The 115,343-nt window shown below is 60.1% G+C and carries 96 protein-coding genes and 7 pseudogenes (2 of these 103 running past the window's edge); 63 read left to right on the top strand and 40 right to left on the bottom strand.

Going from position 1 to position 115,343, the window contains the following annotated elements:
- The 4 genes and pseudogenes from I6F17_RS08840 to I6F17_RS08825 all read left to right on the top strand — a co-directional run.
- Window positions 1-1,280: the 3' portion of a hypothetical protein gene (locus I6F17_RS08840; protein ID WP_225126528.1), read on the top strand. Its footprint begins 268 nt before the window's first position; 1,280 of the gene's 1,548 nt are visible here — the last part of the coding sequence; its start codon lies beyond the left edge, outside the window; the stop codon is at window positions 1,278-1,280.
- Window positions 1,277-2,164: a hypothetical protein gene (locus tag I6F17_RS08835; protein ID WP_036008413.1), complete on the top strand. Its 888-nt coding sequence runs from the start codon at window positions 1,277-1,279 to the stop codon at window positions 2,162-2,164. Before I6F17_RS08840 ends, I6F17_RS08835 begins: the two co-directional genes overlap by 4 nt.
- A 452-nt stretch (window positions 2,165-2,616) precedes the next feature.
- Window positions 2,617-2,841: pseudogene (locus tag I6F17_RS08830) on the top strand (4-hydroxybenzoyl-CoA thioesterase); the annotation flags it as partial.
- A 179-nt stretch (window positions 2,842-3,020) separates the two neighbouring features.
- Window positions 3,021-3,460, top strand: a pseudogene (locus I6F17_RS08825) (hypothetical protein).
- Window positions 3,461-3,498: 38 nt separating this feature from the next.
- On the opposite strand, the gene I6F17_RS08820 reads toward I6F17_RS08825, so the two are convergent.
- Complete coding sequence (locus I6F17_RS08820; RefSeq protein ID WP_225126529.1) at window positions 3,499-4,257, bottom strand: class I SAM-dependent methyltransferase; 759 nt, start codon at window positions 4,255-4,257, stop codon at window positions 3,499-3,501.
- A gap of 105 nt (window positions 4,258-4,362) precedes the next feature.
- Window positions 4,363-4,587, bottom strand: a complete 225-nt coding sequence (locus I6F17_RS08815) for a hypothetical protein (protein WP_157784026.1) — start codon at window positions 4,585-4,587, stop codon at window positions 4,363-4,365.
- A 116-nt stretch (window positions 4,588-4,703) separates the two neighbouring features.
- Between I6F17_RS08815 and I6F17_RS08810 the strand changes: the two genes are divergently transcribed.
- A complete protein-coding gene (locus tag I6F17_RS08810) occupies window positions 4,704-4,910 on the top strand; it encodes a cold-shock protein (protein ID WP_036008407.1) in 207 nt (68 codons plus the stop codon).
- 925 nt (window positions 4,911-5,835) lie between these two features.
- Here I6F17_RS08810 and I6F17_RS08805 read toward each other — a convergent pair.
- The 4 genes and pseudogenes from I6F17_RS08805 to I6F17_RS08790 all read right to left on the bottom strand — a co-directional run.
- A complete protein-coding gene (locus tag I6F17_RS08805; RefSeq protein ID WP_225126531.1) occupies window positions 5,836-6,288 on the bottom strand; it encodes a hypothetical protein in 453 nt (150 codons plus the stop codon).
- 81 nt (window positions 6,289-6,369) lie between these two features.
- The gene (locus I6F17_RS08800; RefSeq protein WP_225126533.1) at window positions 6,370-6,561 is read right to left on the bottom strand and encodes a hypothetical protein; all 192 of its coding nucleotides are present in this window, start codon (window positions 6,559-6,561) and stop codon (window positions 6,370-6,372) included.
- 722 nt (window positions 6,562-7,283) lie between these two features.
- Window positions 7,284-8,468: a TlpA disulfide reductase family protein gene (locus I6F17_RS08795; protein ID WP_085969022.1), complete on the bottom strand. Its 1,185-nt coding sequence runs from the start codon at window positions 8,466-8,468 to the stop codon at window positions 7,284-7,286.
- A gap of 403 nt (window positions 8,469-8,871) precedes the next feature.
- A pseudogene (locus I6F17_RS08790) lies at window positions 8,872-9,106 on the bottom strand (winged helix-turn-helix transcriptional regulator); the annotation flags it as partial.
- A 408-nt stretch (window positions 9,107-9,514) separates the two neighbouring features.
- On the opposite strand from I6F17_RS08790, the gene I6F17_RS08785 reads away from it, so the two are divergent.
- The 4 genes from I6F17_RS08785 to I6F17_RS08770 all read left to right on the top strand — a co-directional run bounded on the left by I6F17_RS08785 (window position 9,515) and on the right by I6F17_RS08770 (window position 11,283).
- Window positions 9,515-9,751, top strand: coding sequence for a TlpA disulfide reductase family protein (locus I6F17_RS08785; protein ID WP_225126536.1), 237 nt, complete (start codon window positions 9,515-9,517; stop codon window positions 9,749-9,751).
- 12 nt (window positions 9,752-9,763) lie between these two features.
- The gene (locus I6F17_RS08780; protein WP_225126538.1) at window positions 9,764-10,060 is read left to right on the top strand and encodes a hypothetical protein; all 297 of its coding nucleotides are present in this window, start codon (window positions 9,764-9,766) and stop codon (window positions 10,058-10,060) included.
- A gap of 591 nt (window positions 10,061-10,651) precedes the next feature.
- Complete coding sequence (locus I6F17_RS08775) at window positions 10,652-10,846, top strand: hypothetical protein (RefSeq protein ID WP_225126539.1); 195 nt, start codon at window positions 10,652-10,654, stop codon at window positions 10,844-10,846.
- Between the two features lie 17 nt (window positions 10,847-10,863).
- Window positions 10,864-11,283 (top strand): hypothetical protein, encoded by a 420-nt coding sequence (locus I6F17_RS08770; protein WP_225126542.1) that lies wholly within the window; start codon window positions 10,864-10,866, stop codon window positions 11,281-11,283.
- 369 nt (window positions 11,284-11,652) lie between these two features.
- Here I6F17_RS08770 and I6F17_RS08765 read toward each other — a convergent pair whose 3' ends face one another.
- From I6F17_RS08765 to I6F17_RS08755, 3 genes are read right to left on the bottom strand one after another with little or no spacing between them, the layout of a single operon-like run.
- A complete protein-coding gene (locus I6F17_RS08765; RefSeq protein ID WP_225125086.1) occupies window positions 11,653-11,976 on the bottom strand; it encodes a hypothetical protein in 324 nt (107 codons plus the stop codon).
- A gap of 37 nt (window positions 11,977-12,013) precedes the next feature.
- The gene (locus tag I6F17_RS08760) at window positions 12,014-13,696 is read right to left on the bottom strand and encodes a DNA polymerase/3'-5' exonuclease PolX (protein ID WP_225125088.1); all 1,683 of its coding nucleotides are present in this window, start codon (window positions 13,694-13,696) and stop codon (window positions 12,014-12,016) included.
- Window positions 13,697-13,903, bottom strand: coding sequence for a hypothetical protein (locus tag I6F17_RS08755; RefSeq protein ID WP_225125090.1), 207 nt, complete (start codon window positions 13,901-13,903; stop codon window positions 13,697-13,699).
- Between the two features lie 787 nt (window positions 13,904-14,690).
- Between I6F17_RS08755 and I6F17_RS08750 the strand changes: the two genes are divergently transcribed.
- The gene (locus I6F17_RS08750) at window positions 14,691-14,912 is read left to right on the top strand and encodes a hypothetical protein (RefSeq protein ID WP_225125100.1); all 222 of its coding nucleotides are present in this window, start codon (window positions 14,691-14,693) and stop codon (window positions 14,910-14,912) included.
- A 6-nt stretch (window positions 14,913-14,918) separates the two neighbouring features.
- Entirely contained in the window at window positions 14,919-15,371 is a 453-nt protein-coding gene (locus I6F17_RS08745) for a hypothetical protein (protein WP_225125102.1), read from the top strand.
- A 129-nt stretch (window positions 15,372-15,500) separates the two neighbouring features.
- Here the strand turns inward: I6F17_RS08745 and I6F17_RS08740 are convergent, their stop codons facing one another.
- Together I6F17_RS08740 and I6F17_RS08735 are read right to left on the bottom strand one after the other, a co-directional pair.
- Window positions 15,501-15,680, bottom strand: coding sequence for a hypothetical protein (locus I6F17_RS08740; RefSeq protein ID WP_225133382.1), 180 nt, complete (start codon window positions 15,678-15,680; stop codon window positions 15,501-15,503).
- 1,052 nt (window positions 15,681-16,732) lie between these two features.
- Window positions 16,733-17,113, bottom strand: a complete 381-nt coding sequence (locus tag I6F17_RS08735; RefSeq protein ID WP_225125116.1) for a hypothetical protein — start codon at window positions 17,111-17,113, stop codon at window positions 16,733-16,735.
- A gap of 18 nt (window positions 17,114-17,131) precedes the next feature.
- Here I6F17_RS08735 and I6F17_RS08730 point away from each other — a divergent pair, with 18 nt between their 5' ends.
- Window positions 17,132-18,223 (top strand): recombinase family protein, encoded by a 1,092-nt coding sequence (locus I6F17_RS08730; protein WP_346656595.1) that lies wholly within the window; start codon window positions 17,132-17,134, stop codon window positions 18,221-18,223.
- A 525-nt stretch (window positions 18,224-18,748) separates the two neighbouring features.
- On the opposite strand, the gene I6F17_RS08725 is transcribed toward I6F17_RS08730, so the two are convergent.
- Complete coding sequence (locus I6F17_RS08725) at window positions 18,749-19,414, bottom strand: RraA family protein (RefSeq protein WP_225125118.1); 666 nt, start codon at window positions 19,412-19,414, stop codon at window positions 18,749-18,751.
- A 21-nt stretch (window positions 19,415-19,435) separates the two neighbouring features.
- Window positions 19,436-20,644, bottom strand: coding sequence for an aspartate transaminase (locus I6F17_RS08720; RefSeq protein WP_225125119.1), 1,209 nt, complete (start codon window positions 20,642-20,644; stop codon window positions 19,436-19,438).
- A 141-nt stretch (window positions 20,645-20,785) separates the two neighbouring features.
- Here I6F17_RS08720 and nac point away from each other — a divergent pair, with 141 nt between their 5' ends.
- From nac to I6F17_RS08660, 12 genes are all read left to right on the top strand, one after another.
- On the top strand, window positions 20,786-21,724 hold the full coding sequence (gene nac / locus I6F17_RS08715) for a nitrogen assimilation transcriptional regulator NAC (RefSeq protein ID WP_225125121.1): 939 nt from the start codon (window positions 20,786-20,788) through the stop codon (window positions 21,722-21,724).
- Window positions 21,725-21,836: 112 nt separating this feature from the next.
- Window positions 21,837-22,277: an acetyl-CoA carboxylase biotin carboxyl carrier protein subunit gene (locus I6F17_RS08710; RefSeq protein ID WP_225125123.1), complete on the top strand. Its 441-nt coding sequence runs from the start codon at window positions 21,837-21,839 to the stop codon at window positions 22,275-22,277.
- Between the two features lie 4 nt (window positions 22,278-22,281).
- Window positions 22,282-23,634, top strand: a complete 1,353-nt coding sequence (gene accC, locus I6F17_RS08705) for an acetyl-CoA carboxylase biotin carboxylase subunit (RefSeq protein WP_225125161.1) — start codon at window positions 22,282-22,284, stop codon at window positions 23,632-23,634.
- On the top strand, window positions 23,631-24,290 hold the full coding sequence (gene pxpB / locus I6F17_RS08700) for a 5-oxoprolinase subunit PxpB (protein ID WP_225125172.1): 660 nt from the start codon (window positions 23,631-23,633) through the stop codon (window positions 24,288-24,290). Before accC ends, pxpB begins: the two co-directional genes overlap by 4 nt.
- Window positions 24,287-25,273: a biotin-dependent carboxyltransferase family protein gene (locus I6F17_RS08695; RefSeq protein WP_225125174.1), complete on the top strand. Its 987-nt coding sequence runs from the start codon at window positions 24,287-24,289 to the stop codon at window positions 25,271-25,273. The genes pxpB and I6F17_RS08695 overlap by 4 nt, the downstream gene beginning before the upstream one ends.
- Complete coding sequence (locus tag I6F17_RS08690; protein ID WP_225125176.1) at window positions 25,270-25,689, top strand: biotin/lipoyl-containing protein; 420 nt, start codon at window positions 25,270-25,272, stop codon at window positions 25,687-25,689. Before I6F17_RS08695 ends, I6F17_RS08690 begins: the two co-directional genes overlap by 4 nt.
- A complete protein-coding gene (locus I6F17_RS08685; RefSeq protein WP_225125188.1) occupies window positions 25,686-26,474 on the top strand; it encodes a 5-oxoprolinase subunit PxpA in 789 nt (262 codons plus the stop codon). The genes I6F17_RS08690 and I6F17_RS08685 overlap by 4 nt, the downstream gene beginning before the upstream one ends.
- An 89-nt stretch (window positions 26,475-26,563) precedes the next feature.
- A complete protein-coding gene (locus tag I6F17_RS08680; RefSeq protein WP_225125190.1) occupies window positions 26,564-27,331 on the top strand; it encodes an SDR family oxidoreductase in 768 nt (255 codons plus the stop codon).
- A 14-nt stretch (window positions 27,332-27,345) separates the two neighbouring features.
- On the top strand, window positions 27,346-28,047 hold the full coding sequence (locus tag I6F17_RS08675) for an amino acid ABC transporter permease (RefSeq protein ID WP_225125192.1): 702 nt from the start codon (window positions 27,346-27,348) through the stop codon (window positions 28,045-28,047).
- 8 nt (window positions 28,048-28,055) lie between these two features.
- Window positions 28,056-28,808 carry an amino acid ABC transporter permease gene (locus I6F17_RS08670; RefSeq protein ID WP_225125407.1) on the top strand — a complete coding sequence of 251 codons (753 nt, stop codon included), beginning with the start codon at window positions 28,056-28,058 and terminating at the stop codon, window positions 28,806-28,808.
- A 38-nt stretch (window positions 28,809-28,846) separates the two neighbouring features.
- Entirely contained in the window at window positions 28,847-29,581 is a 735-nt protein-coding gene (locus I6F17_RS08665) for an amino acid ABC transporter ATP-binding protein (protein WP_225125194.1), read from the top strand.
- Window positions 29,582-29,621: 40 nt separating this feature from the next.
- Window positions 29,622-30,467 (top strand): ABC transporter substrate-binding protein, encoded by an 846-nt coding sequence (locus I6F17_RS08660; protein ID WP_225125196.1) that lies wholly within the window; start codon window positions 29,622-29,624, stop codon window positions 30,465-30,467.
- 106 nt (window positions 30,468-30,573) lie between these two features.
- Here I6F17_RS08660 and I6F17_RS08655 read toward each other — a convergent pair whose 3' ends face one another.
- Window positions 30,574-31,470 (bottom strand): LysR substrate-binding domain-containing protein, encoded by an 897-nt coding sequence (locus I6F17_RS08655; RefSeq protein WP_225125198.1) that lies wholly within the window; start codon window positions 31,468-31,470, stop codon window positions 30,574-30,576.
- Between the two features lie 108 nt (window positions 31,471-31,578).
- On the opposite strand from I6F17_RS08655, the gene I6F17_RS08650 reads away from it, so the two are divergent.
- From I6F17_RS08650 to I6F17_RS08630, 5 genes are all read left to right on the top strand, one after another.
- Window positions 31,579-32,328, top strand: a complete 750-nt coding sequence (locus tag I6F17_RS08650) for an SDR family oxidoreductase (protein WP_225125200.1) — start codon at window positions 31,579-31,581, stop codon at window positions 32,326-32,328.
- Between the two features lie 24 nt (window positions 32,329-32,352).
- Entirely contained in the window at window positions 32,353-33,192 is an 840-nt protein-coding gene (locus I6F17_RS08645) for a transketolase (protein ID WP_036008392.1), read from the top strand.
- Window positions 33,189-34,199, top strand: coding sequence for a transketolase family protein (locus tag I6F17_RS08640; protein ID WP_193374973.1), 1,011 nt, complete (start codon window positions 33,189-33,191; stop codon window positions 34,197-34,199). The genes I6F17_RS08645 and I6F17_RS08640 overlap by 4 nt, the downstream gene beginning before the upstream one ends.
- Window positions 34,200-34,377: 178 nt before the next feature.
- A complete protein-coding gene (locus I6F17_RS08635) occupies window positions 34,378-35,403 on the top strand; it encodes a TRAP transporter substrate-binding protein (RefSeq protein WP_225125202.1) in 1,026 nt (341 codons plus the stop codon).
- Entirely contained in the window at window positions 35,400-37,292 is a 1,893-nt protein-coding gene (locus I6F17_RS08630) for a TRAP transporter large permease subunit (protein ID WP_225125204.1), read from the top strand. The genes I6F17_RS08635 and I6F17_RS08630 overlap by 4 nt, the downstream gene beginning before the upstream one ends.
- Before the next feature lie 45 nt (window positions 37,293-37,337).
- On the opposite strand, the gene I6F17_RS08625 is transcribed toward I6F17_RS08630, so the two are convergent.
- The 6 genes from I6F17_RS08625 to I6F17_RS08600 all read right to left on the bottom strand — a co-directional run bounded on the left by I6F17_RS08625 (window position 37,338) and on the right by I6F17_RS08600 (window position 43,915).
- Entirely contained in the window at window positions 37,338-38,228 is an 891-nt protein-coding gene (locus tag I6F17_RS08625) for an SMP-30/gluconolactonase/LRE family protein (RefSeq protein ID WP_225125206.1), read from the bottom strand.
- 31 nt (window positions 38,229-38,259) lie between these two features.
- Window positions 38,260-39,360 carry an ABC transporter ATP-binding protein gene (locus I6F17_RS08620; RefSeq protein ID WP_036008379.1) on the bottom strand — a complete coding sequence of 367 codons (1,101 nt, stop codon included), beginning with the start codon at window positions 39,358-39,360 and terminating at the stop codon, window positions 38,260-38,262.
- 10 nt (window positions 39,361-39,370) lie between these two features.
- Window positions 39,371-40,210 carry a carbohydrate ABC transporter permease gene (locus tag I6F17_RS08615; RefSeq protein WP_225125208.1) on the bottom strand — a complete coding sequence of 280 codons (840 nt, stop codon included), beginning with the start codon at window positions 40,208-40,210 and terminating at the stop codon, window positions 39,371-39,373.
- Complete coding sequence (locus I6F17_RS08610) at window positions 40,207-41,133, bottom strand: sugar ABC transporter permease (protein WP_036008377.1); 927 nt, start codon at window positions 41,131-41,133, stop codon at window positions 40,207-40,209. Before I6F17_RS08610 ends, I6F17_RS08615 begins: the two co-directional genes overlap by 4 nt.
- 58 nt (window positions 41,134-41,191) lie before the next feature.
- A complete protein-coding gene (locus I6F17_RS08605; RefSeq protein WP_036008375.1) occupies window positions 41,192-42,628 on the bottom strand; it encodes a sugar ABC transporter substrate-binding protein in 1,437 nt (478 codons plus the stop codon).
- 480 nt (window positions 42,629-43,108) lie between these two features.
- Entirely contained in the window at window positions 43,109-43,915 is an 807-nt protein-coding gene (locus tag I6F17_RS08600; RefSeq protein ID WP_225190424.1) for an FCD domain-containing protein, read from the bottom strand.
- A gap of 180 nt (window positions 43,916-44,095) precedes the next feature.
- Here I6F17_RS08600 and I6F17_RS08595 point away from each other — a divergent pair, with 180 nt between their 5' ends.
- The 8 genes and pseudogenes from I6F17_RS08595 to I6F17_RS08560 form a co-directional block, all read left to right on the top strand.
- Entirely contained in the window at window positions 44,096-45,061 is a 966-nt protein-coding gene (locus I6F17_RS08595; RefSeq protein ID WP_225125212.1) for a dihydrodipicolinate synthase family protein, read from the top strand.
- 32 nt (window positions 45,062-45,093) lie between these two features.
- Window positions 45,094-46,206 (top strand): BMP family ABC transporter substrate-binding protein, encoded by a 1,113-nt coding sequence (locus I6F17_RS08590; protein WP_036008372.1) that lies wholly within the window; start codon window positions 45,094-45,096, stop codon window positions 46,204-46,206.
- Window positions 46,207-46,215: 9 nt separating this feature from the next.
- The gene (locus tag I6F17_RS08585) at window positions 46,216-47,292 is read left to right on the top strand and encodes an ABC transporter permease (RefSeq protein WP_225125214.1); all 1,077 of its coding nucleotides are present in this window, start codon (window positions 46,216-46,218) and stop codon (window positions 47,290-47,292) included.
- 4 nt (window positions 47,293-47,296) lie between these two features.
- A complete protein-coding gene (locus I6F17_RS08580; RefSeq protein ID WP_225125409.1) occupies window positions 47,297-48,223 on the top strand; it encodes an ABC transporter permease in 927 nt (308 codons plus the stop codon).
- Window positions 48,224-48,263: 40 nt separating this feature from the next.
- Entirely contained in the window at window positions 48,264-49,778 is a 1,515-nt protein-coding gene (locus tag I6F17_RS08575) for an ABC transporter ATP-binding protein (protein ID WP_225125216.1), read from the top strand.
- 42 nt (window positions 49,779-49,820) lie between these two features.
- Window positions 49,821-51,320: a CoA-acylating methylmalonate-semialdehyde dehydrogenase gene (locus I6F17_RS08570; RefSeq protein WP_225125218.1), complete on the top strand. Its 1,500-nt coding sequence runs from the start codon at window positions 49,821-49,823 to the stop codon at window positions 51,318-51,320.
- A gap of 448 nt (window positions 51,321-51,768) precedes the next feature.
- A complete protein-coding gene (locus I6F17_RS08565; protein ID WP_346769961.1) occupies window positions 51,769-52,077 on the top strand; it encodes a transposase in 309 nt (102 codons plus the stop codon).
- Between the two features lie 141 nt (window positions 52,078-52,218).
- Window positions 52,219-52,978, top strand: a pseudogene (locus I6F17_RS08560) (IS66 family transposase); the annotation flags it as partial.
- A 193-nt stretch (window positions 52,979-53,171) separates the two neighbouring features.
- Here the strand turns inward: I6F17_RS08560 and I6F17_RS08555 are convergent.
- The 3 genes from I6F17_RS08555 to I6F17_RS08545 are packed head-to-tail and all read right to left on the bottom strand — an operon-like array spanning window position 53,172 to window position 56,349.
- Window positions 53,172-54,074, bottom strand: coding sequence for an NAD(P)-dependent oxidoreductase (locus I6F17_RS08555; protein ID WP_036008306.1), 903 nt, complete (start codon window positions 54,072-54,074; stop codon window positions 53,172-53,174).
- A complete protein-coding gene (locus I6F17_RS08550) occupies window positions 54,071-54,757 on the bottom strand; it encodes an HAD family hydrolase (protein ID WP_225125220.1) in 687 nt (228 codons plus the stop codon). Before I6F17_RS08550 ends, I6F17_RS08555 begins: the two co-directional genes overlap by 4 nt.
- The gene (locus I6F17_RS08545) at window positions 54,754-56,349 is read right to left on the bottom strand and encodes a hypothetical protein (RefSeq protein ID WP_225125222.1); all 1,596 of its coding nucleotides are present in this window, start codon (window positions 56,347-56,349) and stop codon (window positions 54,754-54,756) included. Before I6F17_RS08545 ends, I6F17_RS08550 begins: the two co-directional genes overlap by 4 nt.
- A 2,574-nt stretch (window positions 56,350-58,923) precedes the next feature.
- Here I6F17_RS08545 and I6F17_RS08540 point away from each other — a divergent pair.
- Window positions 58,924-59,613, top strand: a pseudogene (locus I6F17_RS08540) (aminotransferase class I/II-fold pyridoxal phosphate-dependent enzyme); the annotation flags it as partial.
- 769 nt (window positions 59,614-60,382) lie between these two features.
- Here the strand turns inward: I6F17_RS08540 and nodU are convergent.
- The 3 genes and pseudogenes from nodU to I6F17_RS08525 form a co-directional block, all read right to left on the bottom strand.
- Entirely contained in the window at window positions 60,383-62,095 is a 1,713-nt protein-coding gene (gene nodU, locus I6F17_RS08535) for a nodulation protein NodU (protein ID WP_225125224.1), read from the bottom strand.
- Between the two features lie 1,370 nt (window positions 62,096-63,465).
- Window positions 63,466-63,858 (bottom strand): annotated as a pseudogene (locus tag I6F17_RS08530) (transposase); the annotation flags it as partial.
- 72 nt (window positions 63,859-63,930) lie between these two features.
- On the bottom strand, window positions 63,931-64,437 hold the full coding sequence (locus I6F17_RS08525; RefSeq protein ID WP_225125226.1) for a hypothetical protein: 507 nt from the start codon (window positions 64,435-64,437) through the stop codon (window positions 63,931-63,933).
- 371 nt (window positions 64,438-64,808) lie between these two features.
- On the opposite strand from I6F17_RS08525, the gene I6F17_RS08520 reads away from it, so the two are divergent.
- The 9 genes from I6F17_RS08520 (at window position 64,809) to I6F17_RS37915 (ending at window position 73,968) form a co-directional block, all read left to right on the top strand.
- The gene (locus I6F17_RS08520; protein WP_225125228.1) at window positions 64,809-65,141 is read left to right on the top strand and encodes a hypothetical protein; all 333 of its coding nucleotides are present in this window, start codon (window positions 64,809-64,811) and stop codon (window positions 65,139-65,141) included.
- Between the two features lie 101 nt (window positions 65,142-65,242).
- Window positions 65,243-66,628 (top strand): sugar ABC transporter substrate-binding protein, encoded by a 1,386-nt coding sequence (locus I6F17_RS08515; RefSeq protein ID WP_225125230.1) that lies wholly within the window; start codon window positions 65,243-65,245, stop codon window positions 66,626-66,628.
- Window positions 66,629-66,712: 84 nt separating this feature from the next.
- Window positions 66,713-67,648 carry a sugar ABC transporter permease gene (locus I6F17_RS08510; protein ID WP_225125231.1) on the top strand — a complete coding sequence of 312 codons (936 nt, stop codon included), beginning with the start codon at window positions 66,713-66,715 and terminating at the stop codon, window positions 67,646-67,648.
- Between the two features lie 45 nt (window positions 67,649-67,693).
- The gene (locus tag I6F17_RS08505) at window positions 67,694-68,521 is read left to right on the top strand and encodes a carbohydrate ABC transporter permease (protein ID WP_225125232.1); all 828 of its coding nucleotides are present in this window, start codon (window positions 67,694-67,696) and stop codon (window positions 68,519-68,521) included.
- 14 nt (window positions 68,522-68,535) lie between these two features.
- The gene (locus tag I6F17_RS08500) at window positions 68,536-69,456 is read left to right on the top strand and encodes a ribokinase (protein WP_225125233.1); all 921 of its coding nucleotides are present in this window, start codon (window positions 68,536-68,538) and stop codon (window positions 69,454-69,456) included.
- Window positions 69,456-70,226 carry an SDR family oxidoreductase gene (locus I6F17_RS08495; RefSeq protein ID WP_036008286.1) on the top strand — a complete coding sequence of 257 codons (771 nt, stop codon included), beginning with the start codon at window positions 69,456-69,458 and terminating at the stop codon, window positions 70,224-70,226. Before I6F17_RS08500 ends, I6F17_RS08495 begins: the two co-directional genes overlap by 1 nt.
- Window positions 70,219-71,046 (top strand): HAD-IIA family hydrolase, encoded by an 828-nt coding sequence (locus I6F17_RS08490; RefSeq protein ID WP_036008283.1) that lies wholly within the window; start codon window positions 70,219-70,221, stop codon window positions 71,044-71,046. The genes I6F17_RS08495 and I6F17_RS08490 overlap by 8 nt, the downstream gene beginning before the upstream one ends.
- Entirely contained in the window at window positions 71,046-72,155 is a 1,110-nt protein-coding gene (gene ugpC, locus I6F17_RS08485) for a sn-glycerol-3-phosphate ABC transporter ATP-binding protein UgpC (RefSeq protein WP_225125234.1), read from the top strand. Before I6F17_RS08490 ends, ugpC begins: the two co-directional genes overlap by 1 nt.
- A 58-nt stretch (window positions 72,156-72,213) precedes the next feature.
- Window positions 72,214-73,968, top strand: a complete 1,755-nt coding sequence (locus I6F17_RS37915) for a phosphoenolpyruvate hydrolase family protein (protein ID WP_225125235.1) — start codon at window positions 72,214-72,216, stop codon at window positions 73,966-73,968.
- Window positions 73,969-73,979: 11 nt separating this feature from the next.
- Here the strand turns inward: I6F17_RS37915 and I6F17_RS08475 are convergent, their stop codons facing one another.
- Complete coding sequence (locus tag I6F17_RS08475) at window positions 73,980-74,534, bottom strand: hypothetical protein (protein WP_225125236.1); 555 nt, start codon at window positions 74,532-74,534, stop codon at window positions 73,980-73,982.
- Window positions 74,535-74,691: 157 nt separating this feature from the next.
- Between I6F17_RS08475 and I6F17_RS08470 the strand changes: the two genes are divergently transcribed.
- The 11 genes from I6F17_RS08470 (at window position 74,692) to I6F17_RS08420 (ending at window position 89,411) form a co-directional block, all read left to right on the top strand.
- A complete protein-coding gene (locus I6F17_RS08470; RefSeq protein WP_225125237.1) occupies window positions 74,692-75,957 on the top strand; it encodes a Tm-1-like ATP-binding domain-containing protein in 1,266 nt (421 codons plus the stop codon).
- Entirely contained in the window at window positions 75,944-76,774 is an 831-nt protein-coding gene (locus I6F17_RS08465; protein WP_051056930.1) for a phosphoenolpyruvate hydrolase family protein, read from the top strand. Before I6F17_RS08470 ends, I6F17_RS08465 begins: the two co-directional genes overlap by 14 nt.
- Window positions 76,775-76,803: 29 nt before the next feature.
- Window positions 76,804-78,573, top strand: a complete 1,770-nt coding sequence (locus I6F17_RS08460; protein WP_225133359.1) for an FAD-dependent oxidoreductase — start codon at window positions 76,804-76,806, stop codon at window positions 78,571-78,573.
- Between the two features lie 208 nt (window positions 78,574-78,781).
- On the top strand, window positions 78,782-80,413 hold the full coding sequence (locus tag I6F17_RS08455; protein WP_225125239.1) for an NADP-dependent glyceraldehyde-3-phosphate dehydrogenase: 1,632 nt from the start codon (window positions 78,782-78,784) through the stop codon (window positions 80,411-80,413).
- Between the two features lie 14 nt (window positions 80,414-80,427).
- A complete protein-coding gene (pyk, locus tag I6F17_RS08450) occupies window positions 80,428-81,840 on the top strand; it encodes a pyruvate kinase (protein ID WP_225125240.1) in 1,413 nt (470 codons plus the stop codon).
- A 214-nt stretch (window positions 81,841-82,054) separates the two neighbouring features.
- On the top strand, window positions 82,055-82,417 hold the full coding sequence (locus tag I6F17_RS08445; protein ID WP_036008279.1) for an SgcJ/EcaC family oxidoreductase: 363 nt from the start codon (window positions 82,055-82,057) through the stop codon (window positions 82,415-82,417).
- Between the two features lie 503 nt (window positions 82,418-82,920).
- Window positions 82,921-84,435, top strand: coding sequence for an amidase (locus I6F17_RS08440; RefSeq protein WP_225125242.1), 1,515 nt, complete (start codon window positions 82,921-82,923; stop codon window positions 84,433-84,435).
- Window positions 84,436-84,653: 218 nt separating this feature from the next.
- Complete coding sequence (locus I6F17_RS08435) at window positions 84,654-85,829, top strand: sugar ABC transporter substrate-binding protein (protein ID WP_225125244.1); 1,176 nt, start codon at window positions 84,654-84,656, stop codon at window positions 85,827-85,829.
- A gap of 69 nt (window positions 85,830-85,898) precedes the next feature.
- Window positions 85,899-86,861 carry an ABC transporter permease gene (locus tag I6F17_RS08430; protein ID WP_225125245.1) on the top strand — a complete coding sequence of 321 codons (963 nt, stop codon included), beginning with the start codon at window positions 85,899-85,901 and terminating at the stop codon, window positions 86,859-86,861.
- Entirely contained in the window at window positions 86,858-88,399 is a 1,542-nt protein-coding gene (locus I6F17_RS08425) for a sugar ABC transporter ATP-binding protein (protein WP_225125247.1), read from the top strand. Before I6F17_RS08430 ends, I6F17_RS08425 begins: the two co-directional genes overlap by 4 nt.
- 40 nt (window positions 88,400-88,439) lie before the next feature.
- Window positions 88,440-89,411 carry an ABC transporter permease gene (locus tag I6F17_RS08420; RefSeq protein WP_225125249.1) on the top strand — a complete coding sequence of 324 codons (972 nt, stop codon included), beginning with the start codon at window positions 88,440-88,442 and terminating at the stop codon, window positions 89,409-89,411.
- 224 nt (window positions 89,412-89,635) lie between these two features.
- Here the strand turns inward: I6F17_RS08420 and I6F17_RS08415 are convergent, their stop codons facing one another.
- Together I6F17_RS08415 and I6F17_RS08410 are read right to left on the bottom strand one after the other, a co-directional pair.
- On the bottom strand, window positions 89,636-90,358 hold the full coding sequence (locus tag I6F17_RS08415; protein WP_225125251.1) for an LrgB family protein: 723 nt from the start codon (window positions 90,356-90,358) through the stop codon (window positions 89,636-89,638).
- Window positions 90,355-90,738, bottom strand: a complete 384-nt coding sequence (locus tag I6F17_RS08410) for a CidA/LrgA family protein (RefSeq protein ID WP_225125261.1) — start codon at window positions 90,736-90,738, stop codon at window positions 90,355-90,357. Before I6F17_RS08410 ends, I6F17_RS08415 begins: the two co-directional genes overlap by 4 nt.
- 1,019 nt (window positions 90,739-91,757) lie before the next feature.
- On the opposite strand from I6F17_RS08410, the pseudogene I6F17_RS08405 reads away from it, so the two are divergent.
- The 3 genes and pseudogenes from I6F17_RS08405 to I6F17_RS08395 form a co-directional block, all read left to right on the top strand.
- A pseudogene (locus tag I6F17_RS08405) lies at window positions 91,758-92,200 on the top strand (biotin synthase); the annotation flags it as partial.
- A gap of 187 nt (window positions 92,201-92,387) precedes the next feature.
- Window positions 92,388-92,780 (top strand): hypothetical protein, encoded by a 393-nt coding sequence (locus tag I6F17_RS37605; RefSeq protein WP_249782408.1) that lies wholly within the window; start codon window positions 92,388-92,390, stop codon window positions 92,778-92,780.
- Between the two features lie 57 nt (window positions 92,781-92,837).
- Window positions 92,838-93,317, top strand: a complete 480-nt coding sequence (locus I6F17_RS08395) for an acyl-CoA dehydrogenase family protein (RefSeq protein WP_225125265.1) — start codon at window positions 92,838-92,840, stop codon at window positions 93,315-93,317.
- Window positions 93,318-93,677: 360 nt separating this feature from the next.
- On the opposite strand, the gene I6F17_RS08390 is transcribed toward I6F17_RS08395, so the two are convergent.
- Window positions 93,678-94,547: a hypothetical protein gene (locus tag I6F17_RS08390; protein WP_225125267.1), complete on the bottom strand. Its 870-nt coding sequence runs from the start codon at window positions 94,545-94,547 to the stop codon at window positions 93,678-93,680.
- Window positions 94,548-94,731: 184 nt separating this feature from the next.
- Here I6F17_RS08390 and I6F17_RS08385 point away from each other — a divergent pair, with 184 nt between their 5' ends.
- Window positions 94,732-97,365 (top strand): EAL domain-containing protein, encoded by a 2,634-nt coding sequence (locus I6F17_RS08385; RefSeq protein WP_225125270.1) that lies wholly within the window; start codon window positions 94,732-94,734, stop codon window positions 97,363-97,365.
- 18 nt (window positions 97,366-97,383) lie between these two features.
- Here the strand turns inward: I6F17_RS08385 and I6F17_RS08380 are convergent, their stop codons facing one another.
- The 4 genes from I6F17_RS08380 to I6F17_RS08365 all read right to left on the bottom strand — a co-directional run bounded on the left by I6F17_RS08380 (window position 97,384) and on the right by I6F17_RS08365 (window position 103,811).
- Window positions 97,384-98,364: a DMT family transporter gene (locus I6F17_RS08380; RefSeq protein WP_225125272.1), complete on the bottom strand. Its 981-nt coding sequence runs from the start codon at window positions 98,362-98,364 to the stop codon at window positions 97,384-97,386.
- 1,177 nt (window positions 98,365-99,541) lie between these two features.
- Window positions 99,542-101,503: an EAL domain-containing protein gene (locus I6F17_RS08375; protein WP_225125273.1), complete on the bottom strand. Its 1,962-nt coding sequence runs from the start codon at window positions 101,501-101,503 to the stop codon at window positions 99,542-99,544.
- Window positions 101,504-101,743: 240 nt separating this feature from the next.
- Entirely contained in the window at window positions 101,744-102,172 is a 429-nt protein-coding gene (locus tag I6F17_RS08370) for a hypothetical protein (protein ID WP_225125275.1), read from the bottom strand.
- 1,483 nt (window positions 102,173-103,655) lie between these two features.
- Complete coding sequence (locus I6F17_RS08365; protein WP_225174470.1) at window positions 103,656-103,811, bottom strand: hypothetical protein; 156 nt, start codon at window positions 103,809-103,811, stop codon at window positions 103,656-103,658.
- Between the two features lie 96 nt (window positions 103,812-103,907).
- On the opposite strand from I6F17_RS08365, the gene I6F17_RS08360 reads away from it, so the two are divergent.
- Window positions 103,908-104,519: an N-acyl homoserine lactonase family protein gene (locus I6F17_RS08360; protein WP_225125277.1), complete on the top strand. Its 612-nt coding sequence runs from the start codon at window positions 103,908-103,910 to the stop codon at window positions 104,517-104,519.
- 108 nt (window positions 104,520-104,627) lie between these two features.
- Here the strand turns inward: I6F17_RS08360 and I6F17_RS08355 are convergent, their stop codons facing one another.
- The 6 genes from I6F17_RS08355 to I6F17_RS08330 form a co-directional block, all read right to left on the bottom strand.
- Window positions 104,628-105,308, bottom strand: a complete 681-nt coding sequence (locus tag I6F17_RS08355) for a poly-gamma-glutamate hydrolase family protein (RefSeq protein WP_225125288.1) — start codon at window positions 105,306-105,308, stop codon at window positions 104,628-104,630.
- A gap of 218 nt (window positions 105,309-105,526) precedes the next feature.
- Window positions 105,527-110,320, bottom strand: coding sequence for a peptidoglycan-binding protein (locus I6F17_RS08350; RefSeq protein ID WP_225125289.1), 4,794 nt, complete (start codon window positions 110,318-110,320; stop codon window positions 105,527-105,529).
- Window positions 110,321-110,341: 21 nt separating this feature from the next.
- The gene (locus I6F17_RS08345; protein ID WP_225125291.1) at window positions 110,342-111,508 is read right to left on the bottom strand and encodes a hypothetical protein; all 1,167 of its coding nucleotides are present in this window, start codon (window positions 111,506-111,508) and stop codon (window positions 110,342-110,344) included.
- Window positions 111,509-111,510: 2 nt separating this feature from the next.
- On the bottom strand, window positions 111,511-111,951 hold the full coding sequence (locus I6F17_RS08340; RefSeq protein ID WP_225125293.1) for a hypothetical protein: 441 nt from the start codon (window positions 111,949-111,951) through the stop codon (window positions 111,511-111,513).
- 19 nt (window positions 111,952-111,970) lie between these two features.
- Window positions 111,971-113,230: a hypothetical protein gene (locus tag I6F17_RS08335; protein ID WP_225125295.1), complete on the bottom strand. Its 1,260-nt coding sequence runs from the start codon at window positions 113,228-113,230 to the stop codon at window positions 111,971-111,973.
- Window positions 113,227-115,343, bottom strand: partial view of a hypothetical protein gene (locus tag I6F17_RS08330; protein ID WP_225125305.1) — the 3' portion only. Its footprint extends 274 nt past the window's final position; only the last 2,117 of its 2,391 coding nucleotides appear in the window; its start codon lies beyond the right edge, outside the window — the gene reads right to left on this strand; it ends in the stop codon at window positions 113,227-113,229. The genes I6F17_RS08335 and I6F17_RS08330 overlap by 4 nt, the downstream gene beginning before the upstream one ends.

The raw sequence follows: 115,343 nt of genomic DNA, 5'->3' as shown, positions 1-115,343 counted from the left end.
GTGCTGCCGACGCTGTCCAGGCTGCAACGCGGTTCCTCCAGCGCCAGCCCGATCCCTATGCGCATGCGGTGCCGGACGACGCGCCGATCGGCGCGGAGCTCATCCTGCCGCGGTTTTGCGACGAGGCCGCATCCTTGCCGGGCGGCGAGGCGTTTCCGCGCCACCCGGCGCTGTTGCCGTTGCGGCAAGCGCGGGTCAAGCTGGGGGCCCTGGCGACGTTGCCGAGCGGCCATCCGTTGCTGCACTCCTGGGAAGCCTGGGGGGCGTCGCCGACCACCGCATGGCCAGATGATGACGGCAGCATCGGCATCAGTCCGGCGGCCACCGCCGCGTGGCGTGCGCACGCCGTGACACAGGGGAGCACGCCGCAGGTCGGGCGCGCCGACGCGTATCTGCAGGCGGCATCGCGAGCGACGCGCAGCGGCATCGAAGGTGTCGTTCCCAACGTCTGGCCGATCAATGTGTTCGAGCCATGCTGGTCGCTGTACACCTTGCATCTGGCCGGTCTGTTCGCGCATCCCGCGCTCGCCGGGGCGGTGCGCGTGATAGTCGCGCAGCTCGACGCCTGCCTGGGCGTGCGCGGTCTGGGCCCGGCCGTGCACTTCGCGGCAGATGCGGACGACACCGCCGTTGCGTTGTGCGTCCTGCGCCTTGCAGGCCGCGACCGGGCGTTCGATGCGTTGCGCCATTTCGAAATCGGCGAGCTGTTCGTCACGTTCCCCGGCGAGCGCAATGCCTCGGTGTCGACCAACATCCATGCCCTGCATGCGTTGCGACTGTTGGGAAAGCCCGCCGCCGGCACCAGCGCCTACGTCGAGGCCAATCGCAACCCGCACGGTCTCTGGGACAACGAAAAATGGCACGTTTCGTGGCTGTATCCCACCGCGCATGCGGTCGCAGCGCTGGCGCAAGGCAAGCCCCGGTGGCGCGACGAGCGCGCGCTGGCGGCGCTGCTGCAGGCGCAGCGCGACGACGGCGGTTGGGGCGCCGGTCGCGCGTCCACATTCGAGGAAACTGCCTATGCGCTATTCGCGTTGCACGTGATGGACGGGAGCGAAGAGCCGGCAGGGCGGCGGCGCATTGCGCAGGCGGTGGCGCGTGCGCTGGAGCGGATGCTAGCCCGCCATGCGGCGCATGCATTGCCGCAGACTCCGCTGTGGATCGGCAAGGAACTGTATTGCCCCACCCGGGTCGTGCGCGTGGCCGAACTCGCCGGGTTGTGGCTGGCGCTTCATTGGGGGCGGCGCGTCCTGGCCGAGGGAACAGGAGCGGCGCCATGATTCAGACCGAACGCGCGCTGCAGCAGGTGCTGGAATGGGGGCGTTCCCTGACCGGGTTCGCCGATGAGCACGCCGTGGAAGCGGTCAGGGGCGGCCAGTACATCCTGCAGCGCATCCACCCGAGCCTGCACGATATCAGCGCCCGCACCGGCCGCGATCCGCAGGACGAAACGCTGACCGTGGCGTTCTATCGCGAACTGGCGCTGCTGTTCTGGCTCGACGATTGCAACGACCTTGGCCTGATCGCGCCGGAGCAGCTCGCCGCGGTGGAGCAGGCACTGGGGCAGGGCGTGCCGTGCGCGCTCCCCGGATTCGAGGGTTGCGCTGTGCTGCGCGCTTCGTTGGCCGCGCTCGCCTACGATCGTCGCGACTATGCTCAGCTTCTCGACGATACCCGGTGCTACTGCGCGGCGCTGCGCGCCGGACACGCGCAGGCGGCAGGGGCGGGACGCTGGTCCTACGCCGAGTACCTGCACAACGGCATCGATTCGATCGCCTACGCGAACGTGTTCTGTTGCCTGTCGTTGCTGTGGGGACTGGACATGGCGACCTTGCGCGCGCGTCCGGCGTTTCGCCAGGTCCTGCGGCTCATCTCCGTGATAGGGCGTCTGCAGAACGATCTGCATGGACGCGACATGGACAGCTCGGCCGGCGAAGCCGACAACGCGGCGATCCTGCTGCTGCAGCGCTATCCGGCTATGCCTGTGGTGGAGTTCCTCAACGACGAGCTGGCCGGGCATACGCGCATGCTGGATCGGGTGATAGCCAAAGAACGCTTTCCCGCGCCCTGGGCACCGTTGATCGAGGCCATGGCGGCCATCCGCGCGCAGTACTACCAGACCTCGACCAGCCGCTACCGCAGCGACGCTGCGGGAGGAGACTAATGTGCGCCGGCCTGAACGCGCGGGAGGCGGCGGCGTGCGCGTGCTGCCGTCGGTCCGATCCGACGCAACACCGTCGCCCAATGCGACGGATGCCCTCGTTGTTCACCATGTAACACGCAGTGGTAGAGAGTCCTTGGGAAGCGGATAGTTGGTCTATGGATTGCCGATGAAAGGGGCTGCCATCGCTCATCGCGAAATCCCAGAGATGCGGCTTCCGCAGCAGCAGAACTCCGCCTTGTGCGCGCTGTGGTTGGATGCCCGCAATACGCGTTGACGATAGATCTTCGATATATTCGTCCGAAGTCGACGTCAGCAGCGCAACGCCTGCCGCATTCAGGCCCCTGACTCAGCTTCCGGCAGCTCGAGCCAAGCTCAAGATTTTGGCGCTTGCTCAGAAGACCGCCTCTGTGTGAGACAAGTGTCCCTGTACGCGCAATAAGAGGAACCGCGCTGTGACAGTCTCTCTTGACGGCAAAGTTCGAGACGGACGGCACTACATGCAGGTCCGTGTCTACTTTGAAGATACCGACGCCGGCCAGATTGTTTATCACGCAAATTTTTTGCGTTTCATGGAACGTGGCAGAACGAATTACTTGCGTCTGCTCGGCACCAATCAGAAGGCGCTGCTCAAGGAAACGCGGAACGATGCGCCAGGCTTCGCCTTCGTTGCCCGTTCCTCCGTCGTGCAGCAGCACCACATCCGGCAATCTCCAGCATGGTGATCAGCGAGCGGTTGGTGTGCCCTTTGAACTCCGCCAGATCGGCCGCCCAACCGCACATCGACTCACTATCCATTCTAGCCGATCACGTATGGAAGGCGCGACCGTCAGACTTTTATCTCACGGAGACCACCACCATGATCATCTTCGGACCACTGCTTGCCTCGTCGGCATCTGCTTTTTCTGCTGGCTGCTGTTCACGCTCGCTGTCTTCGCACTGCCCTTCTTCGTTGGCCTGACGATCGGCACCTGGACCTTCCACACCGGCGCCGGAGTGCTCGGTGGCGCAGTAGCAAGGCTCATGGCGGGCGGTGCAACCATTTGCATTGGCCAACTCGCGCTCGCCTTCCTCCCATGGACTTGGCTTAGAATCTTGATCATCCTCATCTATGTCGCGCCTGCTACCTTCGCCGCTTACAGCGCGACGCACGGAATCGCCCAGATGGTGATATCTTCACCCCCATGGCAGACGGTTTTCGCAGTCGTCGGGACTGTTGCCGTCAGCATCACGGCCTTGGTTCGCTTCACCGGGATGGCCGCAGACGAACCAGCAAGACAACGCGTGACGCGGGGCTGACATCAGTACTGGCCGGCAAGACCTAGTCAGACCGTATATTACAAAGGCTTCGAAGCACTACCGGCGATCGATGTGGACGCAGACACAATCAGCATCATAGGACGCTCCAGTTCTTCGGCCAATTGCGGCACCTGCTGAATCTGCTCGCGTGTCGGGGCAAACTCCTCGACCTGCCGAATCTGAAAACCCGCGCTGATCAGCGTATTCAGGGTAGTGCCAAGCGTCCTGTGGTATTTCAGAACGCCCTTGGCGAACCAGTCCGTCCGACGTTCACCCTCGACGGAATATCGATTGACCGGCCAAGTTTTGCGGCCCTCCTCATCGGAAATCCAGTGCGCATGCGCCGCTGCCATGAAGATCGGATGCTCAATCGTAAAGACAAAATGCCCGTCAGGAACCAGTGCTTTGCGGATCACATGCACGAGGCGGCCAAAATCCTGAACATAGTGAAAGGTCAGCGCGCTGTAGGCGAGGTCGAAAGCCGTCTCAGGTAGGTCCAGCGTGTCGAGATCGGCGATGCGATACTCGATGGCCGTATCCGCTGTGTCTCTCCTGGCACGCTCGATCATGTTTTGCGACAGATCCAGACCCAGAACCGAGGCCGCGCCCTGCTCGCGCATCCAGCGCGAGGCCCAGCCGAAGCCACATCCCAGATCGACGACACGTTTGCCGCCCAGATCGGGCAGCATAGCCCGGATCGCGGGCCATTCAGGGGCGCCGTCCAGCCCATGCACCTGTCGGGGCAACTGGCCGTAGCCAGCGAAGAAATCGGGATCGTCGTAAATATTCTGCGCCATGTCTGCCTACTACTCGGCTTTTCGCTCTGCCCCGGACGGTTCCTGCAGATCAAAACAGAATTGTCGCGGTGGGCTGCGAGGCGTCATGATCCTACTCAAATCAAGCTACACAAAAGGCATCTTGATTTGGCCGGACTTCTCGCGCCGAAAACGAAAAACCCCGGCATGAAAGCCGGGGCTCCCGTTGATGCCACGGCGTACATCCGGCCGCGACAACCAAGCGACAGTTAGCACGCGGTTTTCGAAGAAAATGTGACCTTCGCGTCGTCGTTCTTGAATATCGGCGGATTTCAAGGTGTTTGTACTTCGCACGACGATCACGCCGGGCATTCCAAGGCCTACGACCAGGCGAGACAACAGATCCCTTGCCACCTCGCGCAGAGACTTGCCGCACGGTCCTTGATTGATTTAGATGAGAAGGTGTTTTTTCTTTTGGAGCAAATGACGTGGCGTTAGGGACTGTTAAGTGGTTCAATCCGACGAAAGGCTATGGATTCATTGCGCCGGACGATGGTGGCAAAGATGTTTTCGTGCACATCTCTGCGGTAGAGAAGGCGGGCTATACCTCGCTTGTTGAAGGCGCGAAGGTCAGCTACGAGCTGGTGACGAACCTCAGCGGCAAACAAGCCGCAGAAAATCTCCGCCTAGGATGAGGCGGGGCTCGACGTCCTGGCGTTCTTTGAGCTAGTCCGAATCTCGCGCTCTTGAGACGTTTGGAAGATGTCCCAGTTGGCGCTCGAGGGCGGCCAAAGTCGAGCGGGCTGAATCCAAACGTGCGGTCGCCTCAGTTAGGTTGGCCCACGCTTCGTTCTGCCGCGAGACAGCTGCCGAGCCGATCTTACGGCTATTCTTAAGACACCGCGTGTCTTGGCTGCGTAAGGCGCGCCCCAATTCAGGCAGTATCCTGGTCAGCGCTCGATTCGCTCCAGGCCGTCGACCACGGCGAGGGCCTCGCGATAGTGCGTATCGCTTCGATGGTTCTGTCTTCGAGGTTGCTATTGTCGCTCATCCGATTCTTTTTCTCCCTCGAGCTCTTAACGGGTGCCGTCCTGCACGAGATCCTCCCCGGGCTGCACGGCTAATATGTCGTGACCTCTGCGCCGTTCAGGGAAAGGCCTCGCGCCGGCCGATAGGTCACATTGAAAGGGCGGATCAGGCATCCAGCCTGCTCGTGATTGTTATCTTTGAGCTACACTCAGAGCGGCCCAAGCGTCGAGCCTCGACCGATCATCGCAGAGTGGCAGTTTCGTGGCGGTCGTATGCGGCATCGACCAAACGGCGACGGATCACAGATACGGCCAGCCGCTCTCGTGAATGTGGTGTGCTGTCGACGCGCGATCGTGGAAGCGGAGATCCGTCCACCTGCAATAAAGAGAGCTCATCACCATTGGATTCGGTTGAGCCAACTCTTTCAGTGGACTCGCAGATCGCCACGTCCTCCTTGATGTCAGCTCTGTTCGGACCGCGCGCAACCAAACGGCCTCTTCGATGGATTGATCTGGCCGAATGACGGCTGACGCCTCGACCGCCTTTGGCGCAACGGCGCCGATCGACTTTCTTCCCCTGCCGGCTGCGCCGTCATTCCTCGCGAAATAAGAAAGTCGCCTGGCTGCCATCCTCCGCTGACGCTTGGTCATTGCACCGCCGGATTTGCCGTTCGCACCAGGCATGAAAGCGAGGATTGATCGTTGACATCTCGCCTTCGTCGCGCAAGAGGTCGCGATGACGCAACATCTCGCGGAGATACTCATCCCACATCACAGCCTGCGGCCACGGCGCAGACTCCGGTTTGAAGCGGTATTGTTGGTAGCCACCGCGCCAGAGCGGCAGCACCTCCATTGGATCCACTTTGATGCCGTACCGCTCTGTTACCGCTCGAGGGGTGGCGATTGCCTCCGCGAGTGCCCTGCGGAACTCCACATCACCGACTAACCGCTCCATGAAGCGTTTGAGGTGCGACAGCGTGCACAGTTGCTCCGAGGTACGCCGGTCAAAAATCTGTCGGTAGTGTTCGGCGGCAGCGTGTGTCATTTGACGAAGCTTACTTCATGTTCTCATCGCACTCATGGCCTCCTCGAGCAACCCGCCGATGCGGGTCGGAGCGAAGCCATGTCAGACCTCGGTCACGACCGCAACAATAACAACCACAACAACTGCAACGAGATCAACTGCGTTGGCGTGGGCAGCGGCCGCTTCCGCGGCTTGCGCGCCGCTCGTGGCCACCTCCGCAACGGCCTGCACAGCGCCGGTCGAGATCGTATCACTCGAATAAACAGTGCCACCGGTGAGCCGTTTAGTCGTCAACTTCTGTCGAGCTCGAATGCAACTGTTAGCTTCATCAAGTGTGAAGCTGTAGCCGAGGCTCTTTCGGATCGCGACAATCGATGCAAGGCCGGTAGCAGTTGGTTTTACGCGTTCGAGCAGACACCCTCGTTCCCCAGATCGTCGACGAATCGCTCTACGTCAGTTCGCGACACAGCCAGTCTCCGTGCCTTTGCTCAAAGTCGCCAACCATCTCGGGCTCACAAGCGATCGGTACCGACGCCGTGAACAAGGCAAGAGGCGTTGAAGATTGTTGATTTTTCGTTTTTCTGACCCTACGTATCGTCCACTTGGTGACACTTTGTTGCCGAACTGACAACCGGCCCGCTAGGCGGGACGAGGTTTTCGTTGTCGGTGTCCAAACGCAGCGGCTTGGGGCGACATCAAAGGGCGGAATGGACGACTTCGGACGTTGCTGATCGTTGGTGCGACCTTGATTCAAGTTGCTTGACGAGTTGAATGCGCCGCTCTGCATTCGGACTGCAAAGACGACCGATCATGGTCGCATCCGTGGCACTCGCTAACAAGATTTGCCGCGCATCATCTAGGCCTTGCTCGTCAAGGCGTGGCATTTAACAGGCGCCGGCGGCAAAAATCTTGATCGAAGGAACACTCCAGCCGAGGCAAGGTGCAAATCTGGATGAACCTTGAACGACCACTGGCCGCCAGAGAAATGGATGATGGCCAGCGAGCAATTCCGACACTCACCCTTCTTTTTGTTGTTTGCTCCGTTGCCTGCGCTTTGACGCTGTCGGAAACCCGTCTTGCGGAGTTGCACAAACAGTCCCATAGCAAGCCTTCTCACCCTTGTAGTTGGCCAGCGCTTCGACCAACGTCGACATGACGTCCTGTTTCAGTTCGTCGGGGATAGGCTCAGGACCTCCTAGCGAGTTCAACGCCACCTCGATCAATTCGATCGCGCGATCCTTGTTGCCGCTCTCATAATAATACTGAGCGACCGTCCCATAGGACAGGTACTTAAAGCCACCGTCCCCTTGCGGAGGATTCAGCGCAAGAATGTGTTCGGACAACTCTTTGCCCATCGCGAGGCGCTCGGCAGACGGGAAGTGGGAATTGTCATTCGCCGGATCAAAGAGTTGGCGCAGCGCCCACTCCATCCACTGCTCATCGTTTTTGTCGATCGCGTCGCGAGCGAATTGCCTCAAAACCGGCAAGCCGGTCTGCAAGTTGCGCAGTTTGTGAAGCAACAGTTCCGCATGGAGCGCGCGGAAGCGGAGATCGTCCGGCATCACCGCGACGGCCTCTTCAACCGTCGAAAGCGCCTTTGCCCAATCCTCCGCCTCCATCGCCGGCTGAAGCTTGGCGAGTATAGGCTCAATCAGCGCCCGCTTGCGCTTCATTTCGCGCATTTCGCGTCGTCCGCTGTCGATCCGCTCTGTATCGGCGGCTTTAGCTTCATCGCTGGTGCGCCAGCTGCCGTTAAGAATTTTCGGCAAGACGTCATCGAGCTGTGTCGGAAAACCGACAAAGGCGATGCGGCCGTCACGGTCAACGACGAACGAGGTGGGAATCCCGACAGAAAAGCTGGGATCCATCCAAAGCTTGTTCATTTCGCCTGTGGAGTCGAACCCGATCCGAAAGTTCAGGTTCGAGAACTTGTCGGTCAACCACGCGTCCAAGCTTGTTCGGGCCTCGTCCGCCGTTGGAGCTTGTTCGTAAGCTGCGACGCCGAGCAGCTCAAGTCCGCTGTCTTTGTATTTCTCTTGCAGCTGTACTAGATGAGGCATCACTGCCGTACATGGCCCGCACCAAGTTGCCCAAAATTCGACGATGTACACCTTCCCGGGCTGGAAGCTCGTCAGGGGCTCGCCGCGCAGCCAATTCTCCACCTTGATCGGAGGAGCCGGGGACTCCATGCGCAGCACCATGTTGTTCTCCAAAACTATTGCCACTCGTTGCGCGACTTTGTGCGCTAGCCCGTCTCTCTCAGAAACGGAGCACACCTTCAAGAGAAGGAGAGCATCACTCGTTTTGCGCATCTGATGTGCGCTCAGCCCTCACTCCGTGTTTCTGCATCCAAATAGCAACAAGCGTGCCATCTCGGTCAGCACCCATCAAGCGCCTGATTACGCTTTGAAAACTCCAAGGCGCCCCAAACGCAGCCGGTGTTTTGAACCTGACAAATTTGTCCTGTGTCAGACGTTGGACACGGAATCCAAGAGGGGTGAGCGCTTGGTCATGCGATCCGATCCGGCAAGATCTCGTGTCTAGGACTGCCGCCGCCCTAACGCATCATGTAGCAATGGCAGATAGGATCGATTTCGCAAGGGAGGCGCGCTCCCGTTCCAGGGTGACCAGCACAAGCATTTGAATAGGTCTTCCCACCGCCTTCGGCGAGACGATTGAGACGTCGGTTTCGATGATGCCCTCAGAGCGGAGCCTCTTCAGTCGTCGTTGACAGGGCGGTAGCAGGAAGCCCGGCCATTTCGCCGAGCACCTCGGAAGTTAGGCGGTTGTTCTTTCGCACAATCTCGAGGATGTGGGCGTCTACTCGATCATATCGCATGATCAGCTCCCGCCTGAGGTGAATTCCGCCGTGAAATTCTATGCGATGCAGGAAATCGTCCAAACCTCGGGAAAGTGCGCCGCAAATAGGTTCAGGACAATGCACGCAGACGACATGGCACAGACCTTGCTCACAGACCTTGCTACTGGAGTGCGGCAATAGCGAACGAGTGCTGGTGCAAACAGATGCGCACCACCCGAAGCTCTGCTTCCTTGAACGGATGTAACCCCTCATGAGGGAAAACCTTCCTGCTTGTGACTTGGATCGTCCTCGCGCTTAGCGGCGGCACCGACATTCGCCGCGGATCTCGCTGGGAAGCCCCCATGCGGCAAGCCGGTCGCGCCTGCGATCAGAGATCAGCTACACAAAAAGTCGCCCAAGGTCGGGCACTAAGTTTTGGAGAGTAACATGGTGCTCGGATTAGAATCTCCAGCTCCTCCGATCAAAGTGGAGAACTGGCTGCGTGGCGAGCCCCTCTCGAGCTTCCAGCCTGGGAAGGTGTACATCGTCGAGTTTTGGGCAACTTGGTGCGGACCGTGTGTCGCGGCGGTCCCGGAACTGGTGCAGTTGCAAGAGAAATACAAAAACAGCGGCATTGAGGTCCTCGGACTCGCGGCTCTTGAACGCGCTCAAACAGCGGACTAGGCCCGAGACAAGTTGGACGCCTGGTTGACTGAAAAGGTACCGAATCTCAATTACCGGATCGGGTTCGACTACACAGGCGAAATGGAAAAGCTCTGGCTGGATGCCAGCTTGTCTGTCGGGATTCCCACCTCGTTCGTGGTCGACCGTGACGGCCGCATCGCCTTTGTCGGTTTTCCGACACAGCTCGATGACGTTTTGCCGAAAATTCTGACCGGCAGCTGGCGGACCAGCGATGAAGCTAAAGCCGCCGAAACAGAGCGGATTGCCGAAAACGAGCGTATAATGCGCGAAATGGAGCAACAAGCCTGACTGAGCCGCTTTTCGCCAAACTTAGGCTAGCGATGGAGAGATTGGGCGAAGCCGCGTTCTGCCCTCGAAGAGGCGTCGCTCTAAGGCCGGATGAGCTTAGAGTCCGTCTCCTCCATGCGGATCCGTTGCTTCGAACGGACCGGGTTTCCAGCTGCGAATGAATTTGTTCGCGGTGATCGACAAATACTGTGGGCTGTGGATGGAAGGGGGACGAGTGCCTCGGCACTTTTAGCTATACGGTGTGCGGTCCCATTGGCGACAAAGGATGCGTGTGCGAGTCATCAAGAGGCCCGCCTACAAAAGTGGTTCATCAGCGGTGGCGCCTAAAGCTAGCGCTGTCCCCACGACTGGACTGCACCCCTGCAGTGAGACACGATAATTACAGTGAGAGTGGGTTGTCGTGAATCGTTACCGCGCGTTGTTTTGCGCGAACGCTGCTTCGAACCGAATAGGTTTGCGAGCGGGGCATCGGCACCCGTAATCTTGCACCCGTTTCTAGTTCGGTCGTATTTTCCACAAAGGCTAACATGCCCGAATCCACACGCCGGCAAAACCGGGCTAAGATTGGATTTTCCCTTCTGGGGGCACCTCATGTTCGATACGGCAACCATCGCGCTTTTGCGCGCGGTCCTTGATGAAGTATGCGAAAGCGTCTTAGGCCGACAGATCGGCGCACGTACGCACGTTGCTTCGAAGATCCTGGAAACCGGGGGCGAAGTCTCTCGCGAGAGGCTTAGGCAGATTGGGCGAGATGCCCTTTCGCACGCGCCCACGATGTGGCGTTGATCGGGGGGGGGGCGGACGTGAACTTCCAAGTCACGGTCCTCAAGATCCTGGTGGCATATCCGGATGGGTTTGCCGTGATGGAGGACCTCAAGAGGGACATGGCCATCCTGGCGACCAGCGGACGCGATTGGGCGGACCGGACCAGACGCCTCGCCGCGCGGGTGCCGGATCTCAACATCTGGTCACAAGGGCTCGTCGAACGCACAAGCGGTGGTTGGAGGCTGACTTCCAAAGGGCGGGAAGTGCTTGAATTTATGGAAGCCCGACCGATGCCGGAGCCAATCCAAGCGGCGGCGGCCAGCGAGACGACCCCGCCGGTAGCCGAAATAGCGGCGGTTCCTCCACTGACGCAGCCCGCCGACCGTGCGAAGCTGCGGCGCGAACGCCGTGAACGCCGCCGCGAAGCCCGCGAACGAGCCAGGGCGAACGCCTCCTAGTCAAAGAAAAAAGCCGCCAGCGGAGCTCGGCGGCTTAATAGTCCCGGACTGTCGATTGCCTCCCCAGCCCCAAAGCGTACCGCCGCTACCTTGTTTGCGGTCATGCCGGCCCGATCTACCGACCGTTTTTCGATTCGGCCATCAGGCGGCCGAGTTGTGCACCGAGCTCTTACAGGCCCGGTAGGGCCAGAAACGAAGTGGGCGGGAGGCGCACCCGCACGATATCGCCGGCCACGACCGCCCCTCCAACCCGCACCACGCCCAGCACCCCATATCTGAATGCAGGGCCCCTTTCCGCCGACGAGTGCACGCGCCGCTTAAGGCCCGCCCGGAAGCGGTCTATCAGGACACAGGGCGTCCGGAGGCCGGTCAACTCGACGATGGCTGTGGGCCCGAGTTCGATGAAGTCCCGAGCGGCATCCGTTCGAGGTCCAGGCCTGCATTGGTGATGTTCTCGCCGAGCTCTCCGGCTCCGACCACGAAACCAGCCTTCGAGAGGGATGCGAAGAGCTCGAATGGGATCAGGTGGACCTGCCGCAGGTTGGGAAGCCGGGGTCGGCGCCGGGCGAGATAGCGGTGCCCGACGAAGGGGCCGGCGTGGGCGTCGCCTTCGACGCCACGGCCTTCAACCAGCACGATCTGATCCCGTGACGGCTTGCTGAAGTGGTGCCCGCGATCGGCGGCGACCGCCACCACCTTCCCTCGAGCGAGAGGTCGTGCGCGTGCGACATCAGGCAGCGCGGGCGAGGGAGCGCCGCTTCTGTCGCAGGTAGCGCGTGATTTCTGGCAACGTCATCGCGTTCAGGATCCGGTCGGCAGGGACGCCGCCCTTGCGGGCCATCTGGACGCCCCAGTGCATGTGGTCGAGCTCGGGAATCGAGTGCGCGTCCGGATTGATGCTCAGCATGCAGCCAAATTCGAGGGCGGCCTGGTGCCAGCGCCAATCCAGGTCAAGACGCCACGGATGAGCGTTGATCTCGACGACGACGTCGTGCTTCGCGCATGCCCGAAGCACCTTCTCGACGTCGATTTCGTAGCCAGGTCGACGCTGGAGTTGTCGTCCGGTCATGTGGCCGATGATGGTGGTGCAAGAATGGGAGATCGCCCGAAGCAGGCGCTGCGTCTGTGCCTTGCGGTCCAGCTTGAAGCGGCCATGGATGCTGGCGACGAGGAAGTCGAAGCGTTCAAGCACCTCGTCGTCATAGTCGAGCGACCCGTCCGCCAGAATGTCGGACTCGATGCCTTTCAGGATCCGGAAATCCTTGCCGAAGCGCTTGTTGAGCCGGTCGGCTTCCCGGTGCTGCTGCGCGATCTCTTCCACGGAGAGACCCCCGGCATAGTGGGCGGACTTCGAATGGTCGGCGACCCCGAAATACTCGAAGCCGCGCTGGCGGGTTGCCTTCGCCATCGACTCCAGGGTCTCGATGCCGTCGGAAGCATCGGTGTGGCAGTGAAGGATTCCGCGCAGATCCTGGTCGGTGACGAGCTTCGGCAACTTGCCCTTCAGAGCCAGCTCGACCTCGTTGCGCCCCTCCCGGAGCTCGGGATCAATGAAGGGCAGCCCGAGAGCGTGGTAAATGTCGGGTTCGTCGCCGGCGATCAGCGGGCGGCCCTTGTGCAAGCCGTCGGCCTCCAACCGCATTCCCTTCTTAGAGGCTATCTCTCGGAGCTGCTCGATGTGAGCGGTGGAGCCGGTGGCGAAGAGAAGGGCGGCGCCGAAGTGTTTGCGGTCGGACAAGCGGATCCGCAGCCCATCGGTCTGAGCAGGCTCCGATGTCTTGCCACCCCTGGGAGCTTCCGCAACGATCGTTAGTTCGCGGACGAGCTCGCAACCGCGCCGGAAGTCGCCTGCGAGCGTCACGCGCTTCAGCTCGGGATGGGCCTTTCGGATCGAATCCTTCGCCTGCGCAAGCAGAGCGGCGGCACGGTGCAGGTGGAGGCGGCCTTCTCCGCTTTTGGCGATCGCCAGATTCTGCAGGATCTTGGTCTGCAGCGCGGCTCCGAGCCCCTTGGCCTTCTTGATGCGGTCCTCCTTGGCGGCGGCCTCCAGCTCCGCGAGCGAGCCGATGCCAAGATCCTTGTAGAGGCGCAGCACTTTCTCCGGACGCAGACCCGGAACGGCAAGCATCTCGAGCACCCCCTCGGGAATCTCCTTCCGCAGCTTTTCGAGGCTCGGGTGAGTGCCCGTCTTGTGAAGCTTGGTGATGATGTCGGCTATCGCATCGCCGACACCCGGAATCTCAGTCAGACGATCTTCGGCGATAAGCGCATCCAGAGGAACGGCAATAGCCGCTAGGCTGTCGGCGGCCCGAGAGTAGGCTTTTGCCCGGTAGGGGCTGCCGCCACGCAACGCGGTGCGCTGCGCATATTCCCGCAGGAGTTCTGCTACGGTGCGAGCGTCGATGGAAGTCACTCAACGAACCTCCTGCCCGGTGCGATGAGGACTCGTTGCGGCAAAGCGAGTTCGAGGGGCCATGTCGTCGTTGGGCCGACTGTCCAGAGATCTCTCGAGCTTCTGCGCTGCCCGGAAGTCTTCCAGGTGTTGCGTGTTCGGGCCGTAAGCCGCCTCCTTCTTGAGGAGGTTATAGATCCGGCCGACCACAAGCTGCAGGTGCTTCATCCGACCCTTCGGCATCGATCGGGCCTTGCAAAGAGCTCGGACGGCGTAGGCGCGGAAATAGTCGAATGCGTCTGACATGATCGGTAAACGCCTGTTCCCGCCGATAGTTCTGTCGCCAAGGCTGTCGCACGCGCCTGTCAAAGGCTCCCGGGTAGTCCTTAAAAGGCGGGTGCCGCACCTGCGCCGGCTTTGCCCGATACTCGACCTCGGCGAGTGACTTCGCTGTTCTGCTCATCCGGCTCCACGGCTCGCGCTCAATCCGTCCTAAATCGGTGGCGGTTTGCTCGTTTGCTTGCAAGCACGCCGAGCGGCCCGTGACGGGTCATAAGCGATCCATAAGGCCGCTCTTCGCTGGGGCCCGATCGTGTGTTCACTAGCTGACAGTAGTCCGGGAAAAATCAAAGGAACCTGCAGTGGTCGATCGCAATCTCCGCGAACCTGTTGTGATCGACACAAAGGCCCAGCCGGTCAGCCTCCCGTGGGGGTCTTTAGTACACGGGTCACAAAGCGGTGAACTTAACATAGGTGCGGCAGTGACACGCTGCACGGCAGCACGCAATCGATCGGTTGAGAACCCCGCACTGCTCGCCATGGCCCGACACCGTTATGTCGATATTCGGTCGAGCTCGACCAAGCTGAGGCGATCGTCAGGGACGTCGGAGAAAGCCACTGCACCGTCCTATGCCCATGATGCAGAGCGTAGAAGGTGTCGCAGTGGCGATTGGGTCAGTTAGGAACGAGGGCTCGGACTCCACATTGCTTATGAGGTGCAATCGGGAGTCTCAGCATGGCAGTGCAAATCGTGATGGATCACAGCGGCGACAGCCAGCACTTCTTCGACAACTCCAATGCAGAAGCATTGGTAGAGGCGGAAAGACTTTTTCTCCAGTTTACCAGCAAAGGATATACCGCGGCGGTCCGGAAGGGGCCCGGTGAGGTAACCCGGATCACCGCGTTCGATCCGACGGCCGAAGAGACATTGTTCTTCCCGCGGCTAGTGGGCGGGTGAGCACCGGTGAAGAAAAGGATCGGTCGCATCGGCCCGTGGACCGACCGGAGCTTGGCCGTTGGTAGGCTTTATCAAGCAGCAAAGGAGGAGAAAACGGTTCAGGGTCGAGCGCTGCGACTGCTGCGTTCTTGGCTTTCGCCCCAGCAAAGGGTCGAATTCGATAGGAAAGGATATTTCGACGTCGTGGGGTGCGATACCGGAAAGCGGTACCGCATCCGGCTGGGAACGTCCGGCAACGTCAACGAGATCGACGAATACGGGCGGCTCGGGATAGGGTGGTGCTTCGTTCCGGTGGGTGGCTTGGTCCTGGGCGATGTCATGCTCGCCCAAAAAATAGCTCTTGAAACGGATGAGGCACGGGTCTTGAGCATCGCCAATAGCTTCCCGGGGCCGATCCGTTGGCGCCGACCCGGTACTCGTCCGCCCGAGGGGAGAATTCCGCTCGGACGTGTCGGGTAGAGGCAGACCGGCGTCGCCGACGGGCCAGCCTTCTGTGCGGCGGCCGGTAGCGTGGTGCGCGAGGCCCGCAGCGTCGCGGCGGCCGAGAAGCTGGCGCGCGAGCGCGGCCAACAAAACGCTCCGGTGCCGTCATGAGGCACGCTGCTTGCGCTCGTGCACGTACGACCGAATAGCGATCAGAACGATCAACGCCGACGTCGCGAGAGCGCTGGTGATCACCAGCCGCGGCTCGGCGGGGCCCTCGGCGAGGGAACGCGCAAAATCGACGATGTATTGTGCCGTCTCCAAAAGAAATTCCAAACGGGACATGGATGCCTCCTTTTGCGTGATCCGCTGCGCGCCGGTATGGGAGCGCGGCGTCACGGTTAGAGGATGATATCGGGCAGCAACTGTCGAGAGCCTCGCCGCGCACCTTTAAACAATAAATGCGCTTCAGAAGGCGCGGCGGGCCTTGCGGCTTGCCAAGAGTGTCCGTCAGCAGCCGATGTGCGGGCCCTTCCCAAGTGATTGACTATGACGCAGAAGGGGACCGCCAATACCGCGTCAACGCAATTGCCTTGTCCCACACGTCATCGGGACATCGGCCTTCCTTCTCGATGGCCTGCCCAATCGCGCAGATCCTTAGCCAAGCGTCGGCTTGAGCATTCTCGATGCGGACGTCCGTGAGCCATTGTTGCCGGTGTTATTGGCGAGGTGCCGGGCCAGGCTACGTTCATGGGACTAGGACTGAGCCCGGGGCAGTTCACTGAGCCCAAGCTCAGCCTTCACAACATCATCGTCAATGATCAACATTGAAGCTCACTCCTCAGTTTGGAAGCGACTTCGAAGCTGGTGATGTCTTCAGGGTGGGCTACCGGGCCGAGCTGCGGAAACATCGAACAGCCGCGAAGATCGCGGGTGTCAAAGTTCCCTCGAATGCTCACCGGGGCGCCCGGGCTGGTTCAGGGTGTAGTCACTGAACGGTGCAAGACTGGAGCGCCCAGACACAAACCGACAGTGACGCCAATATACCAAATCTACCGTCAAACCAATCCTTAGCTCTCGGACGTCCACGCGGGGCAGCGTTGGCCGTCCCGCTAAGGCAATCCGTGGTCCGGCAGAACCAGCGACCACTTTGTTAGCGAGGCGCATTTGCTCGGCGCCGGGGCCCCCGTGAGAGCCCTCGAAACCGAAGGCCCCGAGAAACGACTTGGCTCTCCTCCGCAGCGTCGATGAAGCCAGTGGCCGTCACGGTAGCTACGACGCCGTCTGTTTGTGCCGATATCGTCCTTTTCTGCGCGATCCGACATACTCAAGGACTTGCGCTTTCTGAAGAGCACCAATGTCCCGACGCGCAATTTTCAGACATACCTCCCATTCCGCTACGATTTCCTTGGCGCCGCACCGACCTCCTTCCGCCAGACGTGCCAGAAATCAGCGTTGCGTTCGCTGAGCTCAATTTGATCAGGGACATTTATGGGGACACGTTTAGGGACACGTTCAGGGTCATCTTTTTGCGCAATTGCTAGCGGCTTCCTGCCAGCGGCTTCGCCAGCGACATAGGCCTTTCGAGCTGTGGCGAGCGAGAAGCGATCAACCGGATCGGATGGCGGACGTGCCGCCGGGCTTTCGATCAGACCAAGAACGAAAGCCCTGATGATGGGCGACGAAACCACGAGACGTAGGAAATACACTGTATCCGGGCCATGCTGTGCCGACAGCCAGTGCTTGACGCTTCTCTCGCTCGCGTCGGTTTGGTGCATGAGTTGTTTGACCGCCCTATGGCTGTCACCGTGCTCCTTGCGCAGTGGCGGAAATTCGCCGGGACCTCCGTTGCCGGAAATCAGAAGGCGCAAGTTGTGACGAGCCGGACCTTCTACGAAAGTAACCAGTTGGAACAGCCGGAATGTCCTATTTGGGCCGCAGAATACGTTCGCATGTCGACGGACCACCAGAAGTACTCGACAGAAAATCAGTCAGACGCAATCAAGCAATATGCCGAAGCCCGCGGGATCAAGATTGTACGAACATATGTCGACGCGGGAAAATGCGGCTTAAAGATCGAGGGGCGTGATGCGCTCCGACAGCTCATCGAAGATGTACAATCCGGCAACTGCGATTTCACGTTGGTTCTTGTCTATGATGTCAGCCGCTGGGGCCGATTTCAGGATGCCGACGAAAGCGCCTATTATGAATATATCTGTCGTCGCGCGGGCATCGCCGTCGAGTACTGCGCGGAGCAGTTTGACAATGACGGCAGCCCGATCTCGACCATCGTCAAAGGCGTCAAGCGCGCGATGGCCGGCGAATATAGCCGCGAGCTTTCTACCAAAGTGTTTGCGGGTCAGGGGCGACTGATCGAAAAGGGCTACCGTCAGGGTGGTGCGGCAGGATTTGGCTTGCGGCGAACCTTGATCGACGAACGTGGCGCGATCAAAGGAGTTCTCGGGCGCGGCGAGCAAAAGAGTATCCAGACTGATCACGTGATCTTGACCCTCGGCCCCCAGGAAGAAGTCGCTCTCGTCCGCAATGTTTACGAGGCTTTCGTTCATGAGGGTCGCAGCGAGGGAGAGATTGCTGCCGATCTCAATGAACAGGGTATCACAACCGATCTTGGGCGTCCCTGGACCAGGGGTACGGTCCATCAACTTCTGATCAATGAGAAATATGCCGGCGACAACGTTTGGAATCGTTGTTCCTCCAAGTTGAAGAAAAGGCGAGTGCGCAACGAACCGGGCATGTGGATTCGGGCGTACAATGCATTCGATCCGCTTGTCGAACGCGAGCTTTTCGAAGCTGCGAGAACGATGATTAACGCGCGCTCGTTCCGCCTCGGTCGCGCGCCGAGCTTCCGAACTCTCCAGAGCGCGTAGTACGGCTCCCGCATCCGAGCTGGCGTCAATGGATCAAGAGCTAGCGCGTCTTCAAGGGCGGCTCACCGATCTTCAAGAGCAGCATCGAAATCTGGCGAACCTCGTCGCCAACATCAAGCATTGGCTCTTGGGCGCGGCTGGGACCTATGAGATGGCAAAGCCGAGTCGCGCCAAGCCTGAGGGGACGAAGGCAACCCCGGCGCAAGCGGTGTCGAACCTGCGAGCGCAGATCAAGGCGCTCGCCGCAGAGCGTGTAAGAGTTCTGCAAGCGGCGCTACCTCTCGCCGATATCAAGAAGCAGGCATCAGCTTATGTCGCTGATCAGCGAGAGCGCGGCCGACCAAAGATTACCTTTGAACATGGGCGGCCTTTCCAAGCTCGATTTGAAAGTTCAGTTGAGGGCGCCTGGACGGCAAAGCAGGACATCGGCGCTGCGCTCGCTTGGCTCGACCCCGTGCGCGTCGTCGAGGATACTGAGGCGAGCAACCCGGACTGCCGCGCGATCAGAATGTCGTCATTTGCCGCTCAGTTCGCGCAACGAGCCTCGAGCGCATCGACGAAAGCGCGATCCCATCGGCCCTCACGGATCGCGTGGATGGTACCGTGTTCCTTTTGCTCCTGGGCCAGTGCTTTCTCGATGACCGTTGCAGCCAGGGAGGGTGGGAATGCAAGAAGGCCGTCCTGATCACCTACGATGATGTCGCCCGCGTTCACGGGCATGCCGCCGACGGTGATCGGGACGTTGATCGCTCCAGGACCATCCTTGTAGGGACCGCGATGGGTCACACCGCGCGCGTACACGGGAAAAGTGCGCTGACGGATTTCCGCGAGATCGCGAATGGCGCCGTCGAGCACCATGCCGGCAAGCCCGAGCGAGGCCGCGCCCAACGTCATGATGCCGCCGACCAGTGCGTTGGAGATATCGCCGCCGGCATCGACAACCATCACGTCGCCGGGACGACAAAAGTCGTAGGCGCGCAGGATGGCGAGGTTGTCGCCGCCCCGCGTCTTCACCGTCACCGCGGTGCCCGCCAGCGGCGCCGGTGAGTGATAGGGGATTAGCCCGATGCTGCCGCAATTGCGGTGCAACTGATCGCTGAGCAAGGCGACCGGAATAGTCATCAGTTTTGCGATCACCGCAGGATCGACTTGCGGGGCTGAGGGGTTCTTTGCGATGCCGGCGTCTGACATGGGATGCTTTCGATGGGGGTGTCAGCGGAGTTCGGAAACAGCGCGAGCGATACGATTGGTGCCGTCGTCGAGCACATCGAGCGACGTGGCGATCGAGATGCGGAAGTACGGCGACAACCCATAGGCGCTACCTTGAACTACCGCAACGCCAACGCTTTCGAGCAGGTACATGGCGACGTCGCTGTCGGTTTCGAGGCGCGCCCCGGCCGGAGTGGTTCGACCGATCAGGCCAGCGCAATTGACGTAGAGATAGAACGCGCCATCGGGCGGCAGGCAGCTCAAGCCCTCGATCTGGTTGATGCGCGTCAGCACGCGGTCGCGGCGGGTACGGTAAATCGCGACGCTTTCGGAAACGAAGCTCTGATCACCGTTGAGCGCTTCGACAGCGGCGGCCTGGCTGATCGAGCAGGCGTTGCCGGCTGCCTGCGACAGCAGCGTGTTCAGCGCACGGATCAGATCGGCGGGCCCGGCGATCCAGCCGATCCGCCAGCCGGTCATCGCGTAGGTCTTCGACACGCCGTTGACCGCAGCCACGCGGTCCGCCAGCTCGGGTGCAGCGTTCAGCAAATGCGGCGTTGCGCGGTCGTCGAAGCGGATGTGTTCGTAGATGTCATCGGTCATGACAAGTACGTGGGGATGCCGTGCGAGGACTTCGGCCAACAGGCGGTACTCCGCAACTGAGTAGCTCGCGCCTGTCGGATTCGAAGGCGAGTTGATGATCAGCCATCGTGTCTTGCCCGTGATTGCCGCTTCGAGCTGCGCCGGTGAGATCTTGAAGCCTTGGCTTTCCGGGCACGCGACAATCTTCGGAACGCCGTCGCAGGCAATCACCATATCGGGGTACGACACCCAGTAGGGCGCCGGGATGATCACCTCGTCGCCGGCCTCGATCGTCGCCTCCAGCGCGCTGTAGATGCCGCTCTTGCAACCGTTGGTGACGATGATGTCGGAAGGTGAGTAGACGAGATTGTTTTCGCGCTTCAGTTTCGCGGCAATCGCCTGGCGCAGATCGACGGAGCCGGCCAACATCGTGTAGCGGGTTGCGCCCTTGTCCATTGCCTTTGAGGCCGCGGCGCGAATGTTCGCGGGCGTATCGAAATCCGGCTCGCCGACGACGAGGCTGACGATGTTCTTGCCCTCCCGCTTCAGCGTCGTTGCCCGATCGGCTGCCGCCGAGCTGGGCGAAGGCTTGATGCGCTTCACGCGTGCGGAGATCCGAGGATGGTTCATAGTGATTGACCCTGGCTAAGCGAGGTGCGACGCTAGAGACACAGCCGGCCGCTGGCCAACACGAGTTCAATCTGGCCTGATAGGCATATCTTATGGATACTCTGCTCCCGGTCAGAGCAGAAGGTGGTCTGAGGAGACGACATGAATCTCAGGCGACTGCAGTATTTCGTGAAGATCGTCGACGTCGGCAGCCTGACGCAAGCGGCCGATGTGCTGCATGTGGCGCAGCCGGCGCTCAGTCAACAGCTCGCGACCCTGGAAGGTGAGGTGCGTCAGCAGCTTCTGGTGCGCACCAAAAGCGGCGTAGTGCCGACCGAGGCCGGAAAGGTGCTGTATCGCCACGCCCAGGTCATCCTCCGGCAATGCGACCAGGCGCGTGTCGACATGAATGCGGCCGCGAAGAACATCTCCGGGGCCGTGGCCGTGGGACTCGCGCCAGGGACTGCCGCGGCAGGACTGGCTTTGCCGCTGCTGCGGGCGGTACGGGCGCGGCACCCCGGCATTCTGCTCTATTTGAACGAGACCTATGGCACCACGCTTTCCGAGCTCGTAATGAACGGCCGCATGGACTTGGCGGTTCTCTACGGCGGCAAGACTGCCGTCCACGGTCTAGCCTTCCAGCCGTTGCTGCGCGAGCCGCTCTACCTTGTCGGCCGCGGCAGCATGGTGGCGCCACCGGCCGAAGTGCCGCTCGCGATGCTCGTGGACACCGAGCTCTACCTCGCGCGTCCCTACAATGTGGTCCGCAAGATGGTGAACGACGCGTTCGCGGCTATCGGCAAGGTGCCGAAAGTCGTGGCGGAAATCGAATCCGCCAGCACCCTGGCTGCCGTGATCTCCGATGGACTTGGCGCCACCATCCTGCCCGAATCGATGGCACGGCAGGTCGCTTCGTCCTGCGATGCCTGGCAATCCTGCATTATCGATCCGGTGATCGAGGCCCCGCTGGCGCTGTGCCAGTCCGATCACTTGCCGCTGTCCGAACCGGCGCAGGCGATCAAGGAGATTCTGCTGGAGCTTGTGGCCGGTCTGCCGGGAAACCTCGTAGCGCCTGAAGAGCGGTCTCAAAAGGCGTCATAGCGCTCCCTTATAGGGGCAAAGCCAATCCGTCTTGGTCGGCAGGAATCGATAGCGCTAGCGTCGAGTTCGGCGTTGCATGTGCAGGGCCACGATCCCGTATGGGGGGCGGAACATGGATTTGGACCGGATCAAGTGCCTGATCGATGCGATGGCTGCGTCTGATCTGAACGAGATGGAGTTCAGCGAAGACGGCTGGTCGCTCAGGCTGGTTCGTCGGGAGCAGCCGAACGATATGGTCCGGGCACCGATCAACAAGGCCCCGTCCGCACACGCCACACAGCGGCCGACTCGTGCCGAGCCCGATGCAACGCCGAAGAGCGAGGCGAACGTCGCAGCCCCCCTGTTCGGAATTGTCCATCTGCAGCCGGCGCCGGATGCGCCGGTCTTCGTTTCGGTAGGGCAGGCTGTGACGGCCGGAACACCACTCTGTGTCATCGAGGCGATGAAGATGTTCCACGAGGTTCGCGCCGAACAAGACGGCACGGTGTCCGCGATCCTGGTTGCATCTGGTCAGGAAGTTGAGGCCGGACAAGAACTGATACGGTTTGCGTGATCCCATGTTTAACTCGGTTCTCATAGCCAACCGGGGAGAGATCGCTCTGCGCATCCAGAGGACGTGCCGGCGTCTGGGGCTGCGTACGATCGTAGTCCATTCCGAAGCCGATCGAGAGGCGCTGTATGTGCGCCATGCCGACCAGGCGCTATGTATCGGGCCGGCCGCGGCCGCGCAGAGCTACCTGAACCAGAAGGCGATTTTGTTTGCGGCCGAGGTCAGTGGTGCCGAGGCGGTCCATCCCGGCTACGGATTTCTGTCCGAGAATGCCAGCTTTGCCGAGCAGGTCGAGGCCGCGGGGCTGAAGTTCATTGGTCCGGCCGCCGCGAGCATGCGCGTCATGGGTGACAAGATCGCGGCCAAGCGCGCCATGAGAGCGGCGGGCGTTCCATGCGTCCCCGGTCCCGATGCGGCCCTGACTGAGGATATTGATGTCGTGCGCATGGCGGCACACGAGATCGGCTATCCCGTGATCCTGAAAGCCGCGGGCGGCGGCGGCGGTCGCGGCATGCGGATGGTAGAGAGCGAAGACGGCTTGCGCGATGCGCTGCTCCTAACTCGAGAAGAAGCGCGGCGGGCGTTCGGCAACAGCGAAATCTATGTCGAGAAATTCCTTGGTCGCCCGCGCCACGTCGAGATCCAGGTGATCGCCGATGCGCACGGTAACGCGGTCTGGCTTGGCAGCCGCGATTGCTCGCTACAGCGGCGGCATCAGAAGGTGATCGAGGAGGCGCCAGCCCCGCTGATTCGGGATGCACTAGTCCGCGAAATCGGCGAGCGCTGCGCGGAGGCTTGCCGGCAGATCGGCTATCGCGGCGTCGGCACCTTCGAGTTTCTGGTCGAAGATGACGCGTTCTACTTCATCGAGATGAATACGCGCCTTCAGGTAGAACATCCGATTACCGAAATGACCACCGGGATCGATCTCGTCGAGGCTCAGATCCGTGTGGCGCAGGGTGAAAGGCTGCCGTTCAGGCAGGGCGACATCGCCTGTCACGGTCATGCGTTCGAGTGCCGCATCAATGCCGAAGACCCGGACAGCTTCGTGCCTTCGCCCGGTGTGATTAATATCTGGCAGATGCCGGGTGGACCTGGCGTGCGCATCGACAGTCACGCGAGTGCCGGTTACCGCGTGTCGTCGTACTACGACTCGCTGCTCGGCAAGCTTATCGTCCATGGCGCGACGCGCGAGGAGGCGTTGGCGCGGTTGCGGGTGGCGCTCGACGAGGCCCGAATCCAGGGGATTGCAACCAACCTGCCGCTACACCGGCGCCTCGTCGACGATCCCGATTTTATCAGCGGCGGTGTTAGCATCCACCATCTCGAGACGAATTTTCGGCGGAGCGGGCAGCCATGACGACGGATCGGCCTCGCACAAGCCTGCTCGGGACGACGGCCCTGCTGTTCGAGGCGCCGGGCGAGACCTCGCTCGAAACGCAGCGGCGGATCTGGGCCATGGCGCACGAGGCTGCCGGATTTCCCGGCGTGCGCGAAGCTGTGCCAGGCATGAACAACCTTATGTTGGCTTTCGTCGAGCCGCCGCGGCGGCCAGAGGAGATCGAACAAAGGCTGATCGAACTCTGGAACGTCGTCGCGCCGCTTCCGATCGCCGGGCGCTGCATCGATCTGCCCGTCGTCTATGGTGGCGAAGCTGGACCGCATATGTCCGATGTCGTCGAATACACCGGCATGAGTGTCGATGAGATCGTCGAACGCCACAGCGCGCCGACCTACACCGTATTTGCGCTCGGAAGTCACCCCGGCTATTGTTACCTCGGCGGCATGGATGTTCGCATCGCGACCCCGCGCCGCAAGGTGCCGGTGCTGAAGATTCCGCGTGGAGCCGTGTCAATCGGCGGTAGTCAGACCGGCGTGTCTGCCTCCGACGGACCCAGCGGATGGAACACGATCGGCAGTACAGAGGTCGCATTCTTCGATGTGAATCGCAGCCCGCCCGCGCTACTTCAGCCGGGCGACAGCGTCCGCTTCAAGGCCGCCCGGGTGCTGCGATGATCAGGGTTTTGTCAGCGGCCGCGCTTGCGACGGTCCAGGATCTCGGCCGTACCGGTGGGCTCAATCTTGGCGTCGGAACATCGGGCGCTATGGATCCGCTCGCGCTCGCCGGTGGCAACATTCTGCTGCGCAACGAGGAGAACGCAGCGGCCATTGAGATCCCGGTTTTTCCCTTCAAGGTCCGGTTCGAGCGCTCGACCGTTTTTGCCGTCACCGGCGCCGACTGCGCGGGACGGCTCGATGAAGCGCCGGTGTTGCCGTGGTGGGTGCATCGCGCCGAAGCGGGACAAGTGCTGTCGCTTTCGCTTCCCAAACAGACGACATGGCGGGCGACCCGCGCCTATCTGTGCATCGCGGATGGCATTGACGTGCCGGCTGTGCTCGGCTCGCGCAGCACGCAGTTGAGAGGCTCGTTTGGTGGCCACGAGGGGCGGCCGCTCCGCGACGGTGACGAACTGCCGACCGGCCGTTCGAACGACCGGGCCGCGTCTGGCTTCGGTCTAGTTCCGCCCGGCCTGGCGCTTCCCCTTGAGGCCGATGGCATGCCCGCCGTTCGCGTGTTGCCGGCTGCCGAGTACGACTGCTTCAGCAATTCATCGCACGATGCATTGTGGTCGACGGCCTGGAAAATCACCGCGCAGAGCGACCGGTATGGCTACAGGCTTGCCGGCCGTGAGCTCAACCCGCTGCGTCCACTGGAATTGCGCTCGCATGGCATCGTGCCCGGCGTCATTCAGGTGCCCCATGGCGGCCAGCCCATCATCCAGATGCGCGATGCACAGCCCTCCGGCGGCTATCCCAAAATCGGCACGGTGATCGAGGCAGACCTCTGGCGTCTCGGCCAAGCCCCGATCGGGAGCAGCGTTCGCTTCATACGCTGTAGCTGGGATGAAGCGCTCGATGCCTCGGCGGACATCCGCCGCTGGCTCGCAAACGCCCGTCGTCTGGTCGAGCTTCACTGCCGCGAAGGGAGAGGTCGATGAGCACGCCTCTCGATCACGTCGAGCAGTTGAGCGCCTGGCTCAAGGACGCCGATCTCGGGCTGCTCGAGCTGCGTGGTCCGAATGCTACGTTGCGCCTGGTGAACGATGGTGCATCGGTGCGCGTCCTTGATGGCGAGGAGATCGCGTCCGTCGACGAGCCCTCAATTACGGTCCGCGCTCCATCGCCGGGCATCTTTCTGGATCGTCACCCGCTTCACGAGCGCGCAATCGCTTTGGTCGCCGCCGATGTCCGGGCTGGCGATCCTCTCGGCTTCCTGCAAATCGGTCCTTTGCTTTTGGCCGTGCCCGCGCCTCGGGCAGGAACGCTGACCGATGTGCTGGTCGCGCACGGCACGATCGTTGGCTACGGCACGCCGCTGTTCGCACTGCAGCCGATCGAAGGTGAGACATCATGAAGATCGATCTCAACGCCGATATGGGCGAAGGTTTTGGTCCGTGGCCGATGGGCAACGACGAAGCGCTGATCGACCTCGTGTCTTCGGCCAACGTCGCGTGCGGCTTTCATGCCGGCGATCCCCTGATCATGCAGCGCACGGCGGAGCGCGCCAAGGCGCGCGGCGTCGACCTCGGGGCTCATGTCGGATTTCCGGACCGTCAGGGATTTGGCCGGCGCGTGATGCAGATCGACACCACCGAGCTTGCCGCCATGGTCACGTACCAGCTCGGCGCCCTCGATGGCATCGCGCGGGCCGTCGGGCATCGCGTCACGCATATGAGCTTTCACGGGGCGCTGGGCAACATGGCGGCTGCCGACGCCGATCTTGCCCGGCCATTGGTCCGCGCGGTCGCCGCGTTCGATCCCAATCTCCTGATCGTTTCCTCGAGCAGCCGCGCCATCGAGGGGGCGGCGGCGCAGTGCGGGATCAGGGTCGCCACGACGTTTCTGGCGGACCGGGCCTATGACGACGAGGGCCTGCTGGTGTCTCGGGCAAAGCCCGGTGCGGTCATTCACGATGCCGGGGTGGTCGCCGAGCGGGTCGAGCGTCTGCTGCGTGACGGAGTGGTCATCGCCGCCAGCGGAAAGGCGCTCGCGATGCCGGTCAAATCGATCCTGCTGCATGGGGATACCCAGGGCGCCGTCGAGCTGGCCCGAGGGATTCGCGCCTCGATCGAGGCGACCGGCGGGGAAATCGTGCCGGTTTCCCGGCTTGTGGCGGGCTCCGGCGGAGCCCGTGGATGATCATAAGGGGACCTTATCCCACCACAGTTAATCCGTCTTGGCGGTGAAGTTACGGGATCGTTTAGCGTGTTCAGAGGGTGAGGAACCAGATGCCATTCTCGGACTACAGGACTGCTCTCGTCACCGGCGCCTCGTCAGGAATCGGCCTGGCGGTTGTCGAGCGCCTGGCGCGTGAAGGCCTGATGGTCCATGCGCTCGCCCGGAGTGCGGATGCGCTGAGAGCTTTGGCCGATCGCACCGGCTGCATCCCGCACGCGGTCGACGTCAGAGATATCGCGGCTATCAGCAAGCTTGCTCAGGGCATCGAAGTCGACGTGCTCGTCAACAGCGCGGGCGTCGACCGGCCGAAGAAATTTCTTCAGGCGGATGCGGAGGACATCGATCTCCTGGTCGACGTCAACCTGCGCGCGATCCTGCATCTCTGCCGCCTGCTCGTGCCGGGCATGGCTCAGCGCGATCGCGGTCACGTGGTGAACATCACCTCGATCGCCGGCGCCTACAACTTCGCGGGCAATTCAAGCTACCACGCGACCAAGGCGGCCGTCAGCATGCTGACCAGTCAGCTCAGGATCGACTGCTTCGGCAAGCGCGTGCGCGTCACGGAGATCTGCCCAGGCCGGGTTGCAACCGATATCTTCGCCCATGTCCACGGCGACAGCGCCGAAACACGCGCGAACTTCATCGAAGGCTTTGAGCTGCCCGAGGCAAAGGACATTGCCGATGCGATCGCGTTTGCGATCGCGGCTCCCGTAGCGGTGAATGTGGGTTACATCGAAATCACTCCGACCTTGCAGGTGCCGGGTGGCCTGTCGACCACGCGCCCCGAGGGCTCCCCAAAACCCTTTCTCCCGACCTAGATGAGGGGCGCGCGATGAAGGGTTTCGACCTCATGGCCGTCCTGCTCAATCCGGAGTTCAGCCGGATGCTGGTCCATGGGGTGAAGATGACCTTTATCATCTTTATTGGCTCATGGTTGCTGGCGATGAGTCTCGGAATGATCCTTCTTGCGGTCCGGATGCTTCCGGGCCGGATTGCCAGCGGTTTTGTCGCGATCTACGTCTCCTACCACCGCAATGTGCCGACGCTGGTGCAGCTCATGCTCTGGTATTTCGGCATTTCGAGCCTGCTGCCAGGCTCCGTTCAGATGTGGCTCGGCGATCACAATGGCGAAGCGGTGTTTGCGGTCGTTGCTCTGGGGTTGTGTCAGGCTGCGTATTTCAGCGAAGATCAACGCTCCGGTCTGCGCGCCGTGCCGAGGGGGCAGTGGGAAGCCGCCCGTGCCCTGGGGCATAGCTACGTCGGAGCAATGACCTACATCCTGCTGCCGCAGGCGGTTCGCAACGCGATGCCGGCGCTGGTGAACCATACAGTCTCGCTGTTCAAGAACTCCAGTCTTGCGATGGCGATCGGCGTCGCCGAGCTCACCCACGCCGTCAAGGAGGTCGAGAACCAGAGTTTTCGACCGTTCGAGACTTATCTGATTGCCACGATCGTTTACCTCGTCTGCTCGCTGCTGCTGATGTGGCTTGGTCACTATCTCGAGCAGCGCAGCCGCATGGCCGGAGCGGTCTGATCATGTCGCTGCTCCCGAGCATGATCGATATCGTCAGGGACAACTGGCTGTTGCTGCTCGTCGGCCAGTATCCGAACGGCCCGCTTGGCGGCATCGCGGCCACCCTCATTCTCTCTGTCCTCGGCATTGCTTTGGCGTTTCCGCTGAGCGTAGCGATGGCACTCGCCAGCCTGTCGCCGTGGCGCGCGCTGCGCTGGCCGGTCATGGCCATGGTCTACATCACCCGCGGCGTGCCGCTGCTGCTGATCATCCTATGGGTCTATTTCGTGCTGCCGCTCTTGATCGGTCATAGCGTACCGGCTTTCGCGACCATGCTGGTCACGCTGGTCGGCTATGAAGCCGCATTCCTGAGCGAGATTGTGCGTGCCGGCATTCTGGCGCTGCCACAAGGTCAGATGGACGCCGCCCGCGCGCTCGGACACAGCCATCTCGGCGCGATGCGCTACGTGATTCTGCCGCAGGCGCTGTTCAGCATGATCCCGAGCATCCTCAGCCAGTTCGTTTCCACCATCAAGGAGACCACGCTCGGCTACATCATCAACGTCCCGGAGCTCACCTTTGCAGCCGGCCAGATCAACAACCGCTTGCTGACCAAGCCGTTCGAAGTCTACTTCATCCTTGCCATCAGCTACTTCATCGTTTGCTGGAGCTTGACGCAGGCCATCAACATGATCGAGCGGCGGATTGCCGCGCGCCGAACCGCAAGCGTGGCTGCCGAGTCTGCAATGCCTGCCACAGCCGCAAGCGCATCAGGGGCATGACCATGTCCCGTGAGACACCATCCGGAGATGCCGATCCGATGATCAAATTCATCGCTGTCCACAAGTTCTTTGGGGCGCTCGCCGCGCTGACCGACGTCAACGCCGAGGTCAAGAAAGGCGAGGTGGTAGTGGTCTGCGGGCCATCCGGTTCGGGCAAGTCGACGCTGATCCGCACCGTCAACAGGCTCGAGGAAATCCAGTCCGGCTCGGTGCTGTTCGAGGGCAAGGACGTCCACGCCAAGCTGCGTGGCTCCGCGCTGAACCACCTCCGGAGCCGCATCGGCTTCGTCTTCCAAAGCTTCAACCTGTTTCCGCACCTGAGCGCGCTCGACAACGTCATGCTATCACCGATGAAGGTGAACGGCGTCAAACGCAGCGACGCGCGCGAAACGGCGCTTCGGCTATTGGACCGCGTAGGCCTCTCGGCCAAGGCGCAGAACTACCCCGCCCAGCTCTCCGGTGGACAGCAGCAGCGCGTCGCAATCGCGCGAGCGCTCGCCATGGAGCCGCCGGCGATGCTGTTCGACGAACCGACCAGCGCGCTCGATCCGGAGATGGTGGGCGAGGTGCTCTCGGTCATGCGCAGGCTTGCACGTGATGGAATGACCATGATGTGCGTGACCCACGAGATGAATTTCGCGCGCGATGTCGCCGACCGTGTTTGGTTCATGGACGCCGGAAGGGTGCTCGAGACGGGAGCTCCGGGCGACTTCTTCCGCTCACCACAGCATCCGCGTGCACAGCGCTTCCTATCGGACCTGCACACCCGATGACCATATTGCCTTGATGTGATCAACCAGAAGGAGAGTACGAATGTCTTTCAAGAACCGTTCGATCGGCTTGGTGGCAGCGCTCACAGGCCTTGCCGGGATCGCGTCGATGGCGTGCGCCGACCAGCTCTCGGACATCACGCAGCGCAAGGAACTGCGCTGCGGAACCTTCGCGGACGTACCACCGTTTGCGGCCCCTGATGCCAAGACGCGTGAGATGGTCGGCTTTGACGTCGACCTCTGCAAGGCCATCGCCCAACGCTGGGGCGTTGTCGCCAAGATCACTCCGCTCTCGGTCGAGGCGCGCGTGCCCGAGGTCAAGCTCGGTCACGTCGACATCACGGTGGCGAACCTCGCCTACACGCTGGGACGTGCCGAGCAGATCCAGTTTTCCGATCCTTATTATATCGCCAAGGAAATGCTGGCAGTAAAGGCGAGCGACCCCGGGACCGCCAAAGCCGACTTCAAGGGCAAGCGGCTGGCGTCGACCAAGGGATCGACGTCGGAACTCGCGATCAAGATGAACGAATCCGACCCGCTGACTTTCGTCGATACTGGTTCGGCCTTCATGGCGGTTCAACAGAACAAGGCCGTCGGAATGGTCGCGAATACCATGACCATTACCAAGCTCGTGAACCAGTCCAAGGAGGCCGGGCAGCCGCTAAAGATGATCGAGGAGCCGATGGTCCTGCAGCCGATCGGCGTTGGCATGAAGAAGGACGAGCCGGCGCTGCTCGCGAAGATCAACGAGACCCTACTCGCGATGGACCGGGCCGGCGAGATCAACCAACTCTGGGACAAGTGGCTCGGTCCGAGCACCGAGTTTAAGATGACACGCACCGACAAGGTCGCGCCGCTCAGCCAGTTGAAGTTCACGCCTCTCCCATGATTTTGAGTTGGCCATTCACATCGATTGGAGCAGGTTTTATCCCGGCTAGGGGCCCGTCGCTGCTCTTTCGCCGGCGTGTGTCCTATCGAACGTGCTGCGAAGAACTTCAGCGCGGGGAAATGGCATGTTCGCCATCGAGTTGCGCCATGAGCCAATCTGCAAAGGCTCGTACCGCAGATCTCTGTCGGCTGGCGCGCGGGTAGATCAGGCGATGGCCGACGTAGCGGATATCGTTGGCGCGTCCTGCCAGCGGCGCAACCAATCGCCCGCTCGCCAGTTCGCGTTCGGCCAGAAGCGTTGATTCTAACGCTACTCCCAATCCCTCCGCTGCCGTTGCGATTGCCAGAAAGCTGCGATCAAACCTCATGCCGTGCAGGGCGGGGGCTTCCAATCCGTTGGCGGTAAACCATTGGTGCCATTGCACCTGCTTCACGTCGGAGCGGATCAGCGTCTGATCGAGAAGGTCGGCAGGCTTCCTGATCGATTTTGCGAGAGCAGGGGAGCAGAGCGGGGTGACCGTCTCCTCGGGGAGAGGAACAACCTCCACGCCCTCCGCGCGCGGCGGCCCGTAGACGATATCGATATCGAAATCATCGTTGCTGAAGCGAGCGTAGTCCGTGCTCGCAGCCAGCCGCACTTCGAGCTTCGGATAGGCGGCGAAAAATTGTGCGAGGCGTGGTGCCAGCCATTGCGCAGCAAAACTAGGTGCCGAATGGACGCGCACCAATTGTGGTCCGCGCGCGGCGACTTCCTCGAGGCCACGGCGAAGCTGATCGAAGGCCGCTCCCGTGTGACGCATCAGATTTTCGCCGGCCGGCGTGAGCCGCACTGATCGCGCGCTGCGTTCGAACAGAACGGTGCGGAGCGTGTCCTCCAGCTTGCGGATCGCATGACTGACCGCACTCGGCGTCAGGTGAAGCTCATTCGCGGCATCACGGAATGATCCCGTGCGAGCAGCGGCTTCAAAGGCGCGAATTGCCGATATCGGGACATTCGACAGCATTCCATAAGTGAACCAGATTCATCGATCCGTGACAACTGTGCGTTTGTCTGCTGCGCCTCCGCGGTTCATTCTTGGCCTGCCAAGGGAAAAAATTCGCGGGAGGAACTGATGCTGCTCAGCACTAAGGCGGCCATCATTTCGGGCGCGGCATCGCCGCGCGGCATCGGGCTTGCCACGGCACGGCGGTTCGCCGCCGAGGGCGCCCGCGTCGCCATTCTCGACGTTGACGCGAGCGCGGCGGCGGACGCCGCGGCGTCGCTTGGCACGTCCCACATTGGGCTGCGATGCGACGTCGCCGATAAATCATCCTGCGAGCAGGCCGTCGCTCGCGTGATGGAAGCCTTCGGGGGCATCGATATTCTCATCAACAACGCCGGCATCACCCAGCCGGTCAAGTTCCTGGATATCTCGCCGGCAGATTGGGATCGCATTCAGGACGTCAATCTCAAGGGCATTCTGTTCCTCTCCCAGGCGGTGATCCCGCACATGCGCGCACGCAAGTCCGGATCGATCGCCTGCATGTCCTCGGTTTCGGCCCAGCGCGGCGGCGGAATCTTTGGCGGCCCGCATTATTCGGCGGCCAAGGCTGGCGTGCTCGGTCTCGCAAAGGCGATGGCCCGTGAGTTCGGCCCGGACGGCATCCGCGTCAATTGCGTGACGCCGGGCCTGATCGGCACCGATATCACCTCGGGCAAGCTGACCGACGAAATGAGGGCGAAGATCCTGGAAGGCATTCCGCTCAATCGCCTCGGCACGGCAGACGACGTCGCTGGCATCTACACCTTCCTGGCTTCGGATCTCTCCGCCTACGTGACTGGTGCCGTGATCGACGTCAACGGTGGCATGCTGATCCACTGAGCCAGCAAGACAAGGTCCAGATCGATGGAAACGCTGACCAACACGCCCAAGCTGACGGACCGCGCCTATAACATTCGCCGCAATGCGCTGCGCATGGGCGAGGTCCAGGGGCAAGGCTATATCGCACAGGCGCTGGACATCTCCGACGTCCTTGCCGTGGCCTATTTTCACGCAATGCGCTACCGGCCGGAAGATCCCTCCTGGGAAGACCGCGACCGCTTCCTGTTATCAAACGGGCACTACGCCATCGCGCTTTATGCGGCTTTGATCGAGGCGGGGATCGTCCCCGAGGACGAGCTCGAAACCTATGGCAGCGACGAGAGCCGCCTGCCGATGTCTGGCATGGCGTCCTACACGCCCGGAATGGAAATGTCGGGCGGCTCGCTCGGGCTTGGGCTCAGTATCGCCGTCGGCATGGGCCTGGGGCTCAAGCGCAAGAAATCCGAGGCGCGGGTGTACACGTTGTTCTCCGACGGCGAGCTCGACGAGGGCTCGGTCTGGGAAGCCATCCAGTCGGCGGGCCATTACAGGCTCGATAATCTGATCGGCATCGTCGACGTCAACAATCAGCAGGCGGACGGTCCTTCGACGCAGGTGATGGCGTTCGAGCCGCTGGTCGAGAAGCTTCAGGCTTTCGGCTGGTTTGTGCAGCGGATCGACGGCAATGATCTCGATGCCGTGGTTGCGGCATTCGATGCCGCCAAGTCTCACCCAGCGCCCAAGCCGCGCATGATCGTCGCCGACACGCTGATGGGCAAGGGCGTTCCTTTCCTGGAGCAGCGCGAAAAGAACCATTTCATCCGGGTCGAGCAGCACGAATGGCAGCTCGCGCTGGCCGCGCTGGAAGCCGGGAGGCAGGCATGAAGACCGTCAGATCAGCACCCCAGCCGGGCAAGCCGCGCCTGACGACCTCAGCCATGATCGCTTCGATCGCGGCGGAGGGGCAGAAGACGAAGCCGGCGCCGTTTGGACACGCGCTCGTCGAGCTCGCGCGCAGCCGTCCCGATGTGGTCGGCATGACGGCCGATCTTGGCAAATACACCGACCTGCACATCTTCGCGAAGGAATTTCCGGACCGCTATTATCAGATGGGCATGGCCGAGCAGCTTCTGTTCGGGGCGGCCTCCGGTCTTGCCGCCGAAGGCTTCATGCCATTCGCAACCACATACGCGGTCTTCGCTTCGCGCCGCGCCTACGACTTCATCCATCAGACGATCGCAGAGGAAGACCGCAACGTGAAGATCGTCTGCGCGTTGCCCGGCCTGACGTCGGGGTATGGCCCGAGTCATCAAGCCGCAGAGGATCTCGCGCTGTTTCGCGCGATGCCGAACATGACGGTCATCGATCCCTGCGATGCTCATGAAATCGAGCAGCTGGTGCCCGCGATCGCGGCGCATCAGGGGCCGGTCTACATGCGCCTGCTGCGAGGCCAGGTGCCGGTCGTGCTGGATGAATACGACTACAAGTTCGAGCTCGGCAAAGCCAAGCTGGTTCGTGACGGGAAGGATGTTCTAATCATCTCATCCGGCATCATGACCATGCGTGCGCTCGAGGCTTTGCAAACTCTGAAGAACGACCGCGTCGATGCTGCGGTGCTCCATGTTCCGACCATCAAGCCGCTCGACGCCGAGACGATACTGCGTGAAGCCGGCAAGTCAGGCCGCTTGGTCGTCGTCGCCGAAAACCACACGACGATTGGCGGTCTCGGCGAGGCGGTTGCCGCACTCCTGCTGCGTTCAGGCATCCATCCGCCGTTCCGCCAGATCGCATTGCCGGACGAATTTCTTGACGCCGGCGCACTTCCGACGCTGCACGACCGCTACGGGATCTCCACCGCCGAGGTCGCAAGGCAGATCAAGCAGTGGCTTTAGCGCACCAGCACTAAGCGCCAGTCACGCCGAATCCGAGTGAAGAGTTCCGCCCGCTGCATGTTGCGGTGGGCGAGCGATGGCTGTTGCCCGAATGCGGGCGGTCGAAGAGCCTGGAGAGCTGAAAGCCAGCGCAGGCTCATGCAGCCGCACAACGTCAATACAGGATCAGGAGGAAAACATGACTGTCTCGAAGCTCGGACGCATCAGCCGCCGTTCGCTATTGGTGGGGGCGAGCGCCGTACCTCTCTGCGCGATTCTGACCCGTCCAGCGTCTGCCGCCGAGTTCGTCTACAAGTTCGCAACCGGACAGGACCCGACCCATCCGGTGAACGTCCGCGCGCAAGAGGCGATCGACCGCATCCGCGAAGCAACCAGCGGCCGGCTGGAGATCAGGCTGTTCCCGGCCAATCAGCTCGGGTCCGACACCGAGCTGCTGACCCAGGTTCGCAGCGGCGGCGTCGAGTTCTTCAATCAATCCTCCTCGATCCTCGCCACTCTGGTGCCGAGCGCGGGCATCGTGAACACCGGGTTCGCGTTCACCGACTACGACAGCGTGTGGAAGGCGATGGACGGCGACCTCGGCACCTACATCCGGGCGCTGATCGCCAAGACACCGATCATGGCGGTTTCGAAGGCCTGGGACAACGGCTTCCGCCAGGTGACCTCGTCCGGCCGCGAGGTGCGCACCCCGGATGATCTGAAGAATTTCCAGATCCGCGTTCCGCCCGCGCCGCTGCTCACTTCGCTCTTCAAGGCGCTCGGCGCCGGCCCGACGCCGATCAACTTCAACGAGGTCTATTCCGCGCTGCAAACCAAGGTCGTCGATGGCCAGGAGAATCCGTTGCCCATCATCGCGACCGCGCGCCTCTATGAGGTGCAGAGCACGTGCAGTCTAACGGGGCACGTCTGGGATGGCTACTGGATCCTCGGCAACAAGCGCGCCTTCGAGCGCCTGCCCAAGGACGTGCAGGAGATCGTGACGCGCGAGCTCGACCGCTCCGCCGTCGATCAGCGTGCCGACATCGCGAAGCTCAGCCAGTCGCTGCGCAACGATCTCTCGGCCAAGGGCCTCAAATTCATCGACGTCGATCGCGCCGCCTTCCGCCAGGCCCTGTCCAAGACCAGCTTCTACGCAGACTGGAAGGGCAAATTCGGCGAGGAAGCATGGTCGCAGCTCGAAAAAGCCGCGGGCCAGCTATCATGACCAGCGTGAGCCATCCGCCCCCCGTCCATGCCGGTGTGGCGGCCAGCGCCCCGCAGGCAGGCCGGCGCAGTTGGGTGATAACGGCGAACACGGTGCTTGGTCATGTCGTGGCGGTTCCGGCAGCACTGCTCGTGCTGGCGGAGATCGCTGTGCTGTCTGCCGGCATCGTGGGGCGATACGTGTTCCGCTCGCCGATCATCTGGTCCGACGAGCTTGCCGGCATTCTCTTCCTCTGGCTCGCCATGTTCGGTTCCGTGATCGCGTTCCAGCGCGGTGAACACATGCGGATGACGGCTATCGTTGGCGTTCTCAGTGCGGAGCATCGCGCGTTCCTAGATGTCGTCGCGGCCGCAGCATCGCTGGCATTTCTTGCGCTCGTTGTCTGGCCGGCCTACGAATTCGCGGCCGACGAAGCCTTTGTGACGACGCCGGCGCTTGAGATCGTCAACAGCTGGCGTGCGGCAGCATTGCCGGTTGGGATCGGACTGATGCTGATCGCAGCGGTCCTCCGACTCATCCGCATCGCGAGCCTGCGCAGCTTGCTAGCTTCGGTCGCAATGGTCACAGGCATCATCGGGGCGTTCGTTCTGCTCGCTCCCGTTTTGAAGCCGCTAGGCAATCTGAATCTCTTGATCTTCTTCGTGTTCGTGGTTGGCGCGATGGTCTTCGCAGCCGTCCCAATCGCGTTCGCATTCGGCCTCGCCACGGTCGGCTATCTCGCCCTGACGACCAGTACGCCTGACGTGGTGGTGATCGGACGGATGGACGAGGGCATGAGCCACCTGATCCTGCTCGCCGTGCCGCTCTTCGTCTTTCTTGGCCTCCTGATCGAGATGACGGGCATGGCGCGCGCCATGGTCGGCTTCCTGGCGAGCCTGCTGGGCCACGTGCGTGGCGGACTGCACTACGTGCTGGTGGGAGCGATGTATCTGGTCTCGGGCATTTCTGGGTCCAAAGCGGCCGACATGGCTGCGGTGGCTCCGGTCCTGTTTCCCGAGATGCGGCAGCGCGGGGCCAAGCCGGGCGACCTCGTTGCGCTTCTGGCGGCAACCGGCGCGCAGACCGAAACGATCCCGCCCTCGCTGGTCCTGATCACGATCGGCTCGGTGACCGGCGTGTCGATCTCGGCGCTCTTCACTGGCGGGTTGCTCCCGGGCGTGGTGCTCGCGGTCATGCTCGCGGCCGTGGTCTGGTGGCGATACCGCCGCGAAGACCTGTCTCACGTCAAACGGGCTACCGGCCGGCAAATCGGGCGGGCCTTTGTGATCGCGATACCTGCTATCGCACTGCCGTTCGTGATCCGCACGGCGGTCGTCGAGGGCGTTGCGACGGCAACGGAAGTCTCGACGATCGGCATCCTGTATTCGGTCTGCGCGGGTCTGTTCATCTACCGCCAGTTCGACTGGCGTCGCATCTATCCGATGCTGGTCGAGACAGCCTCCCTATCAGGGGCGATTCTGCTTATCATCGGCGCGGCGACAGGCATGGCCTGGGCGCTGACTCAGTCGGGATTTTCCGCATCTCTGGCAAAGTTCATGACCAGCCTTCCCGGAGGTGTTCCCGTCTTCCTGGCCGTGACGATCGTGACCTTCGTGATCCTCGGCAGTGTTCTGGAGGGAATTCCGGCGATCGTCTTATTCGGTCCGTTGCTGTTCCCGATCGCGCGGCAGGTCGGAGTAAACGACGTCCACTACGCGATGGTCGTCGTTCTCGCCATGGGCATCGGCCTGTTCGCGCCGCCGTTCGGCGTCGGTTATTACGCGGCCTGCGCCATCAGCCGCATAAATCCGGACGAGGGCATGAAGCCGATCGTGGGCTATATGATCGCGCTCCTGATCGGCACGCTGATTGTTGCCGCCGTGCCCTGGCTATCGATCGGCTTCCTTTGATAACGGGCGAGGCGCCCTCGCGGAAAACATCGCGCGGGCATCCCGTCAGGCGAATTTCGGCAAATGCAACGGCAGGCCGTCACAGGGCATATCGATCTCCTCGACCTGGCCCTTGCCGACCTCCGTCACCCGTAGCTTTCTGCCCTCGAGCGTAAAGGCGCAATTCGTCGGCTGGGCTCCATCCAGGACCAGACGATCGGCGACCTCACCCCGCCGGTCGAGCACCGTAACGTTCTTCTGGTTGTAGACCGTGCAATAGAGCCGGCCGTCCGTTCCGAAGGCCATCCCGTCCGGCCCTTTGAAGTCCGGATTGGAATCCGGCTGCAGGACGTTTCCGAAGACGACGCGTTTTGGCGCTGCCTCGCCGAGCACGTCATATCGATAGATCTCGCCGGTGAAGGACGCGTTGGCGTAGAGGTGGTTGTCGGGGCCGAAGGCAATGCCGTTGGTGAAGCGGATCTTGCGATCGAGCACGCGGAGCATCTTCATGGCTGCCGGATCGATCTCATACACACGGCCGTCCCAGTCGAAGTCCATATAACCGTCGACGAAGGCCTGGCCGTTGATGAAATCCTCGGCGGCCATTCCGGAGTCGGTCATGTACAGCAATCCGTTCGGACCAAAGCAGAGGTCGTTCGGAAACAGAAAGCGCTCCGCGCCTTTGCCCTGCATGCGCCGGATCTCGTTTCCGCCCTCGTCGATGCAGATCAGGGCCCGCAAACCAGCTTCCGCGATCCAGATGCGGCCGTGGCCATCCGTCGTCAGTCCATTCGGACGGCCACCCGTCGTTCGGATCACGCGGCGATTGCCGCGAGGATCGAGCCGCGTGACGCAAAGGGTCGAGGCGGACATCTCCGTGACATACATCGAGCCGTCGGGCAGGCACACCGGACCCTCCGGCGCGCCAATTCCCGTTGCAAACAGTCTCGACGCCATTCATCCCTCCCGTTCTCGAATGTTGCTCTCGTTATGCGATGACCAGGCCGCTGGTCGGATCGATCAGCACCACGCGATTGAGGTCGATGGCGAGGTCGACCTGCTCGCCATGGCTGCTGACGTCGTGGGCCTGCAGCTCGGCAACCGCATCGACGCCGCCGATCTTGATGGTGGTGAAGGTGCGTGTTCCCGTCGGCTGAATGAGATCGGCAGTGGCCGAATAGGAGACCGCGCCTTCGCGCAACGGCCCGCCGGCCCGACTGAAGTGCTGGGGCCGAATGCCGACGAGAATCTCTCGCCTATCCATACTGGCCAGCGGCCTCGCCTTCGCGCTCGGAAGCGTCAGTTCACCGCCGGACTGAAACACCACTGCGGCGTCGCGGCCGTTTGTCTTGAGGGTCGCGGGGATGAGGTTGATCGAGGGAGAGCCGAGAAAGCCGGCAACGAACCCCGTGCGCGGCTGCTCGAACAGCTCGAGCGGAGCGCCTTGCTGCTCGATCTGTCCCTCGCGCAGCAACACGATGCGGTCGGCCAGCGTCATCGCCTCGACCTGGTCATGGGTAACGTAGATCATGGTCGTCGTGATCTCGTGATGTAGGCGCTTGATCTCGGTGCGCATCTCGTCACGCAACTGAGCGTCGAGATTCGAGAGCGGCTCGTCGAACAGGAACAGGTCGGCCTTGCGGACGATGGCGCGGCCGATGGCGACGCGCTGACGCTGTCCTCCGGAGAGCTGCCGCGGATAGCGCTGGAGGAGATTGCCGATGCCGAGCATCTCGGCGGCTTCACCGACCCGCTTCCTGATCTCGATCTCGGGAGTCTTGCGCGCGCGCAGACCGAAGGCGATGTTCTCGCTGACGGTCAGATAAGGGTAGAGCGCATAGTTCTGAAACACCATCGCAATATTGCGCTCGCGCGGGCGCAGATCGTTGACCACCGCGCCGCCGATGGTGATCGTTCCACCATCCGGATCCTCGAGGCCGGCGATGGTTCGCAACAGAGTACTCTTGCCACAGCCGGACGGCCCCACCAGCACGGCGAATTCGCCATCGGCGATGGTGAGATCAACTCCCCTGACTGCATGCACGTTGCCGTAATATTTGTGTACTCCGGACAGCTTGACGTCAGCCACTCCGCTCTCCCTAACCCTTGACTGCGCCCAGCGAGATGCCGCGCACGAGATAGCGCTGCATCACCGAGACCGCGACGAAGATCGGCAACGTCCCCAGGACCGACATCGCCGCGATCTTCGCCCAGAAATTCGATTGGCCGCCGAAATAGTGCGTCAGCATGACCGGAAAGGTGATGACCTCGGTGCGCGTGAGCACGAGTGCGAACAGAAAGTCGTTCCAGGCGAACACGAAGGTGAAGACCGACGTCGCCATGAGGCCGGGGCGAACCATCGGGAAGACGACCTTCCAGATCACCTCCCATCGATTGAGGCCGTCGACGAGAGCGCTTTCCTCGAGCTCCAGCGGCACGTCGACGATGTAGCCGCGCATCATCCAGATCACGTAGGGAAGATTGAAGGCCGTGTAGAGCAGGATCAGCCCGAAATAGCTGTCGACGAGGCCGAAATACACGTAGATCAGGAAGATCGGGAAGACGACCGCAATCGGTGGGATCATGCGCTGGGAGATGATCCACATCGCGAGGTTCTCGCCGCCGGTGCCGAACCTGGCGAGGCTGTAGGCGCAGAGCGTCCCGAGAACGATTGCTATGCCGGAGCTGACGCCGGCGACGATCAGGCTGTTCAGGATCGCCAGGACGTCGCCATCTTTGAACAAGACGTAATAGTTTGAGAACTGGATCTGTCCGGGAATCCACAAGGGCGGGACGTGATAGATCTCGTCCGCTGTCTTGAACGAAATCATGAACAGCCAGTAAACTGGAAACAGGAACAGCAGGGTCACGACGCAGGCGCCGAGATAGCGGACGGCGAGAATACGGGTTTTTCTGGCCGGAAGCCTGCCGATCCTCATCGCGCAAGCTCCATGCGCTTGAGGACCAGGGTCGTGATCAGCGTCAGCAACGCAATCACCAGGAAGGAAATCGCGGCCGTGTAGCTGATCTCGAATTGCGAGAAGCCCTGCACATAGGTGTAGAGCGAAATGGTCTCGGTCATCGAGCCCGGCCCGCCTTCGGTGAGGGCCCAGATGATGTCGAAGATGCGAACCAGATCGAGGCCGCGGATCAGGCAGGCGACGGCGATCACTGGCGCGATCGCCGGCAGAACGATCGCGCGAAGTACCCGCAGGTACGATGCCCCATCGATCTCGGCAGCCTCGAGCTGCGACTGGTCCACGTTCGACAGCGCGGCGAGCAGCAGCAGGAACATGAACGGCGACCACTGCCAGACCTCGCAGATGATGATCGCCGGATAGACGAAGGCGGGATTGACGGTCCAAAGGATCCGCACTTGCTCGCCGGCGAAGAAACTCAGAATCTGGCCAATCGGTCCGAAGCGGACGTCGAACATCAGACGCCAGGTCGCGCCCGCGACGATCGGAGAGATCACCGTCGGAAGCACCAGCAGCGCGACGAAGATCTGTCGACCTGGCATGCGGTCGATGAAAAGCTGTGCCATCAGGAAACCGATCAGCAACTCGAGGGGGAGGGCGATCGCCGTGATGATGGCGGTATGACCGAGCGAGGCCCAGAGGCGGGTATCCGTGAACAGCTCCGCATAGTTCAACAAGCCGACAAAGGAGGTGTCGTTCTCGGTCATCGTGATGCGCTGGAAGCTCACGATCAGCGAGTAGACCAGGGGAAACAGGCCGACTAGGAGGAGGATCAGAATGGCCGGCGCGACGATGAGATAGGGCAGGCGGTCCTCGAGCATGCGCCCGAAGCGGCTGGGGTGGCGCTGCTCGGCAGCGTTGAGACTTGCGGAAAGTGTCATCATCAGTCCGGAAAACGGCACCGCACGGGAGGGCGATGCCTCTCGTGCGGTATCCAGTCAGTTATTGCGGGTAGGCGCCGGGCTTTGCGGCCCAGACCTTGTAGACGGCTTTCTGGTTCTCGATGCCGACCTTCGCGGTGATCGCGTCGAATTGTTGTGCCATGCGATCGAGAATGGCCTTGGGATCTTCGCCCGCCCACAGGCTCGAGATCGCCTTGGTCATCGCCTCGTCGTACTTGTCCTGTTGCAGCAGTGAGAGATCGAGCAGGCCCTTCTCGCCCGAGGTCTTGATGGTGTCGAGATAGGCGGCAGCATCAGGCCAGAGCCCGCGGTATTTTTCGCTCGCGTAGTGGGAGAGGCGGAACGGATCGCGCAGCGTATAGGGGAGCTGGACGCGCGCGAGGCTGGTCTTCTTGCTGTTCAGCCACTGGATGAAGAGATACGCGGCCTCCTTGTTCTTGCTGGTGGCCGACACCGACAAGTCGAAGCCGACGCCGAGCTCGGGACGGCCGAGAGGCGTGAGCGCATAGCCGACCTTGCCGGCGACCTGCGATTTTGGCACCCACTTCAGTGCTTCCTCGCCCGAGCCATAGCCCGCGGCCCAGCGGCCGTAGGGCGGCCAGGAGATCGTCATGGCAGTCGTGCCCTGAAGGAATGCGGCGAGATTGTCGACGAAATTCCACTGCTCCACGCCGGGCGGCATGAACTTGTTTTCCGCCAGCATCTGCTTGAACACCTTGAGGCCGACGTCGCCATTCACCGCGGCCTTCATGGTGTCCGCGTTGAAGAACTTGCCACCTTCCATGCGGAAGCGTTCCTGGAACATGTATTGCGGATAGGGCGCGGTACGGAAGAAGCCCGCGCCGTAGACTTTCGGCGCCATTTTGTCGGTGATGAACTGGCCGATTTCGCCGAATTGTTTCCAGTCCTTTGGCGGCGCGAGCTCGTAGGCGAACTTGGCCTTGAACTCGTCCTTCATCTTCGGATCCTCGAAGATGTCCTTCCGGTAGTAGAGCAGCATCACGTCGCCGTCGTCCGGAAAGCCGTAGATCTTCCCGTTATACTGCATCTGGTTGTCCCGATAGGCGGCCGCGATGTCCTGCAGCTCGTCGCGGTAGCCGAACTTGTCGACATACTTGTCGAGGGGCTCGAGCGCCCCGGCGCGTGCAAGATCCGGCATCCAAGATGGGATGACGTTCAGCGCGTCGTACGCTCCGGCGCCCGATTTGAAATCCTGCATGATCTTGGTGAACATCTGGTCGGTCGGCACTTCGACCACCTTCACCTTGATGCCGGTGAGCTTCTCCCATTGCGGCCCGGAATAGTTCAGCGGGTCCAGAGACTGAAGACCGGCCTCCCAGACGATGCTGATCGTTGTACCCGCGTACTTCTTCGCGGCTTCCACCGCTGTGTCGGCTGCATCCTTGTCGGCAGCCGGCGCTGAACCTGCAGCCAGCGCTAGCAGAGCGGCCGCGCCGAGAAACGTCCTGAACTTCATCCCTTCCTCCTCCTCTCTTGGACGTCCGGAGTCCGGCAGAGCCGGCTCCGGAGCGTTTCTCACGTGATCCCTGCCCGGTTAGCCAGCCGCCGGCGTGAACGGACGCTGTCGGCGGCGACCTGCCGAGAGAAACAAATTCATCTATGTCGAGGATTTGCGGTGCAGGCGCATCGCGGGTCCGGGCTTGTTGCCCGCAACCTGAATGGACGCCAGTTGGCGTTGTAGAAGCACGGATCCTCCCCAAAACGCTTGAGAGCGTTGACTTTGGGGCTAGTCTGCGTCGAGGCGGAACTGGCCGACAAATGAGAACTTTGCAAGCATCGGTGAACCGCAGTCACCTATCTGCTGAGGTCTCTCGGAAGCAAAGCGAGCCAATCATGCGGTTGCTAGATCGGGCAGGAGAACAGGCTCACAGGACTGTCCAGACGCAATGCTCGCGCAAGCTCGCGCCGGTGCAATCGTGGCGGAACAGGCCGCGCTTCAGGACAGTGGTCGCGGGCGCGGCGCCATTTCCGAGTCTAGGATCAGTCGGCCGTCGAGACGGCCATCCAACCGCTTCACGTATTCCGAAGCTTCCTCCATATGCGCCTTCATGAGCGCGCGCACGCGCTCGCTGTCGCGTGCACGGGCGGCCTTGGCGATCTCCGTGTGAATCTTGACGTTGGCGCATCCAAATCGCGTGTGCTCTTCCGGAGGCGTCTGGGTGCTGAAGACAACCAGCCGACGCAGCATCTCGTTGATCAGCTCGCATGCGAAGCGCAGGAAGGGATTGGGGTTTGCTGCAGCCAGGATGTCGTGAAAGTCGAGATCGGCCTGGCGTTGACGAACGAGAAGGGACGGGTCCTGCGAGGCCGGCTGGCATGTTTCAATGTTCTGCTCGAGCGCGTCGAGCTGCTCGTCCGACAGAAATGGCACCGAGCCGGCAGCCAGTTCCGGCTCCAGCAAGCGCCGGGCCGCATAGATGTCCTCCATGCTGACCTCTTTGAAGAACAGGTAGTTCTGCAACAGCTGAAAGGTGCGCTCGAGCGGGACCTCCATGATCGTCGCCCCGCCGGTCGGGCCGGTGCTGATGGTGATCAGTCCCTGCACCTCGAGGGACTTGAGCGCCTCGCGGATCGTGCTCTTGCTGACCGAAAACAGCCGCTGAAGCTCTTTCTCCATCGGAAGCTTGTCGCCCGGACGGAGATTCTTCTGGGTGATCAGCTGCTTGATCTCTTCGGTAACGAGGTCGGCGCGCTTTTGAATTTTCAGCCGGCCCCCCGGCCGCGGCAATTTTTCTAACTCCATCGTCATTCCCGAATTCTCCAAAGCTACCAATGAGTTCCAAGGTTGGTTCTGGCGGAACTAGGCGTGTGGCCAGAGAAAGACCCGACTCATTGATTGACACTTTTCTCATAATAGGCATATTCATGCAAATCCGGTTTATCATGATAAATAGAATAGACCGGTCGGATGAGGGGAGCGAGCATGTCGATCGGGCAGAACATCCCGGAAATCTGGGCGGCGATTCACACCCCCTTCGACGCCTCCGGTGCCATCGACGAGGCCGGAGTCCGCCGGAACGTCCGCCACTACATCGCAACCGGATTGGCGGGCGTGTTCTGCAATGGGCTGATCGGCGAAGTCTGGTCGCTCACGCTGCAGGAGAGAAAGCGTGTCATAGAGGTCATTGCGGACGAGGCGGGGGGGCGCCTTGGGATTTCCGTGGTGATCTCGGGTCCCTCGGTGGAAGAAACCATCGATCTCGGCGAGCACGCGCGCCGGCTTGGCGTCAGCCACGCTGTGCTCATGGTCCCAACCTCCGGGCCGCGATCCCCTGCGCAGCAGTTCGCGTATCTGCACCACATCTGTGTCCGGTTGGAGATGCCGATCGTCATCTTTAACGCGCGAACCGCCGCGGGCAGTCCATTGGATCCCGGCGTTTTCACGCAGCTCTGCTCGCTATCCAATCTCAAGCTCCTGAAGACGACAGGCAATGTAGCCGAGAACGCGGCGCTTCGGCAGGCTGCGCGAAACGGCGTGCTGGTGTCGGACCCGCTGGAAGAGAACTTCTTCGCCAACATGCAGACCGAGGGTCAGTCGATCCTCTATGCCGACCCCGAGCCTTACCTCTATCAACGCGGCGAGTTTCGCCCGATCGCGGAATACGTGGCTCTGTTGGCGGTTGGACGAACGGAAGAAGCAGCACGCATCTGTGCTTCACTCGCGCCGCAGCGGATCACCTTCAACAAATGGATCATGGACCCGCTGAAGCGCGGTCACATGCCGAACGCAGCGGTCAAGCATTGGTGCGATCTGATCGGCCTTGCCGGCGGCGCCGTGCGCTCGCCAGTCACGCCGCTGTCCGCTGCTGAAAGACGGGAGCTTGAAGCCGATCTCATCGCATGTGGTGCGCCCGGCCTGCTGTCTGCTGCCGAACGAATTTCGTCGTGACGTGCTGATTGCAATCTTCAACGGAGAGGAACATGACTTTGAAGCCTGTCGACCGTCGCTCGGTGCTCCAGATGCTGGCCGCTGCCGGCTCCGCACCATTCGTTCTCAAGAGTAGCGTTGCTCTTGCGGAGACGCCGCTCACCGTCGGAGTTCTGTACTCCGGCTCCAAGCAGGATTACGGCTTCAACCAGTCCCACGCACAGGCCGCCGCGGCGCTCAAGAAACAGCCTGGTATCAAGCTGGTCGAGGAGGAGCGCGTTCCGGAAACGATTGCGGCCCAGCGCAGCATGGAAGGCATGATCCGTCAGGACGGCGCTCAACTCATCCTGGCGACGTCCTTTGGCTACTTCAAGCCGCACGTTCTGGAGATGGCGGCCAAGTATCCGGACGTCACCTTCGCTCACACCGGCGGCGTGTGGACGGCTGGCATGCCCGAGAACATCGGCACGTTCTACGCCTACATCTTCGAGGCGCAGTACATTTCGGGAATCGTCGCCGGCCACATGACGAAGAGCAAGAAGCTCGGCCTCGTCGCTGCGAAGCCGACGCCCAATCTTCTGCGCAGCATCAACGCGTTCGCGATTGGCGCGCGCTCGGTCGATCCGGCCATTCAGGTGCAGGTCATCTTCACTGGTGACTGGGTGCTTCCTGTGCGTGAGGCGGAAGCGACGAACACGTTGGTCGACCAGGGGGCCGACGTCATCGCCGCCCAGGTCGATAGCCCGAAGGTCGTGATCGAGACGGCGGAGAAGCGCGGCGTCATGTCATGCGGCTACCACTCGAGTCAGGCGGATGTCGCTCCCAACGGCTACCTCACCGGGGCCGAGTGGAACTGGATCACGCCCTACCTCGTCTATGCCGGCAGCGTGCGTGCCGGCAAGAAGCCGGAGCACTATCTCCGTGCCGGGCTTGGCGATCATTTCGTCAAGAACAGCCCGTTCGGGAAACTCGTTACGCCTGAGGCGCGCGCAGCGGCCGAGACGGCGCGGGCAGACCTCATCGGCGGCACGCGCGTGATCTACAGTGGCCCGCTCAAGGACAACAAGGGCAACGTCGTCATCCCTGCCGGAACTACGCAGAGCAGCAACGACCGTGTGCTGGATGGCATCAATTATCTCGTCGAAGGCATCATTGGCCAAGTCTAGGAGGCGCCCTTGTCTTCGATCTCCGGAATCGAACCCGGGCCATCGAGTCCGCCAGTAACCGCAGCCCAACTCGGTTTGGGCTTGCCTGTGCTGGCGGTGCTGCTTGCGTCGGCCATCTTCGCGGCGTTCGTCGCCTTGTACGGACAGAACCCCGTCACGGTGTTCGGTCTGATCGTCCAGGGCGGCTTCGGCAGTAGCTTCGCCTGGCAGGATACCTTGTCGCGCGCCGCTCCTCTTGTCCTCGTGGGACTCGCCGTTGCGATCCCCGCCCAAGCGGGGCTGGTGATCATCGGCGGCGAGGGAGCCTTGGTGCTGGGCGGGCTCGCGGGTGCCGTTGTGACGTTGCCGTTCGCGGGGGCGCACGCGCTTCCCATGCAGCTCCTGATGTCGCTGGCCGGCGCCTTGATTGGAGGACTCTGGTTCGGTCTGGCGGGCGTGCTCCGCCAGTATCGCGGCCTCAACGAAACGATATCGAGTCTGCTGCTGTCCTATATCGGGATCGCAATCTTTCATCATCTGACGGAAGGTCTGCTCCGCGACCCGGCAAGCCTCGACAAGCCATCCACCCACCCGATCGATCCCTCCTACATGCTGCCGGTGATGCCCGGTGTTGGCGTTCACGCGGGGCTTGCGGCAAGTCTCTCGCTGGCCGTCATCGCCCACGTCGTGCTCCGCTACACGCGTTGGGGTTTTGCGCTGCGGGTGGTCGGTGGAAGTGCCCGAGTCGCGAAGATGATGGGCCTCGCCGTTAACCGCTGGATCATCGGTGCCTCGGTCGTGGCAGGCGGCATGGCGGGAATTGCCGGCGCCATCGAGGTGGCGGCCGTGCAGGGGACGGCCAACTCCTCGCTCATCGTCGGCTACGGCTATAGCGGAATCCTCGTCGCATTCCTGGCGCGGCACCAGCCGCTTGCGATTGTCGCTGTCGCGCTGTTGATCGGCGGCATGCAGGCGAGCGCCAGCCTGCTGCAACGACGTCTTGGACTGCCGGATGCGACAATGCTGGTGTTTCAGGGGCTGATCTTCGTCTGCGTCCTCGTCGCGGATGCAATTGCGCAACAACTCCGAGAAACGACGCGGAGGTAAAGGCATGGACGGTACATCAATCGGCTGGCTTGCGCTGCCGCTCGCGATCCTGGGTGGGGCGATCCGTGTGTCGACACCCTTCATTTTCGTGAGCATCGGTGAGCTGATCACCGAGAAATCGGGCCGTATCAATTTGGGCCTCGAGGGCACTCTGATGCTCGGTGCCATGGCGGGGTACGCGATCTCTTACCTCTCCGGCTCGCCCTGGCTCGGCGTGCTTTCGGCCGGACTTGCCGGAATGGCATTCGGGCTGCTGCATGGCCTTTTGTGCAGTGTGAAGCGCGTCAATGACACCGCGATCGGCATCAGCCTGATCGTGCTAGGGACGGGCCTCGCGTTCTTCCTGGGCAAACCCTTGATCGAGCCCAAAGCGCCGCCGCTTCCCTCGATTGGACTCGGATTTTGGTCGACCGTACCGCAGGTGCGAGCTGCGCTGGACGTCAACGCACTGTTCTTCGTCGGAATTGCACTGGCTTTTGCGGTCTACCTTTTCCTGAACAGGACCGGCTGGGGGCTGATGCTGCGTACGGTGGGAGATAGCGAGGATGCCGCACGCGCGCTTGGCTTTCCCGTACTGCGGGTACGAATCATCGCGACCATGGCGGGCGGCTTTCTCGCCGGCATCGGCGGCAGCTTCCTGTCGCTTTCGTATCCGGGAAGCTGGAGCGAAGGCCTGTCGAGTGGCCAAGGCATCATGGCCGTCGCGCTCGTCATCTTTGCGCGCTGGCGTTCGGTCAACGCGCTGGGCGCATCGCTGCTGTTCGGCGGGGCGGGCGCTCTCGGTCCTGCGCTCCAGGGCATTGGCGTGACCGGCTATTACTACCTGTTCAATGCAGCCCCCTACATCCTGACGCTGGCGATCATGGTTGCCTCGACGTCGCGCGCCGCTCCGTTCGCCGATGCGCCGGGCGAACTCAAGCTGCACCGGTGAGAAGCGCCGTGACGGGAATTCATCCTGGGAGGATAGTCCGATGACCGCTCCGCAAGTCGAGCTCAGGAACATGACGAAGCGTTTCGGAGCGAATCTCGCTTTGAACAACGTGTCGCTACTGATCCGCTCGGGCACCGTCCATGCGCTGCTAGGGGAGAACGGCGCCGGCAAGAGCACGTTGGTCAAATGCCTCGTGGGCTTTTATCATCCGGACGAGGGTCACATCCAGGTGGATGGGCGCGAGCACCGGCTAAACTCGCCGAAGGATGCCGATGCGCTCGGCATCGGCATGGTGTATCAGCATTTCACTCTCGTGCCGTCGATGACGGTGGCGCAGAATCTCGTCGTCAGCGGTGCGAGATTGCCGGCCTATATCAACTGGCAAAGCGAGCTGAGGCGGCTGGCCGAAGTCACCAAGAAGCTTCCGTTTCACGTGCCACTCGATGTACGCGTCTCGCAGCTCTCTGCGGGCGAGAAGCAGAAGGCCGAGATCGTTAAACAGCTCTATCTCGGGCGCAAGCTACTCATCCTGGACGAACCGACGTCGGTGCTGACGCCGGCAGAAGCCGATGAAGTGCTCGGCCATGTTCGCAGCCTGACACGGACGGGCGTACTCAGCGCCATCCTGATTAGCCACAAGTTCCATGAAGTGCGCCGATTCGCCGACGACGTGACGGTATTGCGTCGAGGCGCGTCGGTGAGAACGGGCGCCGTCGCCGATTTGACGGACGACGCTCTGGCAGAAGCTATGATCGGAGAGCCCGTCAGCAAGATAGTGCAGCACGCGCCGAAATCGCCGCCGAGGTCCGATATTATCCTCTCCATCAGCGACCTCCGCGTGAACGGCGACAATGGTCTTCCCGCTGTGAAAGATCTCTCGCTCGAGGTGCGGGCAGGGGAGATTGTCGGGATTGCCGGGGTATCCGGAAATGGACAGTTGGAGTTGGTCGAGGCCCTGATGGGGCAGCGGGATCGAAGCGGTACGATGACCGTGTCCGGCTCGCCGTTCAACGGTACGCGAAGGGAAATCGCCCGCCTCGGCGTCTATGGACTGCCGCAAGAGCCCCTGAAGAACGCCTGCATCGACCGCATGTCGCTGGCCGAGAACCTTGCCCTGCGTAATTTCGATCGGGTGCCGCTCTGCCGTGGTATCGCAATGAACTACGGCGCGCTCGCCCAGCAGGCCGAGAGGCTGGTCGCTCAATTTCGTGTCAAGGCGCCTAGCCTGACCGCAAGCATGAGCACGCTGTCCGGTGGCAACGTGCAACGGGCCGTACTGGCGCGGGAGCTCACGCAGGACGTTCGCCTGCTGGTCGCGTCCAATCCAACGTTCGGGCTTGATTTCGTTGCGTGCGAAGAAACGTACCGCCGGATCCTCGAGGCGCGGAATCGCGGAACCGCAGTGCTACTCATCTCGGAGGATCTCGACGAGTTGCTTGGCTTGGTCGACAGGGTCCTCGTCATGAGCGCGGGTCGCATAGTCCATGAAGTGTCAGCCGAAGGCGCCGACAAGCGCGTGATCGGCAAATACATGGCGGGAATGAAAGCGGCCTGACTCGAGGGCGCGCATCTGACCAAAATCAACAGGGAGACGTTCGTGGTCACGCAGATCAATCATTTCATCGATGGCAAGCAGGTCCCGAGCGGCACTGAACGCAGTTTGCCCGTCTTCAACCCGGCAACGGGTGAGCAGACGGGCCGTGTTGTGGCCGCCAACGCGGCCGTGGTGGCGGACGCGGTATCCGCCGCGAAGAGGGCGGCGCAGGGTTGGGCCGACACGACGCCTCTTCGGCGTGCACGCGTCCTCAATCGCTTTCTGCGGATCGTCGAGGATCGCGCAGATCAGCTTGCCGACGTAATCGTCTCCGAGCACGGCAAGGTTCACTCTGACGCTCTCGGGGAAGTTCAGCGCGGAATGGAGGTGGTCGAGTTTGCCACGGCCGCTCCGCAGCTCCTCAAGGGCGAACTCACCGAGAATGTCGGTACCCGCGTCGACAGCTATTCTACTCGCCAGCCGCTCGGTGTTGTCGCCGGAATCACGCCTTTCAATTTCCCGGTCATGGTTCCGATGTGGATGTTCCCGGTGGCTCTCGCCTGCGGAAATGCGTTCATTCTGAAGCCATCTGAGCGCGACCCATCGGCGTCGCTCATCATGGCGGAGTGGCTGAAGGAAGCCGGTCTGCCGGACGGTGTGTTCAACGTGGTGCAAGGCGACAAGGAAGCTGTCGATGCGCTGCTGCATCACCCAGATATTTCGGCGATCAGCTTCGTGGGCTCCACGCCTATCGCGCAGTACATCTATTCGACGGCCGCGAACACCGGGAAGCGCTGCCAGGCGCTGGGTGGCGCCAAGAACCACATGATCGTGATGCCCGATGCCGACATGGATCAGGCGGTGGATGCGTTGATGGGGGCCGCCTACGGTTCCGCCGGCGAACGCTGCATGGCGATCTCGGTTGCCGTGCCGATCGGCGAGGGGACGGCGGATAAGCTGATCTCTGCGCTCGAACCCAAGGTCCGAGGCCTGAAGGTCGGGCCGGGTACCGACCGCGAAGCGGAGATGGGGCCTCTCGTCACGAGGCAGCACCTGGAGAAGGTAAGGAGCTATATCGATGCCGGTGTCGCCGAGGGTGCAAAGTTGCTGGTCGACGGACGCAAGTTCAGGATGCAGGGCTATGAGAATGGTTTCTTCGTGGGCGGTACCCTGTTCGACCATGTCAAGCCGAACATGAAGATCTACAAGGAAGAGATCTTCGGACCGGTGCTGTCAGTCCTTCGAGCGCCGGACTACACGACAGCCGCGCGCATGATCAATGAACACGAATTCGGCAATGGCACCGCCATCTTCACACGTGATGGTGATGCCGCGCGTGAATTCGCCCATCAGATTAAGGTCGGAATGGTCGGCATCAACGTTCCGATTCCGGTGCCGATGGCCTTTCACTCCTTCGGTGGATGGAAAGCATCGATCTTCGGCGACCACCACATGCACGGCCCTGAAGGCGTCCGCTTCAATACGCGAGTGAAGACCGTGACCAGCCGCTGGCCGACAGGAATACGAGCAGGTGCTGAATTTGTCATGCCAACCATGTCATGACGGCGTCTCGAAGCTGCATGTTTCTCTTTCTCCCAAACTGCGAGGGCCCTCGGCCCTCGTTTCTTTTTCGGGCCATTTCATTGGCCGCAGTCTTAGAGAAATGATCGAGTCTGCGCAGACAGTTGTGCAAGCGCAGTGCGGACAGGAGTGCGATTGTTCTCCAGATTGCTTGCTCGCTCGAATATGGCGAAGCTGAAGTTTCGGTACCGGCGCGATATCGCATTGTACAACCTAGGGAATTGGCGCACCCGACACCGGTTCGAACGTGTGACCTTGCGTTCGGAGCGCAACGGTCGGCCGACGCGCGACGCGCCCGGTGCCTTCCGAATAGAAGCTGCGCAGCCAGTGGAGATAGTCTCCGCGATTGCGGCTGGCTACACGAACGTGACGACAAACATGCGCCACGGGAAACGCGATTCCACTGGCTCGAACCCCTGACACATAAGCCATAGCGGCGCGCAGCCCCGAACACTGGAAAAAAAGGAGCGGGAATGACTGTTACATCGAGAAATATCAACAGCTTAGATGGTGCCCCAAGTACGGCCTGCACCTGCCGCTTCATCGTCAGGGCGACGTCTACCAGCGTGAAGGCATCGATCTCGACGTATCGACGCTCGCGGACTGGGTAGGTGCCTCCGCGGTAACCCTGATGCCTCTGGTCGACGCGATCCGGAGCCATGTCTTCGCAGCCGAGCGCATCCACGCGGACGACAGTGTGCTGCAGGAGCACACGGAAAGGATGATCGAAATAATCTGAAAATCTGTCTGCACAAGCTGTGGCAGCGATGAGGGTAGGCCCCTCGGGATCGACTTTCAGGAGTAGGTCCCAAATCACTTCAAGCGGCTTCGCTTAAGAGGCGCGGTCGTGAGCGTTGACCCGAACCGGCCGGCTCTGACCTACGTGCGCGACGAACGTCCGTTTGCCGGCCCAGACCCGCCGGCGGCAATGTTCTTCTACTCGCCCGACCGTGGCGGTGCGCATCCGGAGCAGCATCTGGCAGGCTATGCCGGACTGATGCAGGCCGACGCCTACGCCGGCTTTGGCAGGCTCTACGAGGCCAATCGCAAGGGCGGCCCGACCATCGAGGCCGCGTGCTGGGCGCACGGCAGACGCAAGTTCTTTGGTCTCGCGCGGCTCGGCAAGGCGCCGATCGCGGCCGAGGCGGTCAAGCGCATCGATGTTCCGTTCGCCATCAAGCGCGAAAATCAATGGTTTTACTGCGCAGGAGCGTTTGCGTGTGCGCCAGGAGCGTAGCCGGCCCCTGATCGTCGAGCTGGAGTCGTGGTTGCGCGAGCAGCGCGCCAAGCTCTCCAGGAACAACGATACGACCAAAGCGATCAATTACTGTCTCAACCGCTTGGATGCATTTGGCCGCTTCCTTGATGACGGACGGCTTTGCATGACGAACAATGCTACTGAGCGTGAGCTACGGGCGGTCGCCGTGGGGCGAAAAAATTGGACCTTCGCCGGGTCCGATGAGGGCGGCCGGCGTGTGGCTGCCATCTACAGTCTCATCGCCACCGCCAAATTCAATGACATCGACCCGCAGGCTTGGCTTGCCGATGTGCTGGCGCGCCTGCCGGATCACCCTACCAAGCGCATTGACGAACTGCTGCCTTGGAAGTGGCAGCCTCAAAGCGTCGCTCACGCCGCTTAAGTGCGATCAGCCTTCCGCCAAAAACGACCTAGCCGGGGGCCGTCGCCGGATGCGTACCCATGATGCCACCGCCCCGCTTTCAAGCTTACGCTCAAGCTTTGCAAGATCATCGCTCACGGTTGGGAAGTGCGCACAACGACACACGAACCCGCAACGTGAGAAAGTAGCATTGCTCGCGCTCTTACGTAAGAGTTTACGATCGAGCCAAATGCGGTAGGGTCAGTTCACCTTTACCCGCCGCAACCGAGAGGTTCAATTTCTCGGCGGCAGCGCCGAGCACCGGCACGGAAACGGCACTCTCCCGCGCTAGGCGCACAGCACACTCAATATCCTTTGCAGAATTCGCAATAGAGATTGCCAATACATCTGGTTTCTCACCCAGCAGAAAGGCCGCGAAAGCTTGGAATATCCCGCTGTTTGTGGAGCCGCGTCCGACCAAAGAGCGGAGGGTTACAAGATCCATCTCAAGACTATTAGCAAATTGGCAGACCTCGGCGGCGACCGCAGCTATGCCCATAGTCATGCTGTTGTAAACAAGCTTGAGCTTGTGGCCGTCTCCAACATCTCCAGCATGCATAACGGTCTCGCAAAATGCAGCGAGAATGCGTTCAACGATAGGAAAGAGCTTTGGATCCGAGCCAACCATCGCGTTGAGAAGGCCGAGTTCCGCTTGTTCGGGGCTCCGTGTTACCGGTGCATCAATAAAGCTGAGACCTAGCTTTTCGGCTGTTTTGGCCAATGCAATCGTCGAAGCAGGGTAAGAGGTCGTGCAATCGATTATCAAACCGCCTTGGGACATATGGACAAACAGTCCATCTTGCTCCAGGCACACCGCCTCAACTTCACGGCTGGATGGTAAGGACAAAATGACGACGCCTACATGCTGCGCCAACTCAGCGATCGAAGTATGTTCGCGGGCCCCTGCACGAGTTAGACGATCAGCACCACACCGGTTCTTGTTGGCTTTGATATAGAGCTCGCATTGGCGACGTAATAGGCTGATGCCTATACCTGTTCCCATGCGCCCAGCTCCGATTAGGCCTATGCTCTGCTTGATCGTATTGGGAGACGCGTATGCTGATGATCCCTTGCTCATGATTTAGCATTCCGAAAAAAGCCATGCCTTTGTAGGATGGGCAATAGCTCGTGATGGTTGTTGATGGTGTAATCTGGACGCGCGGCTTCCAGGCGCGCCGCCGAAACAAATCCACCTGTAATGGATATGCTTGTCAGACCGAGATTGCGCGCAATATCAGTCTCGACGGGCATATCGCCGATGATGAAGGTTGAGGACGGATTCAGGTTGTACCTGTGCATATAAAGGCGAAGCCGCTCTCCTTTGCTCATCGATTTGTACTGCGTGGCGCGGCTTTCAAAGGCGAGCACATCGGTGATGTAGTTATCAACTCCAAGTCTCCTCAGCTGGGATTGTAGAGGCACGACTATATGGTTGCTAACGATGATGAGTAGAGCGGATTCCCGGCGCGCTAACTCGAACACTCTGCGCGCCCCCTCACGTAAATCGGCTTTTTCCGCAAGAGGCTCGTATGTGTCGTGGAACAGTGCGCCCTCGTCACGCTCTACTGCCGCAATCTCCTCCTGCGACATTCCAAGGCTACGAAAGAGACGAGAGAGGGGGACATCACAATGCTCTCGAAAGGTGTCTATATCGATGCGCGGATGACCAAAATGGCCCAAAATTACATTGGTCGTTTCGAGCAGCGCGTACGTGTCATCGAGCAGTGTTCCGTTCCAGTCAAATACGAGGGCGGGTTTCATGATCCTGACCCCAGACAAGGATTAACAGGAAGAGCGGCCAGCAACGCCTCCAAGCTTCTGTCCGCGCGCTGCCGTCCAGCGGGGGTCGGCATCTCGAACGTGAAGGGTGACAAATCGATTCCCTCTAGCCTGTCGGCCAGTATGGATACTAGGGCGCGGAAGGGCAGATAAGTTATTGTCGCTGCTTGGATCGCTGTCGCAATGTTGCTTTCAATGGTTCTGAGGACTGGCAAGTCCATCCTGTGGAAGCGAAGGCACTGGGCGCGCAGTTCAGGCGGCAGTCGCTTCAATGCCTGCCAGAATGCGAGCTCATCTAGCGTTTCAATACCCATGCCGTAGTAGTTTGGAGCAACTATAGGTGGCGAACCGATCGCCCAATGTACGGCTCTGGCTCCGGCGGCAAGGAGCATTGTTGTGACGGCTTGGCTGGTATCGCCTCGAATGAGTGCCTCGTCGACGACTACTATGGTCCGTCTAGCGACGGCAGGTTCCGACACCCGATACTTCTGAGCGATACGAGCTTGCCGGCCCCTGGGTCTGCCGAGGAGCGTTCGCTCCAGAAAGTGCGTTGCCACTACGTCATCACGCTCGGCGAGCACGCCCTGTTCGGCGAGAGAGTCAAACAGACCATCGGCGTACGGCCCCCCAGTATTTGGCATGGAGGACACGATTGGCGGCGTCACGAGTGGCTCTGCTTGAACTCGCTCGGCAACGATTCTCCCCAAGGCGAGCCCGATGTTGTAACGGGTATGAAGATGTGAATGGCCCTCGACCGACGTGTTCGGACTTCCCAAATAAAGAGTTTCGTAGGCGCAGAGTTTGGCCCTATATCGTCGGCTGTTCAGGGCATGGTCAACGCTGTCGCCCGTCTTCGCGTCCACACGCTGTATGCTCCCAGGCAAGAGCTGCTGGGTCTTACCTTTCAAGCCGGCGAAGGCACAATTTTCAGAGGCAAAGAGCAAAAATCCGTTGTCCGTGCGCATAGTCTCCAATGGTCGCAAACCACTTCGACTGCGGTATGCAACAAGATTTCCGTCCCTATCTATCAAGAGCGCGCTGATGGCGCCGTCGACACGATCATCAATTTCGCGAAAGATGGCCTCGTAGTTTGCGGGTAAACCGTGGCGCCAGTAGTCTCGTTCACAAAAGCGTTCAATCCACTTTAGCAAGAGATCGGAGTCTGTGTTGGCGTCTGTCAGTTGCTCGTGCGCCAATAATTCGTCCCTTAGTTCATCAGCATTGACAAAAGCACCATCCAGAGAAATTGCAAAATAGCCGCTGGTGCCTGTACCGGCGGGAATTGGCTGCATATCGCCATCACCTCCAGATCCACAGGATCTGCTACGGATCTGCGCGATTGCAACATGAGGCCGAAAGCGCGGATCTTGTTCGATGCAGTCAATGCGTACTGAATTATCGGCCGATTGAAATGCCCTTCCATATCGGATCCCACGCTCTTGCATGAAAGCAGCGACTACGACACCTGCTTGCCCACGCAGTGCAAGTGTCGGAATCATTGTCTTCAACTGATTTACAACACGCGGCGATGGTTCGGTTGAAGAGCAGAGAAACGCACCGGCGACACCGGACATATAGTCACCCAATTTTTTAAGGAGCCGATCTGGCGGGTCGTTTCCATGCCTAATGTGCTTATGAAGCCGGGACTTCGCTTCATCCTTAAGCAAGCGTCGTACCATTGCTTCGCCACCTCGAGATCGCGAAGAATTGGGATAAGTGCCATCTTAGTCGGGCAACGATTACTATGGGTCGTTCAGGTCCAGACATTTTGTCGGAGATGGTACAAGGTCGTACGAAAAGCACGACGCAGGGCGGCGCCCTCCGGAGCCCAGAGACAAGGTCTGCCGCGAGCTCGGGTGCCAGGCAGTTTCCTCGGACATGTGCAAGCCGCCCGAGGCTTTCTGATTTGCCACTTGTGCGTTCGATTTTGCAGTGAGCCGAGGCGGTCTTCACGCAAGACCCAGGATCAAAAATGGGAGTCTCGACATCCCAGCAGGTCTTTAATGTCGGCGGCATTTCGTTTTTTTCGAGCAAGCATCGGCAGAGATGACGAGGAAAAGGTGCCGCCGTGTCTCGTCAACACCGAGCAAGAGCAGATCTAGACCGATGAAAGTCACCCAAGACGGTGTGCAGAGAAGGCTAGCGCATGTTCATGCCGTTCGCTCGAACGGTCCAAATGCATCTGGAGCGGTCTCTTCGCGTCACGAAAAGTCGGCCGCGCTCACGCTCACTATTTCGGTCGAACATCGACTACGCTGGTGACGGGGGGAAGGTCCGAAGGCTGGGACTATCACTGGCAGATGCTTGATGAGGGCTATCTGGTGGACGGAACGACGGCCCGATCAAGGGTGATTCCTGGTGCGCTTGCTTATGTCAAGCACCGTCTCCTACGAACCCTGAGCGAAGGCGACACCGTCAAGTCTCGATGTTCTCGGAAGCCACAAGTCGTCAGGCATATGATCCAGGCTGCGACGGCAGGCTCTGGTACTTTCCGCTATACCCGCCAGACCTCAACCTGATCGAACAGGCATTCTCCAAAGACCAAACACTGTTTGCGGCAAGGGCAGAACCGCACCATCGAGGACACTTGACGCTACATCGGTCACCTCATCGAGGGTATTCTGTCTCGCGAATGCGCAAGCGGCCTCGCCAACGCCGGTTATGCCTCCGTCAAAATGCGAGACACTCTAGAGCTTATCTTGCGCGATGTGGCGATAGCTTTCGGCGGGCGCAGTTAGGAATGGATCGTGTTAGCGGCTCCGGGGGATATCGGTTGAGAAGTCCAATCGCGGCACTGGTGATGTTCTTTTCTCGCATAGGTGAGAAATCGAGATAAGGCAGTCGGACTTGATATACACGAGCGCTGGTCTGAGCCGGGCGGTGGAATGTCGAGCAGATCGGCTTCGTTAATCTTTGCCGCCATGGAGTGAGACCATCCAACTCACGCCATTGTAAGTGTCGTTTCTATTCAACTCGAACATGGCATCTTTGCCATCACCACGACATAGTGTTTGATTGCATCGACCGAAGCGAGCCCTGGACGCACGTCGTCGACGCTGGCCGGATCAACTACTAATAATGGCGATTGATCAGCGGAATAGTGCATGGCATTTCTCAGTGAGACGCAAGACCAGGCACCGTCTACAAGACGTAGCATAGAAGGCGAGCTGCATTGTGTCATCCTCGACGGGCCCTGCCGAGGCGGGGCAGCGTAACCCTGGTAGTTACACAATCCACAAAATGTTGATGCTGTGTAATCGTGCGCAATCTCATTTGCGCGAAAAGCTCAGCAACTTCGAGGAGGGCAGAACCTTGTTCTTTCGCGGGCGAAGACAGGCTGGCGCTTTGTGCAACGACAGTCGGATCAATGATCACACTATTTAGTGTTCGGCACAATTTGTCTCGCCTGCCTCGGAGAAGTCCGGTGCCGCCGCGGAAAGTTCGTCACGCTGTCTCTCATCTTGTCGGACTTTGAGCCGCGACAACAAGGCTGCTGGTGATGGAGGAAAAATGTGCCGTTTTGCGTGAACCTTCCAACCCCGCCGAGTGTGGCCGGTTTGCCAAACCACTAAGATAAAGGCGTTCGCGTGTCTTGGTTCACTCCCATCAGTTTCGACGACTGCAGGAGGTCACACTGTGCTGTCGCGCTCGACATCGTTCAGTTCTAGAAAGTATATGCCCGGCGACCAGTACGTGGTTACGGGGTCTGCCGCTATCGGAGGCCGATTCATCGATCTAGGGAATGACGAAATCGTCCAGCCACTCTTATCAGCGCGCGAAAAGACAATGGAGCCGGTCAATTTACGGCCGAGCGGCTACTTCGATCCTACCGGCCTCATGCCGCTCCGGAAAGCTGTCGCCAAAAGGCTCGCCGCCCAAACAGGCATTGAGTGGACAGCGGAAGAGATCGTAATCACTGCAGGTTCAAACAAAGCACTGCTCTATGCTGCCTTGGCCGTCCTGAAGGGGGGCGATGAGGTTATCATTATTCGGCCCTGGCAGCCGGAGGTCACTCCCCTGATTCTTGCCCTTGGCGCAGTACCAGTGTTCGTCGATGCTCAACGACCAAGATATACTCCTGATGTCAGCTCTATTCGAGCTGCTGTCACACCACGAACGAGAGCTATAATTATCATTCCCCTAACAATCCGACTGGCGCAGTCTACAACCGAACAACACTGCACAATATCGGCGAGCTCGCTATCGAACTCCGGATATGGATCATTTCGGATGAGTGCTACTCTAGTTTCGTATTCACTGGTTTCCATCGCCACGAATCGATCGTCACCGTCCACCCTGGCGTACGGTCGCGGACAATCATCGTCAATCCACGTTCAAAGTGCCTAGCAATGGCTCGATTTCGCTTGGGTTATTTGGCGACGTCCGCGCCTATCGCGCGAGCTGTGGGAAAGCTTCAGAGTCGTGCAGGGACAACTCCAAGTCCAGCCGTCCAGGAGGCTGCTCTTTACCACCTTAAAGTAACCGAGGGCCATGTTGAGCGGGAGACATACAACTGGCTGGTCAGCGCTCGCGACATTGGTCTTCACATTCTTTCTGATTTACGTGACGTAGCCCCGCCTCGCGCCGATGGTGCGTTCTTCTTCTACCTCGATCTGAATAGGCTTGCATCAGCTTTGCAGGCCGACGGTCGAATTGGAGCGACGAATGATATTGCGCGGCGGCTTCTGAAAGAAACTAACGTAGGATGCGTTGCCGGTGACACGTTTGGCGACGTCAACGGCCTGCGTCTCTCCTTCGGCAGTCCGCCTGAAGCAGTGGCTATCGGACTGAAGCGTATCGTCCAAGCGCTGAATAGCCTTAGGCTTGAAGAACCATAAGTCCGATCTCATCACACGGAAGACATCGATATGAATAACAGCCTCAGGCCATGAAATGGCGGCGTGGGTAGTGCCGGTGGCCTTAAGACCGAGAGTCGCTTGGATTGTGAAATCGAACCCGAGAGCCGCCGCAGCTTCTGGCGATCACGGCTCCTGATCGAGGCTCCAATGAAGCGATCGGTCAGAGATATGACTGGTTCCTGCCACGCGCCAGAGGGCCACTCGGCCATCCCTGTGATGGTCGCGCGTTGCGGACGCTATCGTCCGCACTGAAGTGCTTGCCGCCTCTGTCGATCGAGCGGGCGCATGTCGGCAATGGTAGGTCGGCCGCATTGCGCAAAATTCAAGCCGGGGTCTTCATCTGGGGCCAGATTCTGCATCATCAATCCAGAGCTGCGTCACGCTCCTCCATCATCATCAGGTCACCGGAGGCCGAGGTCATCCAGGCGCGGCTAGCTCAAATGACGGGCCGGCGAGGGTGCCAACGTGCTCCTCTCGGCTGTCCGCAACAACTTCCGCGGCGTTGACGCCTCTCAGAGAATTCCTGGCCGCGCCGTGGGACCCCTACGGCGACCGCATGTCCAGCCAAGCTCAATACGGCTTCTTAACGGACGACTGGCTAGTGCTCTCCAATGAGCGTGAATTCCCTTACTAACTGGCAGGAGCGCGCTTCTGCTGGAACGTCAACAACAATCCGCGTAGTAAGACTTCATGCGTCCGTAAGTCAACCGTTTGGCGTGAACAACCTTGTTAGCTCCCAGTGACTCGCCTACGGGGCTTTCGTCCACATCGTACCATCGCACCATACGTGATCAACGCGCCCCCACTCGCAAGCCGCTGCGACACTCGGGAAGAATCCACGTCCATGGTGGTTGGCGCTTGTATTGCAAAGCAGCGGAATGCCAGTCAGCTTTTCGTATTCGATTAGAAGCTCGGCGACTTTGTGCTGAGAGGTTCTGCAAATCGTCTGTAGCCGCGCAGAGCCGTCGAGATGTACAATGGCCGGGATTCTGTCTCGCCACTCTGCTCTCGTCTCGTGATCAAAAAGCATGTAAGGGTCCCGCGTTCCAGGATCAAAGATATCGGGCGCACGATCCTCCAAGCAGATCGGCGCCACTGGTCTGAAGTGTTCGCGAAGTTTGATGTCGTTGAGATGATCTTTCATTCTCGATGATGTTGGGGCTGCGAGAATGCTTCGGCTGCCCAATGCGCGAGGTCCGAGCTCGGCGCGGCCGGAAAGAAAAACCACCGGCTTGTTGCTCGCGAGGATGGTAGCAAGTTCATGCAAGCTGCACGGCGTGGACCTCCATTCTGGTGGTACATCACAATGTTCCAAGGCCGGCCCACTATACACCGACCAATCTAAGGGCGCGAAACCTTTATCCGCCACCATCGCACAGCAAGCCGCACCGATTGCGGAGCCGCTGTCATTTGGGAACGGGGGCACCCAGATAGCATCGAACAGGCCTGCCGCCCGTAACGCGCTATTCCATTTGATATTGAGACCGCAGCCACCAGTAATGCACAGATTGCGTGCTGAAAAGTCCGAATGGCGCTGTATTGCATTCGACATCTCCTGGACGAGCAGACGTTCGAGGAAGCAATGAAAGGATGCGAGCACATCCTCGGGGGACGAAGTCTCCAAGCGACGCGCGCTAGCATCAAAGAACTCATGCGTGGTCGCAAGTGCGGACTCCATGCTCGGAACGTCCGTGCGGTAGTTGGCAAGGTTCGTCTCAGCCGCGAAGACCTTATGATAGAGATCTTGAAAGACCGCGACAATGTCTTCATTAACAGACCCGAGCGCGATATAGGCCATCAGTTTCCCGGCAACACCTAAATTGAGTTTGCCCGCACCGCCGGGGTCTAGCTTGCCGGGATCACCCAAGTCCCAGTTGGCGCGCTTCACCTGCTTGTATGGTCCAAAGTGAAGGCCCGCAGCGGCATAGACGTGCCCGATCATAGGGAAAAGACATTCGACGAATCGAGCGCTCCTGCGTTCTACGTGATAGAGACGTGGAAATGTGCCGCCATCCCATAAAAGGCAGAAAGCGGGCTGCCCAGCTTTGGCAAAGGGGCTGGTGCAATATGCGGCGGCCACGTGGCTCGTCACATGTGGAAAACTTATGTATGGATAGTCCGCGCCGTCGAGTCTAAGACCAAAGCCCTCATGTGAAGCAAGGACGCTCACTGCGTCCTTTTCAACATAGGGACCGCCTTTGAGGGCGATGGGTGCTGTCCCGCTGAGGACCCGGAATTGCGACTCGCGCTTGCCTACCCAGCCGTCGACGACGAACTGATCAACTTTCCCTGGATGCAGGCCGTGTTCCGCCAAGGCAAGGACGATTGCATCGAGATTGTCGATCGTTTGATACCGAGGGTTGTTGTTACGCTTTTCCTGCTCGATACAAAAGATAAGCCGTTCGTCCTCGACGAGAGCGACAGCTCCGTCATGCGTCAGCTTGATACCGCAGATGCGCATAGTGCCTCCATGATTTTGAAGTGATCAGAGCCGCTTCGGAAGTATGCGGGTACTTAGTCACCGCCCAAGGCACTGCTCGCGGGGACTTCCATCAACGCTTGAAACCCCAAGTTCACGTCTGTTCCACCGTTAGGGGACGCTGATCTCATCGCAAAGAGCCGATTAGTAGGTGCCGCGCGAGGTGCAGAGCAAAATTGAGGCCAGTCGAGTTGGAGAATTGTTTGCGATTTCACGGCTGCATCGAGTGGTCACAGACAATTTGTAAGAGTTCTGACATCTGGGCGTATGTTTTCGGCGAGAGTTTGCAATACGATTATCGAGAGGGAACGTTCTCGCACGCAAGGCGCGAGACCGCCGCCGGCATCCGATGTGCCCTCTCAAGTAGAAGCTGGAGAACGCAACGGTCGACTATCGAGAGCGACCGTAGGCTGATCATGGGAAGCGCGTCGCAGGCCATGGAAAACTGGCCCTCGGCATCACGAGAAATTGCCCCTGCTTGGATAGCGCGGGAGAGAGCGAAGGAACGAGAACGAACGACGGAAGGCTCGTCTCGGATTGATCCACCGGGGGAGCTGATGAAGACATCGAATGATGTGGTGGAGATGTTACGCCAAGTGGCGTGCGGGTGGGGTCTGAAGCGGATTGCGCCACAGCTGGGCGACGGGCATTAGGGTGAAGGACTACGCGGCGGCGGGCGGCGGTCGCCTGAGCGCCGGAAATGGCTCCATGGACTCGAGGATAGGCTGCGCAAGAGGTTCATTCGGCACGGCGGCGATGCGGATCTGGTGCGCCAGGACCTGTTGGTCGGAAAAGGCGTGGCTGTCAGCCCGCGAACGTGGCAACCCTGCCGTGCAGCCCTATCGTTAGGTGCTGAAGGCCGAAGCGCTGGCGACGACGCGGTTTCGAGACGGGCAGCGGCAGATGGACGTCGGCGAGCGTCTAGTCGAGATCGGTGAGGTGTAGATCAAGGCATTCGTATCTGGCGACGCCTGGGCATTTGCGGCGGCTGCATGTCGGTGCGTTTCGAGCCGCGAAGAGCCGATTCAGTTTAGCCGCAAATTCATCGCGCTCGCGAAGCATCTGGGCTTCTGTCCTCGCGCCTGTGCGCCGTGTCGGGCGTACACGAAGGCAAGACGGAGAATGGCATCGGCGACGTGAAGAAGAACGCGCTCGCGGGCGTTCCTTCGCGGGCTGGGAGGCATTCGAGGCGCATCTCGCCAAGCGGGAACGTAAGGTGGCGAACGTGCGTACCTACGACACGACTTGGCGAGGCGCCGATCGCTCGTGTTGGGCGTGGCCAGGCAGACCGGTTGAAGCCGCTCTGCGGGCAGCCGTCGCTGGATCGTTGCGCGAACTGACCGCCTGGCGCCGAGCTCTTCGTCGCCGCGGGATGTGGCGCTGGGAGAGCGGTTCAGCCAGGCATGGAAGCCCGAGCGCGAAACCCTCAGCGCATCGCGTAGCCGTTCCACCGGCCAGACCGCCCGGTGCTTTGCGATGAAAACGAACTCATGTCGCTTCCTCCGCGAGAAGGCTGCGGGCCTTTTTTAGGATATCCCGCTTGGCCTTCAATTTGGCGACCTCACGGCGCAACCGATCGATCTCCTGCTGCCGGCTTCATCTGCCCGTGGCCGGGAAAGGCCTGCACTGGATCGGAGCCCAACGCCTTCACCCGCTCGCGCAGAACGCTCTCATGAACATCCAGGTCGCGCTCAGCCTGCGCCACCGAAACACCCACGCTCCCTGACCAGCTTCACCGCCTCGATCTTGAACTCACGATTGAAACTTCCGTCTTTTCACCGCCCATCTCCGGCTTCAGACACACCTAATCTCGGTGTCTATCCAACCGGCAGCAGCCCGGCATGATGGGCCTGTCGGAAGGAGACACCTGGATAGGCAGCGGCGGTCGCACCTCCCAAAGCCAGCAGGGCACCCCAGCCTGCGCCAACCAACGTGAGCAGCCGGTCGAGCGCCACATCATCGCGCAGCCCCAGGCATGCATCGGTACTCCCCAGTTTGCTGATGAGCAGCTTATAGAATTCCGATCCCGCTCCGTGCCGTGGCAACAAGAGCGTCTCAATCCTCAACTCCCCCCAATGAACCACATTGTGCGCCCTAAATGGATGGTTCTCGGGACAGCGGGGACAACGTGTTCGCTCCAGACCGATTGGATTGGGCTCTGCTACGAAAGCAATATCAATTGCAGGACTGATGAGATCGGAGATCAGTTGGACTCTCGCTCGGTCGACTAGATGAGAATCGAAATCGGGGAAGCGCCGCCGGTGCTCGAGGAGCGTGGCCCGCAGATTGCCGGCCAAGAGGGAAGTGTGAACGCCGGTGATCAATCGGCCGTTCTCGCTGCGCGAATGGATATTGAGGCGAGCCGTCAGTGCTCCGGATCGTCGACGATACACCGGGCAGCATTGAGGAATTCCTGACCTTGGATAATTGGTCCCGTGCCGCCGTTGGTGCGCTGCAAGAGGGTGCTACCCACCTTATGTTCGAAGTTGCGCAATCAGCGACTCAGCGTCCACTGTTGGATTCGGAGTGCCCTCGGCTTGGCGGAGGCTTCGATGCTGAGAAACGGTGATTGCCCAGCGTAGATCGCGAAATTCCACCGCCACTCTCGAAGAGCAACCCGAACTCGCGTGGTTCAGTCAAATGCTACCATTCCAAATCGGAGTTGGGTCAATCGCAAATTCAACTTGGCACTGGCATGTCCTTCCGAATTGATGGGAAGCATGTTTCAATCGATGAAAGGGGTAGAACCGGGAATATTCATTTTGGTGACGCCATCCTTCGCGAGCCTGCCTCAGGCCAGTCGCTTGCCAAACTGCTGTCCAGCGAGAGCGCGCGGCTGAAGGCCGAGGGCGGCGAGTCACTGACAGTTTATGAGCCAAAAGCAAAGGAAGATCTTGAATTATCGGGGCTCTTCCGTTCTTCCAACTATCTGAAGCTGGCGGGTGTCTGCCTTTGTCCCAATCGGCGGCTGCTTTTTAGTGAGGCCAATCTTTTGATCTTACTCAATCTTACCCAAACCTTTCAGTGAAAGGGACGTTCGGACGAAACAATGATGGCTAGCCTTCCCCTGCCGCGGCCTGGAAAAGGGGCACGTGGATTTCCGGGCCAAAGAGCCCAGAGGAGGGATTGATGCCAAGGAAGCTCGCCGCTCTTCGCGACCATTCGGCGAATTTTGCCAGAAACGCTCTCATCTGCTCGACGCTTTTGGTCGGAGCGGTCGGAACACTCAGCCCAACCAAAGCCGACGACCTCAATTGGCGGCAGTTCGAAGGTACATCGATTGTTTGGGCATACGACATCCATCCATATGCGGATGCTCTCGCGGCCCAGTTGCCCGAATTCGAAAAGCTGACGGGCATCAAGGTGACACCGGAGCTTTATCCGGATGATGCGTACTGGAATAAGCTCACCATTCAACTGAGCACCAAGTCGCCGAGCTGGGATGTTGTGGGGACGGGGATTCAGCCCGCCTGGGATCTCGCACCAGGGCAGTTGCTTGAGCCGCTCGATCGCTATCTGAACGATCCAAAACTAACCGCGTCCAGCTACGACTACAAGGATTTCTTCCCTGCACTGCGGAATGCACTCACCTGGAAAGTGAAGGAAGGGCAGATCGAGCCGGGAGGCGGTCAGGTATGGGGCATCCCGCATGGATTCGAGAACATCCAGCTATTTTACCGCAAGGACATCTTGGACAAATACGGGATCAAGGTTCCGACAACGCCGCCTGAGATGTCGGCCGCTTGCGAGAAGCTCAAGGCGTCCAATCCTGCCATCACGCCATTGGGCGTACGCGGCGTGCGCTTTTGGAGCAGCATCCACACAGCCGCAATCTCGATCGCCAAGTCCTACGGAGTCCACGATTTTATCCTCAAGGACGGAAAGCTGGAAACGGGTCTCGACTCGCCCGAGTCGATCGCCTTCCACAAAGACTATGTGGACATGATCAAGAAGTGTGCGGCTCCATCCTTCGCCAACGACAACTGGTACCAGGTGGTCGATGGCATCAGCTCCGGACGTACGGCGATGGCAATTGATTCCAATATGTTCGGGTTCTGGAACAACGTGGCTGGCAAGCCCGCTTCGGGCAAGATCGCATTCGCACCTCCATTGCACGCTCCCAACAGCAAGAACTTCGAATCGAACATCTGGATCTGGTCTTTGGCGATGAATGCTGCCTCCCAGAAGAAGGGTGCCGCCTGGCTGTTCATCCAGTGGGCAACGTCGAAGCAGGTAGAGTTGAACGGCGCGGTCGCCGGCAAGCTCGTCAACTCTCCGCGCGCCTCCACATGGAGCGACAAGGCTTGGCTGGAATATGCGGCAAAGCCCGAATTCAATAACTTTGTCGATACGTTCAAGAGCGTGCAGGACAGAGCAGCGCTCGCTTTCACGCCGCGGGTCGGATTCGCCGAAGCAATGAACGCCTGGGCCGTCGCCATGCAGAAGATGGTCAATGGCGCCGATGTGAAAACGACGCTGACCGATCTCGCCTCGGGAATCCGCTCGTCAATGTGAAGCCGAAAAGGGGCGGCAAGGTCAGTTGCCGCCGCCTCGCATCCTAGAGTTAGAGTGATGGATCCTCGAGGGATTAACGGGACCGTGACGCTACAGCCTACGGCCGGTCAACTTGCCTCGTCGAAGGACGAGCCGGTGAAAAGTGCCGGCGAGCGGCGTCTCGACTGGTGGAGCATTGCCGCGGTCGTACCCGCTATCGTCGTCCTGCTCGGCTTTCTTTTCCTGTTCTTCTACGGAATCTTTCAGTCTCTTACAGATCTCCGGTTTGGACGACCGCTGGTCCACTTAGTTGGGTTCAACAACTATGCAGCCCTGATCAAGACTGAAGATTTCTGGAGCAGCGTTCGCGCGACCCTCGGCTACGCGGGATTGGCTGTACTAGTAGAAGCCATATTTGGACTTGCGCTTGCAAAGCTATTCGCCACGGAGGTGTTCCTTGCACGTTTGATGCGGCCTGTCATTCTGCTGCCACTCGTCCTTCCGCCGATGAGCGTCGCCCTCATGTGGACGACGATGATGGACCCGCAAAACGGGATTCTGAATTATTTGCTCTCGCTTGTTGGGATCAGCCGCTTTGCATGGATTTCGGATCCAACGACGGCGATGTTCTCCCTGGTTCTCATCGACGTGTGGACCTACACGCCTTTCTTCGCACTGATCATCTTTGCCGGTCTACAGGGCATCAACGACGAGGTGAGGGAGGCCGCTCGGGTCAACGGCGCGAAAGGTTGGGCAACCTTCCGGTATATCGAGTTACCGCTCGTCGCTCCATATATTCTGATTGCCGCGGTATTTCGGCTGATCGAATCCCTCAACCAGTTCGACATCATTTTTGGGACCACGCAAGGAGGGCCGGGCGATAGCACCGCCGTGCTTTCGGTACGCGCCTACATTGTCGCCTTCCAGAATCTTGCCTTTGGGCGCGGTGCCGCGCTCATGGTAATCAATTGGTTGATCGTGCTCGTCGGAGCGTTTGCCATGGTCAAGCTGTGGCGCTTCGTTAGGCAGCGTGTAAGCTGAACGAGGTCGCCAATGCGTTTGAGACGATCAACCTCTACCAGTCTGATGCTGAATGTCCTGGTCGCTGCTTGCGCGCTGATCCTGACGTTTCCCCTCGTCTGGATCGTGATGATGTCGCTCAAACAGCAGTCCGAGGTCATGACGTGGCCGCCGACGTTCATATTCACGCCAACGCTGGAGAACTTTCGCGTCCTCTTTGACGTCGCCCAGGCCGGCGCGACCAGTTACGGTACCATCAAGGTTGATTTCCTGACACCGATCGCGAACAGCGTAGTGATTGCGTTTGGCGCCGTTACGATCTCTGTGGTCGTCGGAGTGCCCGCCGGATACGTGCTGGCGAGGCGCGACGTACCTTTCAAGGAAGATATCGCTTTCTTTATCCTGGGCTTCCGCTTTGCTCCGGCGTTGCTGGTCGTCATCCCGCTCTTTAGCGTTTTCCAGAGAATTGGGCTGTACGATACCTATTTCGGGATGATCTGGGTTTACCAGGTCGTCACCCTGCCGATGATCGTCTGGCTGAGCCGCTCCTATATCGAAGACATCCCGAAGGACATCGAGGAAGCGGCCGCCATGGATGGTGCAAAGCCGTTCCGCATCGTGCTGCACATCGTGCTGCCGCTCTTAAAGCCGGGTCTGATAGGCGCCTCATTGCTCATTTTTCTGCTCGCATGGCACAACTTCGCGCTCGGTCTGATCTTGAGCTCGACCAGGGCGCCGGTGACGGTAGCTCTTCTCAAGCTGCTCAATCCGGGCGTCCAATTCTACCCCGTCATGGCCGCCGGACTTGTGGTGACCATGGTCATTCCCGTCGTTCTGATCGTCCTCGGCCAGCGTCATCTTGAACGTGGTCTTACCTTCGGTGCCGTGAAATGAGCCCCAGGCCATTGATGTTCTTCGGAACGACCAATCTTGATCTCTGCTTCAATGTCGAGCGGCTTCCGACACCGGGCGAAAGCCTCATGGGAGCCTTGAATCGCAACCCCGGAGGCAAGGGCGCCAACCAGGCTGTTGCTGCTGCTCGGCTTGGACTGCGCCCACACTTTTACACGCGGCTCGGAGACGATGATGCCGGTCGATCGCTGTCGCTGTCCCTGCGGGATGCGGGCGTTCGCGCTGACGCTATCGAAGTGTGCCCAGGAGAAATATCGGGATCAGCTCTCGTTCTGGTCGGTGACGATGGCTCCAACATGATCGTCATAGATCCCGGCGCTAATCTGAACGTCACCCCTGCCATGATCGATAGAGCCGCGGAATTCATTGAGCACGACGCGATCGTTGTTGCCGAGATGGGCATGCCGATTCCCGCTCTTAATCGCCTCTTTGAGATGAAACGGGCAAAGGGATTTGAACTCATTTTCAATCCAGCGCCAGTTAGAGCCGGGCTTTCATCGGCGGCATGGAGAAACGTCAATTTCGTCACTCCGAACCAAACCGAAGCTTTTGAGTTAACCGGGGTCGAGGTGCACGACTTTGAGGGTGCCGCTCACGCCGCCGGAAAACTACTCGACCTCGGTCCAAACGCAGCGCTGATTACTCTCGGAGCGCAGGGGGCCTTTTACGCCGATGCGGAGCGGGCTTTTGCCCTGCGGGCATTTCCCGTGAAGGTCGTTGACACGACCGCTGCGGGCGATGCGTTCAATGGGGGCTTCGCAGCGTCACTCGCCCAGCGGCTGCCGTTGCGAGAAGCCGTCAAAAGGGCGCTGGCAGTGGCCGCATTGTGCGTGACACGACGCGGCGCCCAAAGCTCCATGCCGACCGGCGAGGCCGTCGACGAGTTCCTGAAATCCCAAACGATCTTGGAGTTGTAATGACCGAACAGTTCTCAGTTGCAGACAGGACCGTGCTCGTCACCGGGGCCGGCGGCGGCATAGGCTCCTCCATTGCCAATGCCTTCCGCCAAGGCGGAGCAAACGTCCTGGCGACAGACGCGAACCTGGAGAACCTCCGGGACATTCTGACGAGGTTACCTCACGGGAACGGCATATTGCCAATGGCGATGGATGTGGCGCGCGAGGAAGACGTTGCAAGGGTTCTCGACGAGATCGCCAGGCTGTTCGGCAGGCTTGACGTGTTGATCAACAACGCCGGCATAAAATCGGCCCAGCCGCTTCTCAGCGGCAATGCTGACAAGATAGAGCGCACCATACAGATCAACTCGGTCGCCGTGCTGCGCTGCTCGAAGCTGGTCATCGAGCGTTTTATGAACAGCAAAGGCGGTCGCATAGTCAATGTCGGCTCCTCACTGTCCTCGCAAGGCGCCGTTTTCAACTATCAGGCCGGCGGAGCCGACTATTGCTTGTCGAAGGCGATCGTTCACGACGTAACCAAGCTCCTCGCCTACGAATGCGCTCCTCTCAACATCAACGTCAACGCAATCGCGCCCGGCATCATCGATACACCCATGCACGGCCGTCCGCGGGAGGAGACCGAGGCACGGCATAGTGGCCGAATTCCTTTGGGGCGGGTCGGATTGCCCGAGGATATCGCTGGGCTTGCGGTCTTCCTCGCAAGTCCCGCAGCCTCCTACATGACCGGGCAGATTGTTCATGTGAACGGCGGGATGCTGATGAATGGCTAGCGCAGGCTCTCACCTCAGCTGGCCACCAATCCAAGGCATCATCTCGGATCTGGACGGGGTGGTCTATCGCGGGCACGCAGCGATCGCAGATGCGATAGGAGCATTCGCTCGGTGGCAGACAGCCGGCCTGCGATTTTGTTTCGTGACGAACAATTCGACGCACACGCCAGAGGACGTCGTCCGCAAGCTGGAAGGACACGGTCTTGCAATTGCGCCCGAGCAGGTGGTTACAAGCGCTGTCACGGCCGCGGAGCTCATCCGTGCGAAATACCCAGAATTGAGACGCGTCTATGTTATCGGTGCTCCCTCCCTCGTGAAGGCCTTGGTTGGCGCAGGACTCGAGGTCACCGAGCGAACACCCGAAGCCGTAGTGATGGGGCTCGATCGCGAGATCACGCACGAGAAGATGCGGATCGCGGTTGACGCGATCCTGAATGGAGCCGCTTTTATCGGCACCAATCCGGATCTTCTGCTGCCGACGGCGAGCGGATTCGAACCAGGAGCTGGTGCAGCGATCGCAGCTATTGCTGCTGCCACGCAAGTGAGACCGTTGATCGCCGGTAAGCCCGAACCGCATATGATCGAAACGGCACTTTCTCGGCTTGGTACCGCTCGCGATTCGACTATTCTAATCGGCGATCAAATTCAGACCGATATTCAGGCCGGAAAGAGGGCAGGTCTACCGAGCGTGCTTGTCACGACCGGTGTGCCGGCCCGAGAGGACCCGTCTTTGAAGCCGCCCGATTTCATCGTGTCGAGCTTGGGCGAGATCGATGTGACCGCGACTCTCTCGGGGCCGTCACGACAGAGGAGGGTATGATGGCCGATGTGCGCCTGCAAGGCGTTAGGAAGGTGTATGGAACGATAGAAGTCCTGCGCAACATTGACCTGACAATAGATCACGGCGAGTTCGTTGCCTTCGTCGGTCCATCTGGGTCGGGCAAGTCCACTTTGTTGCGCATGATAGGGGGGCTGGAGCCCATCAGCGGCGGGCGGCTCCTGATCGATAATGAGCTCGTCAACGATATCGACGCGGCGGACCGCAACATCGGCATGGTATTTCAAAGCTACGCTCTCTATCCGCATATGACCGTGAGAGAGAACCTTGCCTTCCCGCTGCGTATGGCCAAGGCTGCGAGAGGCGAGATCGCCACCAGGATAGGGGAGACTGCTTCGCTCTTGCAGGTGGATCATCTGCTGGACCGCAAGCCCCGACAACTCTCAGGGGGACAACGGCAGCGCGTCGCAATCGGGCGCGCAATCATGCGCGAACCAAAGGTGTTCCTGTTCGATGAGCCCCTCTCCAACCTGGACACGGAATTGCGGGTGCAGATGAGGGTTCAGATTGCCAAGCTTCATAAGCAGCTCGGCAACACGATGATCTATGTAACACACGACCAGGTCGAGGCGATGACCATGGCGGACAAGATCGTCGTGCTCAAGGACGGAAATATCGAGCAAGTCGGCAGCCCGCACGACCTCTACCACAGTCCGGCATCGCGCTTCGTGGCAGGGTTCATTGGTTCGCCCAAAATGAACTTCCTGGGTGGCGAGGTCGAGGCGGCGCACCAGGGAGGTATGGACGTGCGCCTTCAGGCCGGCACCAGCGTCTGCGTCCCGGTCCAACCAGACAAAGAATTGGTCGGCAAGGCGATCACGCTCGGAATTCGGCCCGACGATTTCTCCGCGTCCTCGCAGACGCAGCAGGATATCGCCATCGAACTCGATGTCGATTTCGTCGAGCATCTCGGCAGCGTTACCTACATCTACGGCAACGCCGGAAACGAAGCTGTCGTCGCCAAGGCGCCAAAAGAGCCGCTCAAGAGGGCGGGGAAGCTTCGTCTTGCTGCTGCTCCCGCGGATTGCCACCTGTTCATGAGCAACGGCAGGGCGCTTCGGCGGTTGCATGCGCCGGCGAATTGGAGCTAGTCTTTCGCTCAAGCCGGGCGATGATGTCGGCTCGAGTTTTGGATAGCGGACGGATGAGGTGAAGGGAGCCGGTATCAGGCAGTTCTTCCGAAATTCCCGCTCTTTTGTACTTGGGGCGGGAATCGGTTCAGGCATGACCGCACGAGCGGCCGAACGGGCGGGCGCAGATTTCGTACTTGCGCTCAATGCGGGCCGTTTTCGTGCGATGGGCGGCTCCTCGCCTGCATCCATTCTTCCAATCCGCAATTGCAACGAGTTCGTGGCCAGCTTTGGACGGACCGAAATCCTGCCTAGCACGAAACTGCCCGTATTCTTCGGTGCCTGCACGTTCGATCCGCAGCTCGATCTTGACCGCTGGCTCGATCGGATCATCAGATGGGGGTTTTCCGGAGTCACCAACTTTCCGTCAGTCATACACATCGATGACTACCGGAGGTCGTTGCTCGAGAAGTGCGGCCTTGGTTACGCTCGAGAGACCGAGCTTCTGGTGAAGGCCGCAAAACGCGGCCTGATGACCATCGCCTATACGCGCACCCAAGCCGAGGCCAGGCGCATGGTTGAAGCGGGTGCTGAGGCGATCTGCATCAACTTCAATCTAAACCGCGGTGTCGAAAGCACGTCGGACCCGTCGATCAGCCTGTCGGAGCTTGCAGCACGCACCAGTGCTGTTGCGCGCGTTGCTCAATCCATCGACAAGAGTGCCATCTGCCTGCTTGGCGGCGGACCGATTACAAAGCCCGACGAATTGTTGGATATCTGCCGAGAGACGGGTATCCAAGGTTTCATCGGAGGCTCTTCGCTGGACCGCGTGCCGTTGGAGATGTCCGTCCTTGAGGTGACCTCGGGCTTCAAAACCATCCACTTATTGCGGGAGAAGGTCGATCTGCTTGAACGGCAGCTCCAGTTGAGCGGATTCAGGCACGGGGTCATCGCGCAGGCGTCTTCGATGAAGCGCATCCTCGAGACGACAAAACGCTTGGCCGCCAACCCCAATCCAGTGCTTGTCTGGGGCGAAGCCGGCTCGGGGAAACGAAGAATAGCAGGTCTCGTACTCGCCTTTAGCGATCGCAAGCACGCCAAGGCGGCGCTGTTCCAGTGCCGGCCAGGCCCCGCGATCGATACGCTGGGAGCGTTGTTTGGCGCCGAGCGCGATGAGACCAGAAGGCGCCAATTGTCGCTCCTGGAAACGTCAAGCGATGGTGCGGTCTTGCTGCTGCATGTGGACCAGCTTTCGCGCGAGGGGCAGGAGCGTCTTGCCGATTACCTCGAGACTGGCGGTTTCACACCTTTGAACGGTATCGCGGTTGTCCGCTCCACGGCGCGGATCATCGCGACCGCCACCGTCTCCCGGGGGGCTGGCCTTGAAACTGTGTTATGTCCCCGGCTGCTCGCTTTGTTTGCGGGACTCGATATTGAGCTCCCTTCCTTGCCAGACCGGCTCGAGGATCTTCCGCAGCTGATTCAACACTTTACGGTCGAGGCGAAGGGAGATTCGAGGGCCCAGACGCTTGCAATTGAAAATTCAGCATTCCTGGCGCTCGCCGGTCATGACTGGCCGGGCAATTTGCGGGAATTGCGCCAGATCGTAAACCAGCTCGTGAGCCTGCGGCAAACCCACATCACGGCCGATGTGCTAAGACCGCTTCTGGATGCCCAGTCACATGCCAAGCCCTCGGCTTCGCTCTCCGAACGCGAGTGGATCATTGAAGGCCTGAAAAGAAACCGGCTTCACCGAGGCAAGACCGCCCGCTCTCTCGGGCTTTCAAGAAAAACGCTATATAACAAAATCAAGAAGCTGCGGATCCTCGAATAGCGCTGCGCTTCTCACGTTGGAAGTGGCCGCCTTGAAGCGGTTGCCTCCAGGAGCGCGAACTTCGGTACCGGGGACCCCTGAGGTCCAAGGCTTACCAGCCCCATGTCGGTTCCAATCGTCAGAGCGAGCGCCTCCGGGGGCAAATAGACCACGCCATCCAGTTGCGAACCTAACCGCCGCTCCGCCGCCGTGACGTCCGACTCGTTGGCGGCCGCGAACAACGCCTTGAACCCGAGGCTTGCGAACCATTCCATGCGCCGAAGCTCGAGCTCCTGTCCGGTGTCGACGGGCACGCCTCCGCTCGACCGTTCAAGTATCGACGCAGGTGGAAAGTTTATGATCCCGGTGATCTCAGCATTTTTCAACAAGTCGGCGAAATCCTCCCAGCATGCAAAGGGATCGATCATGACGATCGCCGCATAAGCAGGAACGGGCGTCCTCTTTTTGATAGTGTGCAAGTCCCGCAATAGGCAGTTGTTCCAGTCGATGACAGGCAGGGTCGCCATGACGAGCATAGCGTCCTCAGGAAGGCTGCGCAGCGACGGGGCATAGATCTGCAGGGACATGCCGCGGCGAACCAAGAGGTCTGTGGCAAGTTTGCCGATAATTGTCGCTCTCACGGCTTCTACCCAATCTTACCCATTTACGCGCTTCGTCGATCTTATACCCGGTTTGGGCCCGGTCTAGACCACCTGCTGTCACAAATGGTCCGGGAGGACAACCGTGTCTCACCATTGCGCGGACGGCCAGAGGTCGGTCCGGGATGGTCATCTATTCGAGCCAGCAACTGCGGCCTTGGGCGCGGTCGCGGTCGTGGCCACAATGGACACCAAGGGGAAGGAAGCCTCTTTCCTTGCGGATGTCATCAAGGGACAAGGCAGAAGTACCGTCCAGATCGATATTGGCACGTCCGCCAATCGGAATCTGGCGCGGCCAGCTGACGGTGCGGGAGCGCGCCTGGCGTCACCAGCCGAGCTCCTGAAAGAGATAGCCGCCACTACGCGCACGCGAGTTGCCGGGCTCCTGGCCTCCGGCGAGATCAGCGCGATCGTGGCGATTGCGGGAGGCAAGGGGAGCGCTGTTTTCGGCGAGATCGCGTCTGATTTGCCTTATGGCTTTCCGAAGCTGCTGGTGACGAGTGCGCGGCCAGCGCTCCTCGCTGAACTCGCGACCCATCACGACATCGTCCTGTACCCAACGCTGGTCGATCTCTTCGGTATCAACGCGTTCACGGCACGAGTGCTGGAGAATGCAGGGCGGGCTATTTCCGCCATGCATTATCAACCCAGCAAGCGTGAACGCGAGAGGAAGGTCGTTGCGATCACGGCCTTCGGCGTGACGACGCCTGCAGCAAATCAGTGCGTGTCCCTGCTTGCCGATGCCGGCCTGCACGCGATCGTGTTTCCGGCCAACGGAGCCGGTGGCCGGAAAATGGAGCAGCTGATCGCTGCCGGCGAATTCGATGCCGTGATCGATCTGACTACAACGGAGTTGGCCGATGAACTCGTGGGAGGCACAGCCAGCGCCGGCCCCGATCGGCTCAAGGCGGCCTCGCACCAACAGATCCCGCAAGTCATCGCACCCGGCGCGGTTGACATGGTTAATTTCGGCCCGCCCTCCAGCGTACCCGATCAATTCCGAAACCGCCGGTTCTACTCCCATACTCCTTACACGACACTGATGCGTACGACGCCTGCCGAGAATGCCAGTATCGGCGAGCTTACGGCCGAGCGGCTGTCGCAGGCCCAGGGGCCTGCCATCGTGCTTTGGCCAGCCAAAGGCGTGTCGGACTACGACCGGGAGGGCGGCGTATTTCGTGACACGGAAGCCGACCAGGCCTGGCTGCAGGCAATCAAGACCAGTCTCCGGCCAGAGATCGCGGTCCGCGAACTCAGCTGCCACATCAACGACCCCGAATTTGCCGAGGCCGCCGTGACGTGGATCCTCGAGCACTTGGACCTGGGAGGTCTATTTCGTGCGAATATTTGATCGAGCGGAAATTGTTTCGAGGATCGCAAGCCAAGTCGCGGACCGAAAAGCGATTCTCGCCGCGGCCAGCAGCTGTGGGTTGGTCGCAAAATGTGCTGCGCTCGGAGGGGCCGATATGCTGGTGGTCTACAGCACGGGTCTCTCGCGGCTCATGGGCCTTCCCACCAGTCGCATCGGTGATTCCAATGACCGAACGTTGGAGCTCGCTGCGGAAATCCGCAACGTCGTATCTTCTGTGCCGGTGATTGGCGGCGTTGAAGCTTGGGATCCTCTCCGGCTTGATCTTGATGCTCTTCTGGACAAGTTCTCTGCTGCTGGCTTCTCCGGCGTGATCAACTACCCGACCATCTCCACCATGGGAGAAAAATGGCGTGACCGCCGCGGTCGTGTAGGGCTCGGCTTCGAGCGCGAGGTCGAGATGATTGCGACTGCCCGCAAGAAGAACATCTTCTCGCTCGCCTACGTAGCGAGCCCTGACGACGCCAAAGCCATGGCGAGTAGCGGAGCGGACTGCATTGTCCCTCATGTCGGCGCTACCCGGGGCGGGCTCGTGGGCCACGAGGAAGGACAGTCGATCCAGGAGGCGATCAGGCGCATCAACGAGATCAACGCGGCAGCCAAGGGGGTCCGATCGGATATCATTCTCCTCTGCCACGGTGGGGCAATCGCCGAGCCACAGGATACGTATGAAGTTTACCGCTCGACCGAATGTGTCGGCTTCGTTGGCGCCTCCTCCATCGAACGGATTCCAATCGAACGTGCAGTGAAGGCAGCGGCAGAGGAATTTAAAGCCGTTCCTCTGCCGCAGCAAAACTGATGTTCATCGCAAATAAAAAAGAGGCTGGAATGAACGAGCCAATCAGCCAATCAGGCAAGCAGAACAAGGTGACGCTCTCCCGAGCGGGCAGATCGGCGGATGATAGGGAAGCCGATGTCCTCGTGATCGGTAGCGGCGCAGCCGGTCTGTCAGCCGCCCTCTATGCGGCGAAGGCTGGACTTCGAGTGACCGTCTGTGAAAAATCTCCGCGACTTGGCGGAACGACGGCTCTCTCAAACGGCATGATCTGGATTCCCTGCTCGCCCCAGGCGCGGTCCGCAAAAATCGAGGACTCGTTTGCCAAGGCCCGGACCTATCTTCAGCATGAGCTGGGCAATTACTACCGGCCAGACCTCATCGAAGCCTATCTGGAGGACGGTCCAACCGCGCTTGCTTCGCTCGAGAACGGGACAGAGGTCAAGTTCACACTGGCCTCAGCGCCCGATTATCACTCGAGCCAAGTCGGCGGCGTAGACAAGGGCCGGGCACTCAGCCCTGCCCCCTACGATGCGCGCCTTCTCGGCAAAGACTTCAATCTCATCGGGGATCCCATTCGTGTTGTACTCGGAGGGATGATGATCTCGTCCGGCGAGGTCCGAAGCTTCCTGAATCCGTTTCAATCCTTCTCGTCCCTCAAGCACGTCCTGCGCCGCGTCAGCCGCTACGCACGGGATCGCTTGAGCTATAGGCGCGGCACGGAATTCAGTGGAGGCAACGCGTTGATCGCTCGCTTGCTGGTGAGCTTGCGCAAGCTCAATGTCGAAATATGGCCGGCGTCTACTCTTCTTGAACTCATCAAGGAGGATGGGCGCGTCACGGGGGCAATCATCAAACACGCCAATTCCGAGCTTCGCGTGCGTGCTTCCCATGGCGTCGTCCTCGCAACCGGCGGCTTCGCGCGCAACGCCCAGCTGAGAGCCGAGCTGAGCGGACCGCATCAGCATGACGACACCCTGGCTCATCCCGATGTCACCGGCGATGGCATTGAGCTTGCAACGAAGGTCGGAGCCGCAGTCGATAAGGATGTCGCGTCCGCAGGGTTCTGGACACCAGTATCGATTCTCAAGACCAGGAGCAGCTCACAAGTTGTCCCGTATGGCTGGCTCGATCGGGGGCGTCCCGGCGTCATCGCGGTCGCGCCGAACGGGCGCCGATTCGTAAATGAGTCCAACTCCTACCATGACATTTGCCTGGCGATGTTCGCAAACGGATACCCCGCAGACAAGCGGTTCTATTTCGTCTGTGATTACGATTTCGTTCGCCTCAGAGGCATGGGACATCTGTTGCCGTGGCCATGGACGCTGAGCATCCGGAAATACGCGCGGCTTGGATATATCAAGGTGGGCCGAACAATCCCAGAGCTTGCCAGGGAAATCGGACTCGACCCAGCCGAGCTCGAGAGAACGATCGAGGAGCACAACGCCCACGCCGCCACAGGGATCGATCCACTCTTCAAGCGTGGTGAGTCGGCCTTCAACCGCACGCTTGGGGATCCATCGGTCGGAGCAAAGAACCCAAATCTCGGACCGATCCGAAAGGGCCCCTTCATTGCGCTGCCGATCGTTCCGGCAACGCTCGGCACTGCGTCGGGCCTCGCAACCGATAGCTGCGGTAAAGTTCTGGACGCACAGCGCAAGCCGATCCCTGGTCTCTACGCCTGCGGCAACGACATGACTTCGCCAATGCGCGGAATCTACCCGGGAGCAGGGATCACAATCGGTCCCGCGATCGTCTTCAGCTACCGTGCTGTGGCGGATATCCTCGCCGCCTCCAATACCGAGAAACGAGTGGCTTCCTAAAGGGAGGATTGAGATTGCCGCCCTGCGATCGCGGAAATTTTGCCGATGCTTGCGGTTCCGTTCGAGCGGGGCGGCGACGTGCCGAAGGGCGCTATAAGTGTGAGCCGATAGTCTTGATGCTAGGCCGTCAGAAAAGGGGGAGGCCGTCGCGGCACTGTGATCTGCGCGACTTCGTTGTCTCTTCGGATACCAGTCCTTGTTGTGAATCATGATGATGAGCCGCGATAATCTCAGCTTGCTCTTTCCGACTGCCGATGACGCGGCTTTGCACGAGGCCGCCATTGCGCCCATTGAACAGCGGAGTGTCCTCGTTAACGGCGAAATGCGGGACTGGATAGGGCCGGTCAAGAACGTTCTGTCTCCCGTGATGGTCCGCGGAAGTAATGGCGGGTTGACGCAGATGCGGATCGGCAGCCATCCGTCCGGCGACGTCGCGACGGCGATAACCGCACTCGACGCTGCGGTTGCTGCATACGACAGCGGGCGCGGCGCGTGGCCCACCATGCGTGTTTCAGAGCGCATCCTGGCGATGCAAAGATTTCTCGCCGGAATGTGTGCGCGCCGCGCCGAAGTCACACGGCTTATCATGTGGGAGATTGGCAAAACGCTCGCGGATTCAGAAAAGGAATTTGACCGCACAGTGGACTACGTCCGGCAAACAATCGACGCGGTGCGCAATCTCGACAATGCCAACTCGCGGTTTGAAATCGTTGAAGGAGTGATTGCCCTGATACGCCGAACGCCACTCGGCGTTGTCCTCTGCATGGGGCCATACAACTATCCCCTGAATGAAACTTTCGCGACGCTCATTCCGGCGTTGATCATGGGCAATTGCGTCGTCTTCAAGCCGCCCCGACACGGCGTTCTCTTGTTCGAACCGCTGCTGGAGGTGTTCCGGGCCGCGTTCCCGCCTGGAGTAGTCAACTTCGCCTACGGTGAAGGCGCGGAAATCGTCCCGACACTTCTTGAGACCGGCCAAATCAATGTCCTTACGCTAATCGGCTCGAGCCGAGTGGCCGACCACCTTAAAAAACTCCACCCAAAAACCAACCGTCTGCGTGCCATTCTCGGTCTCGACGCAAAGAACGCGGCGATCGTTATGCCTGATGCTGATATCGCACTCGCAGCAAAGGAATGCCTACTAGGCGCGCTCTCATTCAATGGACAGCGCTGTACGGCCCTGAAGATGCTGCTCGTGCACCGCGATGTCGCTGATTCGTTCATATCGGCGCTACAAGCGGAGCTCGCCCAACTAAAAATCGGTATGCCCTGGGCGCCAGACGTGACTCTGACGCCCTTGCCAAGTGTCGAGAAAGTAAACCAGATGAGCGCGCTTCTAGATGACGCCGTAACGAAGGGCGCCCGTATTCTCAACGCCGGCGGGGGTACGGCCGTAGGCACTCTTTTCTATCCCGCAGTCGTCTATCCTGTGGGGCCGTCCATGCGGCTCTTTCGGGAGGAGCAGTTCGGACCACTCATCCCCATGTCGAACTTCGAGGATGTCGACCTCGCGCTTGATTACGTGGCCACCTCTGAACATGGCCAGCAGGTAAGCTTGTTCGCCCGCGACCCCGACGTGATCGGTCGCATGTCGGATGTCCTGGTCAATCAAGTCTGCCGCGTCAACTTGAACTGTCAATGTCAGCGTGGGCCGGACGTGTTTCCCTTCACGGGCAGGAAGGATGCGGCCGAAGGCACCTTGTCGGTCACGGATGCGCTACGTTCGTTTTCCATTCGATCGATGGTGGCCGCGAAGTATACGAGCCCATCGCGCGAGATTCTGAATACCATCGTCGAGGGACGGCATTCCAATTTCGTTCACACTGGTTTCATCCTCTAACTAGGGGATCCAAGATGCGTCGCTCTCGCTTTGCCAAAATTGTAGCAACGGTGGGGCCGGCGACGGCCGCACCCGAGATGATCCGCTCTCTTTATTTTTCAGGTGCGGACACGTTCCGGCTCAATTTCAGTCACGGATCGCATGATGACCATGCGGGGGTTCTTGCGTCGATCCGGCGGCTTGAACACGAGGTCGGCACGCCAATCGGCGTGCTGCAGGATTTGCAAGGACCGAAGCTTCGCATCGGCTCATTAGATGGCGGAAAGCTGATGCTGAATGCGGGCGAAACGGTCCGCTTTTCGCTCGACGGAGGAGGGGACGGAAAACAATCCATTCCCCTGCCTCATCCCGAAATCTTCGCAGCCGTCCATCCCGGCCAAGACGTCCTGATCGATGACGGCCGAGTGCGTCTAAGTGTTGTTAGTCCCGGCGACAAGGAGATCGTCGCGAGAGTTGTCGTGGGCGGCGTGATCCGTGACCACAAAGGGGTAAACCTCCCAGGTGCACTCCTTGATATATCCCCCTTGACCCATAAGGATCGCACCGACTTAGCCTTCGGCCTTGAACTTGGCGTCGACTGGGTCGCTCTGTCGTTCGTTCAAAGACCATCGGACCTCCTCGAAGCACGTTCCCTGATCGGTGAAGCTGCAGGTCTGATAGCCAAGATCGAGACGCCCATGGCGCTCGAATGTATCGGCGATATCATTGCCCTGTCGGACGGCATTATGGTCGCGCGCGGCGATCTTGGTGTTGAGATCCCGCTCGAGGAGGTGCCTCCGCGACAGAAGGAGCTCGTTCGCGCCTGTCGGCTTGCCGCCAAGCCCGTGATCGTCGCAACGCAGATGCTGGATTCGATGACGGCTATGCCGACGCCGACGCGCGCGGAAGCGTCCGATGTCGCGACCGCCATCTACGATGGTGCCGACGCTGTCATGCTTTCTGCTGAATCGGCGAGCGGAGCCTATCCCATCGAGGCGGTTACCATGATGGACAGAATCATCAAAAGCACCGAGCGGCATCATCTCTATCGGTCGCTTCTCGACGCCTCGCAGGTCGGTGAGGAAATCACGCCTCCTCATGCGGTTGCGGCCGCGGGCGCGGATCTGGCGGCCGCCATTGATGCGAGGGCGATCATCGGGTTCACCGCAAGCGGGACCACCGCCGCTCGTATCGCGCGTAGAAGGCCGCTGGTCCCGATTCTCGCTCTTACGCCAGACGAGAGGGTCGCGGGGCGCATGAGCTTGCTGTGGGGGGTACACAGCATTGTTGCAGCCGACCCCTCCAGCTCCGATGACATCACGCAAATAGCGGCGGCGACGGCGCGCAAGGAAGGCTACGCCGAGCCGGGTGATTTAGCGATCGTGATCTCCGGAGTGCCATTTGGACTGAGGGGCGCAACCAACAATCTCCGTGTTGCCGCTTGCTAAGGTCACGTAATGCGATCCGCTGGCAGGCCGGCTTGTCTGCTTCCTCCCTAGACTAAGCCGCTGTTGGAGCAATCCAGCAGCGGCGATCTTTTGAGGCGGCAATCTCAATGGTCGATCGCCAGGAAGTGTCAAAAGCGACTCATCTCGTGTTTTACAGTATTCCAGCAAGATGTCTTCGTCATTTAAGTGGGTATCTAATTCTAATCGAGACGATATGATGCCGGACGTGCGCGCGTTCCTGGTGCTCTGGGCGCAAGCCTTCAACGCTCACGACGTAGACAAGCTGGCGGCCTTGTACGCACGTGACGCGCTACTGTACGGTACATCGAGCTCGAAGCTCTATTCGGGTGCTGAAGAGATTCGAACCTATTTCCGTCGGACGCATACAGTGGAATTTGAAGCTTGGCGTTCTGCGAGATTGGCCGCCAACCTCGTTCTGGTGGTGGGCAATTATGTCTTTTCCCAATCTTCCACGGATCACATAGCGGCGACACCGGCTCGTTTCACCTTCGTGCTGAGCCACAAAGACGATGCGTGGCAGATCTTGCATCATCATTCGTCCGCAGCCCCTGACTAGTCGATCTGTAAAATTTGCCCGCGACGAGGATGTGTTCGAACAACACATCCAATCCGCTTTGCGTCATCTCGCCTCGCTTGACGTGCGGGAGTGAACCTCCAGGCAGCAACTTTGGACTCTGCATCAGGGGTACCGCAATCCACGGCTCTTGAGCGAGCGTGGTTGGCTACCTGTCGCGGTGATCTTGGATCGCTTCTATTCCGACAGCTTCTGGATTGTAAACGCGAGAGCCAAATCTCGGTGCCAGCAGTTCGCTGTGTTAGTACACAAATGATCGATTCCCCGGTAGGACTAATAATTGTCGCGCTGAATGCGCATTATTCCCGCATAAATTGCTTCTTTTTTCGGCGATTTTTGTAGGATGAATTACTCAAAATTACCCAGTTTTGAGCGCGGGCTCGGTGACTCGGCTGCACCAAGCATATTTTGTTGAAATATTAGTGACGAGCCACCGCAGAGCGGCCTCACACATACGAATAGCCCACCTCGAGGAGGAAAGCCCAGTGTCAATCGTCCCGCCTACACCAGCGCAGTTGCGAGATGTCGCAGGGCAATGCGGTCTTTCACTTTCCGATGAAGACCTTGTCTCCTTCCGCGGCCTTATCAAGGGGGCGCTTGAAGCCTACAACTATGTCGACGCCGTTCCCGACGAATTGCCTGCGGTGAAGTATCCTCGCACGCCGGGATATCAGCCGAGAGCCGAGGAGAACCCGCACAACGCCTGGTATCGAAAGACGAGGGTGCTGGGGGCGCCTAGTGGGAAGCTCAAGGGAAAGACAGTCGCGCTGAAAGACAACATCATGCTCGCCGGGGTGCCCATGATGAACGGCTCGGCGACGCTCGAAGGATTTGTTCCTGAAATCGATGCGACCATTGTCAGTCGGATGTTGGACGCGGGCGCCGAAATTGCAGGCAAAGTCCACTGCGAATGCTTTTGCACATCCGGCGGCAGCCATACCGGTGCGCTCGGACCCGTGCACAATCCTCACAAGATGGGCTACTCCGCAGGAGGCTCGTCTTCGGGCTCCGGGGTTGTCGTTGCCCTTGGCGAAGTCGATATGGCGATCGGCGGCGATCAGGGCGGTTCAATACGCATGCCCTCGTCCTTTTGCGGAATCTACGGCATGAAGCCGACTTGGGGCTTGGTCCCCTATACCGGCATCATGCCCAATGAAATGACGCTGGATCACACCGGTCCGATGACCGCAACAGTCGCCGACAACGCATTGTTGCTTGAAGTGATTGCTGGAGACGACGGTTACGATCCGCGCATCAAGGCGCCGAAGGTCGAAGACTACACCAAAGCGCTCGGCCAAAGTATCAGTGGATTGAAGATCGGCGTTCTGAAGGAGGGCTTTGAGCAACCCGGAGCGGAGGCGACTGTCAACAGAAGCGTTCGTGAAGCCGCCAAGCGCTTCAAAGATCTCGGCGCCTCGGTAGAGACAGTGTCAGTGCCGATGCACCTCCAGGGAGCCGCAATCTGGACGCCGATCGGTACCGAGGGCGCGACACAGACCATGATGTTCGGCGACGGCTATGGTACCAGCCGATCGGACCTCTTTTCACTGTCGCTCATGGACTTTCATCGCGGCTGGCGGCGGAAAGCGAATTCCCTGTCCGAGCAGGCGAAGCTGTTCCTGATGCTCGGCACATACATCAATAACAATTATGGGCCGCGATTTTACGGCAAGGCGGTCAACATATCTCGCCGCCTGAGGGCGGCATACGACAACACGCTTAAGGATTACGATCTTCTTCTAATGCCAACGACGCCGATGAAGGCGACCCAGCTTCCTCCGCAGGATGTCAGCCGAGAGGACTATATCGCGCGCGCGACTGAGATGTTCACCAATACCGCTCCGTTCAACTTCACGCACCATCCCGCTATGTCGCTGCCCTGCGGAATGGTGGATGGCCTGCCAGTGGGTTTGATGCTTGTTGGTCGTCACTTCGAGGAGACGACCATCTATAGGGCGGCGCATGCGTTCGAGCAGATTGGCGACTGGAAACAAATGTAGAAGCAATGGGACGGGTGACGCCGAAGCTGTCCCGCCATGATCAATACCACAACCTTAGATGTGACGAGGGAAAGTCGCGCGTGCGAGCACGCGGCGTAAGAGATGACTCGTCAATTTTCTCACGCCAAACGCGATATCGAGAGATGACGGCGCCTGCACGCGGATTGCGGGCTCTTTGAGAGACGATCGAGGTTTGAAACGAGTAGAGGAGGGAACTAATGCGCAACTTGTCTGCCTACTTTTTTGCAACAGCCGCTCTGTTGGCGTCGTTTACAGCCGCAAGGGCCGAAGATGTCCTGTCCGAGGTCTCCACGCTGGAGAACGAGTATTTCAACAACTGGTCGCAAGGTGCCGAGCAGGCGGCGAAAGCGCTCGGTTTAAATTACCGCATCCTTTCGGGAAAGGGTGATGCCGCCAAGCAAATCGAAATCTACGAAGCTCAGTTCGCGGCGGGCGTCAAAATTACATTCGGCGAGAATCTGGTCGCTGCAAACATCAAGCCCATCGTCGAGATGGCGAAAAAGGCAGGAGCAGTGCACGTTGCTGTCTGGGAATCTCTGCCGGGCTTTCATCCTTTGGACGGTGGGACCGACAACTATGCCTTCGCGACCTTCTTCACGCCGGACGACGTCGACAACAGCTATAGAATAGCAAAGCTGCTTTTCGACAAGATCGGCGGAAAAGGCAACGTCGTTCATATCACAGGCTTTCCCGGGGTCGATGCGGACATCGCCAGAACCGCAGGCTTCGAAAAGGCCCTCGCTGGATACCCGAACATCAAGGTCGTCGCCCGCCAGCCAGGAAAATGGAACCAGGTCGACTCCCGCAAGGTCATGGAAGACCTGCTGGTGGCACATTCCAAGATCGATGCGGTATTCGGTCAGAACGACTCGATCGCACTCGGAGCCATGCAGGCCGTTGAAGATGCTGGTATGCACATCCCGATCACAGGGCTTGACGGCAACGGCGAAACCCTGAAGCTGGTGAAGGAGGGCCGAATTCTTGCTACCATGGGCTTTACGCCACAGTGGCAGGCCGGTTTCGCACTTGTGCGGGCGTACGACGCCTCCAAGGGGTTCAAGCCGAGTCCGTGCGAACGCATGATGTACACGGGGGCGACGCTGATTACGGCTGCGAATGTCGACAAGTATCAGGCGTTTCTTGCAGGGGAAAAGCTGCCCTTCGACTGGAAGAAAATGTCGCGCGCGCTCCATCCCAACGATTGGGACCCTCAAAACTACGTCTGGCCGATCGACGTGAAGACCTATTGGGGAAGCCGTATGCCCGCCGGTTACAACCTTCCGAAGCCATATCAGGAAGCCTTCGACGCGGGTTGTGTGGGGAAGCTGACGGCGGAGTATAAGGACCACTACAAGCAGCGAATTCCCGAGTAAAATGACGCCTGGATGCCTCCCTTCTCGAGGGAGGCATCCCTCCAAGAAAATGCTCAATCGGATCGCAAAATGTTGCAGGCATGGCAGGTCGGGCGTGGGGATGGCGAGCTAGCGCGGCGCATCGTAACCATTTCGGTGTTTGCTGTCGCATGCGCGGCCATCGGCTTGGCGGCCCCCTCATTTTTGACCGTGGGAAACCTGAGGGCGATTGAGTTATCCAGTTCTGTCCTCTTGGTTGCATCGGTCGGTGCGACTTTCGTCATTTTGATGGGCTCCATTGACCTTTCGATCGGAGCGATCGCGAGCTTCTGTGGCATGCTGGTTGCGCGGATGGCGCCGGACTTCGGTTTCTGGTCAATTCCCATTGTTTGTCTGGTGGGCCTGTCCTGTGGTGTGATCAACGGGCTCGTCTACGTCTACCTCAGGATCCCCTCCATCCTGGTGACGCTTGCAACCGCAACCACTCTCTCGGGTGCCGTCCTCTTTGTCTCTGATGGCCGTTCGCTGACGGTATCTGATGCCGCCGTGATCGACATCGCTCAGGGCGCATGGCTGAATGTGATTCCCAATGCGGTCCTGATTTCCCTCGTCATCTATATGGCTGCAGTCGTTCTAGGGGCGCGCACTCGGTTTGGCCGTATGACGCTTGCACTTGGAAGTGACGAGCAAACAGCCGCTCTTGTTGGAGTGAAGGTCAATACGATCAAAATACAGGCGTTTGCGTTGTCCGGCCTCCTGGGGGGTTTTGCCGGAGCGTTATTGGCCGCGCGTCTTGGATCCGCCACAGCGACAATGGGCAGCTTCATGACTCTGGACACCATTACCGCGGTGGTCGTCGGCGGTACTGCGATTACCGGAGGATTCGGCAACGTGCGCCTGACGATTCTTGGGGTGCTTTTCACGACGACTCTTTCGAATGGTCTGAACACGCTTGCGCTCGCGCCTCATCTGCAGGCGATCATCCAGGGGGTCGTCATACTGTTCGCTGTTCTCCTCAACACGAAGCGTGTGAGCGCGGAGGACGTGAGATGATGGCAGTACGCAATCCAATCTTCGCGATGCGAGGCGGATCCAAGAGCTTTAACGGCATTTGGGTCGTGGAAGGAGTTGATCTTCAGATTTTTCCAAACGAGATTGTCGGCATCGCAGGTGAAAATGGGGCGGGAAAATCCACGACCCTCAAAATGATCGCTGGCATCCATCCCCCGAATGGGGGCGAGATGGAGTTATTCGGTAAACCGTTCAAGCCCCTCCGTTACACCCAGGCCGTCGAGGCCGGGATCTCGATGGTGTTCCAGGAGCAGGCCCTTATTCCCAGCCTTTCCGTCTATGAAAATATCTTTCTGTCGCTCGAAGTCAATTTTACCAACCGGCTGGCCCTCGTTGATCGAAAAGCGATGATTGCCTACAGCGAACGGCATCTGAAAGACTTGGGTCTTGCGCACATCGACCCACGTCGGCGGACGAGTGACTACGCCTTCCACGACCGGCAGATGATCGAGATTGCCAAAGCCTTTGCATTGGCTGAGTACTTCCACATTGACCACCCTATCATCCTGCTTGACGAACCGACCGCGGCCATCGGTGAGCGCGAAGTCAGGCTTCTCTTCGACTCGATCCGCCAATTCCGTGCGCGCGCATCCTTCGTTCTTATCACTCACAGGCTTTCCGAATACATAGAGCTGTGCGATCGCATCTATGTCTTCAAAGATGGTCGAAACGTGGGTGAGTTTGCCGGAGAACGGATTTCCGAGCAGAACCTGCACATGGCGATGGTGGGGCGAATCCGGGATGAGGAGTACTTCAAGGAAAAGCGCCAGCTGGACGTCACCGAAGCGCCGATTGTGATTTCGGCGAATGGGCTTGAGGGCGATAACGTCAGGAACGTCAGTTTCGATGTTCGAAAAGGCGAGATCGTCGGACTTGGCGGACTGGTTGGATGCGGCAAAGAGGCCGTTGGAAGGGCAGTTGTCGGATTTGATCCGTTTCCGGCAGCCGGCACCGTCGAGGTGAACGGAAAAGTCCTGCCCCTTCGGAGGCGTGGCAAGGCCGCCATCGCAAATGGCGTAGGCTTCGTCCCCAAGGAACGAAAGACCGAAGGCATCGTACCTTACATGTCAGTCGAAGCGAACATTTCTCTGGCTTCGCTGCCCCTCGTCTCCCGGCTGACTGGAATCATATCGGCAGCGCGAGAACGGTCTTTAGCGCAGAAGCACGTCAATGGCTTACGGATTCGATGCAGCGGGCCGACGCAACTCTGCCAATTCCTCTCTGGCGGAAACCAGCAGAAGGTCGTGCTGGCAAAATGGCTGGCGCGAGGGGTACAGGTTCTGGTGCTCGACAATCCTACCCGTGGTGTTGATGTCGGCGCAAAAGAGGAGATCTACGGTGTCCTCAGGGATCTGACGGATCAGGGAGCAGCCATTCTTCTGATATCGGACGATCTGCTCGAGCTCATCGGTTTGTCAAACCGGATTCTGGTGATGCGCGATGGCGAGATCCAGTTCGAGCGGGACGCGCCTGCCAATGATAAACCGACGGAGCAGGAACTTGTCAGGCACATGGTCTGAGACAAAGGCGCGTAGATCGAGATTGCGACTCGAGGCTACAATGGAGATCGCGAGGCAGTTTGTTCAGCGTCACCGCGCGATCATAAATCCAGGTGGCCCCGCGCTTCTGCTGCTGACGATGGTCATCGTTTTCACAGCCATCAATCCTCGCTTCCTGAGCTGGATAAACCTTTTCAATCTGATGAGACAGTCCTCCATCCTGCTCATCGTGGCGACCGGCATCACCTTTGTCATTCTCACGGGAGCAATCGACCTTTCCGTCGGCGCGATCGTGACCTTCGTGGCAATCTCCTCGGCAGTTCTGATCCGGGATTTCGGGTTCAGCGCCGCTGCGATCCTGTTTGCTGCTTCCGTCATCGGGGCGCTTTGCGGCCTTTTCAACGCCATTTTGGTGCTGCGCCTGCGGATCCCGTCCTTTGTCGCCACCCTCAGCACCATGACCATCATTGGGGGCATTTCCACCTGGATCAGTGGCGGAGTGAACGTGTTTTTTCGCAGTCCGGATCTCACATGGGTCGCATCCGGTGCAATGATCGGGCGCATTCCAAACTCGGGAATTCTGGCGCTTCTGATATTTGCGGTCGCCTCTTTTATCGGTGCGAGAAGCCATTTCGGGCGATCTCTGTTTGCAATTGGAGGGGGAGGAGTGACGGCTCGGCTTTCGGGCATCGATGTTCTTCGCACGAAAGCAATCGCGTTCGTCGCATCCGGAATGCTCTGCGGAATTGCAGGCTTGTTGCTTGTCGCGCGAACCTCGACCGGAACCGCCCGGATGGGGGATGACCTTTTGCTTCAGGCGATCGCAGCTGTGGTCATGGGCGGCACCGCTCTTTCAGGCGGTTCAGGAGGCGTGCATCGAACGCTAATCGGGGTGTTGGTGATTGCCGTTCTGCAAAATGGCTTAAACATCGCAGGGGTGCATACCTACATCCAGATCATGGTGACGGGCCTTATCGTCATCCTGGCCGTGACAGTCACGCTCGATCGATCACGGCTTGCCTTCATCAAGTAGACGGGATCTGTTCCGGTATTGAGCGAGTCAATTGGGCGGCTTCCTTGCACAGGCTTCCCTTTCAGGCTTTATCTTGTTTTATGGGAGTGCGAGTGGTGTCCGAACAGCGCCCATGGACATCTCGGAACGTAAACGAGGGCTATGAAGGTGCTACTGGCGAAGCGGTTCGTCTCTGGACATTCTTCGTCGATGCAGAGTCCAATAGCGGCGAGAGGTCTCGCGCATCATTTTATCAATACCGTTACTGCGAACGGCACCAGGAAGGATGTCACAAGGGCATTCAGGCCCATGCCAAGGCTTGAGAACACACCAGCGATCTCATCAACCTGGAAAGCGCGTGCGGTGCCGATGCCGTGCGCCGCGATGCCTGCGGCAAAGCCTCGAGCCCGAAAATCGATGATGCCTGTCCAGTTCATCAAGGGGGTCACGATGATGGCGCCCATGATACCAGTGAGAATGACTGCGACAGCAGTCACCGACGGATCCGCATGTAGCGTTTCGCTGATTCCCATTGCAACGCCGGCCGTGAGTGACTTTGGCGCAAGAGACAGGATAGTTTCGAGGGGAAGCCCGGCGGCCTCGGCAAGAAGGACCACAGATGTGACAGCTGTAACGGAGCCGGCAACCAGGGCGGTCAGCATCGGAACGATCGCCGCGGTGACCAGCTTGCGATTTTCATAGAGAGGCACGGCGAGCGCGACGGTTGCAGGCCCCAGCAGAAAATGTACGAACTGCGCACCAGCGAAGTAGGTTGTGTAGGAGGTACCCGTCAGAAGCAGAAACAAGCCGATGATCCACATCGCATGCAACACAGGGTTGCCGAGTGGATGACGGCGCGTTGCAACTGATACCGCGTCGGTTATTGCGTAGACCAGCAAAGTGATTGTCAGCCAAAGTAAGGGGGATTGCGACAGATAGACCCAGAGCGAAAACGGATCTTCCTTCATCGAGCGTCCTCTCGGCTTGTGAAGCGACTGACAATCTGGAACGTCAGCACGGTCGCGAGCAAGGTCACAGTCACCGACACCATAAGAATGCAAATGATGCCTATGCCATGCGCAGCGAGCAGATCAAGTTTCTGCACGACCCCAACGCCGGCTGGCACAAAAAGGAGCGACAGGTGAGTCAACAGTCCCTTGCTGACATTCTGCACGCTATTATCCCGAAACGGTCCTCGGGCCATCATCACGAAGCGGTCGCGGGCAAGCAGCATGATCAGCAAGAGGAGGAGACCAAGCACAGGCCCTGGCAACGGTAAGCTCAGACCTTGCACAATGACCTCGCCGATGAGTTGGCAGAGGAGGACAACAGTGAGACTCGCGATCATGAACGACCCTTACGATAAATCGCATCAAGTAGTTGAGGACCTGACGCATAATCCACAGCCTCCGGCAAAGCGCGATGCATCGTGGCCAAAGACGGAGCGACTCTAGTAATCCGTCCTTATCCTCGTCGGAATTATCGCGCACGCTCCTCTCCCTGTGAGAGAGCTTGCTAGGCAGGCAGCATTGCCTCGTCGATTTTCGATCGACGGTGACCGCAATACGTATTTCAAAAATCAGGAGTTCTCAAGTTTTCTGTGCATGGTTTGGCAAGCACAACTGGTGCTCATCTCGTGAGCCTCTGATCTCTCTATCTCCATTGTTTGGCCGTTGGTCAGAAAACGCACGATAATTGCAAATTGTGTCTCACATTTTTCGGATGCTGGGATCGAATTTTTTTAATTTGCTGGTTGGCAAGCCAAGTGTCCGGCCTCGATAGGTTGAAACCGTTATCTGCGTAGGCCGCGAGTTTCTCACGATCTTCGTCCGGTCGCCTCTCGAGGTCGCCTGGTCTATTTACTCAAGGTTACCCCGATGCTGCGTCGTGCCCCAATGACCCAGGCGAGTTCATTTGGAAGAATGGCGATTGGAAGCAGGACTTCACTCCGTATCTCGAACCGTTTGATGACGTTTCAATGCGCAAAGTCGAAGTCGAACCGCTCCGCAATGCGAGCGGAAAGAGGTCGGCAGTGTCAATGGGCGACCACGATTGAGATTCTGTTTTGTTGCTCGGCTCCGCTGGCAGACCGGCTCGTCTGCTTTCTCCCAAGACTTAGGCCGCTGTTGGAGAAATCCGGCAGCGGCATTTTTTGGAAGGCTGCCGGTTGTCTCATCCATTGATGCGCACCCAAGAAGGATGTCGCTGGATAGTTGTTGTCAAAGCAGGGCTCGCCGGATGGCTGCCACGCCCGTCAGGTGGTGCGGCACCAGCCCGTGGGGGTGCCTGAGGAGGGAGGCGCGGTGTAGTTGCGGACCGCGAACTTCTGGTACTGCCTGCACAACATCCATTCCCGTGATTGCATAGGATCGCATCGACACGCTGGACCGCGTGTCGCGCAGCCGGCATCAAGGTCTGCTGTAGCGGCATCATCGGAATGGGCGAGCAGGCTACCGACCGGCTCCGCATGCTAGTGCTGCTCGCCAACATGACCGTTCACCCGGAGAGTGTTTCCATCAATCTTTCGAATGAAGTCAAGGGGCGTCCCGGTCAACGTAACCGCGGAACGGCCGGATCCCATCGATGTGGTGCGCCTCGTTGCGGTGGCGCGCATCTTGATGCCACAAAGCGTGGTCCGGCTCTCTGCCGGACGTCAGTACATGACTGATGAATTGCAGGCACTCCGCTTCCTTGCCGGTGCCAACTCGATGTTTATCAGGGACGTGCTGCTGACCACGCCCAACCCGCAGCGCGACCGCGACGCCGAGCTGCTGGGACGGCCAAACCGACATGGATACTGGCGACGGTAGCCAGCTTGCTTCAAACACTAGCTTTGGCATTTTGGCCAATCGACAACAGGGGCAGGCGACCGTCCTGAAGCTCGCGCTTAGCGATTTAACCGCCATATGCTGCTCAGCAATTTTCGGCTCCCGCTCGCGCAGGTAACTGAAAGGCCGCACGATAACGCATGGGGCTAGTACCGATTCTCTGTCTGAAATGATGTCTCAGCGCCTCAGCCGAGCCGAAGCCGGTCTCGACCGCGATACCCTCGATTGGGAGCTGCGTCGCCTCGAGGAGTTCGCGAGCCCGCGACACGCGTGCCTGCGTCAACCAATCACCGGGCGACATGCCGGTTGCCTCCTCGAGTCGCCGGATGAAAGTGCGGCGGCTCATTCCAGCGCGGGAAGCGAGGAGGTCGATCGCCAGGTCTTGATCCAAGTGGTGTTGCGCCCACGCAAATATGGATGCCAAGGCATTGCCGTCAACTTTGTGCCACTGGTCAACCCGGCATCGCTTGGCGCAACTTTGGCTGTCATGGAGGACACGGCGATCATCCGAGTAGCGACCTGCGAATTTCCCGATCATCGCGACAGCGCGACAGCGATGTGAAGCCGGCTGGAAAGTGAGCTCGCTAAGGCGCCGGTTGATCTGCTCGTCCTTCCCGAGTTGGCGGGCGTCGACATTTCTTGGAAAAGCCCAGTCTTCAGCGAGGTCGTTTGGCGTCAGGCCGTCACCACGCACGCCACGAATTTCGTGCACAAGGACCGAAACAAGAGCCTGTCGGACTATCAGGCGATCCGGCAGGAACTCGGTGCAGCCAAGGTGTTGGTCGAGACCTTGCGGCCGTGGCGCCTGGAACTCGCGGCAAGGCTGGATGAGCTCTGGCGAGCCGGCAAGCCGCAGAGCGAAATCCTCATTTCTCGGACCGAGTTCAAGGTGCATGCAGCCGAGGTTGCGAACAAGGTCGCGGCGGCGGCGCTCACGGTTACGGGAGGTTACGGCAATCACCGAGGACCCATCGAGCGCTCCTTCCGCGACGCACGGGCAGCCATAGCCATGGGACCCTCGAATGTGATTGCTCGCGACTGGATCGGCAAGGCGCTGGTCGGGCTGCCGCTCGAGCTGTTCTACGAGGGGGGAGAATAGACCGAAATTCGCCGGGCCGGCGGGGCGCTAGCCCTCGCTCGCTCCGGCCTCAGCGGCACGCGCTTCGACAGTGCGACTTCCTACCGTTCTGGAATCCTGCGCCACACGTGTGGGCTGCGCTATTGAAAGTGCATTTGGACGCCGGAGCCCACTGAGCAGCGAGAGTTCGCTTTCCCCGAAGAGTCCAAATCATCCTATGAGCAGATTGTCTGCGGAGACTTTGCCGCAGCTGTCTATCTTGCCCTCTGCAAGCCCGCTCTAGCCGCCCTTCTTAGCTAGACCCGGACAATATCCGCAAGGCGGCCCGTCCTCGGAAGAATAAATCTCAACAACGTAGCGCGGCATTTCCAACACGCGAGACTAACTTGCTCGCTGTTCGCAGGCGTCCGTATCTGGGAAGAGGAACCAGGGTTTGATGCTGATCCCTTTGCGAAGCGAATACATGTAGAAAATTGGAAGGTTTGGGGGGAAAAGCCCTCGAAATTCGCTTCCATTGAAGGTGATAAAAATTGAGTCAGGAAATGCACGTTCGACCGCGCGCTTTTCGATCATGTTCATCCGGTAATATTCTATTGCGCCCTCCTCACAACTTCCATTTCCACGATACCATTTCATCGCGCTGGCAAGCAGCCGCTGGAACGTCGGCTCCGGTACGATCTCATCGATTAAAGGACTTTTGCTATCCGCTTCTGCGGCCCTTGTGAGGTCGCCCAACCAACAGCTCTCGAAACCGCGTTCGCGGGCGCCGTCCGCAACCTCATCAAAGTACTGGCGTATGTTCAGTGATGAATGTCCGTTCAATTCCGCATGGGTATCGGTGAAAATCAGCCTTAATGCCGCCCCCGGTGCATATGTTGTGCTGATTCGGCGGGTGAAGGCAGCCAAATAGTTGAGACATTCGAAGTCTGGCTTGTCGATGTTGGACCGCGGACCTTTGCCCCAATAGAGCACAAACGGAACGGGATTTCTGACCGCAATTGATTTGGAAATGCTCTGCAACATTGCAGCAGAGTTGTCAGGTTGCTCACGCTTAAAAGCCCAAGTATTAAAGGCTTGCAGGACCTTTTCTGGCGCAATCTCCTTGGCTCGAGGAGTGACAGGCACCGCAATTTCGCTTGATCGTTCAAATGCTCCGTCAACAGCTCTGTTGCCAAAGGGTTGCGAACAAGCCCTAAATTCAGTGTGGGCTAATGCGTCTTCTTTCGGACCAACCGTATCGCAACCCGACATATGAACTCCGAAAGAAGATCTTTTTATCGCGAGTTAATAATCGGTTATTTTTCTCAACGTCAACTCGGGAGAGAGGTGGCCCATCTATTAAGGTTAACCTCACGCTCCGGTGGCCGATCAATGAAGTTAAGTCGCCCGAAATATCCGACGAGTAAGCCCTGCCGATAGGGGGCCTGTTCTCGGCATGAATTTACAAATCCTAGAGTTGCCAAAGCTGATTGCTGAGCGTCGAAGCTCGGCAATTTTCGGCTTGGTGATCATCACCATGGTGTGGGCAGGAGTTGCTGTAAAATACTTCGGCGATGTTCGGGGGGACGAAAGAGAGGCGCATCGGGACGCTCGTAACTTTGCGCTAGTATTCGAAGAGAATGTTCTTCGATCAATCGGAGAAATTGATAAGGCGCTCTTATACCTGCGACGGAGCATTGAGACCCGGAAAAATTCGGTTAGTTTTAGCGCTATTGCCAACACGACCGACGTGCTGAGCGACATTATCGTCCAAGTCGCCATTATCGACGACAAGGGAATTATGCGCGCGTCGAACAGCGGTCCTCAACCCGCGCCTGCCCTTGATCTGAGCGATCGAGAGCACTTTAAGTTTCATTTGAACAACATCGCGGATCAGCTTTTTATCAGCAAGCCGGTGGTTGGCCGTGCCAGCGGAAAATGGTCCGTGCAATTCACGCGGCGCTTCGTGAATAGTGATCGGACGTTCGGCGGCGTCGTCGTGGCCTCGCTCAATCCGGGCCATTTGACGAAATTCTACAACAATATCAATTTTGGATCGGCGGCGGCGATCGCCCTGATCGGAAGTGATGGCGTGGTTCGTTCGAGTGGCGGGAGCGCGGTCGGTTACGCACTTGGGGACGATCTTAGCGGAACACAACTGCTCGACCAAATGGGAGCCGGGGTCGAAACTACATTTGAAAACATTGATCCCGCCAACAACGAAACGCGTTTCATTACTGTCCGCAAGGTCAAGGGCTATCCATTGTGGGTCAGCGTTAGCTTGAGCAAAAGCCAGATCATGGAAAGCTCTCGGAACGCCCTCAAGTTGAATTCGTTGGTGGGTACCGTACTTACCTTGCTGGTTCTCATTGCTCTTGAGCAGCTTCTACGGATAGACGCGAAGGCAAGGCAAAAAGCGAATCAACTTGACCTTACGCTCGAATATATGAATCAGGGAATTATGCTGGTTACCTATGATCAGCAGATTCCGATTATCAATCGTCGCTGCGGCGAGTTGCTCGATTTGCCCGTAGAGTTCATACAGAACCCACCAAGAGTCGATCAACTCGCCGAATACGAGACACCTACGGGCAAACTGACCGAGGCTTCTGTTCGGATCTTGGGAGCTCTTGTCGCAGGAGAACTCGGCGTTAGCGAACGAACGATGCCGGATGGATCAATCATCGAGATTCGCAGGGAAAGTCTCCCCGATGGTGGATTCGTCCAAACCTTCACTGACGTCACGAAAAGATCGCGCGCTGAAGCAGATGCAGTCCGCCTTAGTTCCGAGGATTCACTGACCGGTCTCCCAAACCGGCGGATGTTCCGCTCCATGCTCGACCAGATGAGCCGGCAACCATCGGCAGTAGACAACGGGCAGCCAGCGGCGGAATTCGCCGTCCTATTTCTTGACCTTGATCGTTTTAAAGCTATCAACGATACCCTTGGCCATCAGACCGGTGACTTGCTGCTGCAGGAGATGGCCCGGCGCTTAAAGAATACGCTCGGTGCAAATGAAGTGCTGGCACGGCTCGGCGGCGATGAATTCGCAGTTGTTGTACCGACGGTTGAGTCTCGACCAGCGATCGCGGACCTGGCGAATAGCATGATCGAGGCAGCACAGAAGCCCTTTGAGATCGGAGGTCACCGAATCCGTTCTGGCATCAGTGTAGGTATCGCCATTGGGCCGTGCGATGGAGTAAATTGCGACGACCTTCTGATTGCCGCCGATCTGGCACTATACGCGGTCAAAGCCCAAGGACGTGGCAGCTATAGATTCTATCATGCTGCAATGAACAGGGAGCTTAGGGAACGACGGCAGCTTGAGATCGATCTGCGCGAGGCGATCGAGCAAAATGAGATGGAGCTATATTATCAGCCCATCCTCAATTTGCGGAGCAACATCATAACCGGCTTCGAAGCCTTGGTGCGATGGCGCCATCCTGTCAATGGCATGGTACCGCCGACAACATTCATCGCGGTAGCGGAGGATACTGGACTCATTCAACCTCTTGGTGAATGGGCGCTGAGAGAGGCGTGCCGCTGCGCCGCGCACTGGCCGAACAATCTTAAGATAGCGGTCAATCTTTCCCCGATTCAGTTTTCAGCTTCCAATCTTCCCGAGGTCGTGAGACACGCCCTAGCGGCAACCGGACTTCAGCCGCATCGCCTTGAGCTTGAAATTACCGAGGGAGTATTCATGACCAATAATGAATCCACCCTATCTACTCTGCGTCAGTTGAAGCAACTCGGCGTCCGCATTTCGTTGGACGACTTCGGTACGGGGTATTCCTCTCTCAGTTATCTCCGTAGCTTCCCATTCGACAAAATCAAGATAGATAGGTCGTTTGTTTCTGACCTTGCTGAAGGCACCGAGCACGTTGTGATTGTGCAAGCCGTGGTGAGTATTGCTCGCGCTCTGGGAATGACGACGTTGGCAGAAGGCATCGAAACCGTCGGACAGTATGATTTTCTCGCGGCGCTCGATTGCGACGAAGGGCAAGGCTATCTGTTCAGTCCGCCTGTTCCAATAGCGACAGTTCCTGAAATGATTGCCAAATGGTCGCCCGGGCGCAAATTTGTCGCCTAGAGTTTGGGACCCGCTCGTTTACCCAGCGACTTTCTGAAGGCTGGATTTTCCATTTTGTTCACCGAAGATCGGCTTCTTGGTTGGTCGCCGAGCCTCGTGCACGAGCAGGAACAGGCCCGATGCAACGACAATACCGGACCCGATCAGAAGAAAAAGCGTCGGCACGTCGCCCCAAACGAAAAATCCAATCGCAAGTGCCCAGACGAGGGTCAGGTAATAGAATGGCGAGACGGCGGCGGCCGGGGCTAGGTGGAGCGCTTGCGTCCAAAAATATTGTGCCGCGGCGTTTGTAACACCGCTCAGGGTCAACATGATTGCGTCAGCCGGCGCCGGCACCCGGAATCCAAACAGCAGTAAGAAGGAATGAAAGAAGGTTACCGTAAGCATCTGCCACATCAACAGCGTCTTTGCAGACTCAGTTGCGGTCATTCCGCGAACGGCAACCGTGACGCTGCCATACATAACCGCGTTTGCCAGCGCAAATAATGCGCCAATCTGCAACGAATCTGCACCTGGATTTACCACAACGATGACCCCCACGAATCCTGTTACCAGCGCGCTCCAACGCGCGATCCCGGCACGCTCCTTAAGCCAGACTAATGACAGCAAGGCCGCCCACAACGATGCAGAAAAATTGATCGCGATCGCGCCTGCAAGGGGCATCAGACTAACGGCGATGACAGTGAACGTCTGCGAGATCGACTGCGACAGCCCGCGCGCAAGGTGGGCGCGGGGCCGCCGAGTGTTAAAGACTGACATGCCCGTTGCCGGGAGGATCAATGCGGCGCAGAGGACAAACGCAGAAACGGAGCGAAAGAACATAACTTCGCCAACAGGATAGAGAGCGGCTTGCCATTTCGATAGTGCGCTCGATAGTGCGAACATCACGCTCGCGGCGATCATGCAATATATTCCGCGAACAACGTCATCCTTCCGTGAGCCGGGAATGGCCATCGGGTTCTGTGGATGGCCGACGGTGTCCGTAAGATCGCTCATCATGCGTTTCCATGAAGTTGGAAGATTGCGTCAGCGTTGGCCGCGCGACTATCGCTTGCGAGCCACTAGCAAGACTTAGTCTCGCTTAGCTTAAGTATTAAGAAAGCGTTATGGGTAACAGAAACAATTCTTGGTTAATTTTTGAAACATGGCGGGGTCCAATTGCAGAACAGCCCAGCCAAACACGCCCTTGCCTGGCCGCGTGTCCCAGGTAATTGCCGAGCAAATGCCTAAAAGTGTTCTTTTTCTTCCAACCAAATCTGGAGCCATTCAGGATAGGTTGCCGAAATCGAAATCAGAATTGGGTGGGAGCGAAAGACGTGAAAGTTGGGCCTAACGACCCGCCTTCTGGCAACGGATGTAAAAGTCTCGTCTCTTCACCCTTGATATGCTTGGACGGAACGTGGTGGGCAATCGATGTCAACGATCCAGATCTAGAAGTTTATTTGAAGAGGTCGGCTCGCTGCGGCCTTGTGCCGGCAGCTCTGCGTGAACGGAAGACCATTAGTGGACCCGAACTGCCGCGCAAGGGGCGCCAGCGTCGATCGGCTCAAGACCGCGATGGTAGAGGAGCAGAACCACGATGCGGCCGAGATCGTGCAACAGGCGTTGATGCCGACCGTCGCCGCGCACCAGGCGAGCTCGGCGAACAGTCGCGGTAGCCCCTTATAGAGCATGGAACGGTTGTCGCGGCAGGGCTTATTTGCCGAACCTGAGGTGAGCCGGTAGGACGCCGCCCGCCCTTCCGGCCTCTGGCTCAAATGGCCTTTTTAACTGTGGCACGCATCGCGAGTCACGCGCCTTGGTCTACTCGACGAGGTTCAGAAGTCGCGCAACGCCAGCGGTTGAGGCGGGTTGATGACATTGATGCTGCTATTCGTACCCAAAGCAGCGCGCAAATTATCATCGTGAAAGTGGTTCGTTATTTGCGGGATGCCCTGCTGCGGCAGGGCGGCGCCTTCGGGGCTCCGATGTACCTACCGATAGACCTTCGACCTATTTGATCGATATCGGTATTACCCTTGGCGCTGAACAACAAGACGATGTGACGGACTTGGATGCCGTAGGGTCATATCGCAAGGTCGGTCACATACCGATCTTGTCGTTGATTCCGCTAGCATTGCCAGCGCCGCACGCGGATTCGCGCGGCATGATGGTCGGTCGGTTCGTACAGGGCGTTTCAAGCGGCAGGTGTCGACCATTGCTTATTTTGATCGAGTAGGGCGAAGATGCGGTCGGCTGATACCGGCCGACCGATGAGATATCCTTGGACTTCATCACAGCTCGTTTGGCGCAAACGCCCGAGCTGCTCGGCGGTCTCGACGCCTTCCGCTACCACGCCAATGTGCAGATCCTGCGCCAGCGTGATTATTGATTTTACGATCGCCGCGCTATCCGGCCGTGTCAGCATGTCGCGTATAAAGGACTGATCGATTTTGATGCGGGTGTAAGGCAATTTGAGCAAATAGGTCAGCGACGAAAATCCTGTTCCGAAATCGTCGAGCGCCACCGTCACCCCCAGTTGCAGGAGTGAATTCAGGACCGATGATGCCGGCCCGTATTTTGAAATCAGCATCGACTCCGTTATTTCGATTTCAAGTCGGCTAGGGGCAACTCTGGCCTCTGTCAAGGCCTGCACGATTGTTTGCAGGATGCTGGTGTTATGGAATTGAGCTGCCGAGAAATTCACGGCGACCCTGAGATCGGAGGGCCAGTTCGAAAGCGTCGAGCAGGCGCGTCGGATCACCCACTCGCCGATCGGGTGGATCAAGCCGGTTTCTTCGGCAATTGGAATGAACTCAGCCGGCGAAATGACTCCCCGGACAGGGTGTTGCCAGCGCAGCAAGGCCTCAAAGCCGGTTACTCGGTTCTCGCGAATATCAAAGAACGGTTGGTAGACCAGAAAAAGCTCGTCTTTCCCGATCGCCTCCTCCAGATCCCGTTGCAGCGCCCTGCGATCGCGCGCTGATTTGTCGTCGCTGACCTCAAAGAAGCGAACCGTTCCGGGCCCCGCTTTTTTGGCGCGATAGAGCGCAAGGTCGACATTTTTCAAGAGCTCATGGGGCGTATTGCCGTCGCGCGGGGCCAACACGATCCCGACGCTCGTCGCGCCCGCGATCTCGCATCGTTCGATCAGGAATGGTTCGCCGAAAGCCCCGACGAAGCGCTCGGCGATTTCCAACGCGTCTTCGACTTTGGCCAGATTGGTCACGATCAGCGCAAATTCGTCCCCGCCGATCCGCGCGACAGTATCGGTCTCACGCGCGCATCGTTGCAGTCTCGCCGCGGCCTGAACGAGGAACTCATCTCCAGCGGGGTGGCCGAACTTGTCGTTCACTTCCTTAAAGCGATCGAGATCAAGCAGAAAAACCGCGAATTCCTCTCCCGAGCGAGCCAACCGATTGAGGGCGGCTTCGAGGCTTTCGTTGAAGGCGAAACGGTTCGGCAAGTGGGTAAGGGGATCCCGCCGGACCCTCCGTTCGGCTTCCAATTGAGCAATGGTGCGTTTCGTGAATTCGAAAGAATGGGCGAAAACGCCGCGCAGAAGCACGAAGCCATAGGCCACAACAAGAATAGCGACCAGCAGATAGACGAAATCGCCATTTCTGCCGAGGCAGATTGCCGTACCCACAAAAATCGGAGCCGTGAATGCAACCGCCGCCACGGGAATCGTAGCGAAGGCGAATGCTCCGCCCGCGAGCATCCCGGAGCAAAGACATGTGATCACGAGTTGGCCGCCATTTGAGGCGTCGGCGAAGAAAGCGACCGGAACGACCGCCCAGGCTGTTCCAAGAACGAGCGCATTTCGCACCAGCCGATGCATGGCCTGTCGGGAGACGAACTGCGGCTTCGTAATCCGTCGTGATAAACGCGCCTTCAGGCCTATCGATAACGCGCCGCAAACCACGGCAGCTGCCCAGATCAGGGCATAGTTTCTGTTGGGCGAGTGCCAGAGGGCAATTGCAAGCACCGTCGCATTGCAGGCGTTGGCCAGCATTATGCCTAGGGAATAGCCGAGCACGAGGGAGATCTGCTCCGCCCGAATGTGCCCTGCGACCGCTTCATCTGTCGCAGGGCCGCCGAAAGCCGCCAGATCCCCCGCGAATAGCTTCGAGACGTACGAGCTCAGATATGTCCTCATCTCGGACCCCGCAGGACTGGCTCTAACGTTGCCGCCAGTGCTGGAAGGTCGCGGCAAACATTTGAGAAAAGATAAATTCTTGAAGTTCGCCACGTTCGGCGGCATGCGTGGCCGAACTCATTATTTAGCGGGGGCGAAGGCGGGGCCGGGCGGGCTGACTTTCGTGTCCTCTATCACCGCAAATCGGGGCACAGTTCTGTACATTACGTACAGACCTGTGCCTGTAATCGATCGCCGAATTCAGCTAACCGACCATGACGGCAGCTTGTGCACTAACCTGAATGAAACGGTGGGTCGGTACGAGATCGACAGAAGATGAGATGCGCACGCGTCGGAAGCTACGCCCGCTTGCCCGACGACTTTCTCTAGATCAGTGCCGATCGTGACGCCCGACATCTCGCCGCTTTCCTGCGACATGTCCGATAGAACGAAGCAATGCTGCGCGTTCACCTTAAGAAACGCGCGATGCGAACGCAAGGCCAGGTCGAATATCGCCCAGGCCAACGAGGTGTTGTGTGGGCGTTTGGTGATCACCGCGTTCGTCCACGCCAGAGCCTCAGTCGCGTATCCGCAGCTGAGGATGACGAAGTCGTCGGCGTACGCGACAACGTCCGCACGGAACGCTTCCCCACGCGCCGTCAGCCGCCAATGCTTCAGGAACCAATTCATAAAGATGTTGGCAAGCAGTGGACGACGATCTCCGCATCCCTCTAGCCGGTGTCCCATTGCCCCGACCTAGTTCGAGCGCTGGCGGCAGAAGGCGCTTGAGGCGGTGGCCGGTTGTTTTCTCGTCGAGCCAAGGCGGGACTGCTGCCCTCGCTCCTACGGAGCGATCGTGGGTGTTTCATGCGCAATCGTGACCTTGTCTCCGACAGCTTCCTGACACTGACAGCGGTCGGTCTGGTGGTGCTCTGCTCGAGCCTGCTCGCCTTTGCGTTCACTTGAAGCGAACGCGCTCGGTGCGTTTCGCGCCTTGACCAAGCTAAGTGCTTGGCGGCTCGCAAGCCCAGCAGCACGGTGCCTGACACTGAACGCCGGTTGCCGTCCGCCTCGGTAAGGCCGATCGAGGTGTTTCGAGACCAGCCCCTCAGAACAGGTCTGGCCCGCGTTGGGATCAATTTTAAAGACATTGTCGAGGTTAACACTAACTCCGCCTCGTCGGCGCGCGCACAACGCCATTCTTGTTAGAGCGATCCAGAAGATGGATTGCAGTGCGGCTCGCACTCAAACTGGAAGTGAAATGCGACAATTATCCTAGCGCTGCTAGGGAGCGCAATCAGCGCCCCAAGAAGGTGGAGGGCGCTTTTTAGTGCAGGCTAGTGCAACACTCGAGCGGCTTCGGCGAGCCGGACCTTTTCTCTCAACTCATCAAGGTCTTCGATCTCGTCGAGCAATCTCACGAGCTTCCGAGCGATATGTGTCAAATCGGGCTTTGGGCGCCGGATAATGCGACTACGCTGTCCCATCGGTGCACGCCTCCATGCTGCGGGACGTGCAATTGGCAAGGAGCGTGCCACCCCATGAAGGGGATGGATGCGACGCGCCGCAGAAGGCCGGGGCGGAAGCTGCCGCTTAGATGGGCTCGCGGGCTCGAGCGAGCTCGCATACAGTTGAGCTGCGGGCCGGCACCCCCGGTTGCAATCTACAGTCCAAACCAACTCACCCGCCGGCTCACGCTGGCGGGCTTCTCTCTCGCGGCTCTCTCAGACGACCCGTTTAATGGGTTGATAACTGGGAGGATCGCAATGCACAAAATGATCACGGCGGGAGTTCTGACTGCCGCGCTCATCCTTGCGGCCTGTGGCAGAGAGCCTGGACCTAAAGGTGATCCAGGGCCGCAGGGGCCGGCCGGCCCGCAGGGGGCCCAAGGGATTCAGGGGGTGCCGGGACCACAGGGCCCAGCCGGTGCGCAAGGACCACAAGGACCGCAGGGGCCAAAAGGTGAGAAGGGAGACAAGGGCGATCCGGGGACGGTCAACATCCGCGCAGTGCAAGCTGATGGCGCCGTCAATTGCAACAACAGCGAAACGCTAGTGTCGGTGTTCTGTCCAAGCGGAGGCGCCGCCGACGGAGCGAAATGCGGGACGTCGCCGACAGTCGGGCTTTGTTTGAAGAAGTGAGTGCTCAGGCCCGCCGGTTCACGCTGGCGGGCCTAGCCGGTTGGGAGAACCGTCACTGTCGGCGCGAACCGTTCTGAGAATGTTGCGGCCTTTGCATCCCGTGCTGCGGAAAGGGCGGCCGAAATAAACGCGGAACATCCGATGGTTGCCAGCGCCAGGAGAGCCGCACCGAAAATCAGGCTACGCATTCCACCCTCCTCAATGGGCGTTACGATCACAGGTTCGGATTGCATTGTTTCAGTTTCGCTTCGTTGGGCGCCTAAAATGGCTTCGTACACGCGGCCGTGAATACGCTGAACCAGAAGCCTTCGATCGCCTCGTTCGACATCGACCTCGCCGCCGTCAAGGATGTGATCCTGACGCATTTGCATTACGACCATGCCGGCAATTTCGACCGGTTTTCAAATGCGCGGTTTCATCTTCAGGAGCGCGAGCTCGCCTACGCCAGCGGGCGTTACGTGCAATATCCACGGCTGTCGCATTCCTTCGAGGTCGAGGATGTCTGCGGGATCGTGCGGCTGAACTATGCGCGCAGGGTGCTGTTCTACGACGGCGACGCGGAGATTGCGCCGGGATTGACGGTCCATGCCGCGGGCGGACATTCCGCCGGCCTTCAGTTCGTCCGGGTCAACACGCGCCGCGGCCCTGTCGTGCTCGCCTCCGACGTCAGTCATTTCACCGAGAACATGACCAGCGAGCGCCCGTTCACGACCGCCCTTCATGTCGGCGACATGCTGGCGGGTTTCGACAAGCTCCGCGCTGTCGCACCCGACGGGGACCACATCGTGCCCGGTCACGATCCGCTCGTCATGAAGCTCTATCCGGCACGGAGCCCGGACCTCAGCGGTGTCGCCGTCCGCCTCGACGTCGCGCCGTCCGTGGGTGCTCATTCCTGAGACGGCCGGTGGGCGACGGCGTAACCTGGGCTTGGAATATCGATTTTCTAAGCCGTCGTGCCCGGTTCGAACAAGCCTGCTGGCTATTCCGTCCGGGTAGGGAACGGCTCATACGCGGCTCATGGATTTACGCAAAGCGTCGACCAGTAGCCAAAATTGAGCGTTCGTCGTGTTTTTCCGCTGTCGCCTTGTGTTGATCCCGAACAAGCTTCTACGATAGCTCGTTCCCATCTCGAGTTGGGCGCAGCCGCCAATTCTTGTCTTGTTTGCGATGTTGCTCGGGAGACTGCCGTCAAGCATTGGGTTGCTGGTAACCTCGGCCGGGATTCCTGCAGCATCCAATTCTTCCAGAACGATATCGCGCAACTCGTCGTCCAGTCCGCCGAGCTGAATTCTTCCATTCGCCTGGGTGTCCGTACAGCCGTGCAAGCTGATACAACGTTGAGCGTTTTCAACCAACTTCGTGGCTATTGGCTCATCGTAGTGGGAAGCCGTCACATGCAGGTCGCCGTTGCTGGAGGGCAACAACCCTTCAAACAGCCAGAGGTCATGCAATCCAAGACCATCAACTGCGGTCGCCAGCGTAGCCGGATGATAGCCGGCCGTAGCTAGAGCGATCTCGCTTGTGCCGGCCTCAATGCCACCTCCGTGGAGGGCCATGATGATCTTTTGTGTTTCCGTGTTGTCCGTAACCTGTTCTTCCACCAGTTGCCGCCACTCATGACGTAGCCATCTTTTTCCATATGCCATCCCTTCGACGTTGTTCGGATCATCGTATAGAGCAGTCATGGAATCATATTTGTCAGGTCCTCGTGGCATATCACCGATCTCCGTGCAGTCGGCTTGAATGATCGAGAGCCAGTCGCGGCGTGCGGCTCTTGCTGGCGAATGGTGGACCTCCGGACACGATAAGGCTGCCGCCCTGACTTCTTCGAGAACGCGTCGGCCCAGACCCGACCGGCGATCCGGATCGGACCATTTAGGTTGCAGGTTTCAGTTCGACATTCTTACCCGCCACCCGCCTTCTCGATCAGGCGCATGACGGCATGGAGCTCCCTCTCGTAAGTCGGTCCGGTGGCGTAGCCCGCGCGAGCGACTTCGGTTGCGAAGGCGTATGGGTCGTGGGTGACTGTGAACGCCTTGGCGTACCGCTTGTTGCGCGCCAGAAATGAGCCGTGCTCGCTGAACGCGGTGGCAGCGTCGGGATAGACGCGGAACCAGTCGCGCACGACATAGTCGTACTTGCCGTCGGGCCGCGGCGTCACCGAGATCACTTCGGGGAATTTGGCGTCGGGCCGCGACATGACCTCCTTGGTCTTCAGCAACTGCCGCATGTTTTCGGGCATGCTGGCTTTTGCCTTGATACCGAAAAAATTGAAGCCGGGCGCATGCGCACCCCAGCCGGATTCCAGCGCTGCCTGGCCGAGCGTTACCAGGGCGGGTACGCGGCTCGCCGCCTGCGAAGCCCTGGCTGACTCGCCGAACGTGGCGACGAACGCTTTCGGCGCGAGCCTCTTGCCCGGCACGTAGGGCAAGGGCGTCGGCGCAGGAGGCGTAGGAGCGGGGGCGGGCGGCAGCGAGCGGCCACCCAGCGCGGCGCCAATCGCGGCTTTGGTCGCCGCGCCGACGACGCCGTCGGCCTCCAGCCCGCTGCGCGACTGAAACCCACGCACCGCGCGTTCGGTGTTCGAACCAAAATCACCGTCCACTGCCAAATCGTAACCGAGCCCGACAAGGGCGCGCTGCAGGCTGCTCACGCCGTCGCCTTTGCTGCCCCGGCGCAGCGTCGGTCCGAGCATGAATTCGGCGACGCCTTTGAGGCGGTCCACCAGCCCCGGATCGCCTCCCGCTTCGCCCGCGAGCAGGGCTTCCAGGGTGAGGGTCTCGTCGGCTGGAGATTCGCCCTCGCAGGCGGCGCGCACGTCCTCACCGTCGCTGAAATTCTCCTGCCAGTTCTCCTGCCAGTTCTCCTGCCAAGTCTCCTGCCATCCCTCGTCCTCGGCTTCGCTCTGCGCGCCCGGCAGCGGCGCGAGGTCGAGGTGGAAGTGGATGATTAGGGGATGCGGTCCATGCCAGTTGAGCCCCGTCACGCGCTTGTTCTTGTCTTTGCGCGTCGTGCCGACGAAGATCACGTTGCGCTTGCCGGTCTCCCGGTTGATCTCGTCGGCGACCGCGAAATCGTTGTAGATGATCCGCCATTTGGCCGGCATCGCCTTCGCGGTCTCGTTCACCGCGCGCAGCAACCTCAAGGCATCGTCGCGGAGATAGAAACCGCGAGCGTCGCGCCTGTTCAGGAACAGATCGAGCGAATAGCCGCGGTCGTTGAAGCTCCCGCCGCCATGTCCGCGATACGTGCCCGCACCGAGGCCTGCGCCGTAGCGGCGGCGCAGCTCGGCAAAGAAGCGGACCATGATCGGCGCGACAGGCGCCTTGCCGCTTCCGTCGATCGACGCGTGACTGACCAGCTCCACCCGCTGCGCCGGCGGCCCGAAATCGCCGAGCGAGCCGCCCGATGGCTCGGTGCGGAAGCGCATCTCTTCCTCGCGGCTGATCATCCAGGCGCGGCGGAGAACGTCGTCGGCGTACTTCGTCCCGAAGCGCATGCGGGCGCCCTTCAGCGTATCCTCGTAGTCGCCGCGCAGCGCCGCGCTTCGTTCGTCGGCCGAAGGCTTTCCGCCCGTCCGCCGCGACCACTCCGCAGCCAATCTGGCAATGAAGGCATCGAGATCCTCGTCGACAGGAAGCGGCGCAGGCGGGGTCGGTGCCGGCGGGATGGGAGCAGGTGGAGTAGGTAGCGGCGCGATCTTGCCCCCGAGCGCTGCGGCGATAGCCGCCTTGGTGCGCGGGCCGACCACGCCGTCGGCGGCGAGGCCTGCGCGGGACTGAAAGGCGCGGACCGCTTTTTCCGTTGCAGCGCCAAATCGTCCGTCGGTTTCGCCCGGCGAATGGCCGAGTTGCGCCAGCGCGAGCTGCAGCGCTTCGACACCGGCGCCGCCGTTGCCGCGGCGAAGCGTCGGTCCGACCACAAGAGCCGAGGCGCCCTGCAAGAGGTCGGCAGCTCCACCGGCCTCGGTGTCGAATGCGCGCACGCCGACGCCTGCAGGCCATCCTGCATCATCCGATTCCGGTTCGAACCACTCGGCCTCGAATTTTCGGGGCGCCGAGTGAGCGCCGCACCCGCATCCGCATCCTTCGTGCTCGATTTCGTCCTCGGACGATTCAGGCCAGCGCGTGTCGGATAAGTCTTCGTCGAGCTTGTCGCCAGGAAGGCCTGCTTCCAAGTCCAGCCAAGCCAACGATTCCCCGTCGGCTCTCTCGAGATGTGTTTCCGCGCTCGACATCGCATCGAAATCCTCGAAGGCCTCGCCATCCGGGGCGCCGAGCTCGCTCAACAAGGTCGGGAGCAGTTTACCGGGCAGCGCGCAATGGGTGATCGAATTTGGCACGGGGCGCAGCGCCACGGCGCCCGCACTGGCGCGGCCGTCGAATTTGTCGGTCGGAGATTTGGCGCGGTAAACGATGTCCACGCCCAAACCCGGCCGGGCTGCGGCGAGCGTCTTGAACGCCGCGATGGGCGGGCTTCCGTAGGTGGCGTCAAGCACCCACACCTTGACGAGCTTCGCAAGCGCGCCGGTGCCGAGCGCCGTGGATTTGTTCGCGTTGGCGAGCGGATAGAGCACGCCGTAGGCGCGCGAGTGCCCGGAAATGACGAGCCGGCCGATTTGCGTGCCGCTCCGCTCGAGGCGGCGGTCCGTCTCGCCCAGCACTTCGGCAAACAGCGCATTGAGCTGCGCAGGCCGGTCGAGGCCGTGTGCACTCCAGCCTGCGTCGCTCCCAATCTGGAGCTGCGGCACGATCAGCAGCATCGGCCGGCCGCTGTCGGTCACGATCTTGCCGAGCCTGAAGGTCGCCTCCGTCACGATGCCCGCAGGCATGGCTCGCGGCACGCCGCAAGGACTGAGCAACCCGTGGATGTAGAGCAACATGTCCACCGGCCCGCTGCCTCGAACGGCCGCGGCCGACGCGAATACGGCGATCTTCGTCCCGGTGACGCGGGAGCGGTAGATCCATAACGCGCCGTCAAGATACGGCTTCGTGGACGGAACGACGGCTTCGCTTTCGAACTCGCTCGTGATCGTCGGCTTGCGGCGAAACTCCCAGTGCCATTCCTCGGTCGGCAACTGCTCGAAGCCGTAAGCCGCCGCGTTCTGCTTCAGCCATCCATAGAACCAGCTCCTGCGCCAGGCCGCTCGCGCTGCGTCACTGCTACTGTTGGCAACCTCGAATCCCGCTTTTCTGTTCTGATAGAAGTCGACGGCAATGCCGTTTTGGTGATTGCTGTAGCCTGGCGCCGCAATCCGGCCACCCAGGCCAAAGCCGCCGTAGGCCTTCGACTTCAGCATGTAGGCGGCTGCCGCCTTCGAATGCGGACCTTCGGCAAGAGCTTCGCGGTGCGCGCGTGTCCGGTTGTAGTAGCCCTTGAAATACCTGAGCCACAGCGAGCGCTGGTGCTCGCTGCCGCGATAGCCGCTTGCTGCCGTCAATCGTTTCGTTTGCAGCGCATCTGCATCACCCGCAATCTGAGCCTTCTGCAGATCTGCATTTGCAGCGGCGAGCAGGCGGCCTGCGGCCCGCGCGGTCTCCGGCCGCGTCTTGACGCTGGTGCTGGGGATCGTCTCGACCTGAGTGCTGCTCAGGTCCGGCAGGGGAGCACCCCTGGCCTTGCGGCTGCGGGCGATATGCTCGGCGAGCACATTGTTGCGAAAGGCGATCTGCTCCGCTGTTGCGGTCCACGCCTCGGACTCGAGATATTCGTCCTCACCTTCGTGTTCGTCTTCGGCGCAGCGGCTGGCTCCGGATTCCAGCTCGCGAGCCTCCTCGAGCTCGCGCTCCCAAGGCTCCGAGCTTTCGTCTCGCGCGGCTTCGTTATCCGCGGAAAAGCCATGCGAATCCCACGCCTGGGCTTCAAGCCCGGTGAACGACGTTTCATCGTAATCTTCCGACAGCGAGCCTTCCAGCTCCGGCTCGAAGCTCTCGCTCAGCAGGGTCATGCCCTCGACGGCGAAAAAGGCGTAGCTATCCGCGTTGTCCAGAGCCTGCTTCGGGGACAGGGTCAAATATTTCGGTTCGTGCTCGTAGGCCTGGTCCTTGATGCCGACATAGCGATGCGCGACCTCGTGGATGAGGGTCACCTCCCGCGTGTCGGGCGCCAGCGCGCTGAAGTTGCAGTGCCTCGGCCGCGTGTCGAAGCAGATGTGGACCTTGCCGAAACCGCCGAACAACTGCGTCGTCAGGGCATAACCGCAGACGGCTCCCTTGCCGTCCGTGGCGCAGTCGGTCTCGCCGCGGAACTTGATTCCATCCTTCAGCGCCTTTTCGATCCGCATCAGCCGTGTGACGATGTGACGGAGATCGTCGGGCTTCGTGGTGTGAAAATGCCGCAGCAGCAGCTGCCGCGTGGCTGCGCCCATCCGATCGGGCCGTCCGTACGCGCTGCCGACGAACGAGGCCGCATGCCGCACTGCGCGCAGACACCGTTCGGTGACGTCAAGCAGCAGGTGCTTCTGCGTCGACGTACAGTTCGCGAAGGAGTGGGGCGAGCCCAGTTCTTCCTCCTCGAGGGACTGGGATTCACCCGCACCAGTCCACTCCGCTTCGCCCGAAAAGGCCACGAACGGGTTGTCCTCGATCGTGGCGAACGCTCCAATTCCGCTGTGGTTCTCCGGCTCGGACGTCTCCGCGAACGGAGCGTCGAGGCCGAGCGGGTCGAGCGATTCGAAATCCTGCGTGGACCCGTGCATCGTCTGCCTCCTGCGTTGACCTCAACGTGCGCCGACGAGCAGTGGCGGCCGGGTCGGCGGCCGCATCTCGATCGGCTTTGCGCGTGTCTTCAGATCCTTGCCAGTTGCGGATGCCCACTCAGTGATGACCCGCCTGCTCGAAGCTCCGATCGGCGAAGCTGCGCCCGGCGGCGAACCGACCGGTGGCTTCTCGAGGTAGAGAACCCACGCCAGTTCAGGTCCGGACACGACGCCGGACTCGACGATGCGCAGGAACCGGGAAAGATCGCCAGCCATCGAGAATAGAGCCGACGACCTGCTGTGCGGTGCGAGCCCAACGCGCTCGCCGATCATCCGCAGGCGCTCGTAGGGGCTCGTGGCGTTGGCAACCAGATCCTCGACCACCGGCGTGTTGGCGCTTAGCGTCAATTCGGCCCAGCCGAGGGCCGTTGCCGCGACCAGCTCCTCCCGGCTGAGCAACTGATTTTGCCGCCGGGCGCGCAGTGCAAATCGCAGTGCTTCGGCGATCCTGAAAATCCGATCGTCGTCTGAGGCGTTCACGCCGGATGTGTTGCGAACGTTGGTGATCGCCTGCCACAGTTCAAAAAGGAGTTCCTCGAACACCTGGATGAATGACGCGTTCGCGTGCGTGGCCTTGTCGTAGGTGGGCGGCCGGTTGTCGTCGGTGCCGAATGCCAGGTCGAGGCCGAAGAGCCGCCAGTATGCGTTGCGCCGTACCGCCTCGGGATCGGGACGGATGACACTGGTGGACAGCCACGGGGCAAGCGGATTGGCGGCACCAAACAGCAGCACCTCGGTGATCTCGAGCCAACGCTGGGTCGCGATTGACGGGATGCCCAATCCCTCGCCGGAGCGATACTCCCGGACGACGCGGCGCAGGATCTGGATGGCGCGTGTGTTCTCCAGAACGTAGCTGTAGCCGAGGTGGTCCCATTGCGGGACACCGGCCAACGACGGATCCGGGATGAATGGCGCGAATGCGCCGATGTCGTAGCGGAGGAAGGCCAGCCGGGCCGGGCTGGCCGGCTGCGGATTCGGCGGCGGTCCCCATACGCGAAAGGCGTTCCAGACCTGTTCCATGTGGAGCAACAGATCGAACGGATCGCACATGAGCACTATTGCGGCCGCCGCATCGCGCGACATGTTGGACGGCGGCGCCATCATGCGGTCAATCAGCTGCTGGATCATGACTAATACCTTTCGTTGTCGCGTGGGCGCGGAACGACCTCGCCGATGAATGGAACGGGACGCGTTGGTATCGGCACGGTCGATGCTCCGGACCAGCTCGGCCGCGCCGTGGCTTCGATCATGCTTGCGAGACGCGCGTTCACAGCGCCATCCGTGATCGGAACGCGATGAGGTCCGATCTCCGCCAGCGGTGCGAGCTTGGTGGACAGTTCCTCAAATCCGTTGGTCAGGATGCATTCGATCGCGCTCATCTGCGACAACCGGCTCAGCGCCTGATTCAAGTGGCACAGCTCCTGCTCGCGCTTCGCATCGCGCTCGTGCAGTTCGTTGATGGTCTGCTTGAGGAGGTCGATCTCCTCGTTGCGCGGGTGCCCGTCCGATTGGCGTTTGGCAAGCTCCAGCACGGACTCGGATCCCGCCGAAGATGAAGGCTTCTTGGCCATGTCGTATTCCTTTCTCAATTCACGCCGCTTCGGCTTGGTTGACGAACCAGCTGCGTGCGCGTTCAATCCACATCGGTGCAGTCTCCGGACATTCGGCCTCGCGCAGGCCGGCGAGTGCGACGATCCGTATTCCCTCGCGCTGCCGCCACGCCGGCGACGTCCAGAGCGCTGCGCCAGCGGTGTGTTCGAGCTCGGCAAGCGCCTGGGGCGAGACGCGTTTTGGATCGACCAGGTCGGTCATCGGCCGGCCGCCGAGCCCCGGTACGGGCGCTGAGAGACACGCTTCTGCGATCCTTGGCATCGCGGCCTTCGAGCGGGCGAGCAGGGGCTGCAGCGTCTCTTCGGCGAGGGCGATCGGATAATGCGCTTCCATGGCCCGTTGCAGGGCATTCCATGGGCCCTTATCGCCGAAGCAGAGGCGTGACATTGCGCAACCGAGGACTGTGCGAAGCCACCCGATCGGGTGCGGGTCGCCCACCGGCCATTGCAGGATGGTGTCGGCATTGCCGACGACGTCGTAGAGCGCCGCCGTCGAGGCATAGCCGGTGTGAAGAAAGGCAAAGACGTCGGCACCGATCTCGGAGGCCCAGGGTGTCCACATCGCCTGAAGCTTTTCATCGTCCTTCAGCGCGCGCGCTATGGCCGCTCGCACGGAGGGCGTCCAGCCGGTGAGGTGAGCGACCTGATGGCCAGTCTCGTGAAAGAGCGAGGTGGGGCGATAGAGATTGTGGCGCACGATCTTGATGGCGGCGACCGGCATGATGGCCCCGGGCGCCCAGAGGCGGACGCCCGCGCGCAGGATCGATGCGCCGGTTCCCTTGTCCTGGTACACCAGCACTCTTGGCACCGGCTTCCTCGCCCGCTCGAGCACGCCCTGCATGCTCGTGACCGCAAGCCGGTCGAGCGTCGTGAGCGCCTCGCGCAGAGGCGCACTCGTTCGCGAGTTCACGGCATCTCCGAGGAAATCGAGTGTGGTGTCGACCTGGACGTAGCGGCGACGGAAACGCTGGACACCGGTCGAGGCGGCTGGAATGCGGGCCGGATTCTTCCGCGCCTCGGCAACGACCCGCTGCGTCGCCTCACCGAGCTCGATGAGTTCCTCGACGACCGCGTTAATCTGCTGGCGCAGCGGCGCACCGGTGTCGCGTTCGACCGACTTCCAGGCCTCGATCGAAGCAAACTCCTCGGCATCGCGAAACGTGCGAGCGGCCGCCAGCCAGTGGGCGACCTGCCGCTGGAGGTCCGAGGTGACGAGATGCTGGTCGATGTCACGCGTCACTTGCCGCCCCGCCCAGGTGTGACGGAGATGGCGATGCTCGGTGTGCCGCGCAGCGCGGCCCCGGCCGGCGCGGACGCACCGCCGCGCAGCATCCTGCGGATCGCGTCGAGCCCGGGGACCGCGGTGAGGCGGATGCGAACCGTTACACCGGGATCGGGATGTCCGGCTGCGCGCACGAACGCTTCCGCATTGGCTCGCGCCCATTTCGTCAACGCCGGCATCACCCAGGCGCGCAGGCGCTGGCGCAGCTGTGCGGTCAGACCGGGCGGCAGCAGCTTGCCCCTTTGGGCAGCGAAGTCCTCGAAAGTCTCGCCGTCCTCACCATCCTCGCGCAACATCCGGAGAGGAGCCTGGCCGCCGGCGGAGAGTCGCTCCATGTCCTGGTAGGTCCTGGTGAGCGCCTGCAGCAGCGCAAGGCTTCCCTGGCCCTTGCGGATCGCCGCGACGATCTTCTGCGTCTCCGCCTCCGACAAGTAGATGCCGACGGTGATGCGTGCCTGGCGCATATTCACCGACGCCCAGGCACGGCTTGCGCGCAGACGCCTGGCCGCGGCCTGTCCCGCCGGGCCCGCGGGCAAAGTTGGCGGCGCGCCGGCGCCGACCGGCTCCAGAATGTAGAAGCGCTGGCCCGCGGCGATCCGCTGTCGCGAGCGGAGATATGCGGCGGGCACCGCGACGCCGAGCTTCGGTTCACGCAGTAGAACGCCGGCCGCCGCCGGCGTCAGCGGATGGACGTTGGCGGTGTTGATGTAGCCGCGGCCTGCGCCTGCGCCCGACCGGTCGGTGCGCACCATGCGCTGGAGCGTGGTGCCGGGCGCAGACTGATAGATGTGCATGCGCGCGCGGATCGGAAACTGCGCGCCCGCCGCCCGCATCGCCGCGCCGACCGTCGATCCGCCGAAGGTGGGCAGCGTGTCCGCAATCTGCGACGTCAACTGGATATCGGGCGTGCGGTTGTACTTGCGATAGGGCCGGAGGCTACGCGGGCGGCGGCTCACGAAGGTTCCGCCGAGCGACGGGGCCTGCTGCAGCGACGCACGAACGAAGCGAGGCGGGAAATGCGTTGCAACGGCTTGGCTAAACGCTTCTGCGGTCGCGAGCTGGGTCAGCTCTTCGTCCTCGAACACGTAGTCCTCGTTCTCGGCGAACTGGCGGACCGTATCCTCGACGACGCTGGCGAGCGCGACCGGCGCCACCTCGTCGCTGCGCTCGAGCTGCGCCCGGTCCTCGGCCTCGAGCGAGATGAGCCTCAGACCGGTATCTACGATGGCGTTCGACAGAGGCCCTTTGAGCTGCGGTCCTACCCATTTGCCGATCAGCTGGCCGAGATAATTGGCGAGGAAGCCCACCACCTTCGGTCGACCGACGAGGTTGATTCCGAGCCGCAGCGCGCCGAGCAGGGCGGGGACGAATTGCTCGATCGCCGGCGCGAGATCTTCGTCCTCGTCGGCGTCGCGCAGCCGTTCGATCAGTGCGCCGCGGGCTTCGGCGAGCACCTCGAGTTCCCGAGTCTCGATCTCGCTTTCGTCCGTCGCACCGAACGCCTCGCCTTCGAACTCGGCTGCCGCATCGCCCGCCAGTGCCTCCGCGATGGCCGCGTCGAAGGATTCGGCGAGCGATTCCATGTCGGTCAGGTTCGCCGGTGACACCTGAGCTTCGTCGATGCTCTCCTCCGCAGCCTCGGACGTGAATCGGGCGGCGAGCGCGCGTGCGTGCGGCTGCAGAGGTGCCGGCAACCGGCCGATGGCGAAGGACAGGACGCGCCGGAGCAGGGGATTGATCAGGCCGCGCAGCTTGTTCAGAACCGGCCCGAGCAGCGACCCCGCGACCTTGCCGACGCTCTTTGCCACATTGGCGACGGTCTTGACGACGCCCTTGGCTTTCTTGATGAGCTTGCCGATGAACTCCTCGCCGGCCGGCGTCAGCTCTCCGATCAATGGGTCGAATCTCTCCAGCACCTCATCGAGCTGTTGCTCTGAAAGGGAGCCGACGTCCAGGCCGGCCATCCCTGCTTCCAGCGCCTGCAGATACTGTTGCGCCTCGAAGCGCACCGGGGCAAGGTGCGCGTCGGCATAGCGCTCGCGCTCCTGTGCGGACGCCGGCGTCTCGCCGA

Origin of the sequence: Bradyrhizobium sp. NBAIM18, from assembly GCF_020193825.1 — a bacterium.
In the GTDB taxonomy this organism is placed as follows: Bacteria; Pseudomonadota; Alphaproteobacteria; order Rhizobiales; family Xanthobacteraceae; genus Bradyrhizobium; species Bradyrhizobium yuanmingense.
The sequence above is the reverse complement of the archived record's forward strand: the minus strand, read 5'-3'. Positions and strand labels throughout refer to the sequence as shown.

What these genes read in the sequence shown, in the direction of transcription:
- I6F17_RS08410 (WP_225125261.1), bottom strand. Translation starts at nt 90,738, where the DNA reads ATGATCGCGAGTCTCACTGTTGTCCTCCTCTGCCAACTCATCGGCGAG.
- I6F17_RS08545 (WP_225125222.1), bottom strand. Translation starts at nt 56,349, where the DNA reads ATGTCCGGTGTCGCCGGTGCGTTTCTCTGCTCTTCAACCGAACCATCG.
- I6F17_RS08660 (WP_225125196.1), top strand. Translation starts at nt 29,622, where the DNA reads ATGTCTTTCAAGAACCGTTCGATCGGCTTGGTGGCAGCGCTCACAGGC.
- pyk (WP_225125240.1), top strand. Translation starts at nt 80,428, where the DNA reads ATGCGTCGCTCTCGCTTTGCCAAAATTGTAGCAACGGTGGGGCCGGCG.
- I6F17_RS08340 (WP_225125293.1), bottom strand. Translation starts at nt 111,951, where the DNA reads ATGGCCAAGAAGCCTTCATCTTCGGCGGGATCCGAGTCCGTGCTGGAG.
- I6F17_RS08505 (WP_225125232.1), top strand. Translation starts at nt 67,694, where the DNA reads ATGCTGAATGTCCTGGTCGCTGCTTGCGCGCTGATCCTGACGTTTCCC.
- I6F17_RS08555 (WP_036008306.1), bottom strand. Translation starts at nt 54,074, where the DNA reads ATGAGCAAGGGATCATCAGCATACGCGTCTCCCAATACGATCAAGCAG.
- I6F17_RS08435 (WP_225125244.1), top strand. Translation starts at nt 84,654, where the DNA reads ATGCGCAACTTGTCTGCCTACTTTTTTGCAACAGCCGCTCTGTTGGCG.
- I6F17_RS08815 (WP_157784026.1), bottom strand. Translation starts at nt 4,587, where the DNA reads ATGCCCGGCGTGATCGTCGTGCGAAGTACAAACACCTTGAAATCCGCC.
- I6F17_RS08610 (WP_036008377.1), bottom strand. Translation starts at nt 41,133, where the DNA reads ATGATGACACTTTCCGCAAGTCTCAACGCTGCCGAGCAGCGCCACCCC.
- I6F17_RS08355 (WP_225125288.1), bottom strand. Translation starts at nt 105,308, where the DNA reads ATGACTGCTCTATACGATGATCCGAACAACGTCGAAGGGATGGCATAT.
- I6F17_RS08550 (WP_225125220.1), bottom strand. Translation starts at nt 54,757, where the DNA reads ATGAAACCCGCCCTCGTATTTGACTGGAACGGAACACTGCTCGATGAC.
- I6F17_RS08425 (WP_225125247.1), top strand. Translation starts at nt 86,858, where the DNA reads ATGATGGCAGTACGCAATCCAATCTTCGCGATGCGAGGCGGATCCAAG.
- I6F17_RS08690 (WP_225125176.1), top strand. Translation starts at nt 25,270, where the DNA reads ATGAGCACGCCTCTCGATCACGTCGAGCAGTTGAGCGCCTGGCTCAAG.
- I6F17_RS08415 (WP_225125251.1), bottom strand. Translation starts at nt 90,358, where the DNA reads ATGAAGGAAGATCCGTTTTCGCTCTGGGTCTATCTGTCGCAATCCCCC.
- I6F17_RS08605 (WP_036008375.1), bottom strand. Translation starts at nt 42,628, where the DNA reads ATGAAGTTCAGGACGTTTCTCGGCGCGGCCGCTCTGCTAGCGCTGGCT.
- I6F17_RS08495 (WP_036008286.1), top strand. Translation starts at nt 69,456, where the DNA reads ATGACCGAACAGTTCTCAGTTGCAGACAGGACCGTGCTCGTCACCGGG.
- I6F17_RS08520 (WP_225125228.1), top strand. Translation starts at nt 64,809, where the DNA reads ATGTCCTTCCGAATTGATGGGAAGCATGTTTCAATCGATGAAAGGGGT.
- I6F17_RS37605 (WP_249782408.1), top strand. Translation starts at nt 92,388, where the DNA reads ATGATGTCTCAGCGCCTCAGCCGAGCCGAAGCCGGTCTCGACCGCGAT.
- nodU (WP_225125224.1), bottom strand. Translation starts at nt 62,095, where the DNA reads ATGCGCATCTGCGGTATCAAGCTGACGCATGACGGAGCTGTCGCTCTC.
- I6F17_RS08665 (WP_225125194.1), top strand. Translation starts at nt 28,847, where the DNA reads ATGATCAAATTCATCGCTGTCCACAAGTTCTTTGGGGCGCTCGCCGCG.
- I6F17_RS08430 (WP_225125245.1), top strand. Translation starts at nt 85,899, where the DNA reads ATGTTGCAGGCATGGCAGGTCGGGCGTGGGGATGGCGAGCTAGCGCGG.
- I6F17_RS08740 (WP_225133382.1), bottom strand. Translation starts at nt 15,680, where the DNA reads ATGTCCCGTTTGGAATTTCTTTTGGAGACGGCACAATACATCGTCGAT.
- I6F17_RS08640 (WP_193374973.1), top strand. Translation starts at nt 33,189, where the DNA reads ATGAAGACCGTCAGATCAGCACCCCAGCCGGGCAAGCCGCGCCTGACG.
- I6F17_RS08785 (WP_225126536.1), top strand. Translation starts at nt 9,515, where the DNA reads ATGGTGCTCGGATTAGAATCTCCAGCTCCTCCGATCAAAGTGGAGAAC.
- I6F17_RS08390 (WP_225125267.1), bottom strand. Translation starts at nt 94,547, where the DNA reads ATGTCGGGTTGCGATACGGTTGGTCCGAAAGAAGACGCATTAGCCCAC.
- I6F17_RS08500 (WP_225125233.1), top strand. Translation starts at nt 68,536, where the DNA reads ATGTTCTTCGGAACGACCAATCTTGATCTCTGCTTCAATGTCGAGCGG.
- ugpC (WP_225125234.1), top strand. Translation starts at nt 71,046, where the DNA reads ATGGCCGATGTGCGCCTGCAAGGCGTTAGGAAGGTGTATGGAACGATA.
- I6F17_RS08365 (WP_225174470.1), bottom strand. Translation starts at nt 103,811, where the DNA reads ATGCGTAGCCTGATTTTCGGTGCGGCTCTCCTGGCGCTGGCAACCATC.
- I6F17_RS08645 (WP_036008392.1), top strand. Translation starts at nt 32,353, where the DNA reads ATGGAAACGCTGACCAACACGCCCAAGCTGACGGACCGCGCCTATAAC.
- I6F17_RS08600 (WP_225190424.1), bottom strand. Translation starts at nt 43,915, where the DNA reads ATGGAGTTAGAAAAATTGCCGCGGCCGGGGGGCCGGCTGAAAATTCAA.
- I6F17_RS08475 (WP_225125236.1), bottom strand. Translation starts at nt 74,534, where the DNA reads ATGTCCCTGCAGATCTATGCCCCGTCGCTGCGCAGCCTTCCTGAGGAC.
- I6F17_RS08805 (WP_225126531.1), bottom strand. Translation starts at nt 6,288, where the DNA reads ATGACACACGCTGCCGCCGAACACTACCGACAGATTTTTGACCGGCGT.
- I6F17_RS08775 (WP_225126539.1), top strand. Translation starts at nt 10,652, where the DNA reads ATGTTCGATACGGCAACCATCGCGCTTTTGCGCGCGGTCCTTGATGAA.
- I6F17_RS08385 (WP_225125270.1), top strand. Translation starts at nt 94,732, where the DNA reads ATGAATTTACAAATCCTAGAGTTGCCAAAGCTGATTGCTGAGCGTCGA.
- I6F17_RS08460 (WP_225133359.1), top strand. Translation starts at nt 76,804, where the DNA reads ATGAACGAGCCAATCAGCCAATCAGGCAAGCAGAACAAGGTGACGCTC.
- I6F17_RS08695 (WP_225125174.1), top strand. Translation starts at nt 24,287, where the DNA reads ATGATCAGGGTTTTGTCAGCGGCCGCGCTTGCGACGGTCCAGGATCTC.
- I6F17_RS08595 (WP_225125212.1), top strand. Translation starts at nt 44,096, where the DNA reads ATGTCGATCGGGCAGAACATCCCGGAAATCTGGGCGGCGATTCACACC.
- I6F17_RS08635 (WP_225125202.1), top strand. Translation starts at nt 34,378, where the DNA reads ATGACTGTCTCGAAGCTCGGACGCATCAGCCGCCGTTCGCTATTGGTG.
- nac (WP_225125121.1), top strand. Translation starts at nt 20,786, where the DNA reads ATGAATCTCAGGCGACTGCAGTATTTCGTGAAGATCGTCGACGTCGGC.
- I6F17_RS08630 (WP_225125204.1), top strand. Translation starts at nt 35,400, where the DNA reads ATGACCAGCGTGAGCCATCCGCCCCCCGTCCATGCCGGTGTGGCGGCC.
- I6F17_RS08615 (WP_225125208.1), bottom strand. Translation starts at nt 40,210, where the DNA reads ATGAGGATCGGCAGGCTTCCGGCCAGAAAAACCCGTATTCTCGCCGTC.
- I6F17_RS08375 (WP_225125273.1), bottom strand. Translation starts at nt 101,503, where the DNA reads ATGAGGACATATCTGAGCTCGTACGTCTCGAAGCTATTCGCGGGGGAT.
- I6F17_RS08820 (WP_225126529.1), bottom strand. Translation starts at nt 4,257, where the DNA reads ATGGCGCAGAATATTTACGACGATCCCGATTTCTTCGCTGGCTACGGC.
- I6F17_RS08680 (WP_225125190.1), top strand. Translation starts at nt 26,564, where the DNA reads ATGCCATTCTCGGACTACAGGACTGCTCTCGTCACCGGCGCCTCGTCA.
- I6F17_RS08795 (WP_085969022.1), bottom strand. Translation starts at nt 8,468, where the DNA reads ATGGTGCTGCGCATGGAGTCCCCGGCTCCTCCGATCAAGGTGGAGAAT.
- I6F17_RS08725 (WP_225125118.1), bottom strand. Translation starts at nt 19,414, where the DNA reads ATGTCAGACGCCGGCATCGCAAAGAACCCCTCAGCCCCGCAAGTCGAT.
- I6F17_RS08755 (WP_225125090.1), bottom strand. Translation starts at nt 13,903, where the DNA reads ATGAAGCACCTGCAGCTTGTGGTCGGCCGGATCTATAACCTCCTCAAG.
- I6F17_RS08580 (WP_225125409.1), top strand. Translation starts at nt 47,297, where the DNA reads ATGGACGGTACATCAATCGGCTGGCTTGCGCTGCCGCTCGCGATCCTG.
- I6F17_RS08590 (WP_036008372.1), top strand. Translation starts at nt 45,094, where the DNA reads ATGACTTTGAAGCCTGTCGACCGTCGCTCGGTGCTCCAGATGCTGGCC.
- I6F17_RS08350 (WP_225125289.1), bottom strand. Translation starts at nt 110,320, where the DNA reads ATGCACGGGTCCACGCAGGATTTCGAATCGCTCGACCCGCTCGGCCTC.
- I6F17_RS08750 (WP_225125100.1), top strand. Translation starts at nt 14,691, where the DNA reads ATGGCAGTGCAAATCGTGATGGATCACAGCGGCGACAGCCAGCACTTC.
- I6F17_RS08575 (WP_225125216.1), top strand. Translation starts at nt 48,264, where the DNA reads ATGACCGCTCCGCAAGTCGAGCTCAGGAACATGACGAAGCGTTTCGGA.
- I6F17_RS08835 (WP_036008413.1), top strand. Translation starts at nt 1,277, where the DNA reads ATGATTCAGACCGAACGCGCGCTGCAGCAGGTGCTGGAATGGGGGCGT.
- I6F17_RS08345 (WP_225125291.1), bottom strand. Translation starts at nt 111,508, where the DNA reads ATGATCCAGCAGCTGATTGACCGCATGATGGCGCCGCCGTCCAACATG.
- I6F17_RS08655 (WP_225125198.1), bottom strand. Translation starts at nt 31,470, where the DNA reads ATGCTGTCGAATGTCCCGATATCGGCAATTCGCGCCTTTGAAGCCGCT.
- I6F17_RS08490 (WP_036008283.1), top strand. Translation starts at nt 70,219, where the DNA reads ATGGCTAGCGCAGGCTCTCACCTCAGCTGGCCACCAATCCAAGGCATC.
- I6F17_RS08625 (WP_225125206.1), bottom strand. Translation starts at nt 38,228, where the DNA reads ATGGCGTCGAGACTGTTTGCAACGGGAATTGGCGCGCCGGAGGGTCCG.
- I6F17_RS08685 (WP_225125188.1), top strand. Translation starts at nt 25,686, where the DNA reads ATGAAGATCGATCTCAACGCCGATATGGGCGAAGGTTTTGGTCCGTGG.
- I6F17_RS08650 (WP_225125200.1), top strand. Translation starts at nt 31,579, where the DNA reads ATGCTGCTCAGCACTAAGGCGGCCATCATTTCGGGCGCGGCATCGCCG.
- I6F17_RS08675 (WP_225125192.1), top strand. Translation starts at nt 27,346, where the DNA reads ATGAAGGGTTTCGACCTCATGGCCGTCCTGCTCAATCCGGAGTTCAGC.
- I6F17_RS08710 (WP_225125123.1), top strand. Translation starts at nt 21,837, where the DNA reads ATGGATTTGGACCGGATCAAGTGCCTGATCGATGCGATGGCTGCGTCT.
- I6F17_RS08455 (WP_225125239.1), top strand. Translation starts at nt 78,782, where the DNA reads ATGATGATGAGCCGCGATAATCTCAGCTTGCTCTTTCCGACTGCCGAT.
- I6F17_RS08730 (WP_346656595.1), top strand. Translation starts at nt 17,132, where the DNA reads ATGGCTGTCACCGTGCTCCTTGCGCAGTGGCGGAAATTCGCCGGGACC.
- I6F17_RS08720 (WP_225125119.1), bottom strand. Translation starts at nt 20,644, where the DNA reads ATGAACCATCCTCGGATCTCCGCACGCGTGAAGCGCATCAAGCCTTCG.
- I6F17_RS08420 (WP_225125249.1), top strand. Translation starts at nt 88,440, where the DNA reads ATGGAGATCGCGAGGCAGTTTGTTCAGCGTCACCGCGCGATCATAAAT.
- I6F17_RS08370 (WP_225125275.1), bottom strand. Translation starts at nt 102,172, where the DNA reads ATGAATTGGTTCCTGAAGCATTGGCGGCTGACGGCGCGTGGGGAAGCG.
- I6F17_RS08380 (WP_225125272.1), bottom strand. Translation starts at nt 98,364, where the DNA reads ATGATGAGCGATCTTACGGACACCGTCGGCCATCCACAGAACCCGATG.
- I6F17_RS08445 (WP_036008279.1), top strand. Translation starts at nt 82,055, where the DNA reads ATGATGCCGGACGTGCGCGCGTTCCTGGTGCTCTGGGCGCAAGCCTTC.
- pxpB (WP_225125172.1), top strand. Translation starts at nt 23,631, where the DNA reads ATGACGACGGATCGGCCTCGCACAAGCCTGCTCGGGACGACGGCCCTG.
- I6F17_RS08515 (WP_225125230.1), top strand. Translation starts at nt 65,243, where the DNA reads ATGCCAAGGAAGCTCGCCGCTCTTCGCGACCATTCGGCGAATTTTGCC.
- accC (WP_225125161.1), top strand. Translation starts at nt 22,282, where the DNA reads ATGTTTAACTCGGTTCTCATAGCCAACCGGGGAGAGATCGCTCTGCGC.
- I6F17_RS08735 (WP_225125116.1), bottom strand. Translation starts at nt 17,113, where the DNA reads ATGCACCAAACCGACGCGAGCGAGAGAAGCGTCAAGCACTGGCTGTCG.